The 115343-nt window shown below is 59.7% G+C and carries 104 protein-coding genes, 1 tRNA gene and 4 pseudogenes; 71 read left to right on the top strand and 38 right to left on the bottom strand.

Translation table 11 applies throughout. From position 1 onward, the window contains the following. Nucleotides 1–467 precede the first annotated feature (467 nt). Both C1T17_RS08640 and C1T17_RS08645 read right to left on the bottom strand, forming a co-directional pair. The gene (locus C1T17_RS08640) at nt 468–1523 is read right to left on the bottom strand and encodes a zinc-binding alcohol dehydrogenase family protein (protein ID WP_104953100.1); all 1056 of its coding nucleotides are present in this window, start codon (nt 1521–1523) and stop codon (nt 468–470) included. Between the two features lie 12 nt (nt 1524–1535). Further along, nucleotides 1536–3167, bottom strand: a complete 1632-nt coding sequence (locus C1T17_RS08645) for an acyl-CoA dehydrogenase family protein (RefSeq protein ID WP_223262867.1) — start codon at nt 3165–3167, stop codon at nt 1536–1538. A 388-nt stretch (nt 3168–3555) separates the two neighbouring features. Between C1T17_RS08645 and C1T17_RS08650 the strand changes: the two genes are divergently transcribed. From C1T17_RS08650 to C1T17_RS08660, 3 genes are all read left to right on the top strand, one after another. Then, nucleotides 3556–5742: a TonB-dependent receptor gene (locus C1T17_RS08650; RefSeq protein ID WP_104953102.1), complete on the top strand. Its 2187-nt coding sequence runs from the start codon at nt 3556–3558 to the stop codon at nt 5740–5742. A 179-nt stretch (nt 5743–5921) separates the two neighbouring features. Further along, on the top strand, nt 5922–7547 hold the full coding sequence (locus C1T17_RS08655; RefSeq protein ID WP_104953103.1) for an SMP-30/gluconolactonase/LRE family protein: 1626 nt from the start codon (nt 5922–5924) through the stop codon (nt 7545–7547). 110 nt (nt 7548–7657) lie between these two features. Then, on the top strand, nt 7658–10033 hold the full coding sequence (locus C1T17_RS08660; protein ID WP_189338553.1) for a TonB-dependent receptor: 2376 nt from the start codon (nt 7658–7660) through the stop codon (nt 10031–10033). A gap of 340 nt (nt 10034–10373) precedes the next feature. Here C1T17_RS08660 and C1T17_RS08665 read toward each other — a convergent pair whose 3' ends face one another. Genes C1T17_RS08665 through C1T17_RS08690 form a run of 6 tightly spaced genes read right to left on the bottom strand, consistent with a single transcriptional unit; the run spans nt 10374 to nt 16700 of the window. After that, nucleotides 10374–11576 (bottom strand): CoA transferase, encoded by a 1203-nt coding sequence (locus tag C1T17_RS08665; protein WP_104953105.1) that lies wholly within the window; start codon nt 11574–11576, stop codon nt 10374–10376. 34 nt (nt 11577–11610) lie between these two features. Continuing rightward, a complete protein-coding gene (locus C1T17_RS08670) occupies nt 11611–13038 on the bottom strand; it encodes an aldehyde dehydrogenase family protein (RefSeq protein WP_104953106.1) in 1428 nt (475 codons plus the stop codon). A gap of 50 nt (nt 13039–13088) precedes the next feature. Beyond that, entirely contained in the window at nt 13089–14252 is a 1164-nt protein-coding gene (locus tag C1T17_RS08675; RefSeq protein ID WP_104953107.1) for an acyl-CoA dehydrogenase family protein, read from the bottom strand. Next, nucleotides 14249–14638, bottom strand: a complete 390-nt coding sequence (locus C1T17_RS08680; RefSeq protein ID WP_189338554.1) for a Zn-ribbon domain-containing OB-fold protein — start codon at nt 14636–14638, stop codon at nt 14249–14251. The genes C1T17_RS08675 and C1T17_RS08680 overlap by 4 nt, the downstream gene beginning before the upstream one ends. Nucleotides 14639–14649: 11 nt before the next feature. After that, nucleotides 14650–15831 carry a thiolase C-terminal domain-containing protein gene (locus C1T17_RS08685; protein ID WP_104953109.1) on the bottom strand — a complete coding sequence of 394 codons (1182 nt, stop codon included), beginning with the start codon at nt 15829–15831 and terminating at the stop codon, nt 14650–14652. 2 nt (nt 15832–15833) lie between these two features. Next, nucleotides 15834–16700, bottom strand: a complete 867-nt coding sequence (locus tag C1T17_RS08690) for an SMP-30/gluconolactonase/LRE family protein (protein WP_104953110.1) — start codon at nt 16698–16700, stop codon at nt 15834–15836. A 339-nt stretch (nt 16701–17039) separates the two neighbouring features. Here C1T17_RS08690 and C1T17_RS08695 point away from each other — a divergent pair, with 339 nt between their 5' ends. The 3 genes from C1T17_RS08695 (at nt 17040) to C1T17_RS08705 (ending at nt 21542) form a co-directional block, all read left to right on the top strand. Then, nucleotides 17040–18101, top strand: coding sequence for an amidohydrolase family protein (locus C1T17_RS08695; RefSeq protein ID WP_223262868.1), 1062 nt, complete (start codon nt 17040–17042; stop codon nt 18099–18101). A 481-nt stretch (nt 18102–18582) separates the two neighbouring features. Continuing rightward, nucleotides 18583–20181 carry a class I adenylate-forming enzyme family protein gene (locus C1T17_RS08700; RefSeq protein ID WP_145958978.1) on the top strand — a complete coding sequence of 533 codons (1599 nt, stop codon included), beginning with the start codon at nt 18583–18585 and terminating at the stop codon, nt 20179–20181. A gap of 59 nt (nt 20182–20240) precedes the next feature. Beyond that, nucleotides 20241–21542: an MFS transporter gene (locus tag C1T17_RS08705; RefSeq protein ID WP_104953112.1), complete on the top strand. Its 1302-nt coding sequence runs from the start codon at nt 20241–20243 to the stop codon at nt 21540–21542. A gap of 80 nt (nt 21543–21622) precedes the next feature. On the opposite strand, the gene C1T17_RS08710 is transcribed toward C1T17_RS08705, so the two are convergent. From C1T17_RS08710 to C1T17_RS08720, 3 genes are all read right to left on the bottom strand, one after another. Then, nucleotides 21623–22618, bottom strand: a complete 996-nt coding sequence (locus tag C1T17_RS08710; protein ID WP_104953113.1) for a LysR family transcriptional regulator — start codon at nt 22616–22618, stop codon at nt 21623–21625. 106 nt (nt 22619–22724) lie between these two features. Then, on the bottom strand, nt 22725–23570 hold the full coding sequence (locus C1T17_RS08715) for an HpcH/HpaI aldolase/citrate lyase family protein (protein WP_104953114.1): 846 nt from the start codon (nt 23568–23570) through the stop codon (nt 22725–22727). Next, nucleotides 23567–24397, bottom strand: a complete 831-nt coding sequence (locus C1T17_RS08720) for an acyl-CoA dehydrogenase (RefSeq protein ID WP_104953115.1) — start codon at nt 24395–24397, stop codon at nt 23567–23569. Before C1T17_RS08720 ends, C1T17_RS08715 begins: the two co-directional genes overlap by 4 nt. A gap of 301 nt (nt 24398–24698) precedes the next feature. Here C1T17_RS08720 and C1T17_RS08725 point away from each other — a divergent pair, with 301 nt between their 5' ends. Beyond that, the gene (locus tag C1T17_RS08725) at nt 24699–25475 is read left to right on the top strand and encodes an NADPH-dependent F420 reductase (RefSeq protein WP_104953116.1); all 777 of its coding nucleotides are present in this window, start codon (nt 24699–24701) and stop codon (nt 25473–25475) included. 104 nt (nt 25476–25579) lie between these two features. On the opposite strand, the gene C1T17_RS08730 is transcribed toward C1T17_RS08725, so the two are convergent. Together C1T17_RS08730 and C1T17_RS08735 are read right to left on the bottom strand one after the other, a co-directional pair. Continuing rightward, nucleotides 25580–26380, bottom strand: a complete 801-nt coding sequence (locus C1T17_RS08730; protein WP_189338555.1) for an SDR family oxidoreductase — start codon at nt 26378–26380, stop codon at nt 25580–25582. Next, the gene (locus C1T17_RS08735; protein WP_189338556.1) at nt 26355–27233 is read right to left on the bottom strand and encodes an MBL fold metallo-hydrolase; all 879 of its coding nucleotides are present in this window, start codon (nt 27231–27233) and stop codon (nt 26355–26357) included. Before C1T17_RS08735 ends, C1T17_RS08730 begins: the two co-directional genes overlap by 26 nt. A 291-nt stretch (nt 27234–27524) precedes the next feature. Between C1T17_RS08735 and C1T17_RS21905 the strand changes: the two are divergent. The 10 genes and pseudogenes from C1T17_RS21905 to C1T17_RS21650 all read left to right on the top strand — a co-directional run. Next, a pseudogene (locus C1T17_RS21905) lies at nt 27525–27674 on the top strand (cyclic nucleotide-binding domain-containing protein); the annotation flags it as partial. A 102-nt stretch (nt 27675–27776) separates the two neighbouring features. Continuing rightward, entirely contained in the window at nt 27777–28082 is a 306-nt protein-coding gene (locus C1T17_RS21645; RefSeq protein WP_223262919.1) for a helix-turn-helix domain-containing protein, read from the top strand. A 53-nt stretch (nt 28083–28135) separates the two neighbouring features. Beyond that, nucleotides 28136–31639 (top strand): indolepyruvate ferredoxin oxidoreductase family protein, encoded by a 3504-nt coding sequence (locus C1T17_RS08745; protein WP_104953120.1) that lies wholly within the window; start codon nt 28136–28138, stop codon nt 31637–31639. Then, a complete protein-coding gene (locus C1T17_RS08750; protein WP_223262869.1) occupies nt 31636–33027 on the top strand; it encodes an FAD-binding oxidoreductase in 1392 nt (463 codons plus the stop codon). Before C1T17_RS08745 ends, C1T17_RS08750 begins: the two co-directional genes overlap by 4 nt. A 1992-nt stretch (nt 33028–35019) precedes the next feature. Continuing rightward, a complete protein-coding gene (locus tag C1T17_RS08755) occupies nt 35020–36168 on the top strand; it encodes a GGDEF domain-containing protein (RefSeq protein WP_223262870.1) in 1149 nt (382 codons plus the stop codon). 706 nt (nt 36169–36874) lie between these two features. Next, nucleotides 36875–37003: a hypothetical protein gene (locus C1T17_RS21910; protein ID WP_262982737.1), complete on the top strand. Its 129-nt coding sequence runs from the start codon at nt 36875–36877 to the stop codon at nt 37001–37003. 163 nt (nt 37004–37166) lie between these two features. Then, complete coding sequence (locus C1T17_RS08765) at nt 37167–37619, top strand: hypothetical protein (protein WP_104953123.1); 453 nt, start codon at nt 37167–37169, stop codon at nt 37617–37619. Nucleotides 37620–37881: 262 nt separating this feature from the next. After that, nucleotides 37882–38606: pseudogene (locus C1T17_RS08770) on the top strand (Crp/Fnr family transcriptional regulator). Between the two features lie 543 nt (nt 38607–39149). Beyond that, entirely contained in the window at nt 39150–40211 is a 1062-nt protein-coding gene (locus C1T17_RS08775; RefSeq protein ID WP_104955101.1) for a dsDNA nuclease domain-containing protein, read from the top strand. Between the two features lie 137 nt (nt 40212–40348). Next, complete coding sequence (locus C1T17_RS21650) at nt 40349–41971, top strand: hypothetical protein (protein WP_223262871.1); 1623 nt, start codon at nt 40349–40351, stop codon at nt 41969–41971. Between the two features lie 267 nt (nt 41972–42238). On the opposite strand, the gene C1T17_RS08790 is transcribed toward C1T17_RS21650, so the two are convergent. Together C1T17_RS08790 and C1T17_RS21655 are read right to left on the bottom strand one after the other, a co-directional pair. After that, the gene (locus C1T17_RS08790) at nt 42239–43519 is read right to left on the bottom strand and encodes a YiiX/YebB-like N1pC/P60 family cysteine hydrolase (RefSeq protein WP_104953124.1); all 1281 of its coding nucleotides are present in this window, start codon (nt 43517–43519) and stop codon (nt 42239–42241) included. 316 nt (nt 43520–43835) lie between these two features. Further along, a complete protein-coding gene (locus C1T17_RS21655; RefSeq protein WP_223262967.1) occupies nt 43836–44105 on the bottom strand; it encodes a hypothetical protein in 270 nt (89 codons plus the stop codon). Here C1T17_RS21655 and C1T17_RS08795 point away from each other — a divergent pair. The 7 genes from C1T17_RS08795 (at nt 44016) to C1T17_RS08830 (ending at nt 56132) form a co-directional block, all read left to right on the top strand. After that, entirely contained in the window at nt 44016–47240 is a 3225-nt protein-coding gene (locus tag C1T17_RS08795; protein WP_262982744.1) for an SIR2 family protein, read from the top strand. The genes C1T17_RS21655 and C1T17_RS08795 overlap by 90 nt on opposite strands. A gap of 464 nt (nt 47241–47704) precedes the next feature. After that, nucleotides 47705–49441 (top strand): hypothetical protein, encoded by a 1737-nt coding sequence (locus C1T17_RS08800; RefSeq protein WP_104953126.1) that lies wholly within the window; start codon nt 47705–47707, stop codon nt 49439–49441. Nucleotides 49442–49637: 196 nt separating this feature from the next. Continuing rightward, nucleotides 49638–51227 (top strand): chemotaxis protein, encoded by a 1590-nt coding sequence (locus tag C1T17_RS08810; protein WP_145958979.1) that lies wholly within the window; start codon nt 49638–49640, stop codon nt 51225–51227. Beyond that, a complete protein-coding gene (locus tag C1T17_RS08815) occupies nt 51224–52243 on the top strand; it encodes a hypothetical protein (protein WP_104953129.1) in 1020 nt (339 codons plus the stop codon). Before C1T17_RS08810 ends, C1T17_RS08815 begins: the two co-directional genes overlap by 4 nt. 746 nt (nt 52244–52989) lie before the next feature. Then, nucleotides 52990–54744: a ParB/RepB/Spo0J family partition protein gene (locus tag C1T17_RS08820; RefSeq protein WP_104951829.1), complete on the top strand. Its 1755-nt coding sequence runs from the start codon at nt 52990–52992 to the stop codon at nt 54742–54744. 55 nt (nt 54745–54799) lie between these two features. After that, a complete protein-coding gene (locus C1T17_RS08825) occupies nt 54800–55114 on the top strand; it encodes a hypothetical protein (protein ID WP_145958929.1) in 315 nt (104 codons plus the stop codon). A 106-nt stretch (nt 55115–55220) separates the two neighbouring features. After that, the gene (locus tag C1T17_RS08830) at nt 55221–56132 is read left to right on the top strand and encodes a HEPN domain-containing protein (protein ID WP_104953130.1); all 912 of its coding nucleotides are present in this window, start codon (nt 55221–55223) and stop codon (nt 56130–56132) included. A gap of 106 nt (nt 56133–56238) precedes the next feature. Here C1T17_RS08830 and C1T17_RS08835 read toward each other — a convergent pair whose 3' ends face one another. Beyond that, a complete protein-coding gene (locus tag C1T17_RS08835) occupies nt 56239–56601 on the bottom strand; it encodes a hypothetical protein (protein ID WP_104953131.1) in 363 nt (120 codons plus the stop codon). Between the two features lie 279 nt (nt 56602–56880). Between C1T17_RS08835 and rlxS the strand changes: the two genes are divergently transcribed. The 3 genes from rlxS to C1T17_RS08850 all read left to right on the top strand — a co-directional run bounded on the left by rlxS (nt 56881) and on the right by C1T17_RS08850 (nt 59774). Further along, nucleotides 56881–58953 (top strand): relaxase/mobilization nuclease RlxS, encoded by a 2073-nt coding sequence (rlxS, locus tag C1T17_RS08840; RefSeq protein WP_104955103.1) that lies wholly within the window; start codon nt 56881–56883, stop codon nt 58951–58953. 177 nt (nt 58954–59130) lie between these two features. Next, nucleotides 59131–59550 (top strand): hypothetical protein, encoded by a 420-nt coding sequence (locus tag C1T17_RS08845; RefSeq protein ID WP_104953132.1) that lies wholly within the window; start codon nt 59131–59133, stop codon nt 59548–59550. Beyond that, nucleotides 59547–59774 carry a helix-turn-helix domain-containing protein gene (locus tag C1T17_RS08850; protein ID WP_104953133.1) on the top strand — a complete coding sequence of 76 codons (228 nt, stop codon included), beginning with the start codon at nt 59547–59549 and terminating at the stop codon, nt 59772–59774. Before C1T17_RS08845 ends, C1T17_RS08850 begins: the two co-directional genes overlap by 4 nt. Nucleotides 59775–59874: 100 nt before the next feature. On the opposite strand, the gene C1T17_RS08855 is transcribed toward C1T17_RS08850, so the two are convergent. Further along, entirely contained in the window at nt 59875–60234 is a 360-nt protein-coding gene (locus tag C1T17_RS08855) for a hypothetical protein (protein WP_189338557.1), read from the bottom strand. A gap of 79 nt (nt 60235–60313) precedes the next feature. Further along, entirely contained in the window at nt 60314–60745 is a 432-nt protein-coding gene (locus C1T17_RS08860) for a DUF1810 domain-containing protein (RefSeq protein WP_104953134.1), read from the bottom strand. A gap of 347 nt (nt 60746–61092) precedes the next feature. Between C1T17_RS08860 and C1T17_RS08865 the strand changes: the two genes are divergently transcribed. After that, nucleotides 61093–61419: an NIPSNAP family protein gene (locus C1T17_RS08865; protein ID WP_223262921.1), complete on the top strand. Its 327-nt coding sequence runs from the start codon at nt 61093–61095 to the stop codon at nt 61417–61419. Nucleotides 61420–61504: 85 nt separating this feature from the next. On the opposite strand, the gene C1T17_RS08870 is transcribed toward C1T17_RS08865, so the two are convergent. Continuing rightward, nucleotides 61505–61915: an NUDIX hydrolase gene (locus C1T17_RS08870; RefSeq protein WP_104953136.1), complete on the bottom strand. Its 411-nt coding sequence runs from the start codon at nt 61913–61915 to the stop codon at nt 61505–61507. Nucleotides 61916–63326: 1411 nt separating this feature from the next. Beyond that, complete coding sequence (locus C1T17_RS08880; protein ID WP_189338558.1) at nt 63327–63755, bottom strand: hypothetical protein; 429 nt, start codon at nt 63753–63755, stop codon at nt 63327–63329. Between the two features lie 622 nt (nt 63756–64377). On the opposite strand from C1T17_RS08880, the gene C1T17_RS08885 reads away from it, so the two are divergent. Both C1T17_RS08885 and C1T17_RS08890 read left to right on the top strand, forming a co-directional pair. Beyond that, nucleotides 64378–64686 (top strand): DUF485 domain-containing protein, encoded by a 309-nt coding sequence (locus tag C1T17_RS08885; protein ID WP_223262573.1) that lies wholly within the window; start codon nt 64378–64380, stop codon nt 64684–64686. Beyond that, complete coding sequence (locus C1T17_RS08890) at nt 64683–66386, top strand: cation acetate symporter (protein WP_104953140.1); 1704 nt, start codon at nt 64683–64685, stop codon at nt 66384–66386. The genes C1T17_RS08885 and C1T17_RS08890 overlap by 4 nt, the downstream gene beginning before the upstream one ends. A gap of 392 nt (nt 66387–66778) precedes the next feature. Here the strand turns inward: C1T17_RS08890 and C1T17_RS21005 are convergent, their stop codons facing one another. Both C1T17_RS21005 and C1T17_RS08900 read right to left on the bottom strand, forming a co-directional pair. Then, nucleotides 66779–66970 (bottom strand): hypothetical protein, encoded by a 192-nt coding sequence (locus C1T17_RS21005; RefSeq protein ID WP_145958981.1) that lies wholly within the window; start codon nt 66968–66970, stop codon nt 66779–66781. A 92-nt stretch (nt 66971–67062) separates the two neighbouring features. Continuing rightward, on the bottom strand, nt 67063–67503 hold the full coding sequence (locus C1T17_RS08900) for a HEPN domain-containing protein (RefSeq protein ID WP_104953142.1): 441 nt from the start codon (nt 67501–67503) through the stop codon (nt 67063–67065). A 440-nt stretch (nt 67504–67943) separates the two neighbouring features. On the opposite strand from C1T17_RS08900, the gene C1T17_RS21275 reads away from it, so the two are divergent. Next, a complete protein-coding gene (locus C1T17_RS21275; RefSeq protein WP_189338559.1) occupies nt 67944–68282 on the top strand; it encodes a hypothetical protein in 339 nt (112 codons plus the stop codon). Between the two features lie 748 nt (nt 68283–69030). Here C1T17_RS21275 and C1T17_RS08910 read toward each other — a convergent pair. The 6 genes from C1T17_RS08910 to C1T17_RS08935 are packed head-to-tail and all read right to left on the bottom strand — an operon-like array spanning nt 69031 to nt 75149. Next, nucleotides 69031–69903 (bottom strand): RDD family protein, encoded by an 873-nt coding sequence (locus C1T17_RS08910; RefSeq protein WP_104955105.1) that lies wholly within the window; start codon nt 69901–69903, stop codon nt 69031–69033. 5 nt (nt 69904–69908) lie between these two features. Then, complete coding sequence (locus C1T17_RS08915; protein WP_104953144.1) at nt 69909–70928, bottom strand: stage II sporulation protein M; 1020 nt, start codon at nt 70926–70928, stop codon at nt 69909–69911. Continuing rightward, a complete protein-coding gene (locus C1T17_RS08920; RefSeq protein WP_104953145.1) occupies nt 70925–72238 on the bottom strand; it encodes a DUF58 domain-containing protein in 1314 nt (437 codons plus the stop codon). The genes C1T17_RS08915 and C1T17_RS08920 overlap by 4 nt, the downstream gene beginning before the upstream one ends. A 24-nt stretch (nt 72239–72262) precedes the next feature. After that, on the bottom strand, nt 72263–73219 hold the full coding sequence (locus C1T17_RS08925) for an AAA family ATPase (RefSeq protein WP_104953146.1): 957 nt from the start codon (nt 73217–73219) through the stop codon (nt 72263–72265). After that, nucleotides 73216–74454, bottom strand: a complete 1239-nt coding sequence (locus C1T17_RS08930; RefSeq protein WP_104953147.1) for a DUF4350 domain-containing protein — start codon at nt 74452–74454, stop codon at nt 73216–73218. The genes C1T17_RS08925 and C1T17_RS08930 overlap by 4 nt, the downstream gene beginning before the upstream one ends. Next, nucleotides 74451–75149, bottom strand: coding sequence for a DUF4129 domain-containing protein (locus C1T17_RS08935; RefSeq protein WP_104953148.1), 699 nt, complete (start codon nt 75147–75149; stop codon nt 74451–74453). Before C1T17_RS08935 ends, C1T17_RS08930 begins: the two co-directional genes overlap by 4 nt. 125 nt (nt 75150–75274) lie before the next feature. On the opposite strand from C1T17_RS08935, the gene C1T17_RS08940 reads away from it, so the two are divergent. Together C1T17_RS08940 and C1T17_RS08945 are read left to right on the top strand one after the other, a co-directional pair. Next, nucleotides 75275–76075: a hypothetical protein gene (locus C1T17_RS08940; protein WP_104953149.1), complete on the top strand. Its 801-nt coding sequence runs from the start codon at nt 75275–75277 to the stop codon at nt 76073–76075. A 594-nt stretch (nt 76076–76669) separates the two neighbouring features. Beyond that, nucleotides 76670–77086, top strand: coding sequence for a DUF4279 domain-containing protein (locus tag C1T17_RS08945; RefSeq protein WP_104952841.1), 417 nt, complete (start codon nt 76670–76672; stop codon nt 77084–77086). 91 nt (nt 77087–77177) lie between these two features. On the opposite strand, the gene C1T17_RS08950 is transcribed toward C1T17_RS08945, so the two are convergent. After that, the gene (locus tag C1T17_RS08950; protein ID WP_104953150.1) at nt 77178–77378 is read right to left on the bottom strand and encodes a hypothetical protein; all 201 of its coding nucleotides are present in this window, start codon (nt 77376–77378) and stop codon (nt 77178–77180) included. Between the two features lie 550 nt (nt 77379–77928). On the opposite strand from C1T17_RS08950, the gene C1T17_RS08965 reads away from it, so the two are divergent. Further along, a complete protein-coding gene (locus C1T17_RS08965) occupies nt 77929–78183 on the top strand; it encodes a hypothetical protein (RefSeq protein ID WP_104953152.1) in 255 nt (84 codons plus the stop codon). A 92-nt stretch (nt 78184–78275) separates the two neighbouring features. On the opposite strand, the gene C1T17_RS08970 is transcribed toward C1T17_RS08965, so the two are convergent. Beyond that, on the bottom strand, nt 78276–79169 hold the full coding sequence (locus C1T17_RS08970; protein WP_104953153.1) for a LysR family transcriptional regulator: 894 nt from the start codon (nt 79167–79169) through the stop codon (nt 78276–78278). Between the two features lie 135 nt (nt 79170–79304). On the opposite strand from C1T17_RS08970, the gene C1T17_RS08975 reads away from it, so the two are divergent. Then, nucleotides 79305–79844 carry a hypothetical protein gene (locus C1T17_RS08975; RefSeq protein WP_104953154.1) on the top strand — a complete coding sequence of 180 codons (540 nt, stop codon included), beginning with the start codon at nt 79305–79307 and terminating at the stop codon, nt 79842–79844. Then, nucleotides 79832–81205 (top strand): MFS transporter, encoded by a 1374-nt coding sequence (locus tag C1T17_RS08980; protein WP_223262872.1) that lies wholly within the window; start codon nt 79832–79834, stop codon nt 81203–81205. Before C1T17_RS08975 ends, C1T17_RS08980 begins: the two co-directional genes overlap by 13 nt. 278 nt (nt 81206–81483) lie before the next feature. On the opposite strand, the gene C1T17_RS08985 is transcribed toward C1T17_RS08980, so the two are convergent. From C1T17_RS08985 to C1T17_RS08995, 3 genes are all read right to left on the bottom strand, one after another. Continuing rightward, a complete protein-coding gene (locus tag C1T17_RS08985) occupies nt 81484–83613 on the bottom strand; it encodes a TonB-dependent siderophore receptor (protein WP_104953155.1) in 2130 nt (709 codons plus the stop codon). 179 nt (nt 83614–83792) lie between these two features. Beyond that, nucleotides 83793–85010 (bottom strand): FAD-dependent oxidoreductase, encoded by a 1218-nt coding sequence (locus C1T17_RS08990; protein WP_104953156.1) that lies wholly within the window; start codon nt 85008–85010, stop codon nt 83793–83795. Nucleotides 85011–85257: 247 nt separating this feature from the next. Then, nucleotides 85258–86439, bottom strand: a complete 1182-nt coding sequence (locus C1T17_RS08995; protein WP_104953157.1) for a tyrosine-type recombinase/integrase — start codon at nt 86437–86439, stop codon at nt 85258–85260. Nucleotides 86440–87194: 755 nt separating this feature from the next. Here C1T17_RS08995 and C1T17_RS09000 point away from each other — a divergent pair. The 3 genes and pseudogenes from C1T17_RS09000 to C1T17_RS21985 all read left to right on the top strand — a co-directional run. After that, on the top strand, nt 87195–88163 hold the full coding sequence (locus tag C1T17_RS09000) for a serine protease (protein WP_104953158.1): 969 nt from the start codon (nt 87195–87197) through the stop codon (nt 88161–88163). 43 nt (nt 88164–88206) lie between these two features. Beyond that, nucleotides 88207–89394, top strand: coding sequence for a hypothetical protein (locus C1T17_RS21010; protein WP_145958982.1), 1188 nt, complete (start codon nt 88207–88209; stop codon nt 89392–89394). 561 nt (nt 89395–89955) lie between these two features. Beyond that, nucleotides 89956–90249 (top strand): annotated as a pseudogene (locus tag C1T17_RS21985) (flotillin family protein); the annotation flags it as partial. Between the two features lie 57 nt (nt 90250–90306). On the opposite strand, the pseudogene C1T17_RS21990 reads toward C1T17_RS21985, so the two are convergent. The 5 genes and pseudogenes from C1T17_RS21990 to C1T17_RS09025 all read right to left on the bottom strand — a co-directional run. Next, nucleotides 90307–91026, bottom strand: a pseudogene (locus C1T17_RS21990) (tyrosine-type recombinase/integrase); the annotation flags it as partial. After that, the gene (locus C1T17_RS21665) at nt 90992–91189 is read right to left on the bottom strand and encodes an Arm DNA-binding domain-containing protein (protein ID WP_223262874.1); all 198 of its coding nucleotides are present in this window, start codon (nt 91187–91189) and stop codon (nt 90992–90994) included. The gene C1T17_RS21665 and the pseudogene C1T17_RS21990, both read right to left, overlap by 35 nt. A gap of 163 nt (nt 91190–91352) precedes the next feature. Continuing rightward, nucleotides 91353–91427 (bottom strand) — tRNA-Glu (locus C1T17_RS09015). Nucleotides 91428–91537: 110 nt separating this feature from the next. Continuing rightward, a complete protein-coding gene (recJ, locus tag C1T17_RS09020; protein WP_104955107.1) occupies nt 91538–93304 on the bottom strand; it encodes a single-stranded-DNA-specific exonuclease RecJ in 1767 nt (588 codons plus the stop codon). Nucleotides 93305–93354: 50 nt separating this feature from the next. Next, complete coding sequence (locus C1T17_RS09025) at nt 93355–93921, bottom strand: carboxymuconolactone decarboxylase family protein (RefSeq protein ID WP_104953159.1); 567 nt, start codon at nt 93919–93921, stop codon at nt 93355–93357. Between the two features lie 370 nt (nt 93922–94291). On the opposite strand from C1T17_RS09025, the gene rpsL reads away from it, so the two are divergent. The 32 genes from rpsL (at nt 94292) to C1T17_RS09185 (ending at nt 115229) form a co-directional block, all read left to right on the top strand. Next, nucleotides 94292–94663 carry a 30S ribosomal protein S12 gene (gene rpsL, locus C1T17_RS09030; protein ID WP_007707915.1) on the top strand — a complete coding sequence of 124 codons (372 nt, stop codon included), beginning with the start codon at nt 94292–94294 and terminating at the stop codon, nt 94661–94663. Between the two features lie 14 nt (nt 94664–94677). Further along, the gene (rpsG, locus tag C1T17_RS09035) at nt 94678–95148 is read left to right on the top strand and encodes a 30S ribosomal protein S7 (RefSeq protein ID WP_104953160.1); all 471 of its coding nucleotides are present in this window, start codon (nt 94678–94680) and stop codon (nt 95146–95148) included. Between the two features lie 199 nt (nt 95149–95347). Further along, the gene (fusA, locus tag C1T17_RS09040; protein WP_104953161.1) at nt 95348–97423 is read left to right on the top strand and encodes an elongation factor G; all 2076 of its coding nucleotides are present in this window, start codon (nt 95348–95350) and stop codon (nt 97421–97423) included. A 143-nt stretch (nt 97424–97566) separates the two neighbouring features. Further along, nucleotides 97567–98757, top strand: a complete 1191-nt coding sequence (gene tuf, locus C1T17_RS09045; RefSeq protein ID WP_104953162.1) for an elongation factor Tu — start codon at nt 97567–97569, stop codon at nt 98755–98757. A gap of 140 nt (nt 98758–98897) precedes the next feature. Next, nucleotides 98898–99209: a 30S ribosomal protein S10 gene (gene rpsJ / locus C1T17_RS09050; protein WP_104953163.1), complete on the top strand. Its 312-nt coding sequence runs from the start codon at nt 98898–98900 to the stop codon at nt 99207–99209. Between the two features lie 187 nt (nt 99210–99396). Next, a complete protein-coding gene (rplC, locus tag C1T17_RS09055; protein WP_104953164.1) occupies nt 99397–100167 on the top strand; it encodes a 50S ribosomal protein L3 in 771 nt (256 codons plus the stop codon). Nucleotides 100168–100170: 3 nt separating this feature from the next. Then, nucleotides 100171–100794, top strand: coding sequence for a 50S ribosomal protein L4 (gene rplD, locus C1T17_RS09060; protein ID WP_104953165.1), 624 nt, complete (start codon nt 100171–100173; stop codon nt 100792–100794). Beyond that, the gene (locus tag C1T17_RS09065) at nt 100787–101104 is read left to right on the top strand and encodes a 50S ribosomal protein L23 (RefSeq protein ID WP_104953166.1); all 318 of its coding nucleotides are present in this window, start codon (nt 100787–100789) and stop codon (nt 101102–101104) included. The genes rplD and C1T17_RS09065 overlap by 8 nt, the downstream gene beginning before the upstream one ends. Nucleotides 101105–101114: 10 nt before the next feature. Continuing rightward, nucleotides 101115–101951: a 50S ribosomal protein L2 gene (gene rplB, locus C1T17_RS09070; protein ID WP_104953167.1), complete on the top strand. Its 837-nt coding sequence runs from the start codon at nt 101115–101117 to the stop codon at nt 101949–101951. A 3-nt stretch (nt 101952–101954) separates the two neighbouring features. Next, nucleotides 101955–102230 carry a 30S ribosomal protein S19 gene (rpsS, locus tag C1T17_RS09075; RefSeq protein WP_104953168.1) on the top strand — a complete coding sequence of 92 codons (276 nt, stop codon included), beginning with the start codon at nt 101955–101957 and terminating at the stop codon, nt 102228–102230. Next, nucleotides 102230–102616: a 50S ribosomal protein L22 gene (gene rplV, locus C1T17_RS09080; RefSeq protein ID WP_104953169.1), complete on the top strand. Its 387-nt coding sequence runs from the start codon at nt 102230–102232 to the stop codon at nt 102614–102616. Before rpsS ends, rplV begins: the two co-directional genes overlap by 1 nt. A 3-nt stretch (nt 102617–102619) precedes the next feature. Then, nucleotides 102620–103315 carry a 30S ribosomal protein S3 gene (gene rpsC, locus C1T17_RS09085; RefSeq protein WP_104953170.1) on the top strand — a complete coding sequence of 232 codons (696 nt, stop codon included), beginning with the start codon at nt 102620–102622 and terminating at the stop codon, nt 103313–103315. Nucleotides 103316–103331: 16 nt separating this feature from the next. Then, complete coding sequence (rplP, locus tag C1T17_RS09090) at nt 103332–103763, top strand: 50S ribosomal protein L16 (RefSeq protein WP_104953171.1); 432 nt, start codon at nt 103332–103334, stop codon at nt 103761–103763. 5 nt (nt 103764–103768) lie between these two features. After that, nucleotides 103769–103972: a 50S ribosomal protein L29 gene (gene rpmC / locus C1T17_RS09095; RefSeq protein WP_104953172.1), complete on the top strand. Its 204-nt coding sequence runs from the start codon at nt 103769–103771 to the stop codon at nt 103970–103972. Nucleotides 103973–103986: 14 nt separating this feature from the next. Further along, nucleotides 103987–104250: a 30S ribosomal protein S17 gene (gene rpsQ, locus C1T17_RS09100; RefSeq protein WP_104953173.1), complete on the top strand. Its 264-nt coding sequence runs from the start codon at nt 103987–103989 to the stop codon at nt 104248–104250. A gap of 76 nt (nt 104251–104326) precedes the next feature. Next, on the top strand, nt 104327–104695 hold the full coding sequence (rplN, locus tag C1T17_RS09105) for a 50S ribosomal protein L14 (RefSeq protein ID WP_104953174.1): 369 nt from the start codon (nt 104327–104329) through the stop codon (nt 104693–104695). Next, nucleotides 104695–105012, top strand: a complete 318-nt coding sequence (rplX, locus tag C1T17_RS09110) for a 50S ribosomal protein L24 (RefSeq protein WP_104953175.1) — start codon at nt 104695–104697, stop codon at nt 105010–105012. The genes rplN and rplX overlap by 1 nt, the downstream gene beginning before the upstream one ends. Beyond that, nucleotides 105005–105583 (top strand): 50S ribosomal protein L5, encoded by a 579-nt coding sequence (gene rplE / locus C1T17_RS09115; RefSeq protein ID WP_104953176.1) that lies wholly within the window; start codon nt 105005–105007, stop codon nt 105581–105583. Before rplX ends, rplE begins: the two co-directional genes overlap by 8 nt. 35 nt (nt 105584–105618) lie before the next feature. Then, nucleotides 105619–105924, top strand: a complete 306-nt coding sequence (gene rpsN / locus C1T17_RS09120; RefSeq protein WP_104953177.1) for a 30S ribosomal protein S14 — start codon at nt 105619–105621, stop codon at nt 105922–105924. Nucleotides 105925–105936: 12 nt separating this feature from the next. After that, a complete protein-coding gene (gene rpsH / locus C1T17_RS09125) occupies nt 105937–106332 on the top strand; it encodes a 30S ribosomal protein S8 (RefSeq protein WP_104953178.1) in 396 nt (131 codons plus the stop codon). Next, on the top strand, nt 106332–106865 hold the full coding sequence (gene rplF / locus C1T17_RS09130; protein WP_104953179.1) for a 50S ribosomal protein L6: 534 nt from the start codon (nt 106332–106334) through the stop codon (nt 106863–106865). Before rpsH ends, rplF begins: the two co-directional genes overlap by 1 nt. Nucleotides 106866–106868: 3 nt before the next feature. Next, nucleotides 106869–107228, top strand: coding sequence for a 50S ribosomal protein L18 (gene rplR / locus C1T17_RS09135; RefSeq protein ID WP_104953180.1), 360 nt, complete (start codon nt 106869–106871; stop codon nt 107226–107228). A 2-nt stretch (nt 107229–107230) separates the two neighbouring features. Further along, nucleotides 107231–107956, top strand: a complete 726-nt coding sequence (gene rpsE, locus C1T17_RS09140; RefSeq protein ID WP_104953181.1) for a 30S ribosomal protein S5 — start codon at nt 107231–107233, stop codon at nt 107954–107956. Nucleotides 107957–107961: 5 nt separating this feature from the next. After that, a complete protein-coding gene (rpmD, locus tag C1T17_RS09145) occupies nt 107962–108141 on the top strand; it encodes a 50S ribosomal protein L30 (protein ID WP_104953182.1) in 180 nt (59 codons plus the stop codon). Between the two features lie 142 nt (nt 108142–108283). Beyond that, on the top strand, nt 108284–108826 hold the full coding sequence (rplO, locus tag C1T17_RS09150) for a 50S ribosomal protein L15 (protein WP_104953183.1): 543 nt from the start codon (nt 108284–108286) through the stop codon (nt 108824–108826). 186 nt (nt 108827–109012) lie between these two features. Continuing rightward, nucleotides 109013–110377, top strand: a complete 1365-nt coding sequence (secY, locus tag C1T17_RS09155; RefSeq protein WP_104953184.1) for a preprotein translocase subunit SecY — start codon at nt 109013–109015, stop codon at nt 110375–110377. A 46-nt stretch (nt 110378–110423) separates the two neighbouring features. Next, nucleotides 110424–111074: an adenylate kinase gene (locus C1T17_RS09160; RefSeq protein WP_104953185.1), complete on the top strand. Its 651-nt coding sequence runs from the start codon at nt 110424–110426 to the stop codon at nt 111072–111074. A gap of 266 nt (nt 111075–111340) precedes the next feature. Further along, entirely contained in the window at nt 111341–112696 is a 1356-nt protein-coding gene (gene gdhA / locus C1T17_RS09165; RefSeq protein WP_104953186.1) for an NADP-specific glutamate dehydrogenase, read from the top strand. Nucleotides 112697–112806: 110 nt separating this feature from the next. After that, on the top strand, nt 112807–112992 hold the full coding sequence (locus tag C1T17_RS09170) for a hypothetical protein (RefSeq protein WP_104955108.1): 186 nt from the start codon (nt 112807–112809) through the stop codon (nt 112990–112992). A 236-nt stretch (nt 112993–113228) separates the two neighbouring features. Then, the gene (gene rpsM, locus C1T17_RS09175; protein ID WP_104953187.1) at nt 113229–113597 is read left to right on the top strand and encodes a 30S ribosomal protein S13; all 369 of its coding nucleotides are present in this window, start codon (nt 113229–113231) and stop codon (nt 113595–113597) included. A gap of 64 nt (nt 113598–113661) precedes the next feature. Further along, entirely contained in the window at nt 113662–114051 is a 390-nt protein-coding gene (rpsK, locus tag C1T17_RS09180; protein ID WP_104953188.1) for a 30S ribosomal protein S11, read from the top strand. Nucleotides 114052–114164: 113 nt separating this feature from the next. Further along, nucleotides 114165–115229, top strand: coding sequence for a DNA-directed RNA polymerase subunit alpha (locus C1T17_RS09185; protein ID WP_104953189.1), 1065 nt, complete (start codon nt 114165–114167; stop codon nt 115227–115229). Nucleotides 115230–115343: the final 114 nt, after the last annotated feature.

The raw sequence follows: 115343 nt of genomic DNA on the forward strand, positions 1-115343 counted from the left end.
CCCCAGGTGCAGACGTTCCGCTTTTCCGGCAGTTCGCGACCAGATCCGGTCGTCTTAAGATCGCTGCGGCAACGACCACTTTCGCTGAAACCGGCCATTCGCCTCACGTGGATCCGCCGGGCTGCAACGCGCCCCAACGCCGGCCGTTTGCTGGCACAGCCGTGATGTCCACAAGCCACTGGTACCGCGCGCTAGGCCACTGACGCCTCGTTTCGAAATCGACACGCCGCGGACTGCGGCGGTGTCCACCATCAAGTTTCTGGATTAGACTACTTAAGCATCCTGTCGACAGCCCGTTCACGTTCGGCGGTCGGAAAGCCGCAGGTTAAAATTGGCAACCATCCGCAGGCTGAATGGGGTGACCCTGCGCTGCATCAGGCAGGCAGACCGTCGCTCCAAATTGACGATCTGATACGCAGCGGGTGCCTGCGGGCGCCAGCCTTGCGACCGCCGCCGAAGGTGAGCACTTACAGCTGAGTTGCCTCCTCAATTCGAAGCAGCAACTTCCCTCCCGACTCACCATGTTCCAACCGCTCATGAGCAACGGCGGCATCCTCAAGCGGCAACTCCGACGCAATAATCGGGGAGACCATGCCCAGGCTCACCAGCTTGAGAGCATCTTCCAGCTGTGACCGGGAACAGCTGACGGCACTGAGCATGTCGATGCCATTAATGAATAGCTCGGCCGGATTGAAGGGTACCTTCATGCCCGAGATTGCTCCGACCAATGCCCACCGCCCCCCCTGCGCGAGCGAACGCCGGACCGAATGAAAGGTCTCGGCACCTACATTGTCGATAACGACGTCCACGCCACGCCCATCCGTCGCCTCGCGAACCTGCTTCGAGAAATCTTCGCCATGCTTCACGACGATCACGCCACTCGCGCCGATAGCCAGGATTGCGTCTGCTTTCGCCTGAGACGAGGCCAACGCCAGAACATGTGCGCCGCACGCGCGCGCGACCTGAACGCCATGCCCACCCTGGGTACCGCCAGCACCAGTGATCAGCACTGTCTCTCCGAGCCGTACCTTCGCCACGTCCCGAATGGCGTTGAGCTGGGTCCCGATCGCGCAAGCGACGATAGATGCCTGTTCAAGCGGGATGCCGTCCGGAACGCGAACCGTGCAATCTTCGGCGACGGCGACAAATTCGGCGTAGCCCCCGTTATGATGAGCGTCGCCCATGAACTCCTGAAATTCGCAGAGAGTCTCGCGGTTCGAGCGACAGTGGCGGCATTCGCCGCATACCGACCGGCGCTGAACCGTGCATACACGGTCGCCAACTTTAAGGTGACGGACAGCTGTCCCCGTCTCTATAATGATCCCCGAGACTTCATGGCCCGGAACGAGCGGCATATGAACGCGCTTGCGATAGACGCCCTGGCGGACGACAACGTCGTGATAGCAGACGCCGCAGGCCACCACGCGGATGAGTACGTCCCTCGGCCGAACTTCCGGCCTGTCAATCTCAGCAAGCTTCAGGACACTGCTTGCTCCGGTTTCCCTTTGAACGATCGCCTTCATCGCGTTGCTCCGTCAGTTCCCGCCCGCGAGCAGCCGGCGCGCAATCACCTGCGCCTGGATCTCGGCCGCCCCCTCGAAGATGTTGAGGATGCGCGCATCGCATAGCACCCGGCTGATCGAATATTCCTCCGCATAGCCGTTTCCGCCATGGATCTGGAGCGCATTGTCGGCGTTGGACCAGGCAACGCGTGCAGCTAACAGCTTCGCCATCCCGGCTTCCACGTCACAGCGGCGATCGCTGTCCTTCTCACGAGCCGCGAAATAGGTGAGCTGCCGGGCCATCATCGTCTCGGCAACCATCCAGCCGATCTTTGCTGAAACGCGGGGGAAGCTGATCAACGGCTCGCCGAACTGGTATCGTTCGAGCGCGTAACGCAATCCCAGCTCCATCGCATTTTGCGCGACACCGACGGCACGCGCGGCGGTCTGAACCCGGGCGGACTCGAACGTCGACATGAGTTGCTTGAACCCTTCGCCCTCGATCCCGCCAAGGAGCGCGGTCTCAGGCACGGCGAAGCCGTCGAACGACAGCTCATATTCCTTCATTCCGCGATAGCCGAGAACCTTGATCTCGCCGCCGGTCAGTCCATCGATAGGGAATGGATCTTCGTCGGTTCCCCTGGGCTTTTCAGCGAGGAACATGGACAGCGTGCGGTAACCCTGGTCCGCCGCGCCGGTGCGCGCGAGCACCATCATCAGGTCTGACCGGCTCGCATGCGTGATCCATGTTTTCGCGCCGGTGATGACGTAGCTGCCATCCGATCGCGCGGCACGCGTCGAGAGCGAACCTAGATCCGATCCGGTATTGGGCTCGGTGAAAACGGCCGTCGGCAGGATTTCCCCCCGAGCGATCAGGGGCAGATAATGCGCCTTCTGTTCGGCCGTACCGCCCAGCCGAATGAGTTCCGCGGCGATTTCCGACCGTGTGGCGAGCGAACCAACCCCGATATAGCCGCGCGAGAGCTCCTCGGACACGATGGCCATGGCGATCTTGCTCATCCCGGCTCCACCATATTCCTCGGGGATCGTGAGGCCAAAGACGCCCATTTCCGCCATCGCGTTGACGACTTCGATGGGAATCAGCCGATCCTCGAGGTGCCAGGCGTGGCAGTGAGGTTGCACTTCGTCATCGGCGAAGCGCCGAAAGGCCTCAAGGACCATGACCTGTGTCTCATCGAGACCCAACTCACCGAAATTGCCGCTATCGAAACCCTTGGCGGCCAGTTCGGCCAGGCGTACGCGCAGTGTAGGGTCCCGACCTTGCCTTACAACCTCTTCGACGTTTTCCCGGAATTCAACGATGTCCTGGCCACTGATGCCGAGGGTCGCGGGCCGCGCTATTTCACCCTGGCTCATCGGCACGCCATCGGTCAACTGGGTAAGATACTCCGCGAGCACCACCCGGAGAATGAGTTCCTCCATCTCGCCCAGATTTGCCTGCGCCGCGAGGCCTTCGGCCCAGCGCACCATCTGCCGCAACCCCTCCACATATGTGGCCATCCACGCATAACCATGCAGCGCATATTGGGATGCGTCGGGATTGCCGGCTGCGCGGTCGCGCTGAAGCTGAGCGCTCAGGTGGCTCGCGATCTTACCGAGGAAGGTGTCCGCATGCTGCAGGGCTTTGTTCGCAGCATCAAGCATCTGCGAACGTGTTGTGTCGGGTGAGATCGAGATTTGCATGAATAGATGCGCCAAAGATGTTTAAAGGCCAGAGCGCACCAAAGTAGCAGCCTCGATAAGAGCCAAGTCATGTTCGTTCGCGTTGACCGTGATAGCACCACGGCATTAAGCGCTATTTTGACTCGCCAAGGCGAGCGTCGTGCGCGCGCAGGCGCGAGACACCTCAGCGCGCGCACCTGCTTTCCTGCGGCGCTACAACCGGCGTCTGCGATGATAGGGGGCCGATATCGCCGCCATGCCGTGCCGGTATGTTCTTGCAGCGCCCATCCTCCACTAAAGTTTGCGCCCAGCATAAGTAGGGCGCTCAAAGCGGCATAATCCGCAGCTGCGTCGGTAGGGGAGGTATTCAGTGAATAAGATCAATCGGTTTCGAGGTATCTCGTCGCTTTCCGCTCTTACGATAGGGTTAAGCCTCGGTACGGGGGCCTCTGCGCAAAGCGCACCTGCCCAAGCCGGAGCGGAAGCCACAGCGCCAGTCGACGACATCATCGTGACCGCGAACAAGCGCGCTGTGGGGCAGAGCGTCCATGACACTGCGATCGCTGTGACGGCGCTCGGGGCGACGCAGCTGCGCGAGGGCAACATCCAGAGCATCTCGGATCTGACCGTTGCGATTCCGAACGTCAATCTTAACAGTCAGAACACCGGTCCGGGCGTCAACAATTTCTCCATTCGCGGCATGGGCATCTACAGCACGATCCCATCGTCGACGCCCACGGTGGGCGTCTTCATCGACGGCGTGTATGTTGGTGCGAACGCCGGCGTCGCGCTCGCCAGCACCTTCGACATCGACGGCATCGAGGTCCTGCGTGGTCCGCAAGGCCTTCTGTTCGGCCGCAACGTGACCGCCGGCGCCATTCTCGTCACGACCGGCATTCCGACTGACCGCCTTCACATCAATGCGCAAGCAGGCATCGAGTCCGGTCCTAATATGACCTTCTCCACCGTCGTGTCAGGCCCGATCACGTCGAACGGTGTGTTGAGCGGAAAGATCGCGTTGTCCTACAACGACGATAAGGGCTATTTCCATAACCTCTTCAACGGCAACAAGCACTTTGGTGCGCGGACGTCCACGATCGCTCGTGGCGCCTTGCGTCTCAAGCCCGAGAGCAACGCCTTTACAAGTACGGTCCGTTTTGAGGTCGGCAGCTCGGAGGGCGACGGTGTGGTCACCCAGAATCAGGCTGACCCCACGCTGCATGGTACCGATGTCCGCCAGAACGAAGAGGGCTTCAACGACACCAGCTACCAGAATGTCACATGGGATACCCGTATCCCGACGAGCTTCGGTAATGGCGAGATCGTGAACATCTTCGGCTGGCGCCATGTCGATGGCGACACGCTCGGTGATGCCGACTCCCGACCGGTGACCGCGGCCCACCTCGGCATCTTCATCCGACAGAAGCAATGGTCCAATGAGCTTCGCTATGCCGGTACGTTCGGTCCGGTCTCCGCAACGATCGGTGGTTTCTACTATGGCGACAAACTGAACTACGTCGAAACGCGCGATCTTGCGGCCGCCCGTCTTGAGGGCGGTGGCATACAGAAGTCTTGGACCTATGCGCTCTTCTCGAACTTCGACATCAAGCTGCCAGCGAATTTCACGCTCAATCTTGGGGCTCGCTATTCGAAGGAGCACAAAAGCGCGAGCACGCAGGCTCTCTCGGCGGCTCTTCCGCTGCGATGCAATCTGAATGATTATACCTGTCCGACATCCAATTTTTCGGACGATCACTCGTGGAATGCCTTCACGCCCAAGATTGGTCTCGAATGGAACCCGACGTCCGAAACACATTTCTATGGCTACTACACCAAGGGCTTCCGCAGCGGCGGCTATAATCTTCGCCAAGTTACGCTCACATCGCCTCCGGGACCGTATGACCAGGAAGTCGAGAACAGTTTCGAGGTCGGCTGGAAGCAGAAGATGTTCGATAACCGCCTCCGCTTCAGCGTCGCGGCATTCCAGAACAAGTATAAGAATCTCCAGCGCGATCTGGCTATCCTCGATCCCGTCCTGGGCAACATCCAGACGACCCGAAACACGGCTGACGTAACCATCCGTGGTGTCGAGTTCGAAGGAAGCTTCCAGGTCAACAGCAACCTCCAACTTGGCGGCAACTTCGGATATCTTCACAGCCGCTTCGATCTCATTCGTATCGGCTTTACGAATGGCGGCGCGGTCACTCCCTCTCAGTACGATCTGAAGCTGCCGTATCTGGCGCCTTGGTCCTACGGCGTCTGGGCTCGCTACAGCACCCAGACCGGCATCGGTCAGGCGACTGGGCGCGTGTCCTTCCAGCATATCGATGCGGCGTTCAGCAACGACATCAACGTCAACATATTGAACCCGACAAATACACTGGATGCAAACCTGAGCCTCGGAATTGCGGACACCAACCTGACAGTCGCTGTCTATGGCAAGAACCTGCTGAACAAGACCTATTTCGGCCTGAACAACCCTCTCTTCGCGCCCAATACCTTCACCCCCATTTACAAGGCGCGGGTGCTCGGAGCGGAACTGCGCTTCAACTTCTGACGTTCGGATGGGGCAGGGGAGCCCATTGGCTCGCCTGTGTCCCTCGCTCGCCAATGAGCGCCCCAACGACAAGATCTGCCGATCAGAGGGAGTTTGCGAGAGTGCCCCTTTGCAGTTGGCCCCAAGCATCTCGAGCTGTTGGCGGGCATCGACCCGCATAGGAACACATAGGATCGGCAATGAAAACAGCGACAGCGATTGTATCGGCATTGCTATTGCTGGCTTCCCAACCGGTGGAAGCCGAGCCCGTGGCTGCAGACGGATATAAAGTCTCCCTGCTGGTCCCCGGTTCCGCCTTTCATACTCTGAACGGTATCACAACCACTCCTGATGGACGCGTATTCCTTGCCAGCGTGTCGAGCGACTCGATCTTTTCCTTCGATCTCAAAAGTGGAGCCGTAAGCACTGTTGTCGGCCCTCCGCTAGGGCACTCCGACGACGTAGTGGTGGCGCGGGACGGCACGCTGTACTGGACAGCGATCGTTGATGGTATCATCCGTAAGCGTGCTCCTGACGGCACCATCAGCGATGTCGCCAAAGACATTCCCGGTGCCAACTCGCTTGCGCTCAGTCGAGATGAAACCCATCTTTACGTGGGCCAGGTGTTCCTTGGCGACGGACTCTGGGATGTTGATCTGACCGGGGGAGCCGCACCCCGCCACGTGCTGCATGATATCGGCGGACTCAACGCTTTTACGGTCGATGCCGACGGGATGATCTATGGGCCGCTCTGGGAGCGGGGAGAGGTCGTCAGGATTGATCCGCGCACCAGCCAGATGAAGACGCTGGCCAAGGGCTTGGACCGGCCGGGCTCTGTGCGCATCGATGGCAAAGGACGCCTCTTCGCCCTGGAGAACGGGACGGCCAAGGTCTGGAACATCGATCGCGGCAATGGGCGCAAGCGCATGATCGCGCAGTTGCCCTCCGCGCCCGATAACATGACCGTCGCGCCTTCGGGCCATCTGCTCGTCAGCAATATGGCCGACAATGCCGTTTGGGATGTCGATCCGGAAAGCGGTCGATCCGTCGCCCTGATCAGCGGCCAGTTGGCATTTCCGCGCGCAATTGCCGTGGTGCAGGGCGCGGATGGGCCGTTGCTCTATGTGACCGACACCTGCTCGATCCGGATCGTCGATGCACGAACCGGACGGGTCCGGGACCTGGTCCGTCGGATCGTCGCCGACCTCCGGTTGCCGTCCTCCATCAACCTTGCAGACGGTCAGGTCATCACATCGAGCGAATTGCTGGGGGCGGTTCAGATCATCGGCCAGGAGTCAGGCGCCGTCGAGAAGACCATCACGGGCTTCGACAAGCCTTCCGATGTGCTCAAACTTGCCAATGGCGACCTTCTTCTCGCCGAGCCGAGCCGCAATCGCCTAATACTCTACAAAAACGGCCAGCAGCTACCGCTCGCCGCCAAAGTCGATGCGCCTGTCAGCCTGGCGCAAGGGCGTGATGGAAGCATTCTGGTCGCCGAGGCAAAAGGGCGCATCTTGCGCATCGCACTCGATACAGGCTTGGAAACCGAGATCGCCCATGGCCTTGGCCAGTTATGCGACGTGATAGTGTCGCCCGATGGCACCATCCTCGCGCTCGATGTTGCCGATCGCCGCCTTCTGGAATTAACCCCCGATGGCAAAGCCGTGCGGACAATCGCACGAGATCTACCGGTGGGATATCTTGCGGAGCCATACCCCCGGTCGGGCGGCATCGCTGTCAGTGAGGACGGTGCCATCTTCATTGCGGCGGATGTCGAAAACGCGATCTATCGCGTCGACCGCCAGGCGGCGCCGTCGGCGCAATAGGCAATCGTTATGCGGATCATGACGGAATGGCATGAGCTCGAAGAGCGGCATCCATCCTACTCCCGCAAGTAATGGACTTAGATCCACTTACATCCCAAGGGAGAGGAAATATGCGAAAGTATTTGCTGAAATCGGTCGGTATCGATCGGACGGCCGGTCGCGGAGCTCACACCGCGCTTGCCGTAATTATGTGTTCAATCGCTGTTGTTACAGGTGCCCAAGATGCCTTCGCCCAACAGCCAGCCGAGGCACCGGCACAGCAAGCCGACGTGGACGATATTGTCGTCACCGCGCAGAAGCGCGCGGAAAACGTTCAGGATGTTCCCATCTCGATCATGGCTTTCGGCGGCGAGCAGCTCAAGCAGTCAGGCGTTAAGGAACTGTCCGACATTGCTCGCGTCGTACCTGGCCTTTCCTTCAACCGAGGCGGGCAGATCGCAAATGTGCGCCTCAACATTCGCGGCGTAGGGGCGCAGACGGGCACCTCCGTCGAGCCGTCGGTCGCCACCTTCATCGACGACGTCTATATCCCGCGCCCCGGCTCGGTCATCGGCCACTTCTTCGATGTGGGCTCCATCGAGGTGCTTCGCGGGCCGCAAGGGACGTTGTTCGGCCGTAACGCCAGCGTGGGCGCACTCAACATTCACAGCAATCAGCCGACAGACAACCTCGAAGGGGAAGTAGCGCTGCAGGGCGGCAGCTTCGACACCTACGAAGCGACCGGCGTCCTTAATGTTCCGGTAAAGGAGGGCTTCTCCCTGCGCGCGGCAGGCCTCCTTTCGACGACCGATGGCTTTGCGCGCTCCACGATCACGGGGCCATTCGGCAAGCTGCGTACCTATGCCGGTCGCCTGATGGCGAAAATCGAACCGGTCGATAATTTGACGTGGCTGCTTCGCGGGGATTACACGCGCAATACCGGCGATGGCGCAATCCCGGTGGAGGTGAAGCCCGATACCGTGACGGCCGCGGGCGCAGCGAACTTCGCACGCGTTCTGGGCGGCGTCGTGCCGGACCTCACCAATCCTTTTGACCATGTAGTCAACCAGGTCGGGGGAGGTGCGCTGACAAGTCGGCAGTATGGTTTGACGAGCGACCTGAGCTTCGACTTCGGTGACGGCTTCACCGCTCGCCTGATCAATTCCAATCGCAACTGGTGGCAGGTGCAGGACGAGAGGGATGTCGTGCTCACGCCGCGAGAGTTGGCCGGACGTCGTTCAACCTTCGATTCCAATAGCTGGACGCACGAGCTGCAACTCATCTCTCCCAAGGACAAGTTGCTCGATGGGCGACTGGACTTCGTGGCCGGCATCTACCTGCTCCATGAGGATCTGCGGCTTGATGAGACCTATGTATTCGGGGCTGACTGGTGCAGCTATGCGGTTGCCGCAGCGCGGCCGGCGCTGGTCGCCTCTTGCCGCGCCGCACCGGGCGATCCTGGAACCTATTTTGATTTCCACCAAACAACGAAGAGCATCGCCGGCTATGCACAGGCGACCCTCGCCGTCACTGATACTCTCGATCTGACGCTAGGCGGGCGTTACACGCGCGATCGCAAGACGGGAACTTTTGTGCAGCTGGTTCAGAATCCCAGCGGCGTTCTTCTTCGCGCCGCGGAGAATAGCAATCTGCGGTTCTCGGATGGTCGCTTCACCTACAAGGTCAATCTGTCCTACAAGCCGACCGACGATGTTTTGATCTTCGCGAACTATTCCACGGGATTCAAGTCGGGTGGTTTCAATTCGGCGGGCTCGTCGGTCATACTGAACCAGACGCGCATCTTCAATTCCGAGACGGTCAAGAATATGGAGCTGGGCACGAAGCTCACGCTCGCAAATGGCATCGCGACGTTGAATGCTACGGCTTATCGCATGGATATCGATGATTTCCAGGACCGGGCTTTCGACGGGGTGGGATACCGGGTCTTCAATGCAGCCTCGCTGCGCCAGCAGGGCGTGGAGCTGGAAGCGACGGTGAGGCCGACCAATGGCCTGCGCCTCAACGGCTCCGTCGCCTACCTCGATTCCGCGTTCTTGAGCTATCCCAACGCGTCCGGGCTTCCGGGCTTTGGGGGGACACAGGATCTGAAAGGAAAGCCGAACAACTATTCGCCAAAATGGCAGGGTTCTGTCGGTATACAATATGACAGCGCGATCGGAGATTCGGCCTATGCTCTGACGGCACGCACGGACATGAGCTTTGTCTCCGATAGCAATGTCGGGGCCGTGACAGACAACAATCCCCAATCCATTCAAAAGGGCTATCAGCTTGTCGGCGCGCGCGTGACGCTCCATGGTCCCAATGACCGCTGGTCGCTGGCCCTGTTCGGTGACAACCTCTTCGACAAGAACTATTTCAGCTATATCTACTCGCAGGGTCTCGACAGCGTCTTCGGTGTGCGTGACCGCACGACTGGCGGCACGCTGATGCGCGGTGTGGTCGGAATGCCCCGCACGCTGGGCCTGCGGTTCGAGTACCGGTACTGAAAGCGAGAGATGGGACCGGCACTATAGTGCGAACCGGCTCACCTAGGTCTTATCCAAGCCCGCAGGACGAACCTGCGGGCTTGGTTCGTTAGCGCTTCAGCGCGACAGAACACGATAGCGAAAACAGTTCGGGCACTTAAGTCGCGCAACGAAGCAACGAAGCTGACGGCGGCGTCACTCACCTGTGTGTCGCAGATCGCAGGCAACGGCCTGGTCTAGGGCGAAGCTGTCGTTCACACGCACGGCGCTAAAGGCCAAATTCCGACACGAAGGGACTCTTGTGTCCGCAGAAGCGGTACGGGGGTTTAGAGGGCCTCAAGGGTCGCCTCGATCCTCTCTCTTAGCCAAGGCTCACAATACCGTCCTGAACCAACAGGCCGATCTGTGCGGTCGAGAGCCCCATGACATCGGCGAGGATCTGTTCGCTATGCTCCCCAAGATGGGGAGCACGAGTGGGCTCAACGCGCGGTCTCTGCGGGATCGTGCCGGCTGCGCCGGGGGTCGGATAGCGCGTGCCCGTCAGGTGGTCCACCATCGACGATATCGGATTCTCGCCGATCCGAGGGTCCTGACGCAGCCCTTCGCTCAGACTGCGATAAGGGGCCCAGGTCACGCCGTTGTCCTCGAACGCCTCTGCCAAGGCCGCCAGAGGACGCTCTGCGATCGCCGCACCTACGATGGCATTGAGCGCCTCCCGGTGGTCGAAGCGCAGGCCCTCATCCTTCGCGAACGAAAGACCCAGGGCGGATTCCAGCGCCATGACCTTGTCAGTGATCGCAAGAGCAGCGAGCAATCCGTTCCATTGCTTCTGGCTGATCGCCGTGACCATGACCCGCGCGCCATCGGCCGCCGTGAAATCGCGCCCGAAAGCGCCATAAAGATCATTCCCATAGCGTGGTCGATCGCGCCCGGTGATATAGCTCTCGCCGACCTGTCCCAGGGCAGCGAGCGAAGACAGAGCGATATCCCCAAGCGGCACCTTCACCTCGCAACCTCCCGAGCCAGCATCGCGAGCCCGTTCGGCCGCAAGGAGCGCGAAGGCCGCATACAGGCCAGTCGCAAGGTCCCACGCCGGCAACACATGATTGACCGGCCTGTCGCTGTCCGCCGGTCCCGTCATGCCCGGAACCCCGACTGCAGCATTGACGGTATAGTCCAACGCGTTCCCACCGTCGGACCAACCCATGACGCGAACGGTGATCATGTCGGGCCGCTTTGCCTGTAAACGTTCATGCGATAGGAAGCTGTTCACCGGATAGTTGGTCACAAGCCGCCCAACCGTGGCCGCAAGATCCTGCGCAAGCTCCCGGCCCCGCGGCGAGCCGAGATTGATTGCGACAGACTTCTTTCCCTTGTTCAGGCCTTCCCAATAGTAGCTCGCGCCGTTTTCGGCGCGGGGCCAGCGGGTGAAGTCAGGTCCCCCGCCAATAGGGTCGAAGCGGATGACGTCGGCCCCCATCTGCTGAAGGTGAAGCGTCGCGCTGGGCGCCGCTACGAAAGAGGCGCCCTCCACGACCGTCAGGTTGCGCAGTAGATCATACATAAGCGGCGTTCACTCCATCGCTCATCACCAAGGATCAGGCCAGCGCGCCTCCGACGAGCGCCTTGATCTCGAGATAATCGGCGAAGCCATGCTCGCCCCACTCCCGCCCGTTTCCCGATTGCTTGTAGCCACCGAAGGGCGCGTTGAAGTCGAGGCTCGCGTCGTTGATCATCACCTGCCCGGTACGCAGTCTGGCAGCGACCTTGCGGACTGCGTCAACGTCTCTCCCTTGCACGCCGCCCGCGAGGCCATACGGACTGTCGTTCGCGATCTGGATCGCCTCATCGACGGTGTCATACGGAATGATCACCAGCACCGGTCCGAAAATCTCCTCCTTCGCGATCGTCATATCAGGCGTTACGTCGGAGAAAATGGTGGGCCTGACGTAGAAGCCCTTGTCGATCCCGGCGGGGCGATCGGCGCCCCCTGTCACCAGCGTTGCGCCCTCCTGGATACCCTTCTCTATATATCCCCGTACCTTGCGCCAGTGCGCTTCGGAGGCGAGCGGACCCATCTCGCCGCCGGCGCCCGACTGGCCGACCGGAATAGCTGCGGCGGCTTCGCCTGCGATCCGCGCCACCTCCGCCAAGTGCTCGCGCGGTGCCAGCATTCGAGTCAGGGCAGAACAGGTCTGGCCGGAGTTCAACATCGCGGCCGAGACCCCTGCCGGGACGACGGTTGCGAAGTCCGCGTCCGCAAGCAGGATGTTCGCCGACTTACCACCGAGTTCCTGCGTCACGCGTTTAACCGTCGCGGCAGCCGCCCGGGCCACCTCCACACCGGCGCGGGTGGATCCCGTGAACGAGACCATGTCGACTTGCGGATGACTGCTGATTGCCGCGCCGACAACGGGTCCGGTTCCGTCGACCAAATTGAAGACCCCGGCCGGCACGCCGGCTTCATGAAGGATTTCGGCCCAGATGTGGGCCGAGAACGGCGCCACCTCAGAAGGCTTCAGGACCATGGTGCAGCCTGTCGCGAGCGCCGGGATGACCTTCGCCGCGATCTGATTGATCGGCCAGTTCCAGGGAGTGATGAGACCGCAGACACCCACGGGCTCGCGGACGATCAGGGTCGACCCCTTGGCTTCTTCGAACGGGTAATGTTCCAGCGCCGCGATCGCCGTCTGGGTGTGGACCACCCCCAGCGCCGCCTGCATCGACTGGGCAAGCCATGCAGGAGCCCCCATCTCGTCGGTTATTGCCGCCGCAATATCGGGGATCCTGGCTTCCGCGACCTCAGCAACGCGCCGCAGCAGGCTCAGTCGCTCCTCACGGGTCGTCTGGCCGAAACTCTCGAACGCCCGCCGCGCTGCGGCGACAGCCAGGTCGACATCCTCGGCGCTGCCCAATGCGATTACGCCCGCGACGGACTCGGTCGTCGGGTTGATGACCTCCTCGCGCCCGGTGCCGATCGGCTCGACCCATTGTCCATCAATGTAGAATTTGGTGTAGTCGCGCATAGTCACTCTCCCCTGCCGGGATGCTAGCCGGATCCAGGCATGCCCACATTTCAAAACGATTTCGGTAGCCCGAGCACATGGGTAGCCACATGGCTCAGGATGAGGTTGGTCGAGATCGGCGCCACCTGGTAAAGGCGTGTCTCCCGGAATTTGCGCTCGACGTCATATTCTTCCGCGAAGCCGAACCCGCCATGCGTCTGGACGCACATGTCGGCGGCGAACCAGCTCGCCTCGGACGCCGCAAGCTTCGCCATGTTCGCCTGTGTGCCGCACGGCTGTCCGGCGTCGTACCGGCGCGCCGCATCCTCGACCATGAGATGAGCCGCGGTAAGCTGCACATGGGCGCGCGCGATCGGGAACTGGACGCCCTGGTTCTCACCGATTGGCCGTCCGAACACCTTGCGCTCACTGGCATAGGCAGAGGCTCGATCGACAAAGAAGCGGCCATCGCCGATACATTCCGAGGCGATCAGGATACGCTCGGCATTCATGCCGTCGAGAATGTAACGAAAGCCGTTGCCCTCCGCGCCGACGAGGTTCTCTGCGGGAACCTCCAGATCGTCGAAGAACAGCTCGGTGGTGGCATGGTTCAGCATCGTCCGGATGGGCCGAATGGTCAGGCCCTTGCCGATCGCGTCGCGCATATCGACAATGAGGACGGACATTCCATCGGAAGACCGCTGCACCGCATCGCGCGGCGTAGTTCGGACAAGCAGCACCATAAGATCGCTATGCTCGGCACGGCTGATCCAGATCTTCTGTCCATTGACGACATACCGGTCGCCTTCGCGGCGAGCATGGGTGGAAATGCGCGTCGTGTCGGTGCCCGCGCCAGGCTCGGTCACGCCGAACGCCTGGAGACGCAAGTCGCCTTTGGCGATGCCTGGGAGATAGCGGGCCTTCTGTTCCGCGCTGCCATGGCGAAGGATGGTTCCCATCGTGTACATCTGCGCGTGCGCTGCGCCGCCGTTGCAGCCGGACCGCTGGATTTCCTCCATGATCGCAATCGCAGCACCAAGACCGAGGCCGCTGCCGCCATATTCCTCGGGTATCAGTACCGAAAGGAAACCGGCCCGCGTGATCGCATCGACGAAAGCTGTCGGATAACTGCGATCTCGGTCCAACGCCTGCCAGTAGCTCCCCGGGAAGTCGGCACACAGACGGCGAACGGAGTCGCGAACTTCGGAAAAGCTCTGTTCCTCCATCGATTTCATTCAGCGATCAGGGTAGCGGGCCGAAAAATCGGCAGGATCATCCCGTTTGGCGCGGTGCGGTAGTCCGCTTCGACGGCCATCCCGATCTTGATGCGGTCGATGTCGGCCATGTCCATCGCGGCGGTCAGGCGCGGGCCTTCCTCGAGTTCAATCTGCGCGACGACATAGGGCGGATCGAAATCTTCGAAATACTTGCGCTGGACAACCACCCAGGTGGACAGCTTTCCGCGGCCGCTGGCGGTGATCCATTCGAGAGCGTCGGAAAAGCAGAGCGGGCAGACCGGGCTCGGGGGGAGATGATTATGGCCGCAAGCGGTGCAGTGCGGCACCTTGATCTCATGCTGCTCATACCCCTGCCACAGCGGAAGGCTGTCGGGCGACATCATAGGTTTCACGGTCATGCTTCATTCCCCAGAATGACGGAATCGCCCCAGATCGTGCCCCATTGGATGAGATCGGCTTGGCGCATCTGGCGTTCGCCCGCTTCGCCCCGCAATTGGCGGGCAGCCTCGGCAATCGAGTTCCAGCCGGCGACATGCGCCTCCGAAAGGAGGCCGCCGGACGTGTTGACCGGTAGCCTGCCGCCCGGAGCGATATTGCCGTCCCCGACAAACTTGTGAGCGGTGCCCGGCGCGCAATATCCGAAACGTTCCAGCACGCCCAGGACCAGCGGCGAAAAGGCGTCATAGGTGAAGAGGCCGTCGATCGCGTCATTGTCGACACCGGCCATCTCGAACACCTGGCGCGGTTGGCGCTCCTTGGGCCAGTCGGCAAGACCTTGCTGGGCGATGCCGAAGCCGCGCGGCGCAAAGATGAACTCGTCAGGCCCGCCGCGAATGCCCTGCATGCCGCGTATATAGATCGGCGGCTTCTTGAACTCCTTCGCCCGTTCGGCGCTTGTCACCAGCACAACGACGGCCCCGTCGTTGATCTGGGCGCAGTCGGCGCGGCGCAGCGGATCGATGATCAGCGGCTCGCGGGCGTAGGCGTCGGCATCGAACGGCTCGCGCCGAAGCGCGGCCGGGTTGCGCGCGGCATGCGCCCGCGAGGACATCACGACATCGCGCAGGATTTCGGTGCCCACACCATATTCGTGGAAATAGCGACGCGCGAACAACGCCGCGCCGCCCGACGGGCTCGTGAGGCCAAAGGCAGGGTCCTCTCCATGAGAGCCGCCGCCTTCGCGTAGCCCTTCATGATCGGCATCGCCGCCGAGAGCACCGCGGATCGACAGGAATTTTACGACCGTCACGCACGCGACCATGTCAGCGAGGCCGCAGGCCACCGCCAGCACGGCATTCTGCAGCGAGAGCGTGACGAAGCGCCCATGAAGCCAATATTGGGCGGCATGGCGCAGGTTGAGGCCCATCGCTTCGGCAAATCGATCATAATCGACGCCGAGGGGGGAGCCTGTATGGATCGAAATGCCGTCGACCATATCCCGCGTCGCACCGGCGTCATCGAGCGCGGCCCGAAGCGCCTGGGCGCCGAGCTTGAATGCCCCATCCGGAGAGTTTCGCGTGAACGGGCTGGCGCCGATGCCGACGATCGCGGCCTTGCTGCGGAGATCGATTGTCACGCTTAGCCTCCAAATCGTCCGACGGGCAGGCCGGGCACGGCCACCTCTGTTGCGAACAGGGCGCCGTCGATGTCCGGCTGGGCACCATCGTTCGGCGGCAGCGCGTGCGGCACCAAAGTGGTGATGTAGAGCGTCCTGAGATCCGCTCCGCCAAACGCTATGCTGCTGGGATAGCGGCTCGGCGTCTCGACAATGCTTTCGAGTTTGCCGTCGGGATCGTAGCGGCGGATGCAACCGGCGCCCGGCGCCGCGATCCACAGGAAGCCCTCGCTATCGGTAGCGCAGCCGTCTGGCCGGCTTACCCCATCTTCGAATTCAACGAAGACACGCCGATTGCCGACGGTACCGGCCTCTGCATCGAAGTCGTATGCGTAGACATTGGTAGGCGAGGAGTCGCAATGGTAGAGCGTCTTGTCGTCGGGACTCCAGGCAATTCCGTTCGAAATGCCATAGCCTTCACTCATCTTGTGAACGGAAAGGTCCGGGTCGACCCGGAACAGGCCGCCGACCGTATTCTGCAGATGTTTGTCGAGCGTCCCGACCCAGAAGCGGCCGCGGCTGTCGCATTTGCCGTCATTGAAACGCTCCTTGTCGAACGCCACGACATCGGGAATATGGCTCGACACCTCCCTTCCGACCTCGTTGAGAAGCGCTATCTTGCGCCGGAAGGCGACAAGCCGCCCGCCGTTTTCGCGCAGCGCGAAGCTGCCAGGATAATCTTCGACGGTGAGTTCCTCGCGCTCACTGCCGTCAGGCTTGCATGACAACAGCTTCTTGCCGGTCACATTTATCCAAAGGAATGTGCCGGTGCGCTCGTCCCAGGTCGGGCACTCACCAAGATGATCCAGTTGGGGGGTGACCCGCCTCATGCCGTCCGCTCTCCTCGTGATTCTTCGTCTCAATGACACAGAGACTGTCGGCGAGGCTCGATCGGAACCAATGCCGTGACGCTATCACCGCAATGGCAGGTCGGCATGGACATACCGGCGACAGGCTTTGTGACCGGCGGAAAGTTCGCAGAGTATATCAATCGGGCATTTCGACGATTACGCAATTCAATTGCGGATCGCGCGTCGGGCGGCACTAATATTTTGCTCAAATGCCCTCGCGCGAAGCGCCTTCCTGCCCCGGATTCTCTTGCGCGCTTCGCGAGGCTTTTGAACGTCCGCCGTTCGGGCGGATCAATACCCGTAGAGGATAAAGACCTGGTGGCAGCGGAACTATTCAAGCTCGACGGCCCGAAAAGGCCCAGCGAATTCGGCCGGATCATCCCGCCTGACAATGAGTGGATCGCCACTCAGCCCTTTGAAGCCATTCTTTTCCCCGCACTCGAGATCATCGATGCCCATCACCACCTCTGGGACCATCCCGGCTTTCGCTATCTCGTGCCGGAGTTCGCTGCCGATATGGAAGGTCATAATGTCGTCGCGACCATCTTCGCCGAATGTCATTCCATGTACCGCGCCGAGGGGCCACCCCAGCTCAGGCATGTCGGTGAGACCGAATTCGTTATCGGGCAGCAGGCCTATGCTGCAAGCGGTCAATATGGCCATGCCCATATCGCCGCCGGGATCATCGGGCATGCGGACCTCAGGCTGGGCGCTGGTGTCGAAGAAGCGTTGAACGCCCACATCGCCGTCGCGCATGACCGCTTCAAGGGCATCCGCTATTCGGCGAACTATGACCCGAGCGACGCCATCATGGGAAGCCCGAGTGACGACCGCCCCGGGGTGCTGGCGGACCCCAAGATCCGCGAGGGCCTCAAGACGCTTGCTCAAATGGGGCTCAGCTTCGACTGCTGGGTCTTTTTCCATCAGCTTGACGAGGTCGTTGCACTGGCGCGTGCAATCCCGGAGCTGAACATCATTCTCAACCACTGCGGCGGACCGCTGGGTTATGGGCCTTATGCAAGCAATCGAGACGAACATTATCGGTTGTGGAGCGAGGGTATGCAGCGTGTTGCCCTCGAACCCAATGTCAGTTGCAAGGTAGGCGGCATCATGGGCCGCGGTGCGGCCTATGACTATATCCATGCCGAGACGCCGCCGGATTCGCAGACACTCGCCGACCTATGGCGGCCGTGGTTCGAACCGACGATCGAATGGTTCGGCGCAGACCGCTGTATGTTCGAGAGCAATTATCCGCTCGAGAAAATGGGCACCAGCTATCGGACTCTTTACAACTGCTTCAAGCGCATCGCCTCCAACGCGTCCGTTTCCGAGCGCGAAGCGCTGTTTGCGGGCACTGCTCGCAACATATATCGGATGTAAGCGCACACCTGCGCGTTCATTAGGGATTGCAGCAAAACGCGCCGGGGGGCCTCACTAGCATGGGATTTCTGCGCGCCCAGCACCCTTGACGCTGGGGAAACCTCTGCTCGCCAAGTACCGGCTGGCTGAGAAACTGACGCTTCAGCGCATCTGGTACGTGCCGCTCATCAATACCGAGCCGTTATTGCAGTCATGGCGGGTCAGCATGATTATTCGACCATCAGCTCGACTAGCCTGCTGCATGTAAGCTTGGGTCCAGCCGACGCGTCGGAGCCGGGCAAAAACCGTCAAAATCGACAAAGGAACGGGAGAGGGATGACCCAAGGAGGCAGCGAACCAGACAAGCGGCAGTGCCGGAGGGTCCGGTCCGCTTCGCCCGCGATCCTTCTGCCTGGCAACCCCAGGCACAGCGCGGCTGGCCATCGGCCACCTGAAGCCAGCTTCTCCTTTTTCTTCGCCCTTTCGTTTGCTGGAGTCACTTGTGAAAAAAACCACTAGCCGCACATTGTCCTCTCTTATTGAGGAACTGGCCGTCAACTGTGGCGATCGTCCCGCGGTCTCCTATCAGGCCGAAACGCGCAGTTTCGCCGAGTTTCGTGACCTGGCCCGCCGTTGCGGCAAGGCCCTTCATGCCACGGGCGTGAAGAAGGGCGACACGATCGGTCTACTCATGGGCAATAGCATCGAATGGCTCGTAGTAGCGATGGGCGCCCAATATGTTGGTGCGACGTTGGTCGCCCTGAACACATGGTATACCGATCGCGAGCTATCCTATGTCATGGGGCATGGCGACGTTACCGTGCTGGTTACAGCCGCGCGGTTTCTGAAGAGCGATTATGTCCCGCTGCTCGAAAGATTGAAGCCTTGGGAAGTGAGCTTTCCGCTTCTGCGCCAGATCGTGGTGTCCGGCGGCGAACCAGGGGAAGGCATGGTCAGCTATGAGACATTTCTCGCAGGTGGTGACGCCATCTCCGACGCGCAGCTGGACGAACTTGCAGCCGCAGTAACGCCGGACGATATTGCCTATATCCTCTACACTTCAGGTTCGACCTCCCATCCCAAAGGCGTCATGCTCGCGCATCGTGGCTTGATCGAGAATATGCACGCGATCGGCGCGAGGCTCGACTTCACGGAGGAGGATACGCTCTTCCTGCCGGTCTCCCTGTTTTGGGGTATGGGCTGCGAGAATGGTCTGTTCGCGGCATGGACGCACGCGACGCACATTGTCCTCCAGCATCATTTCGACGTCGACGAGGCCATCGCGCTCATGTCGCAGCACCGCTGCACAGCGCTTTACGGCACTGCCAACATCATCCAGGCCATCGTCGATCATCCCGAACGCGAAAAATACGACCTCTCGCGACTTGAGAAGGGTTGCACAGGTGGAACGCCGGAGCAGATCCGCAGGATCATCGAAACCTTCATGCCCAAGGCCTGCCACGCTTATGGCATGACCGAGACCTATGGCTTCATGACCGTTGCCGACGGCGTACAGGACAGCATCGCCAAGCGCGCCGAATCCTATGGTCGACCGTTGCCAGGCATGGAAATCAAGGTCATCGACAGCGAGACTGGACAGCCGCTCCCCGTCGGCGAAACCGGAGAGGTCCGCGTGCGCGGTTATGTCATGGTCGGCTATTACAAGGCACCCGAACAAACCGCCGCTGCCGTCGATGCTGATGGCTATCTTATCACCGGCGACCGTGGCCATTTTGATGACGACGGCTACTTCTACTTCCGTGGCCGTATCAAGGAAATGCTCAAGACGGGCGGCCTGAACGTATCGCCGCTCGAAGTGGAGGAAGTATTGCGCGCCCATGCCAATGTAGAGGACGCCTTCGTTACTGGCCTTCCCGACAAATTGCGCGAGGAGATCGTCGCTGCCGTGGTCGTTCCGAAAGAGGGTTGCACCCTCTCCGAGCCGCTGCTGGTCGAGCATTGCCGCTCGATGCTCGCAGCGTTCAAGGTCCCCCGCCGGATCGTGATCAGCCAGGCGAAGGATGTTCCCCTGACGACTACGGGAAAGGTTCATAAAGCCAAGCTCGCTGCAATGTTTCCCAGCGAGGCGGCGGGGTCGTGAGCCCGGTAACAGCCAGTGCGCCCGGGAGCGAGAGCGGCCAGGTTGAGGCGAGGACAGCAATGTCACCGGCCGCCTATGCGATGTTCGTCCTCTTTTTCGTCAACCTCGTAGGCTATCTCGACCGCCAGATTCTCAGTCTGCTGGTTCAGCCGATTAAGGAGTCGCTCCATATCAGCGATGGGCTCATCGGACTCTTGCAGGGAGCGGCCTTCGTCGTCACCTTCGCGATCGCCGGGCTTTATATTGGCCGCCTGGTCGACCGGAACAATCGCCGTAACCTGCTGCTCGTCTGCGTCCTGATATGGACGATCGGTGCGGCCGCGGGCGGCTTTGCGCAATCTGCCTGGCAACTCTTTGTAGCGAGAATGGCGGTTGGGGCCGGTGAAGCGGCCCTCATCCCTTGCGCGATCTCACTGATCAGTGACTTCTATCCCAGTCACCAGCGCGGCAGGGCTCTTGGCCTCTTCAGCATGGGCATTTATTGCGGCGCCGGCTTGTCGCTCGTTCTCGTTGGTTTCGCCATGCCTTCGGTCATCGATCTCTCAGGCCGGCTGGCGGCCAGCGGTATCGAGATCGCTCCCTGGCGACTGATCCTCGTTCTCCTGCTCGTTCCCGGCATCCTCGCCTGCCTGCTGCTCTCGACGGTCGCCGAGCCGTCTCGTGATCCAGCGTGTCAGGCGAACCGGTCCGAAAGCCATTCCGGCATTCGCGACTGGCTTCAGCGCGCGCGCGTTTATCTGCCTCATCATGTAGGGTGGGCCTTTGCCAATGTCTGCCAATACGCGATCGCCGGCTGGTTTCCGACCGTGCTGATCCGCGAACATGGGTATGATGCCAAGGCTGCCGGGCTCACCTATGGTACGCTCATGGTAGTGGTCGGCATCAGCAGCGCCTACCTTGGCGGCCGCCTTGCAGATCGTCTCGCGCGCGCGGGCGGACCCCTCCGCCGACTCTATCTAGCCCCGATTACCGCGGCGATCGGAGGAGCAGGCTTCCTCCTCCTTGCAACCGCCCACCAGATACCAGTCATTCTTGCTGGAGCGGCCATGGTGGCCAGTGGTCTCGGCATCATGATGGTCGTCGGCCTGACCTCACTTTCCGAACTCACGCCGCCAGCCTCGCGTGGTCAGATCACATCGATCTTCCTCGTGATCATCACGGTGATCGGAACGGCCGGGGGTCCTGCTGCGGTCGGCTATGGCAACGATTTCTTCGGCGGGGCGAGCGTTCCGCTCAGTCGTGTCCTTGGTATCGTCGGCATGACGGGCGCCTGTGTCTCGATCCTGCTGGTGCTCGTCGCGATCGCCCAAATCCGGCGCTTTCCCCATCTCGTAGAATTTCGCGCTGCCGATCAACCATAAGAAGAAAGGGGGAGCCGAGCATGAAGCCCGGTTCCTCGATGGCAGTCGGTCGCTAGATGTTCACACCACCGGCTGGACGCTCAGGCTGCGCCTGCAAGAGCCAACGTCGGGAAACGCGTCGCTCCGCCATCGTCGCCACTTTGATAGAGCGTGGCTGGCCCGAGGATCGGCATCGCCGCGACCGCTGGAGCCATGTCCCGGATTTTCGCAATCAAGGCAGCCGTCTTCGTGTCCTGCAGCAGGACCGTGCGGGTGACGATGCTCACGACGCGCCGGATCTCCGGCTTGACGTCCATAGCGACGAGTCCGCCCTCCTGCTCGAGTGCATGAAAGCCAGCCTGCGGCATCAACGTGTAGCCCAGTCCGCGGCGAACCGTCTCGCAGATCGTCGAGGCACCATCGATTTCGAGTGCGGGATGGAACTGCATCTTTTCGCGCGCAAAGGCCGCTTCGGCCAGACGCCGCAGTGCATGATGCTGGGTTGGCATAATCATCGGTAGCGCAGCGATATCCTTGATCGTCGCAGCCGGCTTGCGGAACAGCAACGATTTCGCCGCCGACGCAGGCCCAACCAGCCTCAGCCTTTCGATCCACAATGGGATGATGGTCAAATCGGCGTGGTCGTGGCTCGGGGAATCGACAACCGCCAGATCGAGCTGTTCACTCAAAAGACCATCGGTAATGCTGCGACTCACATTCTCGATGACATGCAGCGAAACGTCAGGATAGGCCTGCTTGAAATCGACGATCAGGTCGGGGACCATCAGCGTCGTGAGCGGATACTGCATGGCGAAATGGAGACTACCTGTGACCCGCTCAGCAAAGCCCGAGACCTCGCGACGGATATCGTCCAGCTCATTTTCAAGATGGGTCGTCCGCTTCATCAGCGAAAGACCGGCAGGGGTTGGTGTAACGCCGCGGGTAGTTCGACGCAGAAGCTGCACGCCGAGATCATGCTCAAGCTTCTGGACCTGCCGCGTAAGCGCCGGCTGGGCTATACGAAGATGAGCGGCAGCCTTGCACATAGTCCCGCAATGCACAATCGCGCGAAAATAGCGCAATTCCTTCAGGTCCATCAGGGTATCCTCCGCATTCTCGTTTTGTTTTATAATAGAGTATCCGTCGCGCCCGGTAAACTGCCAAGCATTCCGTTCGGCAAAACGGCAGATTTCAGGGTGGTTGTCAGTCGAACTGCCCGAGGATGCGCTCGGCCCTCAGAACCACCGGCAGGTCGATCATCCTGCCTTGAAAGCTGATGGCGCCCCGATTGCCCCGGTCTTGCGAGCGCCAGGCCGCAACAATCCCCCGGGCTTCCTCCACAGCATCCTGGGATGGCGTGAAGCTGCGGTTGATCACAGCGACCTGGATTGGATGGATGCACAGTCCACCGGAGGCGCCAAAGCCGCGTGCAGTCGCAACGGCCGCCCCGAAGCCCGCTTCGTTACGAAACGCCGCGATCGAGAAGGGGATTGCGAAGCAAGACTTGCCATATGCAGCCGCCGCGAGAGCCGTCAGGCGGCAAGGGAGATCGAGACAGTTCGGCGTCGGTTCGACACCCATTGCGAGGGAGAAATCCTCCGATCCGAATGCGAGGCCGATGCTGCGCGGAATCGCCGCAAGGGCGTGCAGCATCGGGAGTGCCGATGGTGATTCGATCAAGGGCAGGAGGCCGACAATGGCACCCTGAGCGCCTCGATCCTCCCGGGCGGCGATCTCATCGGAGAGCGCTGCCAACGTGCCTGCGTTGTCTGCTTTCGGGACCATGATCGCGTCCGGGCTGCAAGCGACAGCCGCATCCAGGTCTGACATCATGTGATCGGCATCGATCCGCACCACGACGGCCTTGCCGCTGGCAGCGATCATCCTGGAAGCATGGCCAAGACCCTGACGCGCGATGACCTTTCGCTCGGGCGCTACGCCGTCCTCCAGATCGAGAATGACGGCGTCCGCCTCGCTTCGAGCCGGTTTCTCGATGCGTGCGATGTTGTCACCTGGGACGAACAGCAGGGATCGCCAGCTCTGCCTCATGCGAGTGTCGCTTTTGCGGCCATGCACTCGGCGCCCTGATCATCCACGGTCCAGATCTCGACCTGACCATTGCCTTGCGACAGACGAAGTTCGAACGGTCCGCTCACGACAAGCGGACGGACGGCACGGAAGGAGAAGCTCTGAACGCGGGCGCCCGGAAAGCTGCGCAGCAAATGGTCCATCAGAAGCATGGCCTGAAAGGGGCCATGGACCAGCAAGCCGGTATAGCCTTCGATCTGGCGCGCATAGCTTTCGTCATAATGGATGCGGTGGGCGTTGAACGTCAGTGCGGAAAAGCGAAACAGCGCAGTGATATCGAGCGACACCGGCCGGGTCCGCTCCGACACCCGCATGGAAGCCTTGGCCTCGCGTCGCGCCGGGGCGTCGTTCAGATAGACAAGGTTCTGCCGCTCGCGGACATATTCTTCGCCATCGACGAGCAGGCTGTGGAGCAGCGTCACGAAGGTAAGCGGGCCCGCAGTGCCTTGTTTGGTCTCGACAGCCTCGACAACGCTGCGTTTGACTGCCCTCACCTCGAGCGGAACGGGGCGAAGGAATTCGAGGGAGCCGCCCGCCCACATCCGTCGAAGGGCAGGGACAGGCGGGAGAAAGCCACCCCGCTCGGGATGCCCGTCACGACTTAGCGTCGACTGCTTGTCTTCAGGCAGGAAGAATAGCCAGTGCGCAAGAGGCGGCAGCTCATCCGACGGCGAAGGGAGGTGATCGGCATCCAGCACGGCTGCTAGCCGCCGCAAAGGCGCTGCGGTCAAAAAATCGGTCACCTCGGCAAGCTCAGGCTTCCAGTCCGGGAAATTGGTGTCGGGCATAAATTCTTCTCTCAGCAAGATCCTGGGCGACCGGCCAGCGGTCGGGTCCTTGCTACGAGCGCAGCGGCCGACAGCCATGGCGTCAAAGTCTGCGCGCAATGTGAATACGCGCCAAGCCTATCTGTGCGAGCCGCTCGCGCAGCTGCAATAACTATCCAGCATTGCCGCAAGCGCGTCACTCTATGGCGGTCCTGACCGCTGACCCCCTATCATCTATCCTTCGTTCCGAGCGCGATATAAAATATAGACGAAGGGAGGGTGAGATGAGCAATCGATTCACAGTATCGAGGCATCATCCCATGTGGGCGCTTCCTGGCCCTCCGATGCTCGACGATGCTATCGGCTATTCCCCCAACTTACGGCACCACAGCTCACTGGAAAATTTGACAGAACAACCAGGTCGAATGGAGACGAAACTATGAAGATCGGAATAATCGGAGCGGGCTATATCGGACGAGCACTTGCCGAACTTGCATCGAACGCGGGATATGAAGTAATGATCAGCAATTCGCGCGGGCCTGACACGCTCAGCAGTATTGCCATGACGACACGGTCAACCGCCGGGACCGTGCAGGAAGCGGCAGCCTTCGGTGATATCGTCTTCATCGCCATCCCCTTCAAGCATCGCGGCCAGCTCAACCCGGCCGATTTCGCGGGCAAGATCGTTGGCGACGCGAACAACTATTATCCCCAGCGCGAAGGCAACATTCCCGAACTGGACAATCGCGAAACGACGACCAGCGAGATGATGCAGGCCCTTCTTCCCGGGGCCAAGGTCGTCAAGGCCTTCAATGCGATCCTCGCGCGCGATCTCGAGCGCGACGGCAAGCCTGCCGGTACGGCCGGTCGGCGGGCACTGCCGATTGCGGGCGACGATCCGGAAGCAAAGCGCCTCGTTGCCGAATTTCATGACAAGATCGGCTATGATGTCGTTGATGGCGGCACCCTGGCCGACAGTTGGCGGTTCGAACGCGCCAAGCCCGGCTACTGCAGGCCTCTCGATAAGAACGACATGGTAGCCGCTCTGGCGGCTGCCGAACGTGACAAGGAAGTCGCGGAAGGGTCCTGGCGCCCCTGATCGACCAGGACGCGGATGCGATTGCTGGCGCTTTCGCATCCGCGCCATTCGAGGCCGCGCTCCCGCACGCCCTCCGCCGGACATGCCGGCAATTTCATGTGCGATCAGGCAGCGGCTACGAGGCCGCCGTCGAGAGGCAGGATATGCCCTGTCACATAGGCTCCCGCGCGGGAGCATAGAAACAGGATCGCGCCACTCAGGTCCTCCGCCGACCCAAGGCGCTTGATGGGCTGGGCGCTCAGCAGATCATCCTTCCGATCCCGCAAGATCGTACGATTGAGGTTGGTTTCGAACCAACCCGGCGCGATGGTGTTGACCGAGATCCGGTGGTCCGCCAGGCCTACGGCAAGAACCCTCGTCATGTGATTGAGCGCGGCCTTCGAGACATTATAGGCAACCGACGAGGCTTTGGCTGTCATGCCCCGTGCCGAGCTGATCATGACGACGCTGGACCACTCCGCGCCATCGGGCTGTCGCGAGAGCAACGGCAGCAAGGCTTTCACCAGAAAGAATGGTGCCTTGGCATTGAGATCGAGAACCTTGTCCCATCCATGTTCCGGGAATTCATCGATGGCGGACACCCAACTCGTGCCGGCATTGTTGACGAGGATATCGAGCCGTTCCTCGCGACCGCCCAGCTCGCGCCGAACATGTTCGATACCCTCCAAGGTTGAGATATCCGCAGCGATCGCCGTGGCGCCTGTAGCCCCGGCGGCTTCCTCGAGCTTCTCAGCATTGCGCCCGCAGATATAGACGCGCGCGCCATTCGCCGTCAGGCATTGCGCGATCATCAGGCCAATGCCGCTGCCGCCGCCGGTGATCAGCGCGACCTTTCCCGCCACCGCGAACAGGTTCTCCGGCGCATATCCGGTCATGGCGTCATGCAGGTTCCGCACGCCAGCCATCACCGGCCCGCAAGATCCGTACGCTGGTCGGATCGGGGAAGTGCGTGCCGAGCAAAAGATCGCCGGTTCCCTCGCACTGGGCGAACAGGTCGCGCCTCGACTGCCGCGCCTGCGCCTTGTCCGTGTCGACGTGGCTGCAGGCATCCACTTCGGCAACCTGAATCGGGTGATGGATCATGTCGCCTGTAATGATGGCGCGTTGACCTTGAGACTCGATGATAACCGCGCAATGCCCCGGCGTGTGACCGGGCGTTGGCGACAGGCGGACTTCATCACACAGCTTGTGATCGGACACGACGAGGAGATGAAGGCCGGCATCGACAATGGGTTTCACCGAATCCTGGTACGTCGCCTCCTGATCGCCCATCCTGTCCTCGATGGCGTGCGCATATTCTGTGCGCTCGAACAGGTAGCGCGCATTGGGGAAGGTCGGCACCCAGGCCCCTTCAACGAACCGGGTATTCCAGCCGACATGATCGACATGGAGATGCGTGCACATGACGACATCGATCTGCTCAGGCGTGAAGCCCGCGTCACCCAGTCGCTCCAGAAAGGGCTCGTTGCGCATGTTGTAGAGTGCTCCACCGCGCGGCTTGTCGTTGCCGATGCAGGTGTCCACGATGATCGTCCTCCCGCCGGCCTCGATGACGAAAGCCTGCACATTTATCAGCACCTTGCCATCGTCGGTCGCAAAAAAAGGGCGGAGCCAGTCATGTTTCAGCACCGTCTCGGTATCGGTGTCGAGGATCGCTCCGACCGGCAATTCCAGTGGACCGATCTCAATGACGCGTGTAATGCGGACCTGGCCGAGTTGCCATGTCTTGCTCGCCATCAATTCTCCCGCCGAGGCCATCGGGTCCGCTCTCCTGATAATATCTGTCGTGTCGAGGAAGCACACTAGCCGCCTGTTCCTCCCATGGTCATGCCCATGCACGCTTGCGGCCATAGGGCGATTATATTGCTCTTGACCTGCCGAAACGGACATTCTCGCAATGAGAGGTTCCCCTTGGATAAGATGTATTCCCCGTTCGACATATTCCAATGGCTCCCGTCAGAGGTCTGTCAACAATTCGAAGCCGAGGCCGTGTTGCGGCGGTTCCGCCGCGGAGAGCAAATCTACAACCAGGGTGACCATGGCGACAGCATGTTCCGGGTCGTCTCGGGCGCTGTGCGCCTGTCCGCTACCCGGATCGACGGCCGGCAGTTCATGTACCTGTTGTTCGAACCCGGCGATTGCTTCGGCGCCAGCAGCTGCATCGACAATGGGCCGCGTCCGCATCTGGCGGAAGCGGCGGAGGACACTGAACTCCAGCTTCTCCGCAAAGCCGGATTCAACCGCATCCGGGAACGCCATCGCGCCTTCGACGATGCCATAATGCGCCTTTTGTCTGGCCATATGCGCCTCCTGAGCGGGTTCCTTGCCGACGCTCATCTATCCGACCTCTCCGCCCGGATAGCGGGCCGGATTCTGTCGATGGCAAGAAGTTTCGGGGTGCAGGACGAAAATGGCGTCCATCTCTCGATCCGCATCACGCAAGGCGAACTCGCGCTGATGGTTGGCGGCGCGCGGCAGTCGGTCAACAAAATACTGCAGCAGCTCGATGAGCAGGGGATCGTGAGCAACCGCTCGGGTCGCCTGACGGTCCATTCCTTCGATGAACTTCGTCTTCGTGCCCGAGAGGAGCGAGATGAAGTCGCCTAGGTGACAGCGGCGGCTTTCCAGTAGTGATAGTTGGCCTCGCGAGGAGAATTCTGATGGCTGAAACCCGCGCACATGAAACCAGCGAAGCGATCACGCTCGACGACAAGTGGACGGCGGAACGCGGCCGCGTTGTCATCAACGGTGCCCAGGCCATCGCTCGGGTTTTGCTGACCCAGAAAGAACGTGACCGTCGGCAGGGCCTCAATACCGCTGGCTATATTTCCGGATATCGCGGCTCTCCGCTTGGCAATGTCGACAACGCCCTATGGGCGGTCGGCGACCGCCTGCAGCCGAACGACATCCTCTTCCACCCCGGCGTCAACGAAGACATGGCCGCAACCGCCGTGCGTGGCACCCAGCAGCTCGATGCGGTTTCCGGGCCTCGCTTCGATGGCGTGTTCGCTGCCTGGTACGGCAAGGGACCGGGCGTCGATCGTTCCGGCGACGCGTTCAAGCACGGCAATTATGCCGGCGTTCACCGCAACGGCGGTGTCCTGGTGTTCTACGGTGACGACCATGCGGGGAAATCCTCGACCGTATGCCATCACAGCGAACAGGCGATCGCCGCCAGCGCGATCCCGTCCCTTTATCCGTCCAATGCCGAAGAGCTGCTGGAATATGGGCTGATCGGCTATGCCCTGTCGCGCTACACAGGGCTCTGGGTCGGCATCAAATGCGTGAATGAAGTTGCCGAACAGACCACGACCGTCGATCTCGCCTGTATCGACAAAGCACCTGTCCTGCCGCCGCGCGCGGATGACGTGAACATCCATATCGAACATGGGGCCTATAATCCGCTGCGCGAGGAACAGGTCGTTGTCGAGCATCGCCTGCCGCTCGTGCATGCGTTCGTCCGCGCGAATCGGCTTGACCGGATCACATTCGGATCAGCAGAAGCAAGCCTCGGGATCGTAACGGCTGGCAAATCGCACGAAGATGTCCGCGCGGCCCTCTCGCTGCTGCAGATCGATGACGCGCGTGCAGCGGCTCTCGGGATCGCGGTCTATAAGGTGGGCTGTATCTGGCCGCTTGAGCAGACCGGGTTTCGCGAATTCGCCACAGGCAAACAGGAGCTGTTTGTCGTCGAGGAAAAGGCAAGCTTTCTGGAGGACCAGGCTGCCGTAGCGTTGATAAACTCGGATAAGCGGCCCAGGCTTGTCGGAAAGCGGAGCGAAACCGGCGAAGTGCTGCTGTCGAGCGTCACGTCGCTTGATCCAGTCATGGTCGCACGCGCCATCGTGGCACGGCTCCAAGCCCTCGATCTTTGTGATGCCGCGCTCGCCGCCGCTGCTCGCAGTCTACCGGCGCCACTGGTCATTCCAGGCGACGTTCTTGCGCCGAAGCGGTCACCCTATTTCTGTTCGGGCTGCCCGCACAACCGTTCGACCCGGATTCCCGACGGCAGCATGAGCATGACTGGCATCGGTTGCCACACCATGGTCAACTTCTTCCGCCCGGACATGGCGCTTTTGCCGACGCAGATGGGCGGAGAGGGCGGCAACTGGATTGGCCTCGCGCCCTTCACCGACACGAAGCACATCTTCCAGAATTTGGGCGATGGCACCTACTATCATTCCGGTCTGCTCGCCATCCGGGCCGCCGTCGCGTCGAAGGTGAACATCACCTACAAGATCCTCTATAACGATGCCGTGGCGATGACAGGCGGCCAGCCTGTCGACGGGCCGATCTCGGTGGCGGAAATTGCCGCCCAGGTCCGCGCCGAAGGGGTCAATCGCATTGTCCTGCTGAGCGACGATCCCTCACGACACTCTGCGTCCGACATGCCGGCAGGCGTCACGATCGATCACCGCGACAAGCTTGATACCGTCCAGCGCGAACTGCGTGACACGCCGGGCTGCACGGTGCTGATCTACGAACAGACCTGCGCTGCCGAGAAGCGCCGGCGCCGCAAGCGGGGGACGTTTCCCGACCCTGCGAAGCGCCTCTTCATCAGCAAGGCGGTCTGCGAAGGCTGCGGTGACTGCTCCGCCCAGTCGACCTGCGTCAGCCTGGTGCCCGTCGAGACGCCGCTGGGTCGCAAGCGGGCTATCGACCAGTCGAGCTGCAACAAGGACTATAGCTGCCGCGACGGCTTCTGCCCGTCCTTCATCACGATCCGCGGTGCGGAGCCCCGCAAGCCTGCCGCCCTCGACGTCGATGCACAACGCCTCGCGGCGCTGCCCGCGCCGTCTATCGCTCCGTTGGGCGCTGATGGCTTCAATATGATGGTCGCCGGGATCGGCGGGACCGGAGTCGTGACCGTGGGTGCCCTGATCGGCATGGCCGCCCATATCGAAGGCAAGGTGATGTCGCTGTTCGACATGACGGGCCTCAGCCAGAAGAATGGCGCCGTCTACAGCCATGTTCGCATCGCCGCCCATCCCTCTCAGCTCACGACCCAGCGTCTCGCGCAGGAATCGGCCGATCTTCTCCTCGCGTTCGACATCGTCGCGGGCCTGGGGCCGGAGTCGGTTCAGACGCTGAAAACGGGCCGCACGCAGGCAATCGCCAATTCCGATGTCACGGCGACCGTTGCCTTCCAATTCGATCGCAACGCCCAGCTCGACAAGTTCGTCATGCAGGGGAAGCTCAAGCGCATGATCGGCTCAGACCGGCTTGAAACTGTCGACGCATCCGCGCTTGCCTTGGCGGTTCTGGGTGACACGATCGGTGCCAATCTTTTCCTGGTGGGCGTAGCCGCGCAGAAGGGACTGTTGCCCGTCGGCATCGACGCGATCGAACGCGCCGTGCGGTTGAACGGCGTTGCCGTTTCGTTCAATCTTCGTGCGCTCCGCCTCGGCCGTCTGTTCGCCGTGGACCCCGACTATGTGACCGGCCTCGCGGCCTCGACCGAAAGCGAGTCCGTGGCGATCCCGGCGACCCTCGACGAGATCATCGCACACCGCGCCAACCATCTTGCAGCCTATCAGAATGCCGTACTTGCAGAGCGCTACCGCGCGCTCGTCAATTGGGTTCGCAATCGGGAAGCCCAGGTCGCGCCAGGCGCGGATCAGCTTGGCCAGGCGGTGGCGCGAACATACGCTAAGCTGCTTGCCTATAAGGATGAATATGAAGTCGCGCGGCTGCTTTCCTCGCCCACGCTGCAAGATGAACTGAAGCGGACGTTCGCCGATGGCGGAAAGCTAAGCTTCAACCTTGCACCCCCGATATTCGGGGGAAAGCCGATCAACGGGCGGCCTCCCAAGAGGGAGTTCGGCGCATGGATGCTTCACGCGTTCAAACTGCTCGCGAGGTTGCGTGGCCTGCGCGGCACGGCGTTCGATCCCTTTGGTCGGACGGCCGAGCGCAAAATGGAGCGTGACCTCATCGTGGAATATGAGGCCCTGGTGCAACGCGTCTGTGGTCAGTTGACGGCCGAAAATCACGGCAAGGCGGTGGCACTGCTAAATCTCGCGGACATGATTCGCGGTTTCGGCCCGGTCAAGGAAGCCGCGGTCCAACTCTACCGCAAGGAGATCGCGGATATGGAGGCGACATTCGTAAATGGACCGGGCGAGGCGCCATCGACGACCAAAGTCCAGACGGTGCTCGCGTGATACCCTCTTCTTCTATGGAGGCCGTTGCGGGTCTCGTCGAAGAGCTTGTCAGGATCGTAGGCCCTGCACATGTCCTTACCGGTGAGGACGTCCGTCAGCGTTGGGACGGCTATCCGCCGACCGCGCCGATGGAAGCCGCCTGCATCGTACGGCCTGCCGATACAGCGCAAGTCGCCGCCATCCTCGCTTATTGCGACGCACATGGCTTAAAGGTGGTCCCACAGGGCGGGCGCACCGGCTTGGTCGGCGGCGCGAGGACGACCTCTGGCGACGTGGCGCTGTCGCTGGAGCGGATGCGCGCGATTTCACCGGTCGACGTTCACGGATCGACGATTGAGGTGGAAGCCGGCGTCCCGCTCGAAGCGGTTCAGGAGGCTGCTAGCGCTGCGGGCTTCTATTACCCGGTGGATCTCGGAGCGCGCGGTTCCGCGACGATCGGCGGAACCATCGCAACAAACGCGGGCGGCAACAGCGTCCTGCGCTATGGCATGACGCGCGAGCAAGTGCTCGGGCTCGAGGCTGTACTCGCAAATGGCACTGTGCTCAGTTCGATGAATAAGCTCATCAAAAACAATACTGGTTACGACCTGAAGCAGATGTTCGTCGGCTCCGAAGGGACGCTCGGCATCATCACACGCGCCATCCTTCGACTGCGCCCGGACCCCGGAACCAAGGCCACCGCCTTCGTGGGCCTTGCCGGATTTGACCAGGTCTTGGCGTTGCTGGAGCATGCGCTATCGGCGTCCGATGGGGCCCTTAGCAGCTTCGAGGTGATGTGGCCGTCCTTCGTGGATTACGTAGTCGAGGAAGGGCGGCATCAGCTTCCGCTGATGGAGAAGCACAGCTTTTACGTCCTGCTTGAGATTGTTTCTCACCGGTCCGAAACCTTGCTCGACGACGTGATGGCGAGCGCATGGGAGAGGGGCATCGTCGCTGACGCGGCGATCTCGCGAAGTGTTGCCCAATCTGACGCCTTCTGGGCGCTACGCGACGATATCGACGCCATGATCGCCGCGCTCAGTCCCGTCTTCCTCTATGACATCAGTCTTCCGCAGTCCCACATGGCGACCTATGTCGAAGAGCTATCGCTGGCGCTCACCGGCCGTTGGTCAGGAGCCCGGCTCGCCGTCTTCGGACATATCGCCGACGGAAATCTTCATGTGTGTGTCCACACGGGCTGCCCCGACGATCATGATGAAGTCGACCATCTGGTCTATGCCCCGCTTACGGGTTGTTGCGGGAGCATCTCCGCCGAACATGGCATCGGCATTGAAAAGCGCGCACATTTGGGCATATCCCGATCGCGCATAGAAATCGACGTCATGCGACAATTAAAGACAGTGCTTGATCCGCGCGGGACGCTCAATCACGGGAAGATCTTCTCGTGAGCGGGATTGATCGCGGCCGAGGCCGCTTTTCTCGCTGATGGGCGATCCGCGGCCACGGCAATCCCACCAGCTCAGCATCTCCTCGTTATGCTGGGCGTCGAGCAGCAGTTGCCGTAGGGGGCAATATCGGCGCCGCGCGCGACATCCTGCCGGTAAACGATGCCGCCCACTCCGCCGGAGAGTTCTGGCTTCGCCTCGATTCCCGGCTGCGCCGTGGTCAGATAGGCGAGGCCAACCCGAATCTCCGCATTGGCGCTGGAAGGTCACGACTTGCGAGCGACTTGCGCACTCCTCGTTCCGCAGAGTAACCGACGCGCTGTACTCCTGCTTGGCAGCGACCGAGTGGGTTCAACTCAGTAGTGACGCGACACTTCTGATAGAGGCCGCGGAGGACTACGCTGTGCTGGCGCGAGGCGCGCTGGCGATAACGCAGACTGCGATGGCTTGGAAAAGCTGCCCGCCCAGGCTTGCCACCGCCTGCGGCACGAGGGCAACTTGTCGAAGATCGTCAACCCGAACAATGCCGATGCGGTAACCTACACTTGGTTGGGATCAGCTATCCCGCCCTGCCCGGCAAACAGACAAGCTTTGCCTATAACGGCCTCAGTCGTCGTATCTCGATCGCCAAGATACCCTCTGGGGGTGGAAGTGGTGTCGCGGTTCCTACGTCTGGTGTGGTCCGGAAATCTGTCAGGCGCGTGACGCCGGCAATGTGCCGACAAGGCAATATCTAGCTGAGGGCGAATATGTACCAGGATCACCGGGACAGCCCTATTTCTACGGTGTAGATCAGCCCGGCTCGGTCCGCAGGGTATTTGCCAGCACCACCAATGCAGCTGCCTATGCGTTCGATCCCTACGGCACGCCACTCCAGAGCACAGCACCGCTGACAGTTTCTGGCTATGCTGGTATGTTCAAAGAGCAAGCTAGCCAACTCAATTTCACTTATTTCCGCATATGATACCTATGCCGGACGCTGGCTCTCGCGCGACCCTATAGGTGAGTAATCCACCGAAGGGGCTAACCTCTACGCCTATGTGATGGATAACCCTGTAAGCTTCATAGATCCATCGGGATTAGCTTGTTGTCTGGCGACGGACGGCACCCGCGGCCTCGCTCGGATGGTAACAGCGGGCCGATCAAAATGCCATTCTGCATCCGACACTCTAATCCATTCGCCCAACTCTGCCTCCCAAAGACAGCTTTGAATCAGCGCCGGAGCCTCTCGTCAAGCTTTGTCCACGAAACCTAGCGTGATCCTGTCGACAGTCCGGAAGCGGCAATGATTTCTGGCGCTACTGGTCTATCTGACGTGGCAAATGGCAGGTTTATTAGAAATCCGACACACATGGTTGTGCGTAGGAACGGCGGCTTCGTCCCAGTTGCCGCCTACCGATGTCGACCCAAGCCCGACATTCAGCGCCTCAATTTCGATTCTTGGGAGCCGACCGTCTGGTTATTATTGTCGAACATAGAGGATGGCTGAAAGACAACCGTCAGGTCCGGAGTAGCGAGGCGTAATAGCTGCCTCTCGTACGGCGTCGCCTCCGGACCCAAATCGGCCAACCCAACACCGCTTTTGAGCGCACCAAGGCGGACGTTCGCGAGCGACTTTTCCAGAGCCAGTCTACGGTTCAGGGCACCTGCCGCGTCTTTCCAAACACTGGAAAGGCGCTTGCCTCACCATAGTCTGCTATGATCCCCAAGCGGTAATTGACTACATCAAGCAACTGCGAGCTGCGCGCGCTCGAAGCTAATCGTCCGGCAACGCGCTCGAGCCAGAATCTGCCGTACATGATTGTCAGTGGAGGGGGCTGCAACAGGTTTTGCGGGCTAATTGAAACCCTTTGCTAGGAGGGCACCTCCGGTATGCGCCTCGGTTCAGCCTGTCGGTAAGATGGTCTTAACCCACCGATGGGATAATGGTTCATGGAGAGAAGAACCAGAGGCATTCCACGCTCCGCTCCCCACGCCTTCAGCCGGGATGCCACATTGGCGTTGCCTGACGCGGTATATCGCGATTTCCTGTCCACCCTATTCACAATGACCATGCCGATCCTTGGCTTCGGCATCCTTTATCTTTTCGTTGGCGCACTCATCTATTTGAAGTGGCACGATATCGCGATAGGCGTGTTGACTGGCAGCGCCGTCGTAATCACGGGTGCTCGTGTCGTCCTGATTGCCGCCTACCATAAAGCGGGCGGCTCTTCGCAGGACATCTCAAAGCTTAGAAACTGGGAAAGACGCTACGCCATACTAACCTATCTGTTCGCACTTTTGCTGGCAGCCCTCAATGTTCGGGCTTTGATGGCGCATCAGCCACTGATTCATATCAGCGCAATCAGCCTCATCTTCACGTTTGGCGCTGGCATCGTTTCAAGAAATGCCAGTCGCCCCCGGCTTTGCGTAATGAGCCTTGCGCTCGCAGTCCTCCCTACAGCGATCGCCATGCTGGTCCATTCAGCCAGTGATGATGCAGAGCCGATGCATGCAGAATTCTTTGCCCTGGAAGCAATGCTTTTGCTTACTGTGGCAGCGATGAGCCTGGGCTCGGTTCAGCATCTCTATGCTGCGTCGGTCGAGCATCTTACAACCAAACATGACCTTGCAAAGCTCGCCCGCTTCGATCCGCTTACAGGCTTGCCGAACCGCCTACTTTTGCGGGAGTCGTTTCAAAGAAGCATAAAATCCGCTGTGCCAACCGACCAGTTGGCGGTGCATTACCTCGATCTGGATGGCTTTAAGTCAATAAACGATCAACATGGTCATCCTGCCGGCGACCAAATCCTGCTGGAGGTAGCGCGTCGCCTTACCTCGACCATCAGGGCCGAAGATATAGCCTGTCGCCTAGGAGGGGACGAGTTCATACTCATTCAATCCAACGTGCAGCATAGCGACGAGGCCGAGTTGATTGCCCGTCGAGTCATCAAGCAGGTAGGTGAACCCTATGTCATCGACGGGTCCGAAATGCGTATAGGCGTGAGCATAGGCATTGCGATGGCACCGGCAAATGGCATCGAGCTGGAGCGATTAATCAGCTGCGCCGATGCGGCGCTCTACCGCTCGAAAGCCAAAGGCAAGGCGCAGCTTCATTTTTGCGGTTCCGATGATCGTGTAGCGCCTAAACGCGCCGCTGCTTGATTACGATACGGACGCCGCAGCCCGACACCCTTCCAAAACGCTCAGCCGTAAAATCTCTGTAACCGCATCCGGTCTCGCTTAGTTTAGCCCAAACAGCTCGACGTCCTGCAGAGAAATTACGCGGTGCTGTGTATCCTCTCGTCATGGCAACGCTGCAGACGGAAACTGTCAAGACCGCAGCAGCGGCCAAGGTCCACGCGCGCGACATGTTCGGGGCGGGCGTTGGCGACTACGCAACGAAATGATGGCGTAGCGCCAATTGTCTCTTGCTAGCCGCCAGCCGCTCGGGCCGGATCTAACGCATCCGGTTGTGTCAGCCTCACGGTAGTTGCCGATTGGTAAGACCAGTCCGTCAAGGTCTTTGTTTATCGCATCACAAAGGCTCTTATCACTTCATCTGGAGGCCGCCATGTATCCTTCTTCCGAACTTTGTCATACGCAGGAACAAGTCCAAATCGAGCAGGCTGCGAACAGCAACCTTGCAAACGTCCGCGCCATAGCCACCAAGGCCGCGGATATGTGGCGGCTTGAAGGTATCGCGGCGATCGGGCGGGCGACACGCTCGTCGGCAGTGATAAAACAGCGAGCCTATGCTCGATCGGAAAGTAGTTCTCAACAGACCCGCGGATTGCGACAGCAGCGAGGATCCTGATCGCGGGTTCACCGAGTAAGCAGCACCAGCCGATCCTAAGACAAGGAGTGGTTCATGGCCAAGGGTCAGAAGAAGACCAATCGCGAAGCGCGTAAGCCAAAAGCCGAGAAGCCAAAGAAGCTAAATGCGTCTAATCCCTCGCAGAAGCCGGGCACTGTGGGTCTTGTCACGCTCAAGAGTTGATGATCAGCGTCCTGCATTAAGGAATGGGCGCGCGTATTCCTTTCGCGCTTTGTACCTGAGCTGCGAGCGCCAAGGCCGAACGACGCTGTTGCTTAGCTGCAATCATCAATGAAGCTCCCTTCGTTCGTTGTAGCGGGGCGAATGTCTGCTGCCGGGGTTTGCAATGAACAACTTCAATGATGATTTGCCAGATAGGCCGGCGCGCGACCGCTCCGAGCGTCACTTGGAGGGTGTTCGCCTTCAAGGCGGCATGTTCGTTGAGGCGGTACGTGTCACGCGAATGTCGATGATGGTGACCGATGCCAGGATTCCAGGGAACCCGATCATCTTCGTCAACGCGGCACTCGTCGATCTCTCCGGCTATGCAAGTGAAGAGGTGCTTGGCCAGGCGCCTCACTTCATGAACGGCGTGGGCACCGACGTGGAAGCTGTTGCGGACTATGGACAGGCGATGGTGGAGGGCGCGACGCCAACGCCGAACTGTTGCAATATCGCAAGAACGGCGAGCCGTTCCGGGCCATGCTCTATGCCACGCCGCCTGACGATGGCCAGGGTATCGTCACCAACCGTTTCCTCTCTTACCTCGACATCACTAGGCGCTATGCGGCCGAGGTAAGCCCCTCTTAGTGGCTGAGTTGATTGCGATGCGCGCGCAGTCGACGCTTCAGCCGGGAATGTTGGTGATTGTAGCAGCGCAAAGCGTGAACGAATGGCTTCCTGCCAACGGACCCCTGCCTTTCACCGAATTGGGCTGCTCCGAAGTAGATAGGGCGATGTGTTTATTAGAAGGTATAGATTCGAAGGCCAGCTTGGATGAGAAAAGCGGATAGCCCATCGAGCAACCTGTTTTTCAACTTCGCTGCCATTGAGGGGTGCACATGGTATTTGATAAATTTTTGCTGGGTCGTCGCCGCGACCAGCTAAGCGAAGGTGACGTCCTCGCGCTTGAACATGCGGCAGCGCCGGTGAGAGAGCTGCCGCCACGTGGTATACTGGTCCGCGAGGGTGACCCTGTGGCGATGAGCACCTATCTCATCGATGGCTTTATGTGTCGTTATAAAGGCGATCGGGAAGGCCAGAGGCAGATCGTCGCGGTCCATGTGCCGGGCGACTTTGTCGACCTCCATGCTTATCCACTCAAGCGGCTCGACCATGATGTTGCCACGCTGACGAGTTGCCGTGTCGCGCAAATACCTCATGCTCGGCTTGATGACATCATGGTGCAGCGCCCTGGCATGTCCAAACTTCTATGGTTCAGTACATTGCTTGATGCAGCAATGCACCGTGAGTGGATATTCCGGCTTGGCCGCCTTGATGCGCTCTGCCGACTTGGGCATTTTTTCTGCGAGATCGAACCAAATTGCGTGCGGTGGGGCTTAGCGATGGACGCACGTTCGTCTTGCCAATGACGCAGACAGACATCGCCGAAGCCTGTGGTATCACAGCGGTCCACGTTAACCGCATGGTGCGGGAACTGCGCGAGCGTCGCATACTGCTCATTCAGGGGAACCATATCGAAATTCTCGACCGCGATGCGCTCTACCGGCTGAGCGAGTTCGACCCTAGCTATCTCTTCCTGGATCATGGCAACGCGGAACACTGATCTTTGTGCCTCGTTTCCATATTCTGGCTGCGGAGATCGATATGGCTACAGAGCTTTATTCAACCCCCGGGATCGCCGTCGCGGAAGCTGGGAAAGTGCTACTCGATGGTCCTGATGGGATTGCCATAACCTTAACACCAGGAGCTGCGGAAATGACGGGTCAGGAACTCATCCGCGCTGCAGCATAAGCAAGAGAACAAGAAGAGTAGTAGCCGCTTGCGAAGAAGTGTCGGGCGGTCGCCCCCGCAAAGCAGCGCTATAGGCGGCTCACTTCACAAATCGTACGTCAGGTAGATCCGACCCATGCCGGACGCTCAGTGCCCAATTTTCCATCCCCGGCAGCAGACGTTCCGCTTTTCCGGCAGCTATGACCGGACCCGGTCGTTTAAATTAGGTGCCGCGAACGTCTGCTTCGACAGAAACTGCCAATGAAACACTCCAAAGCAAAAATTCGCGTCAGGGCCTCGTCGCTGCGGCTACTTGCTCGCTTTGTGATTGCCAACGCCGTCGCGCATGGGCATCAAGTTCGCCGGGGGATTAAATATGACCTTGGCGGCCGACCTTATCAGTAAGCCACTTCGCGAGAAATCGGCGACTGGAGGTCGATACGAATATCAGACGATGTGGGGCTTGGCGTTGTTGTTCGAGCAACATGGCACACAGGATGACTATGCCATCGTCTTCGAGTTTCATGACGATGTCGTTCTGCTGAACAGCACAACCGAACCAACGACAGCGAGATTTTATCAGGTAAAGTCCAAGGCGACGAATGGCGGCTGGACGTTGAGCAAGCTCCTCCAGCGCGAGAAGGTAAAGACCGAGACGGGAATTAAGGAGAAGCCTTCCCACATCGACAAGATGTTCGACAATGTCGCTAAATTTCCTAACGCTGTCCTCTCTGCAGATTTCGTTTCGAACCAGCTTTGCGGCTTCAATACGAACACGACTTTCCAGCTGAAGGAATGCGAGACAGCCGACTTCGAGAAAGTCGTCAAGTCCGTCCGGGAAGCCTATTCATCGGCCACCAAGGCCCAGATCGGATTGCTGGGCTTCCAGCACACCAATCTCAGCCTGGGAGACGTCGTTTCGCATACCAAGGGGAAGCTGCAGACCTTCATCACCGAGAACCTGGGAGAAGTCTGGTTCAGCCCGGAGGCAGTGTACCGGGCGATCGCCGATGAGTGCCGGCGAAAGGCCTACTTTCAGGGCGACATCATCTCGTTGCAACAAGCGATCAAGGACAAGGGCTTGACCAAGGTCAATGTCCAGGAATGGCTCAACGCCATCGCGAGCAACAGCCGATCGCCCGAGTGGAGCCAGGTCGCACCGAACCTGACCTACGCATTCTCGGACCAGCGCCTGATCAGTCGAGAATATGGGGTCTATCGGGCGGTCGCACTGAACTCGGCCGACCGGGCCGTCCACCGGGTTCGGATGGCGATCACGGCGATCTTGGCACCCGTCGTCGAAGATGCGAGCCTGAGCCTCACGCAGATGATTGAGGCCGTTTTCGTGCAAGTGGAAGAAACCGGACAGAAATACCTGTCACCGTTCAGCCCGGCCCGGCTGAGAGCGATGATTATCTATGAGATATACGCGCATTAGGCGGCAGGATCGATTCAAGCGCCTGGTAAGAAGCCTCAGAAAGAAGTCGTATGAAAAGCTTGAAGTTGCACAGGCTTCTGCTCCTCTCCCGGATCGAGAAGAAGGCACGTCAGGAGAAATTTGATGCTGCCTCCACGGTGATTTTCGGCGAAAACGACACCGGGAAATCGCACTTTATCAAATCGATCTATGGCGCATTCGGCGCGGACTCCTCGGTGATCAACGAGAAGTGGTCCAACGCTTCGGTCACGATCATGCTGCGATTCTCCGTTGGCGAGGAATTCTACGCGATCCTTCGCCTGGACGATCAATTCGCGCTATTCGACGGCAATGATGCGTTGCTCTGGAGCGCTTCCGGCCTAGTCAAGGAAGTAGGTCCTAAAATCGCCGAGTTGCTCGATTTCAACATCATGCTGCCGACTAAGTATAACGACCTGATCGTGCCGCCCCCGCAATTTTGCTTCCTGCCCTTCTATCAAGATCAAGACCGGGGCTGGGATGACACTTGGGGCTCCTTCAAGGGGCTTTCGATGATCTCGGACTTCAAGCGCGGGATTCTCGAATATCATACTGGCATCCGCCCTCGCGAATATTACCAAGCCAAGGCCAAGCGTGGGGAAGCCCAGCGCGAGCAGAATGAGCTCAAGGCCGAGCGCCGTGCCCTGGACCGCGCAACCGAGCGCCTGCGCAATGGCCGGTCTCCCGTCACGGTGACCTTCGCGCCCGAGATGTTCGGCAACCAGATCGAACAGCTGCTCGCGGAGCTGAACGAGCTACAAGCGGTCTATGAGGGCGTGAAGCGGAAGATTTCCGAGCTCCAGTCCCGGCGGGCCGTGCTGGTCGAGGAGATCGAGATCGCACGGGTCGCGCTTCAGGAGCTGGATGCCGACGTGAAGTTCTCGCAGAGCTTGACGGGCGCACAGGTTGTTTGCCCGACCTGCAACACCGTCCACGACAACGACTTCGCCAACCGGTTCAGCCTGATCAATGACACCGACGCATGCCGAGGCTTCCTGGCAAGCGCCCAACATTCGCTCGCCCAAGTCGAGGGGGATGTGGCGCGCCAGATGGAGTCACTTGCAAGCTATGGGGACCGGATCGCGCGCATCGACAAACTGCTCGAGGAGGAGCGCGGCGAGATCAAGCTTCGCGACATGCTGAAGGATGAAAGCGAGCGCATCGTCGATGCGACCATCTCGGCGGAGCGCGACGTGATCGGCCTAGGCATTTCAGGCTGGTCCGAGAAGGAGGACGTCGCGAACGCCTTGATGAAGGAGCTCAGTGATTCCGAACGCAAAGCAAAGATCGTGTCATTCTATGCCGACAAGCTCATCGCATTTGCATCAGATCTGGGCGTGGACTTCGGAAAGGCAGCGAGGAAGAGCGTTTCGCCCAAAATCAACGAAACTGGTAGCTATGGACCGCGGGCGATCCTAGCCTATCATTTCGCGCTGCTGCACACGATCCGGGAGTTCACGACGTCCTGCCTGTGTCCAATCATCCTAGATACCCCCCTGCAGCAGGACCAAGACGAAAAGAACGCCGCGGCGATGATCGCGTTCGCACTGAAGAATCGTCCGAAGGACATGCAACTCGTGCTGGGAACGGTATCGATGCACGGCGTCGAGTATAAGGGCTCCTCGATCAATCCAACGGTGAAGGAGTCCCTGCTACGCCAGGATGATTTCGATGAGGTCAGCAACTATATGCGGCCCTTCATCAACAAGATGCTCGGTCAAGATCAAGGTGAGCTGATTTAGGGTGGAGCATCGAGATGCCGGGCGTGGTCAGACAGAGAGCAGGGAGCCGTTACGATGATCCGCGCGGCGCGCGTCTGAAAGTCCGCTCACGTCGGAACGTGTCGTTGACATGAGCCAAATCATCCGGGCAACAAGCGAGGACATCCCTGTCATTCGATCGCTGAATGAAGATGCCTGGAAGCGGTCGTCCATCCATAACGGGCTTTCCGTTCGATCTTATTTCGATCTTATGAGGACCCGCGCGCCTATTCGCCCCCCTAAGGCAACTCAGCCACTTAACGGTTCCAGCACCTCGCCTCCACTGCGGCGGATCTCCACACAGTCCGAGCACAGCCTGAGCGACGGGACACCTGGCATCGCGTCCGCACTATTTATTAGCCGGTAGTCGGCAGGCGGATCCCCGCAGGATGAGCAGACGTCTTCGGAGCCCATGACTCGGATCGACATCCGGGCGATCGCGCCGAGATTTGGTTCCACCCGATCAATGATCGAGAACCACAGATCAGAATGCGGCACGATGCGTTGGTGATACTTGCGGACGTCTTCTGGAAAATGGCGCTCAAGCCAGGCACCCGCTGTATCGCGACGCTGCTGATCGGAGCGGACGAGCTGCTCATAGAGCATCACCAACTGCGCCGTGGTTTCACGCTTATTGGCGGCGAATTGCGCACGATAATGGACCAGATTTACCGCATAGCGGATGCCAGCGGTATAGGCCTCCCTGATCGTACTCACACAGTAGGCGCGCATATCGTCAATGGTGCGATCATTGACGATGGCGTCCATCGCCTCCAAGTCATAGTGCCAAGGATTTACCGCATAGTCGGTCCTCCAGAGCAGTAAATAACCGGTCTCGCGATAGGCTCTCGCAATCTCGGCGTCGGCCTCGGGATGTTCCTGCACATACCGGTCGAGGTCGTTGAAATTTTCGATGGATGGGTCGAGTTTCCGTGCCACGTCCAGGACCGCGTTCTGGGCCGCCTGCGTGTCGGCGATCGGATTCGACCGAGCTGCCCAGGCGCGGAGCTCCTCCTCGGTGACCCACTCGGTCATGCCGTTAAGTTCGACGAGGAGCGGACTTCGCCTCAACTCCTCGGGGGAGCAATAGTCGGGATCGCCGACGAGATGGACTCCGCCCGCAGCGAACGCACGTGCGACCAGCCTGGAGCAGAACTGTTTGCGCGACCGCGGCTTTGGACCGCCGAGCACGGTCCGGATCGCTTCGGCTTTGGAATACTGGGTGCCGATCTCGGAACGCGCCACATCGATAATGGCATTTAACCGGACGTGGCTGACAGCTTGGCGGAGTCGATAGACCGACACTGTGTCCCCGTCGCCATAGAGCTCACGTTGGATATTATGTGCCCGCACGCCATAGTCGGTGGAATCGATGATCGAGCCGTTGGTGACGCAGATCATAGCGTGCGAAACCTCACCCTTCGTTACCGCGCGAATACCCCTGCTGATCTTTCCGGGTGCCGAGGTCAGCACGATATCCCCTGGCTCTAGCAGTTCGACCTTGATACGTCGCATCATGCTGCTGGTCATTTTCGTCCTCGGATCATGAATCACTCACGCAGCAAGAGCCTATCGGCTATGTCGGCCACAAGAATAGCAGACCCTGAGGATATCGTCTGTGGCGCTTCGTTTCACCGAACACGGTCCTGAATTTCCTGCCGAGCTCGTCGATGCCATGATGGCTGGCGAGGTCGTATTCCTCTGCGGCACCGGAATCAGCGCGCCTCAGCTTCCAGATTTCAAGACGCTCGTCGATCGAGTCTATGAACGCCTCGGGGTCGATCGGTCCCCCTCGGAGACCAAGGCCTATGATGCGGGCCGATTCGAAGAGGTGCTCGGTTCGATATCACGCGGCCTCGCTGACCCGGCAGCAATGGTACGGGCCGCCTCGGATTTGCTCGCGGTGCCCGCTCAACCGCGGCTCGACCAGCACGTCACGATACTGCGCCTGTCGCGTGATCTCGAGAATCGCATCCTGACCGTCACCACCAACTTCGACACCCTTCTGGAGCGGGGGGTCGCCACTGTGGCACCTCTCCTGCCAGCGAAGCAGGCCAGCTTCGCGGGACAGGCGCTCCCACCACCGGGGAGCCTCGACTTTTCGGGGATCATCCACATTCATGGCCGGTTGCAGGACGACACGCTAGACCTCGAGGCCACGCCGCTTGTCCTGACCAGCGCCGACTATGGCGATGCCTATATGCGCTCGGGCTGGGCATCGCGTTTCCTGTTCGACATCGCGCGCTGCAAGACCATCGTACTGATAGGCTACAGCGCGAACGACGCGCCCGTTCGCTATTTCCTGAACGTCCTCGAAGCGGACCGCGCCCGCTTTCCCGACCTGCGCCAAGTTTATGCCTTCGACGCCTACACCGACGAACCAGGCGAGGCCGAGGCGTCCTGGGGCACCGTCGCGGTCACGCCTCTGGTCTATTGTCGCATTAACCCGAACACCGGCGCTCCCGATCATTCGCCGCTCTGGGGCGATCTTGCGAAGCTCGCCGATCTCCTGGACCGGCCAAAGCAGTCGCGCGAGCAGCGCGTGCGCGACATTCTCGGTCAGCCGGATGCTCGGATCGAAGAGCCGGCGCTGCGCGAGCTCAAATGGCTCTTCACCGGGCGGGTAGATCTCTGGCCGACCGCGCTTGAGGCGATCACAAATCCAAGGTGGTTCAACATTCTTCAGGACAACGATCTGTGGAGCGCCCAGGAAGCGTCCTGGGTGATCGCCGCTTGGCTCGCCCAGAAGTTCGATGACGCGGAACGTCTGTGCGTCGCCGCTGATTGGGCCGCGGTCCTTGGTCCGGGCTTTCTGGAGAAGCTCGACCAACGCCTTCGACAGGGCCAGGGCGTGGCGCCGTTCTGGCAGAAGGCTTGGCGCATCTTCCTCACCAGCCGGCCTGCGCGCGGCCGGTCAGACGATTTCGACGAGCGTGCCTATACGCTGAAACAGGAGCTCGAATCCGGAATCGTGCTTGAGGAGGATCTCCGGCGGGCCGTGGCTTTCCTCACACCGTCGCTCGTCGCTCGACGCCACTATCGGATTTTCGAGGAGAGTCTCGAGGGGGAGGAGGATGCCGGCAAGGAGCCCCGGCGTCTGAACGACATCCTCTGGATCGACCTCGCCGTTGGCGACGAATATGGTGCTCGCGAGCTTCTGGTCGCCCTTGATGCGCTTGCGGAGCGCGCGGGCCGCGTCCTAGAGCTCGCGACCGACGCCCTGCGCAACACGGTTGCCCAGGCGATCGATCTCGAGATGATCGTAGATGACTATGACATGACCGACTATGAGGTGCCGTCTGTCGAGGACCATCCCCAAAACGAGCACCATGACGGCGTCCTCTTCTTGGTCCGGGCTCTCGTCGGCGCGTTCGAGAAAGTGGTTGAGCCGGATCGTGAGATGGCCCGGCACGCGGCACACCAGTGGCTCACGCTGCGCAGCAGGATCGGCGTACGGCTTGCCATGAATGCCATGAGGAATGCGGCTGCCTTCTCCGCGGACGAGGCGTTCGATACGATCCTCGGCCTCAACGACACCGATTTCTGGATCGTCAAGCGAGAGTTCGCGCTTCTCTTGCGCGACCGGGCCGCAGAGGCTTCCCCGGAGAAACGCGCGGCGGTCGAGGCGCGCATTCGTGGGACCGGTTATGCCTTCTACGGGCGGTATAAGATCGCCGAAGGCCAGGTCGACTGGCGCGCTCATGCGCGCGATGGCGAGGTCTGGCTTCGCCTGACCATGCTGGAACAAGCCGGCGTCCTGTCGGCGCAGGGTGCCGAGGAGCTTACCTCGATCAAGCAGGCGCGGGACTATCTCGATCGCGCGACCGAAGACTGGGACTTTTTCTCGTCCTACATGTCAGGGGTGCAGCGGGTGGTGGGAGATGCTGCTCCGATTGAGGAGGCCGAGCCCGACGACCGCCTGCAGGTCGCGATCGAACTTGCGCGAAGTCCGGATATGGACCGGCAGCTCGGTTGGCGCAGCTATTGCCGGAGCGACCCTCAGGGCGCCTTTGCGACGCTCGACGCTGCCGAGCTCACAGAACCAAACATCGCTTTGTGGGGAGATTTGATCGCCGCACTCTCGTTCAGTGACGAGTCCGACAAACCGTTGCGGCAGGCCGTACTCGTCAAAGCCTTTGCGCGGCTCGAGGCGCTGTCGGAAGTCCCGCTCAAGGATCTCGGCATCTCGGTCGTGGACGCATTGATGACTGGGCCGCGCCGCGAGATCGCCAATCTCGATGCCTGGCTCGCCAAAGCGGCGCAGTCTGTGGCGGGAGAAGATCAGGAGCTAGATCTCGACAAGGGGCTGTACGGCACCGCAATCAACAGCGCGGCTGGACGCTTCGTGCAGGTCCAGCTCCAGGAGATCGATCATGTTCGCAAGGCAGGAGCCGGTGATCTGGCCGGCCATATTCAACGCCTCCGCGACCTCGCGACACTCGACGGCCCCGCGGGTACGTTGACGCGGGCCATCTGTGTTCACGACTTGGCGTTCTTGATGGCCGTCGATCACGCGCTCGTCGCGGAATGCGTCGTGCCCAAGCTGGCTGCCGAAGATGCGGAGGGGCGGGCGCTCAGGCGTATCCTCGTTCTCTATTCGGCGATCACGCCGGATGTGACCAAGTTGATCCCTGAGGCGATCATCGCTGCCGTAGTCGAGTCCCAGCCCGACCACCATGCAGGCTCGGCCGTCGCGTCTCGTATCCTCCGACCTGCCTTGGCGTCCGTGCGCGGCGACGATGCGGAGCGCTGGGGTCTGACGGAGGCGGATGTGTCCCGCGCGCTGCGCCTCGCGCCGCCGAATGTCCGGCGCGGCGTGCTCGATGTTCTCGTCCGATGGCTCCACAACGACGAAGCCGGCGTCGAGGAGGCTTGGGACAAGATGGTCGCGCCCTTCTTTGATCGCGTCTGGCCGAAGGAACGGAGGTTCGTCGATGAAGCCAACAACCAGCACCTCATCTCGATCGCGGTCGGTGCAGGAGGCCGCTTCCCGACCGCGCTTGTGGCGCTGCGGCCTTATATCGCGCCCTATGCGCGCGAGCGTGCGCACCTCGTCTCGGTAAAGCAGAGCCAGGCGCCGGAAAATTTCCCGAACGAACTACTCGATCTCTTGTGGAAAGCCTTCGGCAGAGCAGGCGCCACAAGCTACGACATGCCGGAGGTTCTGGACCGAATGATTAAGGCACTGCCCGCGCTTGAGGTCGATCGTCGTCTCCAGTCGCTCGAACAACGCACGGTTCGCTTTCGATGAAAGTTCCAAAATGTAGAAAGGTGTAGATATAAGGTGTAAATATATTGCTGCCGGTCGGGGGCAGTTGCCACTCGCGGTTCAATCCAATTCGGCTTTTGTCGAAGTTCCTCCATCATGGGCTTGCCCATAACGTTTAACATTGAGGCCATTTGGAGCCACACGGACTGAAGTCGGCTAATGGCAAATCCTGCCGTTTGAGGAGTGCCGTGGGAAAGTCGCTTTGTCCCAGCTACCGGTCATAAGCAGAATTTCCACTCATTGGTTTGCTTTGATCTCAGACGGATACCTTGGATCGGGCGCATTCCTGCCGAAATCGACCCATTAGAAATCCTGTATCCTTATAGCGCAGCACCGTATCGCGCGGGTAATTCATAGGAACATCCTCTCCCAAAGGATGACCTCCCCTCGCCACGCCCCTATATGAGAACAGTGGCCCTATCCAAAAGGCCGCCAATGGAGGATGATTGAGCGACAGGGACGAGATCATCGCGGCAGCGAGCGCGGGCAGCTTGCCCGAACTGTTCATCGAAAGGTTGCGCCGGCAACCTGACGACGAACTCGGCACGGCGTTTCGCGCGGAGCTGATCGCACTCCACAATGACGGCACGATCGACGTGCTCGAACCCGCGCGGCAGATCGCCGACTCTTCCATCAACCAGCACGACTTCTTCACGGTGATGCACGTCTATGGCGAGCTGATCCCGGCGCTGGACGCCAGTGCCCCGGACATGCTCGCCGCCGTCAAAGCCCTTTCGACGCGCGCCGGCGAGGATCTCGCCTCGGGTATGGCCAATGGCGGCTATCGGAGCTGGGCCGAACATGGTGGCCGCGCTCGCGACACGTTCGAGACGATCAACCCCGAGGATAGCGACGATGCCACCTATGTGTTCCTGGCGTTGCAGGCGCTGGCCAAGACCGAGCCCGACGCAGCACTCGACCGGGCGGTTCTCTATGTTGGCGGCAATGCTGGGCCGGCACGTTCGGCAGCGGCCAAGGCGATCGGCACGTTCGATCTCACCGATCCCGACCGCCGTACCCGCGCCGTCGACGCACTCGCCGCCAACGCCGCAAGCGCCGACGACAACAGCCTCGGCCAAATTCTCGCAGCGATGTGCGAGATCGCCAAAACCCATTCCGACACCCATACCTGTGCCGCAGCGCTGATCGAGGCCAATATCGACCGCACCGGCGACCATGCGATCCACCAGCTGGCGCTCGAACTGATGTTCCACGCCGACGAATTGCCGCCCGTAATCGTCAGACCCATGATTGCGATCCTGCAACGTGTCCCGATCGGCAATCGCGGCACGATCCGCGACATCGGCGCGGCGGCGGGCAAGCTCGCCGGCAAGAACCGGCTCGACGAAGCGCTGGCGCTGATAGCGCCGCTGCTTTCACAGCATGAGGAGCTGACCTCGCTCGAGCCGCTAGGCAGCCTCAACTATCATCTGCTGCAATTGCCGCCCGACCAGCTCGCCAAGACGATCATCGCTTGGCTGCTGGCGTGCGACCCCAACCTCGGCCGCGCGACAATGGCATTGGTTGGCGATCATCATGGCGGTGCGCCGCTCATCCTCGATCCCCGTGCTGCGGCTGCGCGCCTGAGCGACGCCAAGCGTGTGCTTCTCGCACATCGCGCGATCGGTTGGCTATTTGTTCATCCGGTGACCGCAGCGTCGCTGCTGGTCGGCCTGCTCGACGGTGCCGGCGAGGACGCGACACACAACATCACCGAACTCCTGTTCGATCCGCTGCTAATCAACTTTTCAGGGTCCGTCGGCGACTGGATCGCCGAGCTGGCGAAGGACGCCAGCCACACATCCCGAGACACCCTTGCCGATCTCACCACGAGACTCGAAGCTTATATTGAGGGTTTGCGCTCAGCCGGCCGGATCAAGGAGCTGCGCCCGTCGGAGCGCGAGCGGCTCATCGAAAATCACCGCCAACATGAGTCGATGCGCCAAGCCTACAAGGCATCGGAAAAGACCTCGATCATGGCTTCGCTCGCGACGCGCCAGGTGCTCCTCTACGGCACCCGGTCGATTAGCTATTTCAAGGGCGTGGGTGGCAAGCAGCAGCGCAGCGAAATGCAGATGCACAGCTTCAGACACAGCATCGAATCGCCGCGCCTTCACATCCTCGAGCCGTTCGACCTTGATTATACGCTGCGCGTGTTCCGCGCGATGAAGACCGCGCTATGAAGCTCGTTATCCGGGAATATCTGGCGTCCTTGAAGGAACGCGACGAACTCGACGCGGTGCTGCCGGATCTGCTGACCGAGCTGGGGTTCACGGTCTATTCGCGCCCGGCGCGGGGCACGCGGCAATATGGCGTCGATGTAGCCGCGGTCGGCCCCGGCCAGGACGGTATCCGGCGTGTGCATCTCTTCTCGGTCAAGTGGGCGATCTCGACCGAAATGAGTGGAACACCGCCTCCCCACAAAGTCTCAGACCATCGCTCGACGAGATCCTCGACCATTATATCGCGAGTCGCATTCCGCCCGAATATGCCAGCCTGCCGATCGCCATCTGCGTGACGTTCGGCGGGGCGATCAACGAGCAGGTCCGCGCCGAGGTAACTGGTTATATGACCCGCAACACTACGCAGAAGGTCAGCTTCGAGGAGTGGAACGGCGACCGGCTGGCGCAGGTCATTCTTGACGGCATCTTGCGCGAGGAGCTGCTGCCTCCCAATCAACGCAGTCATCTGCGCAAGGCCGTGGCGATGGTCGAGGAGCCCGACATCGCGCTCAACCATTTCCAGAAACTGCTGCGGGCGCTTGCCGACAAGCCGGGTGCGACGCCGGCGGCACGGCTGAGCCAGGCACGGCTTATTAATATCTGTTTGTGGATCATGTTCGTTTGGGCGCGCGAGGCCGACAATGTCGAGGCACCCTATCGCGCAAGCGAACTGGCGCTGCTCGAGGTCTGGCAGTTGCTCAAAGCCGATATCGCGCGAACCTCCAAGGCCGGCGAAGCCGCGAGCTTCGTTATCAATGAGCTGGCCGAGCTGCATTTCACGGTGTGGGACGCCCTGTTCGAGGACAAGATCCTGCCCGCGGCCGAGACTCGGCACGCCATTTCGAGCGCGGTGGAGAGCCATGCTTCGCTCGATATCAACCTCAAGCTGTTCGATCTGGTCGGGCGGCTTGCCTTGAGAGGACTGTGGCTGGTGTGGCAGCTGTCGCCGGCACACGGTCCGGTCGTTCTCACCAACGACTATCTCAACACCCTGCCCCCGCTGCTTTCCGATGCGACCAAGGCGACGGTCACCAAAATCGACAGACTAATCGAAGCGATGATGGCGATCGTCAGCAACAATAGCGCGCTGCTATCGCCTATCGGCGACTGGCAGGCGATTGATATCGGTCTCACTTTCACTCTGCTCGCCTGCCGCCCGGGCGCGCATGGCGCGATCGACCAATGGGCCGAGGAGCTCGCCAGGCATTCGATGTTCGCATTCAGAGCGCATGGCCGCTACCCAATCACCAGCCGCTCCTATTGGGATCTGGTCGACCATCCTTCCGAACGCAGCGACGACTATCGCACGGCATCGACCGAAGGCAGCATCCTCTATCCACTGCTGGCACTCTGGGCGGCCGCACGGCGCGAGCAAGGCCTGTTCGATGAGATTGCCCAATTCAGTGAGGAGTTTCTCCAACACTGTACGTTTCAGACTTGGCTGCCCGACGAAGACAGCGAGGAACATCTCTATCTCGACCGTGAAAATCATGGCGCCGCGCTTGCCAGCATCCCGGTGACCGAACACACCATCGACACGCTCGACTTCATCCTCGCCGAAGCGAAAGCCAACAAACATTATGACCAGCTCACGGCGGTGAAGCTCGGCCATTGGCCAATCGTTCTGACCGCGTGCCGCGCGCATCGCCTGCCGGTCCCGCCGCAGGTCTGGCGCGAGCTCCTTCCGAACATCGGCCTGCTAGCCACCCCTGCCACTTCTGACACCATGGACTTTCCGAAGACATGATCACCGATCTGCCCACTGCCGATGATCTGAATGGCTCGGCGCTGGCTTTGCTCAATATGGCTTGGGAGACCGCACTGGGCGTGTTCCGGTTGCTCGAGCGAACACAGCTCGAGATGTGGGATGATGATGGCAGCGTGAGGGAAGAATATCATGCCTCACGCCAGCCAGCGCTCCGCCACGCGCTGGTAATGGTTCATCAATCGCAGGAACTGGGCCTCAAGGCGCGGATTGCCGCGGTCAGCCCGTATCTGCTCCTCATCGGCGAACCGCGGCTATGGCCGTCAGGATCGGACCGACGGCCGACTTCGTTCGAGGAGTTCCGCACGGTCGATGCCGCCGACCTCGTGCGCGTCCAAAACACCGTCTGCGATACCATGCTCGACGCCAATTTTACGCGGCTGTTCGAGGAAGGCCGACGGGCGCGCAATAAGATCGTCCATCTTGGGGGGCACCGCATCGTCTCAGATGCGCGCGACATTCTCATCTTGATCCTTGATACCCATGCTGCACTGTTTCCAGAGGCGCGCTGGGCGGCGTCGCGGATGGATTACGAGTTCAACGATGGCTATGCGATCGCGGGCGGTACCGGTGTCGAGACCGGGCTGCTCAACGATTTCGAACTTCTTCAGGGGATAATCGCGCCGCGTTACATTCGCCAGCATTACGGGTTCGATAAGCGGCGTCGATCGTTCATGTGCCTCAGCTGCTCCAGCGACCAGCTCGATTGGGAGGCCGGCTCTCGCTTTGCCCAGCTCGTTGATGGCAGCGACGACCAGCTGTTCTGCGCCGTCTGCACCGATACGAAGACAGTGCTTCGCGAGACCTGCGGGGTCGATGCCTGCCGCTGCGACGTGCTGTCCACCTACGACTATAAATGGGGTACGTGCCTGCACTGTAACCAAGTCAGCGAGGCGCGTGAGCCGATCCGCCGCGCTCGCCACCGAGCATTGATGGATGCTCATATCGCCGCTGAGCAGGAAGTGGCGGCGGATGGATCAGCTCCACACCCGGAATAGCGCTTTGTTGCAGCATAGATGCAGCCCAATGCTAGCGATCGCCGCGGCCGGGCATCCTTGCAATACCAGCTGCTATCGAGCTGGGCGTCGAGCCACCTCAGCACCGGGCGCCAACCACGATAAGGCACGATCGACACATAGGCAGCAATCAGCCAGGCCAGCTCCCTGAAGCCGTCGAAGAACGCCGCATCATCGGTGCCATTGATCCCCTCAATGACGAGCTCATGCCAGATGCCGGTGCGCAGCTGGATCTAGTGCATCGTGCGTTGCTCGCGAACGTCCGCTTTCCTTAAACAGAAGCTCAAAACCAGACCGAGCAAAATGTCCCAGACCAGGAAATCACTTCTACATTTCAGCTTCTCTGATTGGCGTTCCGCGCCTCCGGCGCGACCCTGCTCTGTTCCGCTTGACGCTCCACCGAGCCGCGCGGCCCGCGCGTCTCGTCCCTGTCGGGCAACGATCAGTAACGCAGGGGGCCGGTGCTGGCGCACCGGCCCTGTAGTCGCCGCCCTGTAGTCGCCGCCCTGCAGGCGGCGGCGCTGGCCTTGGCGGCGTCGATCTGGCGGGTGGGCGTCGCTGCCCTTTAGGCCCGCCGCGCCGGGCGGCAAGCGGCGCTGCGAGCCGCTCCTCCTCTCCGTTCCGGTCCTGCGGATGCCACCCGGCTCGTTCGGCGGGCCTTTCGGTTCGCTCCTGCCGCCCACCCGCCATTCCGGCGCCGGTTGCTGCGGTAGAAGGAGTAAAGTGTCATGGAACTTAAAGCTATCGACATCGCAAATCTGTCCGTCTCGCGTCTCAACATGCGGGGCGTTAAGAAGGCACCCGACCTCGCCAACATCCTCCCTTCGATTCGCGCACGGGGCATATTGGTGCCGCTGATCGTGAGGGCAGGGGATACGCCCGATGCTTACGAGATCGTCGCAGGCAAACGGCGCTATCATGCCGCGCTTGTCATCGCTCAGGAGACCGGCGGGATCGATCCGCTGCCCTGCGTGGTGATGACACCGGGGGACGATGCCGCTGCGCTGGAAGCCTCGCTGATCGAGAACATCGCCCGCCTCGATCCCGACGAGATGACCCAATGCGAGACCTTTACCCGGCTGGTGCGGGAAGGCCGCAGCCTCGAGCATATCGCGCTGACCTTCGGGCAAAGTGCCTTGCAGGTCAAACGCACCCTGGCGCTCGGCAATCTGCTGCCACGCATCCGCAGCCTGTTCCGCACCGAGAAGATCGACGCCGTTACCGTGCGGCATCTGACATTGGCATCCCGCAGCCAGCAGCGCGACTGGCTGGCTCTGCTGGATGACGAAAGCGCCTATGTCCCCACCGGATCGGCGCTCAAGGCATGGCTGTTCGGCGGCGCGTCCATCTGCACCAAGGTCGCGCTGTTCGATGTAGGTAATTATGGTGGCGAGATCATATCCGACCTGTTCGGCGAGGACAGCTACTTCGCCTGCGCCGAGCAGTTCTGGACCGCGCAAATGGCAGCGGTGGAAGATCGCGCCGAAGCGTATCGCGATGCCGGATGGTCCGATGTCGTCATCCTCGACCGGGGAGAGCCATTCCATACATGGGAGCATGAACGGACAGCGAAGAAGCAAGGCGGCAAGGTCTATGTAACCTTGGGTCATCGCGGCGACGTTACCTTCCATGAAGGCTATGTCACCTGCAAGGACGCGCGCCGTCTTGCCAGAGGCGAAGTGCTGGACAAACCCCAGCGTCCCGAACTGACCTCCGCCCTGCAATCCTATATCGACCTCCACCGCCATACGGCCGTCCGCGCGAAGCTCGCCGATGCGCCAGCGACAGCCTTACGGGTGATGCTGGCCCATGCCATTGTTGGATCGTCGCTGTGGCGGATCGATGTGGTGCGCCAGCGCGGGCAGGGCGATGCCATTAGCGAGAGCGTCGAGACCTGTGCGTCCGAAGCCAGCTTCGATGCCAAACGCCGCAGGCTGCTGGCGCTGCTGGGCTTCGATGCGGATACGCCGACCATCGCCGGTGGCTATGATGGAGAGCAGGGCATAGCCGGACTGTTCACGCACCTTCTATCGCTGTCCGACAGCGAAGTGCTTGACATCCTTGCCATCGTCATGGGCGAGACGCTGGAGAGCGGCAGCGCGTTGATCGAGCTGCTGGGCGTCCAACTGAACGTCGATATGGCAACTGTCTGGCAGGCTGACGATGCCTTGCTCGATGGCATCCGAGACCGCGAGATCGTAGGGCATGTGCTGGCGGATATTGCCGGATCGGAGACGGCGGCATCCAATGCCAAGGAGTCGGCGAAGGTCCAGCGTGGCATCATCCGCGATTGCATTGCTGGCACAAACGGACGGCAGAAGGTCGAAGGCTGGATGCCCAAGTGGATGGCCTTTCCACCCTCGGCCTACACCCAGCGCGGCGGCGTTGGCAGCGTCAGCCGATGGGAACAGGTGGCAGAGCTTGTGGCCGTTACACCCGATGTTGGCACCCCCGACGCCGAGCCGATCCGCAAGGCAGCATGATCACGCAATGCACCGGCAGCGGACCTCCGTTGCCGGTACCTTTGGAGTACTGGACATGCGTCTCCTTCGCATCCTTGGCACTTATATTCGCTGCCTGTTCATCACCGATCGCTACGCAAGACGGAAGGCAAGGGCGGTGGCTACGCTGCCTGACATTCTCCGCATGGTGTATGGCATGAAGTATGATGACCAGCTCAACGACACGGACATCGCCGAGTTGCTCGGTATCACCGAACGCGATGTCATGCGCCATCGGGCGTGGGTCGCTCTGCACGTTACCCGGTCGCTCGACCGGCAGTATCGCCGCGCCGCGCAGTGGCGGCGGCTGTGGCCGTTCCGGCGCGGGGGCGGGGGTAAGGACCGGGAGTGACATGAGCAATGCTGCTCTTCGTAAATAGGACGCGACCGACCCGTAAGCGGGCCCGTCGCGTCACTTTGGACTTGGCACGGGCACACAAAACGGCGACTCTGTGTCCATGAAGACTAGCCTCGATCATCTGCCCGAAGGCAAGCAGCGCGAACTGGCCTATGTGGTCGAGACCGTGCGCGCAGGCTTTGCGCGCGCGACCGCGCAGCGCACCCAGCCGCGCTTCCGCAATGGCGCGCTGCTCAAGATCATCCTGTTCGGCTCTTATGCACGCGGAGATTGGGTCGAAGACCCGGTCGGGCGCTATTTTTCCGATTACGATCTGCTGGTCGTCGTCAATCACGACGATCTCACCGACATCGCCGAGTTCTGGGAGAAGACCGAGGCGCAGTTCCTCGCTGACGTGTCGGCAGGCACGGTCCTGCGCACGCCGGTCAGCCTGATCTATCACAGCCTTGACGATGTGAACGACAAGCTGCGGCTCGGGCGCTACTTCTTTATGGACATACTGCGCGACGGGATTAGCCTGTTTGAGGAGCCTGACCACCCCTTTGTCGAGCCTCAACCGCTGTCGCCCGAACAGGCGCTTCAAGAAACGCAGGAGTACTACGACGAGTGGTTCGAGAGCGCGCGCAGACGTTTGGAAATCGCTACCGAGGATCTTGCAAAAGGTTATCTCAATGAAGCGGCCTTTGATTTTCATCAAGCTACTGAACGCTTCTATCACTGCCTCTTTCTGGTCCGCACTTTGTATTCTCCCAAGACCCATAATCTGAACCGGCTGCGCGATCTGGCGGAGGAACTGGAACCGTCGCTCAAAGCCGTCTGGCCGCGTGATAGCCGCTTCGAAAAGCGCTGCTATTCGCTGCTACGTGATGCCTATATCAAGGCCCGCTACTCAAGCGCCTATCGCATCACCGCAGAGGAGCTGGATTGGATCGCGCAGCGCGTCGCGCTGCTGCAAAGCCTAGTCCGTGAGGCGTGCGAGCTTCGTATCGAGACGCTTGCCAAGGCGGCGTAAGCTTCATTCAACCCAATATATGACAGCCTTTTTGTGCTCGATCACGGCTGCTTTGACGTAGCGCGAAAATCCGACCGTGCTTCGGCAACACGCGTTTGTCCGCGCCTCACGCCGCTTGTCTGACGTCGATATCCAGCACCAGTTGACGCCCGTCCTCCCCCGCTTCCGCATCGATTGAACACAGCGTCTTGCTGCCGCAGGCAAGCGTTATCCACTCAATTTTCCAGTCGATCCGCGCATGGTCATGGCGTCCCTCACGCGCGATGCCGACGATGGCTGCGCCCTCTACGGCGAGCGCAAAATGACAGCGCCCACTGCCGATATCATGATGTCCGCGCAGCAATGTCCCGTCGGAAAAGGCAAAGGAAAAGCCATCGGTCACCGCGCTGGCGGGGAGGGCGAGCACGGCTTCGACATCGCCGGTCAGCTTCAGCCTGCCGCCATCCATTGCCTCGATCTGCACACTCACGTCTGGCCCTTCCCACAAGAATCGGTATGGACATGAGAATAGAACATAAAGTGAACATAAGGAAGATCTGACAGATCAGGAGTGGATAGCAAGATAAAGGCCGACACGCTTCGTCGCATCCGTCCGGCCAAGTCCCTGTCTGCACATCGTTTTCTATGGAGGCGGCCTGTCTCCTTGGCGAGATTGGATCGGCACAGGTGGGGCGCAAAGCCGCAGGATTCCTGGGCTTTTGCACGAGATACTTGAGACCCAGCGGCCATGCTCGCCATATCGTGTTCGATGGCACAGGACGATTATCCTTTCGAGCCCCGCGTCGGGCGTTCACGGCGCGACAGCGCTCGCCCGCCGCGCGCTACGCAGCTGCGCGCTGAGATATTGAAGCAGGTTGCCCGGCGGGGCGGGAACCCGCGTCGGCTGGGCGATGCTGGTGCCGTTGCTGCGCCACGCACCGGGCGCTTCAATGCGCGGGGCCGGGGCGCCCGGATCGCGGCCGCCGTGCCGCGCGGTTCGGGCTGGTCCTTCGATCGAGGCAGCGGCATGCGCGTGCGGCCACGACGGGTGACGGTGAAGGCGCGCGTGGTGAAGCTGGCGGGCAAGGCGACCGCCGTGCGGTCCCATCTGCGCTACCTCGAACGCGATGGCGTCAGCCGTGAGGGTGAGCCAGGACGCTTCTATTCGACCTTTGCCGACGATGCGGATGGAAAGGCCTTTGCGGAACGCGGGGCAGGCGACCGTCACCAGTTCCGCTTCATCGTCGCACCCGAGGATGGTCCTGCCTTCGATCATCTGCGCGAATTTACCCGTAACCTCATGGCAAAAATGGAAGAGGATCTGGGCACGACGCTAGACTGGGTGGCAGTCGATCATTTCGACACCGGTCATCCCCATAGCCATATACCGGTCACGGGCATCACCGAGGACGGCAAAACCCTCAACATCGCGGGCGATTATATCGCCCATGGCATTCGCCATCGCGGATCGCAGATCATGACCCGGGCGCTGGGGCCGCAGAGTGAGCTGGAGGTGCGCCACCAGCTTGAGCGCGAGGTCGATGCCGAACGGCTCACCCGGCTTGACCGGATGATGTTGGCGCAGGCCGGGGACAAGGCGCGCGACCAGGTTATCGATCTGCGAGGGCAGGAGGGGCAACGCGCTTTCGATCCAGGGCAGCAGCAACTGCTGATCGCGCGTGCCCGGGTGCTCGAGCGGATGGAACTGGCGCAGCCATCGGGACCGCTTGCCTGGAGGCTCGCCCCGCACATGGAACAGACGCTTATCGACATGGGGCTGCGGGGCGACATCATCCGCCTGATGCATCGCGAGATGACGCAGGAGAAGGCGGTGCCTGGAACTCAGCATGATCGCTATGTCGTGCATGGCATCGACAAGACGCCCGAACATAGTAACGTCCCCATCATCGGCAGGGTGGTGAAGCGGGGCACCGCCGACGATGAGCATGAGCGCCGCTATCTCATCGTCGACGGCGTCGATGGGCACAGCCATTATGTCGATATCGGCGCCAGCAGCGAACCGACGCCGATCGGCGGTATGGTCAGCCTGACGCCAAAGCAGGCCGAAGCTCGTGACGTCGACCAGACCGTCGCCCGGATCGCCCACGCCCATGGCGGGCGCTATACGATCGACATCCACCTGAGCCATGATCCCACGGCCACAGAAAGCTTCGCGCAGACCCATGTCCGGCGACTGGAGGCGATCCGCAGGGCGATCGGCAAGCCCGATCGCGACCCCGATGGGACATGGAAGATCGGCCCCGATCACCTCGACACGGCGCTGGGCTATGAGCAGCGGAAGCTACGCGCCGAACCGGTCAAGGTCGAGATGCTGTCCTCGACGTCGATCCTCGAACAGACCGGCGTCCATGCCGCAACCAGGCTCGACCGGGAACTGGTGGCGACCGACAGGACAGTCATCGCTGATACGGGCTATGGCGCAGATGTCCGCAAGGCGCTGGCGCTGCGCCAGCAATGGCTGGTCGAGCAGCAACTGGCCGAGCGCCAAGGGGACGATGTCCTCTATCGCCCCAATCTGCTGCGCATCCTGCGGGACCGCGAGATGCGTGCGGTGGCAGGGCAATTGTCGACGCAGATGGGCCTGCAGTTTACCCAGGTCGAACCGAACGAGCGGGTCGAGGGGACACTCAGGCGCAGGGTGGACATGACCTCCGGGCGCTTCGCGCTAATCGAGCGCGCACGCGACTTCACGCTTGTGCCGTGGCGGGAAGATCTGGAACGCCATGTGGGCAAACCGCTGTCCGGCATCATGCGTGAGGGGCGGTCTATCAACTGGACAATAGGCCGAGGGCGGAGCGGCCCCAGCATCGGCGGTATGTGAGTCGGTCCAGTCCAGAGCAATTCGAGCCGATCTGCGCCCATCAGAGCCCATCAGCACCATAGCCTTGCGACAGGTCGGACGGCGATAATCGCCCATGGTAGCGGATCGCTCTTATGTCTCCCCTGCATGGGGCGGTCCGCTGCCACCCGATATCCTCATGGGCCAAGCGGACATGCTATGAAAAGCTACAAGACCCGGCATCAACTGTTCCTGCCAGAGGAGATGAGCAAACGGCTCGCGCATCTGGCGAAGAGCTCAGGCCGCGCGCGGTCCGAGATTTTGGTCGAGGCGCTCGACGCCTGGTTCAACCGGCGGCAGGCACCCAAATCCAACGAGAGCATCGGTATCCGTCTTACCCGGATCGAGCGCGACACCCAGTGGCTTCGCCGCAACCAAGGGCTGGTTTGGGAAGTGCTGGCGCGGATGGTCCGGCATCAGCTGATCACCGGCGCCATGCATCCGGTCGACGAGGCGGCGCAGGCTGTAGGGGCCAGAATGTTCGCGCAGTTGATCGATGAGATCGCAGATCGGTTTGCCGGGAAAGCCGCGCCCGCCACGGAAGACCCCGCCACCTTGAAGCTGAGGAGTTTGCAATGAGCCGGGAACATCGCGCACTGAAGGCGGCAGACCTTCCCACCCCTGACAGGTTCGAGCCGATCACGGTGCGCGTTCCAGACGCCTGCCGCATGCTGGGTATCCGCCGCAGCAAATTCTATGAACTGATCGCCGATGGTGAAATCAAAATCCTCAAGCTCGGCAGCGCCACGCTCGTTCCCATGGAGCGGATCAGGGCATTGGTGCGGCGGCTTGAGGATGGATGATCTGGAAAGGTGGGCGACAATCGCGGCGCACTTTCGTCCGCCCCGGCCGGGCTTCAGACATACCTGCTGACCTGCGTTCGTGCCGATAAGCGCACACCGTTTACGGGTGATGCAGCGTTTTCTCGAACCCCTCATTCGCCTTGGCCATCTTGGCGACTTTCCTCAAATGGCTGCGAACATGGCGCTCGAACCGCGCGTCGTCGTAAACGCCTGTTGCATGATATTCCTCCTGGCCGATTAGCGCCTTGAGGCGCTGGGCAAGCAGGGCCTGCTCGTCGGTGCAATCAGGTACTTGAAGAGCATTGCATACCCATTCTTCAGCGGCGGCTTTGTCATAGTCATCGCGTGCCTCATAGCCGCGCCGGTCGGCGGCCGCCTGATCGAGTTTCGAAACATCCAAGCGGCGCGCCAGCCATTTACGGACCAGTGCCCCATCCCACGGCTTTGATGGATTGCTCATTCATTTGCTCCAGATTCAGGTTGCCAGTCCTATATCAATGACTGCTCGTGTTCGATGGCGGGATGCTGACGCGTTGTTGTCATTGCCGCGCCAGCAGCCGGAGGGTAGCATCGTCGCGCACGCCGCCAAACCAGCGGTCCAGCGCGGCGTTGAAGAGGTCACCGCCTCCCGCAGCCTCGAACAGGGTGAGGGACGATCGTAGCTTTGTGGCGTCCACCTCTCCGAACACACCGAATGAGCTGGTGCCGTGCGGCAGGTCATTCAATGTTTGCACACATGTTTGTAGGCGCTCGCCGAGTGTCGGGTGCCCGAGAAAGGCGCGGGCCTCGTCCGGTGATGCGATAGCATAATGCTGTGCAGTAGGACTCCGGCCCAAGCCGGCTATCTGGGGGAAAATGAACCACATCCAGTGGCTGGTCTTCCTGCCTTGGCGCAGTTCGGCAAGGGCCGCCGCATAAGTGGACTGTTGGGCCGCGATGAAGCGGTGGAGGTTGTACGGGTCGTTGGTCATGTAGGTACGACGCGGTCAGGAGCTGGTCGTTCCGCGTGACCGCTTTGCGCCAATCCTCGCCGCTCAACTACGACTTTCCCGCTCCGGGAAGCGGACATTCAACTTATGACGAGGTATGAGGCCAAGCGGTCATTCTGAGCGGAATCCGAAAGTGTCGGCTTTAACCGTAAAATGCCGTTCGCTTTTGCCGGACGGACACCACGTGACGGGCGTCGGCTATCACCTGATTTCGCGCATTGGGCGGAACTGGTAGCTTCTGGCAATTAGGCGGTTTACGATGCTGCCCCGATTTTTTTTGTTGAGGTATTGATGCAACCCAAGCAGTTTTTTGTGAGGTTCGATACTCCCTGGATCTCGATCGGTTGGAGGAGTTCGAGGCCTACGGGCGCTCTTGGATCCGTTTGATCGAACGGCATGGCGGGGTTCACCACGGCTTCTTCATGCCGCGCGCAGCACCTAGCGACAGATCTATCAGTTTCCCTGACAAGGGGCAGGAAGGGGCGGGAGATGTTGCCATTGCCCTTTACGGGTTTCCGGATGAGGACGCTTACAACAACTACCGTATGCGGGTCGCGCTTGACCCGGAGGCCGGTCCCATAATTAAGCGTTTTGCGGAGCCGCCGTTCAAAAGCTACGAGCGCATCTTTCTTTCGCCGCTATCTCCGTCGTTGTGACGCAATGTTGCCGGACGGCGGCATTCGCCTGATTGTCGCCGCCTCGCGTGTCGTCCCGGTTGGATCGAGATTTCCGAAGTACAGATCAGAGGGTACGGGACAGTGGCAGGATGCAGTCGCGGGTCAAAGGTGCCAAGCGCATCGTCATTGCGGTGAGGTAATCGACCCATACGGCCTCCTCAATTTCCGACCGCGTAATAGGTTCATGCTGCATCCGCACATGGAAGACCTCGGCCTCGACGTTATGGCCGGGTTCATTGGCAGCGGGCGCGGAATAGCGCCCAAGATAGCCCAAATCTGCATCGGCCACGACTAGCCCGATCTCCTCACTAAGTTCACGACGAAGGGCGCTCAAAGGGCTGTCGCCGTTCTCTATCTTGCCGCCGGCCTGCATGAACCACTCGGTCCCTGCCTTACGAACTAACAGCAACCGGCCTGCATCGTCGTCGATTAAAGCGGCGGCCATCTGGATCACGCGCGGGGGCTCATTTGACATGCCAATATGCTAGCAGTTGCGGTCTCAAGCGCAATTTCCATTCCAACAAATGTTCGATTGAGAATTGGCTTTGACGAAAACGACCAGTTCTGGCCGTTTTATCAGATATGATCATTTCTCTGCTGCGGACATTACGGCTAGACTCGCGAGCGTGCAGAATTGTCGGCAACCGCAAAGACCCGACAGCCAGAGGTGCGCAAATGCCGGAAACTTTTACCGCATTTGCCTTGAACGGATTTCATCGGTTTTTTACTATCAGCAGCTTATTCCCGTCGTGAAAAGCCCGCAGGCGGAGCATTTATGGGTTGGAAGATTTTTGCCGTCGTTAACTCGGTTATGTTTCTCTCGGGGGTCTTCAGCTCTTCAGACCGGGATGTCTTTGATGTAGTAGGAACAGTGGTTGGCCTCGCCGCGAACACCGGCTTAGTGCTTTACGCGTTCAATAAGCGCTTGTTTTCTCGCCACTTCTGGCGGTTTTTCTCTTGGGCATTAACCCCTGGGGCAATGCTCGCGTGTTCTTGATGGTGTTTCGTTCATTTCCCAAACTTACAACTACGCCGACAAGCATCTTTGCCATTATCACGGCAGTAGTGATTGCTGGAGGAGTTTCGTATTTTGAATGGTTAGCCGCTCGCCGTTTGTCGCAGGGTACATCAAATCCCGCGAAGTAAGACGCAAGGCGGCGACTAAACAACTAGAGACCTTAAGATTAGCGCGTCCCACCCTGGTCTTGATGTCTGATTGCCGCCGTTACTTTCTGAAATTGGACAGCCCGCTAACCACCCTAGTTCGCTGTTAGGGCTTGGAGCGCCGTGTTAACCACGGTTGGTGTTTTGGGTGTCAACACGTAGAAACGGAATTGTAAACAACGTTAGGCCAGCGGTTGCTGCCCTTGGTACACCTGATCGTGTTAATTGGTCGGTTTCAGAGCCGCAGCTACTCGGCGCCAGTCCGCGCGGCTTTTACAGACGCGCTCATGATTATTCTTGCGTATTAAGCAGACTTGATCCGTGGAGTCCGTAAGCAGTGTCCTTGCGTTTGGTGGACCGGTTACCCGACTGACGGCGGGAGGAGCCGCCCGATGTAAAGAGTTGCCGGACGTCGCATTTGCCGAACCACAAAATGTCACCGCGGCGGCTAGAAACGCTGTTGTTTTCCAGGATGCCATCTCGGTCACCTCTTTGTTATTAAACGTATTAATAGGAGCGCGATGATGGAACTCAACTCCTTTTATTTTGGCTTTCGCATGACAGGAAGTAGGCCGCAAACACCTTCCCCGCTTTCCACCCATGCTAGGCATCGTCGGGCTAAATTTCGCCTCGCATGAAGGCGGTATGGGGGCGTGCGGATGCCAAGCCAGCGTCGGTGGACGCTATGAGCGGCGAGCAAGGGTGGCTAAGCGACGTTCTGCTTACGGCGTCGTCTTCCCCTTAGTGAGCTTGGATAAAGCTGTCTGAATGCCTTCGGACAGCGAGATATCTAAAATAGTAGAATTGTAACGAGGCACATAACGGATAGCTGATTTGTAGAAACCGACGCAATCTGGTGAGGAACCGTAGTCATTGACGCCTAAAAGCGTTTTTAGACCGTTGGCTGATTGCAGCTTCTCGGTGAAACCGCTTTGGTCGATTGGATTGCCGGGTCCTAGAGGGACATAGAGCGCAAACCCTATCAGTTGATAAAAGCGATGATCGCCCTTCCACCACGCCATAAGTGCATCAGTTTCGGGTTGTGCCGATATCTGGCTGAACAGCGACTTGCATTCTTGAGACTGAAGTTCCTCCGGGATTTGAGCCGCAGCCAATGATCCATGAAGAAACGCGCAGACCAGCGTTGCCATTTTCCACATGCGCTGTCTATTAGACATGCGACTTCATTTACTCAGGAACGTCGGGTTCTAAAAGCCTCCCCAGACGTTTGGAATGACGAAAGTGGTCGTTTCCAGCGAAGAAGCTTGCGGTAAAGGCGTTATCGCACGCTTGTTGCCCGGCAAGGGTGGATTGCAGACTGCCGGCTTACGAGGGAAAATGTCGCAAAGCGGTCAGCCTACCTTGCCAATAATCTCTTCCAGCTTCTGCTTTTTGAGTGGCATTCTTCGTCCCTTTGTGGTCCAGATTATCATAGTCTTTGGGCCACTCAGCGGGGGGGCAGATCATTGGTGCCCAATTATATCGACAACTACTTCAGCAGTGATGACGATCCTGAGGTTATGCCATTGACCAGTTAAACGGCAAAAAAATGGTCGCCTGTGGCCGAGGCTGGGCCACGTGCCTTGTCTGGTACTTTGGCGGCTTGCGGAACCGACTAACGTACGCCAACTAATTCAGTACTCGTTCGACTTCCTCTCGAAATCAGATGCGCAACGCTCCCCAGCTATGCCAAAAATTAAATATCAATGTAGTAGCATTGATGTATTTTAACCGGCAGAGAAAATCCCAAGAAAAAGCCTTGAGGGGAAAGCCGTGGAGAAAGCGCTCATTGAAGCGATCAAACAGCATCCTCGCTATAATGGCCTGGTGGCGCGCCGCTCTCGCTTCGGCTGGATGATGTCCGCTGTAATGTTCATCGCCTTTGTTGGCTTTACGATGTTGGTAGCGTTCGGCAAAGAATGGCTGGCCACGCCGATCGGGCATGGCGTCACCTCTGTAGGCATACCTGTCGGGCTAGGCCTGATCGCTCTCGCCGTTCTGCTGACCGCCATTTACGTCGTGCGAGCCAATACTGTGTTCGACCGCGAAATGATGGCAATCCTGAAGGATGCGCGCCAGTGAAGGTCGCGCGCGCCGTGATCGTCGCACTCGCCCTGCTACCGCTCCCGGCCTATGCCGCGGCATTGGAAGGGGAGGCTGAGCGCCAGCCCATGAACTGGGTCGCGATCGGCATGTTCACGCTGTTCGTCGCGCTCACGCTCTCGATTACCAAAAAGGCCGCCCAGCGTACGAAGACCGCGGCGGACTTCTACACGGCGGGCGGGGGAATCTCCGGATTCCAGAACGGGCTGGCGATGGCCGGAGACTATATGTCCGCGGCGTCCTTTCTCGGCATCTCGGCGCAGATTTTCAACGATGGCTATGATGGGCTGATCTATTCGACCGGCTTCCTTGTCGGGTGGCCGATCCTGCTGTTCCTGATGGCAGAGCGGCTGAGAAACCTTGGCAAATACACGTTTGCCGACGTCGCCTCATATCGTTTTGCCCAGCCGCCGGTGCGCAGCTTCGCAGCAGGCAGTACATTGCTCGTCGTGTCCTTCTATCTCATCGCGCAGATGGTTGGCGCGGGGCAGTTGATCAAGCTGCTGTTCGGCCTGCCCTACACCTACGCCGTCATCATCGTTGGTGCCCTGATGATGCTGTACGTCCTGTTCGGAGGCATGCGCGCAACGACCTGGGTGCAGATTATCAAGGCGGTGATGCTCCTCGCAGGGGCGACGTTCATGGCTATCATGGTCCTTGCGCAGTTTGGCTTTTCGCCCGAAGCGTTGTTCCGCCGCGCTGTCACGGTGAAGACCGATCTCGCACTTGCCGCCGGATCGTCCCCGGGCGAAGCGGCCGTAAAGGGCAGGTCGATCATGAGGCCCGGCAATTTCATCAAGGACCCCATCTCCGCCATTTCCTTCGGTTTGGCGCTGATGTTGGGCACGGCAGGCTTGCCCCATATATTGATGCGTTTCTTCACCGTCCCCAATGCGAAGGAGGCGCGCAAGTCCGTGCTCTGGGCAACGTCCTGGATCGGTTATTTCTACGTGCTGACTTTCATCATCGGTTTTGGCGCGATTGTGCTGGTCGCAACGGAACCAGGCTATCTCGACGGTGGTGGCATGTTGCGGGGCGGTGGCAACATGGCTGCCATCCATCTCGCGCACGCAATTGGCGGCAATCTGTTCCTCGGCTTCATATCCGCTGTCGCCTTTGCCACCATTCTTGCGGTAGTGGCAGGCTTGACACTCTCAGCCGCGTCCGCCGTCAGCCACGATGTCTATGCCACGGTTCTTCGCAAGGGGAAGGCAGACTCTGCCAGCGAGTTGAAGGTCTCACGGATTACTACACTCGCATTGGGGACTATGGCGATCTTGCTGGGCATCGCTTTTGAAAAGCAGAATGTGGCGTTTATGGTCAGCCTCGCCTTTGCGCTTGCAGCATCCGGCAATTTCCCGGTGCTGATTCTGTCCTTGCTGTGGAAGGGCTGCACCACGCGCGGCGTTGCGATCGGCGGCACAGTTGGGCTGCTGACCGCGTTCACTCTGACGATCCTGTCGCCAGCAATCTGGGTGAACGTTTTTCACATGACGAACGCGCCCTTCCCTTATGCCTCTCCTGCGATCTTTTCTGTTCCGGCAGGCTTCCTTGCCATCTGGCTGATCTCGCTACTTGATACAGGTACCCGCGCCGCCATCGACAAGGCGGGCTATGAAGCGCAACGCATCCGGTCGGAGACAGGGGTGGGTGCGGCGACCGCGTCAGCAGATCACTGATGCGGCTTATCTTCCGGGCGGGAAGCACGCCCAGTAAGAATGACTTGGCTATTCTTTGCAGGTCCAATGTAACGGCCGTTTTCGAGTGCCTCAAATCGCGACTGAACGTCTGCAAGTGGTCGAGAGCCGACTGGCGGCTTCAAGAACCAGCCGCATTTAGTTAATAAATGCAGAGCGGCAATCAATATGTTCTACAAGACGCTAGAAGATGCCTTTACAGCGCGAATAACGAAACGGAGCTACCCAAGTAGCCAAATGTAATTTGAAGCTGTCCGGGGCTTGATTTGCCTTAAGCTAATCTCAGGGTGAAAGGTATTTTCGACTTCAATATTCGAGCTGTCGTAGATCTAGTATACTTTTTGAATGGGCGGCTCTATACTTCTCTAGCAACCTCATCTTGTGATGTTGGCGCGATCAAGGCGCTCATCAACGGCGCGTCCGATATCGTTCCATTCTTTGGCAGTAACCATGTCATGGTTACGAATGGCGGCAAGAATCTCATCAACAACAATCTGTCGGGCATGCCTGCCGTGGATGCTAACTAGATCGATGGCGGTGTGGATTTGGTCAAGACGTTCAGGCATCGCGCAGAAAGTTACGAAGCTGTGCCCTAGTTCCTCATCGAAAACCCAATGCCGCTGCCTAAATCGAATATCTATTTGCGATAAAACGATCTTTAATTTTGGCGCAGGGCGCGGACCGACTGCGAAAGTGCGTCGAGGTCATCATTGCTAATCTCGTAGCTGGCCAAATAACGCGCTTCGACATAGGCGCGCTTCAGGAGTTCGAAACGGCGGCGATCAAGCCGGGCGGCGCTCGGCCACACATTGATCAGGCGAGGTTCGCTGTCTTTAGCAAGCGAGCGCAGTAATTTGATGTTGTGCGAGCGAGGGAAATAGAGGGTGCGCATGAGCAGGAAGCAGGCGTAAGACGTTTCCGTTGCTTGATGCAGGTTAAAGGCAGCCGTTCGGCCCCAACCTGCATCTTGTACTGCTCGTGACCCAGAATATTCGGCCAGTTCAGCCCATTGATCAAGCGACCTCGACTGGTCGCTTCCGGCGGGGCAGCTTCCAGCAAAGTTGTAGTCGCCCATATGATGCCCGGCCAGGGCAGTCATCGGACCGGCTGCTGATTGGTTGCGCGGATAGCCTTATAAGCTGAAGCGGCCTTCAGGGGTGGAAAGCTGCCGCCGTGTGGCTTCAGGGCGGAGGCGGCATGATCAACCCGACAGACTTGAAGGTGCTGGGACGGGGGCTGCGTAGATAACTATCAATGATACCGTCATACGATGGCATTCCTCTTCCATAGCTAACCACAGGTTGAACAAGCGTCCACCCATTCTCGTCGCGATATAATAGAACTCGTACCCTCTGCCCGTCGTCTGGCAAGTAGACGCCGCAGCCATCGCCAGAAACTCTATATGTTTTTTGATGCTGACCCTTCCAAATCTTTAGCGCTCTCAAAAAAGGGTTACCGCGAGAATCACGAAATACAATGGCATCCACGATGGCGTCGCTGCGGTCGAATTGTATTCTCGTGAGCCGGAATACCTCATGCTTGGACAGCAATTTCCCGGAGGACGGCGCGCACGCCGTTGCGGTGTCTGATAGACCTATTATCAGCACAGCAGCCCAGATCGACCGTGACATCATTTCTATACCGTATCGGAATTATGGGAGTGTCGCCATCGGCCGCCTGCTGTGCTGCAGCTCAATATCATCACAATTTTTCTTCCGTAAGCGGCCATGCCGGGTGGTTTGTGGAAGGTTAGTTTTGAGAAATTCGGTTGCTAAAGCCGACACTATTCCTCGGCGTTCAAACTGCCCAATGAAATTCCAGTTCGCTGCCACCGCCGTGGAGCGTCATGAATACTCTCCGTGGCTGCAATTAGATTAATCGATATGTTTCGAAGGCGATGATGCCCCACTTCCACCTGACGCTGTGGCTACCCTCAGCATAGGGATCACCCGTGCCATCATCGATACTTCCAGAAAGTCCGTTCAAGAGTAGCGTATGGGAGGCACGAGAAATTGTCAGCCTTATGGACGGGTCTTTAGTTCCAGCTCCGACGCATATGTCGCCGTCACAACCTCCATGACCGCTTACCTCACAATTCATCTTTAACGGAAGGTCGGCAGCATGAGCCGATTCCAGCCCCAACACAGCATATGCCATGCCGCAGATAAGACGAGCATTATGCATGATGCCTCCAAAACGATTACGGTTGCCGCCCACTTATAAGCTACTTCACACCGCGCCTGAATGGCTGATTGTGGTCGCGTGCTGCCGGTCCACTTTGGTCCAAAGCCGGTCTGGTTTGGCACGGCGATGCAGGGTGGATTTCGGACCTCCGCTATTGGATTGCAAACCGCTATATCAGTCACCCGATATTCTTATGGAGGCAAGCGCGAAGATAATAACTGCAGCAGCAGTGATGCTCTCAGCATTATTCGCGATTCCGGCAAACGGCAGCGACACTGTGGGTCCGGGTCGGTTCTGCGGCTATTCGCCGATTATCGACCCGCACATCAGCGGCGGGCGTCGCATTGGCGATGCATGTCGCCACCGGAACCTTCGCGGTGGCGCAAGCAAAAAGCCACATCACAACTGCGATCGACGTGACCAAACGTAGTGTAGTTGCTGCTTAGTGTGAACCCGTATTCTTGTTCTCGCGGCGTCGACCGATCATTATGCCCCTTTCTAGGCGGACGCACAGCGCCGCATAGTAATCGGACAAGAATCCATCGTCATCGCCGTCATCGGCGATTCCCGCTTTGTACCGGATCGTCGCCGCGACGGTCGCGATTGCGTCCTCACGGCCTTTCCGAAGAACCTCTTCGAGAGTTTGAAGCTCGTAGATGCCGTAAAGGTTGAGCGCAGCTTCGCTGAAAATTCTGCTTGGCTGGTCACGCTCGCTCACGGTCAGGTCAGTCCCCAGCTTGCTACGCGCATCGTTCACCACCCATGTCCCCGCCAGCAAATCGCCAACGCGGAGCCGGTCCCGATTGAAGAGCGGAAAGAACAAGAAAATGCCGCTCCACGACAAAGCGAACAGCGTCAGGAACCCGTCCGCCGCGCTTTGCGACGCCTGCATGCCAAGGAACGATAGCGGCAGGAACACCTCGATCTCTCGTAAGGCGTTGCGGGCAATCACCGCCCCGCCTGTTAGCCGCGCGCCATCCCGCGCGACGACACGCAAGCCGAGCAGGCGTTTCCCAGGCGTCGCACCACGTCCGCTCATTTCGAACAGAATGAACCAGCCGTTGCGCAGGAAGAAGAAGCCGACCAGCCAGAGGATCGAGAAGATTTCGGCACGGGCACCTGCATAGCCCATCAAAGCCACGAAGATGGTGACGGCGATCAGCGTCAGCAGCAGGATCAACGCATCCAGCAGGAATGCCGTGGCGCGCGCGCCAGCGCTCCCAAGTTCGAGCCGCAGGTCCACGCCTTCGGGGGTTAGGAAGTTGCGGTGCAGGGAAGCTACGCTGGTGCTTCGCCTGCGGAAAGGCCATCGCATCACCATTATGCGCGACGCCGCGGCAAGTAGAAGTAGCCCAGCCAGCCCGCAAGTGCCGCTATGCCAATGCCATACCGCATGGCATCCGATTGGATCGTCTGGCGTCCGATTCCTTCGAGCAGGCCCGCAACCAAAAGCATGCAAACGACGCCTGCAACGGCAATTGCGGCGCTTCGGCCGGCGTCCACCGCCGCCTCTGTCCGCGCCGCGCGTCCGGGGAATGCAACCGCCATGCCGATGCGAATACCCGCTGCACCCGATAGCATGATCGCAAACAGTTCGGTGGACCCGTGGATCGCGAGCCAGCCTGCAAAGCCGAAGCCCAAACCCTTTTGCGCAAACACGGCGAGCATCGCCCCCAGCATCAAGCCATTATACACCAGCAGCAGCACCGTAGGCACCGCAAACGCGAAACCCAAAGCGAAGGCAAAGATCGCGATCTGGCTATTGTGCGTGAACAGATACACCGCGAACGTCGCCAGCATCCCGCTTTCCTGCTTGCCATAAATTGTAGCCCGCAGCGTCTCGACGCTGGCCGAAGGATCGCGGCCGCCCGCTATCGCGTTGGGAATGATGCTGTAGAACCAGGAGGAGTCACTGGCGACGAGCCAATAGCCCGCCACTGCTCCAGCCACGGTCAGCAGGAAGCACGCCACTGTCTCCCGCCAGAGAGCCTGCACCGCTATTGGCCAGCCACGAGCAAAAAACTGTCTGATCTGCCGAACCGCAGATGTCGGTACGCCGTAAATCTGGAAGTAGGCACGCGTACACAACTGCTCGAGATAAGTGACGAGCGCCCGGTCCAGCGAGGTTTCCCGCGCAACGGAAAGGGACGACAACGCAGACCGGTACAATAACGGTAGCGCCAAGATATCCTCGTCGGTCAATGACCGGACAGATCGCTTCTCCATCCGTGTCAGCAGAAGGTCTAGTCCCTCCCAGTCCGATTGGTGCGCCGCGCGAAAGCGGCTTGCGTTCACAAGCGGGCCGCTGTCGGTCTGGGTCACCTCCACGATCGCAGTCACAGGAGGTTCCTTCGCTTCAAATCGACATAGCCCTGCACGAGCCGGTCGGCGACGCGATCATGCTCGCTTTCGATCACATGCGCGCCGAGGTGACGCAGGCGCGTTAGCACCATCAATCGGTCGCGCAGCAGCGCTGCTGCTGTCACAGAGCGTGTGACATCATCGGATGTCTGCGGTGCGGCGCCCAGGATCGCTTCCAGTTCCTCGTCGCGCAGGACGACCACCAGCAACAGGTGTTTTTCCACCAGCCGAGCGGCGGCCCGCGCCATGAATTCGGCGGACGTGAGGTCGGTAAATTCGGTGAACAGCACGATCATTGATCGGCGCGTCAACCGAGCGGCAAGACTGCTCAGCGCGAAGCTGTAATTGGTCTCTTCGCTGCTATAGTCGATCCGCGCGGCCAGACGCTGCAGCTCGCTGAATGCGCCTGCGCTGGAGACAAGGCCGCTGGCAATGCGCGGCCGGGAATCAAAGGCGTGTAGCGACACGCGGTCGCAGAGTTTCAGGGCGACCCAAGCCGTCAGCAGCATGGCTGAAACCACGCGATCGAGCCGAGTCAGTCCCGCAATCGGTTCCGACATCTGCCGCCCGCAATCCACAGCGAAAACGATCTGATTATTGCGCTCAGTTCGATATTCCTTGGCGTGCAATTTAACGTGGCGCGCCGACTGCTTCCAGTCAATAGCGCGCCGGTCCATGCCAGATCGAAACTCAACTAGAGCATCAAAGTCCGTGCCGTCACCGCGAGCGACTTGCGTCATCAATCCCTGAAGGGCGTTCCGCTGAAATATCTGCGCACCGCGCTCATGCACCGGACGGACATCGGGCAGAATGGCGATGGCGGTGTCCAGCGATAGCTCGCGCTGCTTCCACGCCAGTCCCAGCGACCCACGCCACCGTAACCAGAGATGATCGACTCGTGCCGTACCGCGTCGCACAGCCTTCAACGGGACGATGGCTGCGCCTTTACCCTGCACAAGCTCCAGCCAGAGCAGATCGTCTTCCCCTTGCTCGATCAATGCGCCCGTCTGGAGCGCGAACTGCAAGCGTGCGGGAGCCGCCCCTGCTAATGCGACAATTAGCACGGCATCGACGGTTGCGCCGACGCTGGTATGGCGAGGGGCTTCCACATGCGCCGCGACTTGTCCCGGCTTTGCGCCGCGCATTCCGTCCACCAAGGTCAGCACCAACACGGCAACTGGCCATGCAAGCGCCGCATACCACCTGCCGGGGACGAGCATCGCAACCAGCAGCGTCACTGGCACACCGGCGGCGGCGGTCAGTATCGCGGTTCGAGTGGGATAGATCACCGCCCGATGCTCAGCCAAGTCGGCTCATCGTGGAGCCTCTATGGTTTCGATGATGGCCGTGACCACATCTTCGATCATGCGGCCGTCGATCTCTGCGGCGGGCGACAGGATTAGGCGATGGCGGAGCAATGCCGGGGCCAGCGCCTTCACATCATCGGGAATCACGAAATCGCGCCCGTCGAGCGCGGCACGCGCACGGGCGGCACCCGCCAGCATTGCGCCTGCGCGTGGCGAAGCGCCGCTTTGCAGATCGGCCACGACGCGCGTCGCGCGGATGAGCGCGGTGATGTAGTCGATCACCTCGTCGACCAGCGTCACGTTAGCAACCGCCGCCACGGCCTGCCCGATCCGCGTTGCATCGGCAACGGCCGTCACGCCCCAGCTTGCGGGGTCCATGGTGCGCCTATGTGAGCCGTGCGTCGCGATGATCCGGCGTTCTTCGGCAGCGTCGGGATATCCTACGGTCTGCTTGAAAAGGAATCGGTCGAGTTGCGCTTCGGGCAGTGGATAGACGCCCTGTTGCTCGATAGGATTCTGCGTTGCGACAACCATGAAACGATCGCCGAGGGACAGGCTTTCACCGTCGATAGTGACGGTGCGCTCCTGCATCGCCTCCAGCAAAGCCGCCTGCGTCTTGGGCGGTGTGCGGTTGATCTCGTCCGCCAGCAACAGCTCCGTAAAGATCGGGCCGCGGGTCAAAGTGAAGTTGCTCGTCTGGAAATTGAACAGATTGGCCCCGATGATATCTCCGGGCATCAGGTCAGGCGTGAACTGGATACGACCGAAATCGAGACCCACGGCGCGCGCGAAACTCTGCGCGAGCAAAGTCTTGGCAGTACCTGGTGGACCTTCCAGCAGGATGTGCCCGCCGCAGAACAGGGCGACGAGCATTAACTCTACGGTTGGTTCCTGCCCGACAACCGCGCGGCCCACTTCCTGCCTGATGCCGGACGCGAGCGCCCGGACGTCTTCTACGATCACCTGATTTTCTCCTTTTGCCACGCATGCAGCGCCCGCGCTGCGTCGAGCAGGCTTTGCCGGTCGTTGGCCGCTTTCGCCGCCCCTGCAAGATCGGTAAATTTGTGCGTACCCTTCGGCCCATCCAGATATGCGTCCAGAGCGCTATCGGGCAGCCGCGCCGGTGCGCCGAATGCAGTGGCGGCCCGCTCGCGGATCACGGCGGCATAGCGCCCGCCCATGCGCGCCTCTCGCCCCGCCTTGCGGATAAGCGCAGCGCTGTTGTCCACAAGAGCGGCCTTCCCGAAGGCGATAGCACGCTGGCGCGGACGGATCGGCCCAAAGCGCCCGAAAGCATGCACGCCTGCCAGCAGTAGCGCTGCGGTAATGGCCAGCGTCATAGCCAGAAAAGGCGGCTCGAAGAGTAGCTTCAGGGGGCTTTGCGAATGCCCGAAGCCATTCATGGATACGTCAAAAGCTATGCCGCTCGGCGGGTTGCTGTTCATCCAGTCGAGTAACGCGAGCGCCGACGCGGCGTTCATCACGTCTCTCATACCCATGTTGGACAGGATGTCGGGATCGGCAAGAACGTATAGCGGCCCGTCGCCCAATTGTGCGAGCACGGTGCCGCCCTGTCCATCGGTAATCAACGGATGCAATATCCGGGTCGTACCGTCTTCATTCTGGTTCGCCTCCATAGCCGTTATTACCTGAAGCGGTCGTGGCGATTTGAACCGGATTGTGGAAGGAATGGTAGATGTTATGAGAGGCACGCCCCTGCTACGGTGCCGCCGCATCGCAAAGCGATAGCCGGGCGACAGAACGCCGATCGGCTCGAACAACGGGATAAGGCCGGAGCGTCGAACCCAACCTGAATGGCCGGGGTCGGGTGCTGTTTGCCATTTGGGCAGTACGAAAAGCGTCGGTTTCGCTTCCCGACCATGCAACGCAGTGCTGATGTTCGTAGCGCCGCCTTCGGGCGTTATGACGAGCAGATCTTCGGTATTGAACAGATGCGGATCACGAACGATGCGCGAACTACGGCCGGTGGCATGTGCCAAAGTCACCAGCCCGCTATACCCGGTCGCGGCATCGGACAGGGCATGCGCGCCGCCGTGGCGGCCTGACCTTAGGTCCGGCGCATAGGCACCGAGCAACAATAGACCAATGAAAGTCAGAATGCCGAGCGCCAGCAAAAGCGCTACCGTACGCCCCCGGAACAGGCCATCGCCTGCGGTGTCTCCTGCGACATCGTTCATCCTGCCCAACTCCGTGGTTGGGCAAAGTTCGTGTACGCGGACCGGCAGAGTGCCCATTCATCGGCATTGACCGGACGCTCACCGAACAGGCTGCGTTCGACCACGGTGGCGATTTCTGCAAACAAGCGGCGGGGTGCAGACGGGATAGCCTCGATTGCAGCAAGCTCGCGGCTGGTAAGCGCAGGCCGCACGATCTGCGGGCGACGCCGAGCGAGATCCTCAACGCTCCTCATAAGCAGATGATGCACTGCGTCGGCGAAACGCCCCTGCGCCGCAAGAGCATCCGCCTCCTTCAGCCAAGCGCGCGCCGGAGCCGCTTTCGGACTCCATGTGTCGTCAGCGCCAATTTGTGCAGCGGTCGCGAATCGTCGCCGGGGCAGGCGAGGCAGTTGCCAGACGCCGTGCCGGACCCGATCGTAGATCGTCCAGAGCAGCAGTACGGCGGCGGCGGCAATTAGCGACCACAGAATGATCTTCGCATAGGGCGCGTCCGGCATGAAGCTGCTGATCCACCAGAAGAACCGGCCGACCGGGGCAAGCACATGTTCCATCCACTCACCGAACGCCTTGAGCCATGCAGGCGTAGGCGGTGGCCCGGCGGCGGGCACCATGCTGAACTGCAGTTCGCCATCGGCACGCAACGCGCGATGCGCCGCGATCAGCCGTTCATCGGTCGCTGTACTGACGCCACCCATGTCTTAAAGCCCCCGCATGTACCCGACATACCTTAATCACTATCCAGTGCAATCAATTCAGCAGGTGACATTCGCGCGAAAATAAGACAGCAATTGCGGCGGGGATGAATAGGGGGAGAGTATATATGGCGACCACCGCAGGCTGGACCGAGGAACGCTCGTTCTCGATCGGCAAGATATTGCGCCGCGCTTTCGGCGTAATGGGCGATAACCCCGTTCCCGTATTCGGCATCGCTTTTTTCTTCGGCGCGTTGCCGCAGCAGCTATATACCTACTTGGTTAACCCGGCGATGCTCGCGGCCAATCCGAACAATGCGGTGCCCGGGATCATCTTGTCGATTGGATCATCCGTCGTATTCCTGATGTTCGGAATGTTGGTGCAGGGTGCTATTGTACGTGCGACGGCAGCCTATGCAAATGGATCGCGCGCAACATTCGGGGAAAGCGTTGGGACCGGGCTGTCTATGGCATTGCCGCTAATCGGCCTGACCATTCTGCTGATCCTCGGCCTGATGCTCGGCTTTATTCTTCTCGTGATCCCCGGCATCATGCTCTACATCATGTGGTCCGTAGCAGCGCCAGCGTTGGTCGTCGAAGAAACCGGCGTGTTTGCCGCGTTCGGGCGGAGCCGCTTCCTCACCAAAGGCGCGCGCTGGAAGATATTCGGGCTCCAGATCCTATTGGTGGTCGTGTTCATGCTGCTCTCGTCAGTGGTCGGCGTGATGATGGTCGCGAGCGGCGGCTTGCAAAACTTGGCCGCGCAGATGGCCGATGGCCAACTGCCCGTGAGTTATATTATAGCTGCAGTCATAAGCGGCACTTTGATGACGGCGTTCTGGAGCGCGACGCAGACCAGCCTCTACATTTCCCTACGTGAGTGGAAGGAAGGTCCGCAGGCCGAAGCACTGGCCAACGTGTTCGCCTGATAGGCTAAGCTACAAGCTTTGGATCATGGATCGCCTGCCTCTCGGCTCAATCGCTACGTCCTGTTGCTCCGTTCGCAAAGCTTGCCAGTCTCGTAGGCGAGCAATGGGGGGCCTTAGTGTTTCCGCGTATTGGTGTTGATGGTGGCTATGGTCACGCTGTACCCAGCCGCCTCCGCGCAACCCAACGCAACGCCTAACAAGTCAGGACGCCGTATCCGGCGCGACAACCGGTCGACGTTTAGTGTCAGTCGAAGAATCTACTTAGCAGACGGGCCGCTGCTGGCTAAACCATACCTACGGGCGCGTTATAGGGTAAAAGATATAACGATAGATTGATCGGCTTACCAAATGTACATTTTCGCTCTTCTGAGCCGGAAAGCAGACTGTCGCAAATCCACCCACCTCTGCGCTTTGGGAGGGGTGAAGGTCGCGGGAGTCTCGAAGATGCTGCCGGTCCGGTTTACGTTCGCACCAAATCCGACGTCATAAGGGCGCTAACGGGTGGGGAGCGGAACGTCCGGTATTGGGCTGAGCATCGGAGATAGCTGCCGCTGAATGGCTTCCCGCTTGCGATAATGCGGGGTAGGAAAGGCGATGGATAATCTACAACGAGCCAGCGTATCTTTGTTGATCGACGAGGATGATCTCGTCCCATCAGAAATTACAGCCCTGTTGGGTGCAGAGCCACGCTTGGGGGTTGCGAAAGGCGAGAAATTTCTTGGTAGCCACGGAAAATGTACCGAAGCGAGCACTGGAAAGTGGCAGCTTGGTGGTGACTGGAACACTCCTGTCGATCTCAATGACCAAATATCAACGCTGTTAGCAAGGCTGACGGATGACCTCGAAGTATGGAAATATCTTACTGCGCGCTACCACTGCTACATGAGTGTTGGCGGATATTTCGTTGATTGGACCGGCGGGATCACGTTGGCTCCTCAGACCTTAGGCGCACTATCGGCGCGCGGGCTTGCCATAGATTTTGACCTCTATGCCCACACTGCCTCCGAATAATTTCCCGAAGTCCGCTTTTGGCATCAAGGCTAGATAAGCAGAGCGACCAAAATTGGTCGATGGGAGAAGCGATCGTCGTCTCCCACGCTGTTCAGCCCTTGGGAGTAACCCAGACCTCGACTGGCGCCACGAATTTTCCCGGCGCAGGCTTGCCCACATGGACGCGATCGGCGGCGACCAGCTCACCAGTTTCCAAATTGAAGCTGGCCCATGGTTTGGGCATACGACCAAAGGTCATCTTCTGAATGGGCTGGCCGGTGGCGGAATTCATGATGGTTGCGACGATGCTCATAGACGTGCCAAAATGGGTCGAATTCTACGATAGTTATGCCTCAGTGAGGGCTTCCATTACCGCATCGATATCGCCCTTCACGACGATGTAATTTCCCTTTTCGAAATTCACCGCGCTGGCTTATTTCCGCCTCTATATCGCCGGACGAAACTTACACGATCCGCATTGATGGCGACCAGATCGCCATCGGGCGTTTCGAATTTGACGTAGCCGTTCATGGCAACCTACGCCTGAGAGGCGGTAGCATCAGGAGCAACGCCCTTTTTCGCTGTGTGCTTCGCAAGTAGTCTGTCCAGTTCCGCTATACGGAGGCGCTGTGGCGTGCCTTTGGCAAGACCTTTCAGTCTGCACTCTGCCCAAAGGCTCCGGCGCTCTGACTCCAATGTTTTGCGGTATAGATCAGCCATGCGTTCTCCAAGTCACGGATAGATGTTTCGCGTCGGTTCAATGGGCTACCTTAGCAGATCATCCGCTGGTGCGGCCATAGTCGGGCTTCGACTCATCCGCAGAAAAGTCTATTGTCGGCGATAGCGAGGGAAAAGGAGAAACAATGGCCGCATCAATTTCGATGGACGAGCAACGTGAGCACTTTGCTTATTGCGTTCAACTGTTTGGGGGCACCACCGCCTTCTCGCGGCGCCTTGGCATCGACGAGCGGGCCGTACGCCGTTTTATCAATGGTGAGCGGCCTCTTGGTGCTGGACTTCTGGAAGACACCGCGAAGGCGCTACGCCTGCTTATCGCTGATGCGACCACGGCGGAAGCGCAAATTACCGGCACACTGACTGCTGCCGATCCGTCTTAATGTGATCCATCAGACGCATACGGTTAGCTTGCGAGTGCAGACCGTCCGCACCCAGGATCGAAAACTGGCGGCTGGACGGCCGATAAGGGTCGCTACTCCGGGGAACATACAGCGCGTAGACATGCGCGGAGCCAACGATGGGTTGGATCTGCATCCAGCCGTGGGTGCCAGACCATCGATACGGTAAAGCCCGTCGTGGTAACCGGCACCGGAAAGCTGAACATGCCATCTCGAAGCGCCGCCGTGTGCAATTCGGGTACGGTCGCGATCAGGTCTGAATTTCTTGCGATGGCCAAGGCGGTCGCAAATCCGCCCACGGAACTTCCAACCCGCCGTGAGTATCCGTCTGGCAGGAAGGGCCGTTCCACGGCGTCTTCATCCAAGCCAGTGCGAGAGACGACGATATGTAGTGCAGCCGCGTAGCTCCTGGCGGTAAGGGCCTTGCCAGCAAGCGGATGCGCCGCCCTGACCACACCGATCAATCTGTCCCTGAACAGGGCTTGGGCGCGCAGTTCAGGTCCCATCATTGGCTCGACGACAGCCGTCTCCAGGACGATACGTCCGTTACGGAGCGGAGCACTGTCCTTGTCGGGTTTCTGAAGGAAATTGAGGCGAAGCCCTGGAGCTTCGGCACTGACGCGCGCCAACAGGCGGGGTCCAAAATTCTCGACGAAGCCATCTGCGGTACGTAGGGTGAATGTGCGCGTTATCGTCGACAGGTCGAGCGCCTCTGCAGGTCTCAACAGGGCCTGGCTGTCCTGAACGAGCGCACCGACACGTTCGCGTAGTTCCTGCGCGCGCGGGGTGGGGACGAGGCCGCGACCTGCCCGTACCAGAAGCGGGTCTCCCGTCGCATCCCGCAAGCGCGACAACGTACGGCTCATCGCCGACGGGCTCAGGCGCAGGCGCCTCGCAGCCCTTGCGACGCTTCCTTCTTCCAGCAGCACGTCCAGGGCGACGAGGAGGTTCAGGTCAGGTGTCTGCATCACCCGATACTGGCATGAGGTGGCGTTGTACGCACGAACAAGTTGCAAATACTGCGTCTTCCGCCTGTCTCCGCGGCCCCGTAAATTCCTGTTGGACAGTCGGGATCGAGCGAACTCTACCGACAGGAGGAAGAAATGGCGAAAACTATGCTGGTCTCGGCGATGGCGGCGATCAGTGCTCAATGGGGCCCACTGACCACCGAGCAGGTTGCGGCGGCCCGGGTCCAGATGGAAGCACTGGCGGCAGCTTCGCCGGATGAACCGTGGCTCGCGGATTTGCACCGAGACCAGCCAGCCAGCCGCGAACTCTATCGCGATCCCATCCACGGCTTCGTCCTTCTGGCCCATTTCGAACCGGCAGCGCTTTATCGCCCGCCTCACGACCATGGGCGAAGCTGGGTTATCTACGCTGTCCAGCAAGGCGAGAGCGAGATGGGTACATATGGCCGCGCGGCGAGTCCGGCTGGTGAGGCACGGCTCGTAAAGCGCAATAAGACACTCGTGAAGCCAGGTGAGGCGCAGGTCTATCTGCCCGGCGACATTCACGATACGCTGTGCGTGGCAGGGCCGACGCTGCTCTTCCGCTTTACGGAGCGCGATCTCAAGGCCGAGGATTTGGTCGCGCACCAGATCACACGCTATGTGCAGCGCGACGGCTTCTGGTGCGAACCGTGACCGCGTTGCCGCTCGCTGCGAGTGCTGGCGACGCCACCGGTGGGTGGGACGGCTGCGGGATCGTCGCTGTGCTGGGAGCCATGGCGCTTGCCGTGCTCGACGCCGCCATCGCGAATGTCGCGCTGCCGACGATCGGACGCTCTCTGGCGGTCACGCCTGCCATGGCGATACGCGTCGTGACCGCTTACCAACTGGGCGTGGTCATCATGCTGTTGCCGGCTGCCGCACTGGGCGAAAGCATAGGTCTCCGTCGTGTCTTCACCGCAGGCGTCGTGCTCTTCACCGGCGCATCTCTCCTTTGCACATTTGCCCCGTCCCTGACGTGGCTGGTAGCGGCACGGTTCCTTCAGGGAATAGGCGGCGCAGCTATCATGGCATTGGGCATCGCTTTGCTGCGGTTCATTGTCCCGCCGCATCAGCTGGGCACCGCGATCGGCTGGAACGCGCTTGTCGTAGCCCTTTCGTCGGCCGCTGGTCCGATGATCGGGGCAGCCATAATTACTGTAGGATCATGGCCTTGGCTATTTGTCATCAACCTGCCAACTGGAGCCTTGGTGCTGTTAGCCACACGCACAGTGCCCGCCTTGGAGGGGACGGGTCGCTCGCTAAATCTTGGAAGCGTTGTGCTGAATACTGCCACTTTCGCTCTGCTTATGATCGGTGCGGAATATGCAGCCTCCCGACCGATAGTGACCGCCACAATGTTCGCCGGAGCATTGTCGACCGGTGCGATGCTTTTTGGCCGAGAGGGCCATTCTGAGGCACCCTTGCTCCCGGTCGATCTGCTGCGGATGTCATCATTTCGTGTTTCGGTCATCGCTTCCATATTGTGCTTCGCGGGACAGACCGCCGCCTTGGTCGCCCTCCCATTCCATCTCCAGCATGCGTTCGGACTTTCACCTCTGATGACAGCGCTATACCTGTTGCCATGGCCGCTCACCGTCACATTGGCGGGTCCGCTCGCGGGGAGGTTGGCCAATCATGCATCTACTGCCTGGCTGTGCTTCATCGGTGGCCTCCTGCTCGCGTCCGGTTTGGGCGCAACAGCCATGGTCCCGGGATATTACCAGCCCGCGGCGATTGGTCTTTGCATGATGATCTGCGGATTGGGCTTCGGCCTGTTCAATGTGCCCAACAACCGCAATATGTTCATGTCCGCACCGATCGAGCGCAGCGGCGCGGCGGGCGGCATGCAGGGCGTCGCCAGGCTAACCGGTCAGATAGCAGGCGCGCTCCAGATGACATTCTTGTTTGCATTCGCATCGCTCGCTGTTGCGCCGCGTATAGGTTTGGCCATCGGCGCACTGATGACACTGGCATCAGGGGCGACGAGCATTTTGCGGCTGCAACCAGTTGAATGAAGGTCTGCTTCCAGGAAGCTAGTTGTGGAAGCTGAATGTCTTAGAAGGTCGTGTGCGACTGATCCCCACCATATATTTTCCGTTATGTCTTCACTTATTCAGATCCCAAACCCACGGTCCATGCGTGCCGTTGATTACTTTATCCGGTTGAAGATTATCGTAACAACCAGCATTTTGACCCACCGACTACAGGGTGGAGTATGATTTGCCACGAGTTTCACGCCGCTTCGGGGTGAAACCCTTTGTCGGATGTCTCTTGTCGGCGCCACCGGCCCGAATCAGAAATGGCGGCTTAGCGACAGGCGCCAGTTTCGCGGCTGACCAGGCGTGATCCGGTCGAGGCAGCAGGAATCAGGGAAATAGCGCTCGCCCAGGAGATTATTGACATTCAACTGAACACTCCAGTCGCCAATCGTGTAAGACAGGCCTGCGTCCACAAGGATGTAGGAGGCGAGCCGATATAAGACCGCGTCCGGCACCGCTCCGTTGCGACTGCTGTTGTACACGAAGCCGAGGTTTGCGCCCAGGTTGGCCAGTGGTCCCGAAGGTACGACATAGCGGCCATAAAGACTGACATTGTGGCGGGGAATATTCTGCAGTTCCGTACCAGCCGGAATAGTTTCATCATCCAACACCTTCGCCCTGATATAGGCATAAGCCAAGTTGATCGTCGCGCCGGGCGCTGGATGCCATCGGCCTTCCACCTCGACGCCACGGCTGCGCTGCTTGCCGGTTACGCGGGAGAAATTGGGAAACGCCGGGTCGCTGGTCAGCACATTCGAGCGCTTCAGATCATAAACAGAGATCATTCCGCTCAGCGTGCCGCCATCGGGCGCGAACTTGATACCGCCTTCGATGTTCCGGCCCCGCTCGGGCGGAGCCTGGCCGATGACGCTGGGCGCACCGTTCGTGTCGGTGGCCAGGACGATTTGCGATCCGAATTGGGGCGTGAAGGACTTCGCCCAAGTCGCGTAGAAAGCCAGGTGGGGCACGACTTCATAGGTCGCGCCGACGCGGGGGCTGAACGCAGTCTGCAACTCACCGTTGGACTTGGCGCGATCCCATCGTCCACTGAGCGTGACGATCAGGCGATCGGTCAGAGTGACATGATCCTGAAGATACAAGCCGCGTTGATTGTTCCTGGTGTCTCCGGAATAGGGCGCGGGCGTCGGCACGAGCGGCGCGCCATAATCCGGCGTCAATATGTCGAGCGGGAAGTGCGAGGCGTCGAAATCGCCGTCGCCGTGATAGCGTTCGCGGTTCTGGCGATAGTCGATACCCCCCAATATGGTGTGGCGAATGGCGCCGATCGCGAATTTCCCCGTCGCGCGCGTATCGACAGCGAAATCCTTGTTAGTGGAGCTATAGGGGCCGTAATAATAGCGACCCAGCGTCCGACCCTGCTGGACGCCGTCCACGACATCATCGTCAAGGAAGCTGCCGGCGAACATCCAGCGATCCCAGTAGGCCGTGCGATGCGTATAGCGCAAAGTCTGGCTGATCCCGAAAGCATCGCTGAACCGGTGGTCGAACATCGCACTGATCGACTTGCGAGTCTGGTTGTAGACTGGCTTCTGGTCACCGCCATTGTTGATCGAGAAATCGATCGGCACCGGGCCAAAGGCGCTGGGCAACACCGTGCCCCAGGCACTCAAAGGGGAAAAGGGATTGTCGCGATCGCGCTGATAGACCCCCAGCAAGGTCAGGTTGGTATTGGGCGCTATCTGCCATTTGATCGAAGGAGAGGCATAGATGCGGTTCTGCCCCGAATTGCGAACGAATGAGCCAGCGTCGCGATACACGACATTTAGCCGCGCCAAGAGTGTGCCGTCATCGGTCAGCAGCGTATTGGCATCCAGAACGCCCTCGACCAGATCATAGGAACCGGTCGAAAGCGTCAGGTCCATGAAGGCGTCCGCCTGCGGCCGCTTGCTGACGAGATTTACGATGCCGCCCAGTGGCGCGGAACCAAAGAGGGCAGAGGCCGGCCCCTTGACGGCTTCCACCTGTTGCAGCCCGGACAACTCGTTGTTGCTGCCGACCCCGGCCTCGCTCAGAATGCCGTCGAGATAGATGCTGCCATAGGCCGCATCATAGCCGCGAATCGTGTAGGCGTCGAAAAAGCCGTAGGTGCTACTGCGCGATACGCCCGCGACGGTGCGCAGCGCATCCGCAAGGCGCGTGACGCCGCGCTCCTTGAGCGTATCGGCACTCACGACGGAAATGGCCTGTGGCGTTTCGATCAAGGGCACGTCCGACTTCGCAGCATTGGTCTCGCCCAAATGGATGCCTGTCACAACGATCTGATCCGACTCAACGTCATTCGCCGCCGGTTCTCCAGCGTGTGCGGCTAAGGGGGCCAAGCAGGCCAAGGTCATCCAGCTTGCCGACAGGTACCAATTCATCATCACTCTGCTCCCCAATTGCTGGCGAGCCCTTAGTGATATTAAGTTGCAATAGCAATATTGTATCTCTCATCGTCATGATGAGGCCGTGCGAGGGAAGCTGACGCCAGCGTCACGCTCTAGCTTCACAGCATAAATTGAAAAATCGGTGCGGGAACGTAGTATAAGGGTCGGCTGCTTGCCTAAGCTCGTCTCGATGCGTCCGGCGAGTGGACGTGCTCGCGCTGGATTCCAAGGCCGAGCAGCCATGCCGGGAGAGCCTGAAGCGCAGGTATTGCCTGAAGCAGTTGGATCACCGCCGGTGCGCGCGGCTTGTCGTTGCGCATGGCCGAGCCAATGACGTTGCGGTGGATTGCGCGCTGCACAGCCTGGATGGTGCGGACTGCCAGCATCCGCCGGGTGCGGATCCGGTGGAGCAGCGGATCAGGGTCGCCGCCAGCAGCGAGTTCGGTGGCGAGGATATTCGCTGCAGCGACTGCGTCCTGGATTGCAAGGTTAATGCCCACTCCCCCGACTGGCGACATTGCGTGCGCGGCATCGCCAATCGCGAGGAGGCCCGGCCGGTGCCAACGGAGCAATCGATCGAGTGAGACAGTGAGGAGCTTTACATCGCCCCAGTCGGCGATGGCTCCGATATTCGCCGAAAGCGACGGAACTGGCGCAGCCACATCGTCCCGGAAGCGTTCGATCCCAGCGGCGCGTACCCTGTCCGCCGCGCCTTTCTCGATCACGCGTGCACACTGGAAGTAGTCACCCCGGTCGATAGTAACGATCATCTCGCCCCGGTTGATATAACCTTGGGTACGGTTGTCTGCCGTCCGCGCCTTGGGCACGCGGAACCAGAGCACGTCGATAGGCGCGCCAAGGTCCTGCAGTGGCAATGCGGCCGCCGCACGCATGCGGGAACTGCGACCGTCGGCGGCGATGACCAGCCTTGCCTCCAGCGCTTCACCATTTGCAAGCCTAACACCCTCGATTCGTTTCGTGCCCTCTATAAGGCCGACCGCTTCGGCTTCCATGCGCAGGGTGAAGGAGGGGAACCGCCGCGCGGCATCCGCCACGAAGTTGAGGAAATGCCACTGTGGCATCATCGCAATGAAAGGCGCCCGGCCCGGAAGGTAGCTGAAGTCGGCTATCCGGTATTCGCGGCCCCCGATTACAGCGCCAACCGCGGATATCTTGTCATGCTCGCGGGCAAGCAGTGCCTCGAGAAGGCCGAGCTCGTCGAACAGGTTCAACGTCGATGGGTGAACGGTGTCGCCGCGAAAATCTCGCAGGAAGTCGGCATGCTTCTCCAGCACGAGGGTTTGCACGCCCGCGCGGGCGAACAGTAGGCCAGCCATCATTCCAGCGGGGCCGCCGCCGATGATCACAACAGGAGATCGGGTTCGATCACTCATGCACGCAACCTACGCCTTGTCTCCGGTGATCGCAAAGTGGCAGTTCCGGGGGAAGTGACCCAGAAGCTGCCGGTCCGCACCTTGGAAGCTAAAAGTAGCCTCTGAGTGGCTTGGATGGGTCGACCGCGACGCGATGCATATGTCTGCCATCCTGACTATCGATGCTGCAAACCTTACATTTCCTATCGGTTAATTTCGCATCGGCAGAGTTGTTAATTGGGCAGGTTATTGCCGCGCGTTTCTAGCTCTATGAACGACTGACGCAATAACTCCCCCAAGCCTCCATCAGTTTGACGCGGGCACCTGGCTGATTTTCTGTGCCTAGATATGTCGTGCGGCGGTAGGCCGCCTGCACAGCGTCAGGTGTCTTGTGAGCCAGAGCAGCCTCGACAACGGCATCGGCAAAGCCTTCATTTGCTGCCCAGTCCGTAAAGCTCGAACGAAAACCGTGAACGTGAAATGGCTCGCTCATGTCTCGCAGAACCTTCAGCAGAGTCATGTCTGACATCGGATTGCCAGCCACGCCGGGGAAAACGACATCTGTATCCGGAAGTTGCAGCGCACGCGCTTTCGTGAGCACCGCCAAAGCCGCGTTGGAGAGTGGAACCACATGCGCCTTACCCCGCTTCATATGATCGGCAGGAATCGCCCAGTGGTGCCCATCGAGATCAAACTCCGCCCATGTCGCAAGGCGCACCTCCTGGCTACGCACGCCGGTAAGTATTAGAAATTCTAATGCCAGCCGTCCGAAGGAAGGTTTGCGCCGCAAAGCGGTGATGAAGCCGGGCACTGCAATATATGGCATGGACTTGCGATTCTCTCGCGACTTCACCTGCCGGGGTAAGCCGCGTCCGGCTTTCAAGCTTCCATTTCCCGATGGGGCTTCGCGGGAGCGCCAGCCCTTGGCGTGTGCGTAGTCCAGCACCGCGCAGATCCGGTTGCGTACCTGGCGCGCGGTTTCGGGGATTTCCTGCCAGATCGGGGTCAGGACTTCGATTATATCGGCAGTTGTGATGCTGCCCGTCGGTATGTTGCCTAGCTTGGGAAAGACATAGTTCTGCAAGCTCGCGAGCCATTGGCGGGTGTAGACGTCGCTCTTCCAGCCTGCCTCGTTCTCGGAATGGTATTGGAGCGCCACTTCCTTTAACGTCACTCTTGCTGCGGCTTCATCCTTCTTCTCAACGAGCACATCACGCTTCTCGACCTTGACAGCCTTGCGCAACTGGTTGGCCTTCTCGCGCGCCTCAGCCAGCGTCACGAGCTTCGCGCTGCCGATCCCGATGTCCCTTCGCTCGCCATCCTGCTGGACTCGAAGCAGCCATGATGCAGCACCGTTCTTCCCCACTTTCAGGAAAAGACCGTCACCATCCTGATAGGTGCCCGGATTCTTCGAAGCGGCCTTCACCGCTACCGCCGTTAGCTTACCCATTTCCTTCCCCACATTCCTAAGACCGTTCCGGAAAACTCAAGTGTGGGGAACTGCCTTCCCTTCCCCACACATCGGATGAGGGTGGATCGCGATGGTTGTGTGGGGACGGAACATGGACAATATGTCGCAGAAATCCATGGGTTTCCATGGATTTTTAGGGATGCCGGTGAATAGGAAAATGGTGGCAGGGCTTGTATCGAACTCCTCATCTAGAAGATTGATTTTACTTATTACTTTATGAGGACGGTGTTTGTGCCCCACATTCCCCCCCACAGTTCTCGTAGAGCAAGACGTTCTCAATGTGGAGGAGGGCCATAATCTGTTGGAACATTTGTGTGCAACATTGGCCGATTGCGGGATTTCGGCTTACCAACGGGTAGGCACGCATAGCTGCCCATCCATAGCACGTGACGCCAGGCCGAGATATCTGCCCAGCCGATTTCGACAATTGTTGATTACTCGACGCATAATCCCAGGTTTCGTGAATAGGATACAGATTGGCGGACGAAGAAACGAACTTATCATACCCTGTCAGGCTGTTGGCCCCGAACCTCTGCCTCGATGTCATAAAGCCGGCGGATGCGCTGCAACTCGGAGGTGACGGCGTCGGCTTCGCCGGAAGGGTGTCGAATATTCGCGCCGTAAAACAGTCTCTCTATGGATTACTGAATTGATTGAGGCTAAGACGACGAAGGGCTCGCTCATAACAACCCTCTAAAAAGAGGCGTCGATCACACCATTAACAGGGGGTAACGATGTCTAGGTTTGTTCTCAAAAGTACGGCGGCAATTTGTTTGTTTGTTTCTTCGGCAATCAGTTATCCAGCTTATGCCGGATGGTTGAAAAATGCCATCCCCAGCAACGTCCTAAAGAAAATTGAAAGCACATCTATTAAGACAAAAAGTTCTACCGAAATAGAAAACGTTATCAAAGGACTTCCTGAAAATCAGAGAAACATTGTTCGAAGTGTTTTTCGAGCAGATCCAAGAATCATTGGTGGTTTCATAATAGATTATGAAAAAGTTCCATGGCAAGTTGCGCTGATTAGAGGATACTTGCCCGAGCCGAATAGATATGCATTTTGCGGCGGATCGCTTATTGCTGCAGATTTAATCTTAACGGCTGCTCATTGTGTAAAAAACGATATCGTACGTGGCGACCCTAAGCGTCTTGCGGCAGTTGCCGGAACCGGATTCTACGGAACGGGTGGTGAACGGATTAACGTATCCGAAATATATTCCCACCCGCAATACGATAATCAGACGAAGGAGAATGATGTTGCCATTCTGAAGCTTGCATCGCCCAGCAAGCTAGGAAAGCCGGTCGTTCTTTCTGACGCTATGCCCCCCTTCGGCGCCAGCGCTTTAGTTTCTGGCTGGGGAGTTACAGAAAGCGGCATGATGTCGCCAGATTTGCTAGCCGTCCGTGTCCCCTTAGTAAGCTCGGAGGCATGCATGGAAACTCAGAGCTATCAAGGAGCAATCAAGGATTCCATGCTGTGCGCGGGAGAGCGCGATGGTGGACTAGACTCCTGCCAAGGCGATAGCGGTGGCCCTCTCACTGTAGGTGATGGCGCACAAGCTCGCCTGATCGGCGTCGTAAGTTGGGGAGAGGGGTGCGCGCAGCGATTGAAGTACGGCGTGTACGCCAACGTCCCAAAGCTCCGGAGCTGGATTAATACTTTCATCCCAGTACAGGTGGCAATGACAGTAAATCAGAAGTGAATGCGTTCTTATTATGCAGATCATTCGCAGAAGGACGACAATTATGCCATCATTTATTAGAATTGGCGTTTATCTAATTGCATTAACACTGTGCAATATTACAACTGCACACGCGGAAGATGATAATACAGAATTGGCCAAAGAGACCGCTCGGATTGCTGCTGAGACGGCGCTGATTAACGCTCAGGCAGCTCAGAGAAATGCAGAAGCCGCACTTGTTAAAGCGAAGGTTGATGCCTGGGGGCTCCCCAGCTATTCAGGGGAAACCGAACTAGGAAGTGGTGCTGGCGTGATAGAGGCTACGATCCTCGCTACCGCCGCAGCGAACGCTGCGGGTAGATATATTGCAGCGACGGCACCACAGCTTACCGGCGGGAAGATAGGTTACCTTGTCTTGGCCGGCGACGAAGGAGTGAATTTTTCACAACTAGCTATCATTCGAGTTCAACTTGACGGGTTACGAGTGGCGTTTCAGAATGCTGGGGTGCCAGATCCAGACCTTGCCGGGACTTCGCGGCTGGCACCAGGAATGGCGATTGCGGCGGTGTCGGCAGTTTCAGGCCTTTTTCGCGCTGAAACATCCGTTACCGGTGTAGAAATCAACGGCATTTCAGATCGAACCTTGGCTACGGCGACAAGCGGTGCGCTGAGTTCGTCCTTTCTAGCTTCGGCACCAACAATCCCACGCGATGAAGCATTTGTATCAGGCAAACTTTGGATGGACCAAGCAGTGCTCCAGCGTATTGATACACTTTCAGGAATGCGCCAACAGGCCATCGATTTGCGGAAAACGTTAGGAGAGAAGCCAGTAGGGGCAAATGCAGCGAAGGCAACTCAACTCGACTCTGTCGTAGCAAGGTTTGATAGTGCTATGTCTAAATTCCTCTCGCCAGATGATAAGGGAACGATTCCCGCAGCTGAAGCGGCAAGGGTTGAACGGCTAGGAAGCAGAATTGGATCAATATTACGGGTTTATGTTGATAAAGCGGGAGGAAGTATAGTAAATACGAAAAACATTTCCACAATATTCGGAGTGGATCCTGTAAAGATTAGTGGAGGATTGATTGCGAGTTACATTTACACTGATCCAAATGACGGATCTGTAAAGAAATCTGGTGTCCTAGTTTGTCGCACGACTCTCACTGCCTTGAGGCATATTCAAGAAAGTGGAAGAAAGGCCACAAATAAAACAGCCAAGTCTGTATCCGTTGCATGTAGCGAAAGCCTATAAAAATTGAAGATATGGCGTTCGCGCGAAGTTGAGATCTTTACCGCCAGCGACGCATCTGATTATGGGCGCAGTGCTCACCGCTAGAAAAACGCACTGCGGTGCCCAACGGGAGAGGCATGGTTCGTCACGCAATTAGTCATCGCGGCTAGGTACTGTTTGGGATACCCAAAAAGGAATTTTGCGATATCGGTGTCATATACCGATTGGCAGGACTCAAAACGTATATCCTAAACCATACCATCCAAAAGGACCGGCTGCAGGTGGAATGACCGCTCTTGGGAATGCCTCCGGCTCTATCGAACGGCAAGAACTGGCGCATTGCCGACCCGACGGTCTACTGGAGCCGAATGGCAGGTCCCAGCGCAAACCGCCGTTCAGCGAGAGAGCCGGGAATGACCTGAACTGGTCGACACCGCCGGAAACCGGACGGTCAGGACTTGGGGAACAAAGATTTATCGCTGAGCGGCCTATTTGGGTCGGAAGGACCATGGCGAAGGTTTTGTGACCGCTGATTCTTTGGATGGTCGGTAAATCAATGCTCGCCTTCACCAGCATTGTAATACCATCGAAGAGCGAAAGAAGATTCGCAAGGACATCGTAGCGACGAACCGGGTCGAGATCGAACAGCGTAATCTTGAGGCGAACAATCAGTCGTTGGAGATCGCTCAAGCTGCCGAACAGGCGCGATTGACGCAGGAGCAAACGCTTGCCGCTCGGCGTGCGGAGCAGGCGACGGCTATTGCCACGGCCGAAGCGGAACAGACCCGCCTCGCTGAAATCGCACGCATCACAGCGGAGCAGGCACAGAGGGTCGCGAAGACCGAAGCGGACAAGGTGATCCAAACGGCCACGGTCGTTCTCCGACATAGGTCGATCAACGGAGCGGAGAGAAGGGAACAGTAGACTGCTATAGCTGGCGTCTTGTTCGATCGAACCAAGTATGTCGACAACTTGGGGGGAGAGGGGGATCACATGTGCGCGGCGCATCTTGGTCTTGTGTGACCGGATGGTGCAGATTGCCCTCTCAAAATCGAAGTCTGCCCATTCGGCATGTCTCAGCTCGCCAGGACGAACGAAAACGTGCGGCAGCAGGCGAAGCGCAACTTTGGTGTTGGCGTGGCCCTCGAACGTGTCGATTGCCCGCAGCAGGGCGCCAGCTTCTGACGGTGCGGTGATGGCTGGGCGGTGTACCGTCTTAGGAGCAATCAGGGCACCGCAGAGGTCTGACCCCACGTCGCGCTCAGCGCGCGCAGTCGCTATAGCGTAGCGAAAGATCTGGCTGCAGGTGCTGCGCAAGCGTTTGGCCGTTTCGTAGCGGCCCTTGCTCTCCATTTTCCGCAGCATGACTAGCACTTCCTGTGCAGAGATCGAAGCTATCGGGCGTTTGCCCACAGAAGCATTGATGAAGTCCAGTAGCCAGCGAAGCTTCTTCATCGTGACAGCGGAACGGCCCTCCCGTTCCATCTTGATCAGCCACTCGTCTGCCACAGCCTTGAAACTGTTAGACGCAGCGACGGTGGCGGCAATGCGCTCGAGTTTCATCTGCTCGGCCGGATCGTCGCCACGCGCCAGCACCTTGCGTGCCGAGGTCCGTTGCTCACGTGCTTCGGCCAATCCCGTCTCGGGCCACACACCGAAGGACAGCGTCTTCCTGCTTGCCAAGGTGCCGGTAGTTCATTCGCCAGTACCGCTGGCCTGAAGGCTTCACCAGCAGGTAAAGTCCGTCCGCGTCCGTGAGCTTGTACTCCTTGTCGCGCGGCCTAGCGGCTTTGATGGCGACGGCCGAAAGGGGCATGATGGTATTTCCCGATCAGGGAGCGAAAAGCACCATCAGAAATACCATCAACTCGCTGGTATGCAGTGGTATCTAGCCGCTCGTGACGAGACCATCATAGCAAAGAAAGCCTCAGGAAAATAGCGATTTCCGGGCTTTTCTGGCACCTGGTGAGACTTGAAATTGGTGACCCCAACGGGAATCGAACCCGTGTTTCAGCCGTGAAAGGGCCGCGTCCTAACCGCTAGACGATGGGGCCAATGGGCGGCCGGAGTGCGGCGGCGCCAGAAGCGAAGGCGGCATTAGGGTTTTCACTTTGGACGGTCAACCCCAAAACCCAAGATAATGATGTCGCTCGTGACGCGCGCCTCAATCGCACCATGCGGCGTCTTCGAGATGAAGTTCTGCGGAAGAGCCGCCGTTCCAATCGTCGATCTTGGCGCGCCCTGCGAGCCACAGCCTGCGGTCACGCGGCGCGCCCAGAATGGCGCGGCCAAGATCGCTTTCCGCTTGGCGAAAGGCGACCGTCTTGATCGATTTTCCGTCGTCGCCGGAGACGATGGCACGTAGGTGGTTGGTGCCGACGATATCAGCCTTGATTACCCGGACGGGGCCGGTAGCGATCCGTGGTGCGGGCCAGCCTGTGCCATAAGGACCACCCTGATCGACCGCGGCGACGAATTCCGGGTTGACCGCGCGCGGGCTCAGCACGGCATCGATCAGGAGCGACGTGGCGCCCATCGCGCGCGCCACGTCTTCCGATAGCCGCGCATCGAGGAAATCGGCCAGAGCATCCAGCCCACCTTTAGCCAGGGTGAGGCCAGCAGCCATGGCATGACCGCCGCCGGCCACCAGCAAACCACTATCTTTCGCGGCCAGCACGGCAGCGCCCAGATCGACGCCACTGATCGAGCGGCCTGACCCTTTTCCCACGCCATGCTCGTCCAACGCGATCACGATGGCGGGGCGCCCCAGCTTTTCCTTGAGGCGTCCCGCGACGATGCCGATGACGCCGGGGTGCCAGCCATCGCCCGCGATCACGGCGACGGCGCGGTTGTGCTGGGTGGCGGATAGCGCTTCCGCTTGGGCCTGCACGTTCCCCTCGATGGCGCGGCGTTCTTCGTTCAGGCGGTCGAGTTCCGTCGCGATCTCCCGTGCTTCCTCGGGATCCTCTGTCGTTAGCAACCTGACCCCCAGGTCGGATTTTCCCACACGCCCGCCCGCATTGATGCGCGGACCCAACGCGAAGCCGAGGTCATGACACAACGGCACGCGTTTCAGGCGGCTGGCCTCCAGCAGGGCGGTCAGGCCGATGTTGCGGCCCTGCGCCATGACCTTCAGACCCTGCGCCACGAATGCCCGGTTGAGGCCGCGCAATTGCGCCACGTCCGCGACGGTACCCAGCGCTACGATGTCGAGAAGCTCGATCAGCTTCGGTTCCTGCCGCGTCGCGAACCATCCCCGCGCTCTCAAAGCGCGGATCAATGCCGCACCAAGCAGGAAGGCCACACCCACGGCGGCGAGGTGACCGAAGGCCGACCCGACTACGCTTTCATCAAGGCGGTTAGGATTGACGAGCGAATGGGCGAGGGGGAGGGCGCTCGCGCATTTGTGATGGTCGACGACGATGACATCGACGCCCGCTTCGCGCGCCATTGCCAGCGCTTCAAAGGCCTGCGCGCCGCAGTCCACCGTGACGATCAGCGAAGAGCCTTCCTTGGCGAGGCGAACCAGTGCTTCGCCCGACGGGCCATAGCCTTCCATCAGCCGGTCGGGGATATAGGCGCGGGCTGTCAGCCCAAGGTCGCGCAGGAGCCGGATCAGCAGCGCCGCACTGGTCGCGCCGTCCACATCATAGTCGCCGAAAATGGTGACGTTCTCGCCGCTCTGCACAGCATCCGCCAGCCGATCAGCCGCACGATCCATATCCTGAAATTGACTCGGATCGGGCATGAACGCGCGGATGGTCGGCGTGCGATGCATTTCCACGTCTTCGCGGGCGCAGCCGCGCGTCATCAGCAATTGCGTGACGAGATCGTCCGGTCGAAAATCACCCTCCCGGCCATCCGCGCTCGTGCCCCGCCAGTGCCAGGGCTGGCCGAGAATGGAACGCGTAATGTTGAGGGCAGGGGTGATCATCGCCTCGCTCTAGCCGCTGCGCTCCGGCAGCGGAAGAGCGCAAGCGCCTATTCGCGTTCGGGGACAGGCACGTTGAAGCCGTTCAGCGTCGTCGACACCATGCAATATAGACCCACCAGATAGATGAGTTCGTTCGCGCCATGTTGCCCGAACAGCGAAACCGCTTGTCGGTAGCAAGGCTCTGGCAATACACCGCCATTCACCAGCGCGAACGCCACGTCATAGGCACAGCCTTCGCTTTCGCTGAGGTCATTCGGCCGGCATCCTGCCACCAGCGTCGACAGGCGTGCATCGCTCATCCCGTCCTTCTCTGCGACGGCGATATGTGCGTAAACTTCATAGGCAGCATCGAAGTGCGCGCCCACCACCAGAATCGCGATTTGCCGCTCGCTGTCAGGTAATGTGGCCTGCGCCGTCATCACCTTTGTCAGGTTCCACACCGCCGCGCCGATCTGTGGTTCATGCAACCACGCGTTCCAAGGGCCGATCAGCGACCCGTCTTCCGTAATCGTCTTGAACGCGTTGAAGTTGGAGGCGATGCCCTGCTTCATGTCCGCATAGAGCGGCTTCTGTTCCGCCGTAAGCTCAGATGTTGGTATAAGGGGCAAGCGCATTGGCGGAACTCCGTGGAAAGGTGTGGCTGCGTAACGGTTCTGCCCAGTCGATGTTGCGCCATGATGGCGGATGTCCGAAATTTAATGTTTTAGGCATCAACTTCACTGTCGCCTTCGGATAAACAGGCCATAGCCGCATCGGCTTGACCATCCCGGGACTCCGACGTATAGGGCGCCCCTGTTCGATGGCCTTCGGCGTGAGATTCGCTTCTCCTGCTGTCATCCACGGGCGGAAATACAGAGCTGAACATTGCCGGATGCTCTTGCGGCTCCAGGGGTCTTAACGACCGCCGGGGCCATTGTCGTTGGAGACAGCAACAACATGCATGAGGCAGGTCGGCAGAGTAACTTTGAAAAGGTGAAGGGCTTCATGCCAACGATTAACCAGTTGGTCCGCAAGGGCCGCGATCCGCAGAAGGCCAAGTCCAAGGTCCCTGCGATGGATGCGAACCCGCAAAAGCGCGGCGTTTGCACACGCGTCTACACGACGACTCCAAAGAAGCCGAACTCGGCTCTGCGTAAGGTTGCCAAGGTTCGCCTCGTCAACCAGCGTGAAGTCATCACGTACATCCCCGGTGAAGGTCACAACCTTCAGGAGCACAGCGTTGTGCTGATCCGCGGTGGTCGTGTGCGAGATCTTCCCGGTGTGCGTTACCATGTCCTTCGCGGCGTACTCGATACGCAGGGCGTCAAGGATCGTAAGCAGAGCCGTTCGAAGTACGGCGCGAAGCGTCCTAAGTAAGGGAGACTGAAAACATGTCACGTCGTCGTCGCCCAGAAAAGCGCATCATCCTTCCCGATCCCAAATATGGCGATCAGATCCTCTCCAAGTTCATGAACAGTGTCATGGAAGACGGCAAGAAAGCCGTCGCCGAAGGCATCGTCTATGGCGCTCTTGAGACCGTCGAGGCGAAAGCCAAGAAGGATCCCATCGGCATGTTCCATGACGCATTGAACAATGTGAAGCCCGGCATCGAAGTCCGCAGCCGCCGCGTCGGTGGTGCGACGTACCAGGTTCCCGTCGAAGTGCGCCCCGAGCGCGCCCAGGCGCTGGCGATCCGCTGGCTCATTACGGCCGCACGCAACCGCAGCGAAACCACGATGGCTGCGCGCCTTTCGGGTGAGCTGCTGGATGCCGCGAACAACCGTGGCAATGCCGTGAAGAAGCGTGAAGACACGCACCGGATGGCCGAAGCCAACCGCGCCTTCTCGCATTACCGCTGGTAATCACTATATAGAGGGCCGGGCGCTGCTTAAGCGGCGCCCGGCTTTCATGATTTTCAGGTGAGTTCCGTGTCTCACCGTTCAGTCCGGGGCGTTTTCGCGTGCTCGGCCCCTACTCAGGGCGAACGGTTTGCGCTATGGGCCGCCCCAAGACGCTAGACTCAGATCCCAAACCGCCGCTCATCGGCACCGGAGAACCATCATGGCCCGCAGCCATCCGCTCGACAAGTATCGCAACATCGGCATCATGGCGCACATCGACGCCGGCAAGACGACGACGACCGAGCGCATCCTGTATTACACCGGCAAGTCCTATAAGATCGGCGAAGTCCATGACGGCGCCGCGACGATGGACTGGATGGAGCAGGAGCAGGAGCGTGGCATCACGATCACGTCCGCTGCGACGACGTGCTTCTGGGACGATCACCGCATCAACATCATCGACACCCCCGGCCACGTCGACTTCACCATCGAAGTCGAGCGTTCGCTCCGCGTGCTCGATGGCGCGGTCGCTTGCTTTGACGGCGTTGCTGGCGTTGAGCCGCAGTCCGAAACCGTGTGGCGTCAGGCTGAGAAGTATCACGTGCCTCGCATGTGCTTCGTCAACAAGCTCGATCGCACCGGCGCGAATTTCGAACGCTGCGTAGAAATGATCAAGGATCGCCTCGGCGCGCGTCCGATGGTTCTGTATTTGCCGATCGGTATCGAGGGCGGCTTCAAGGGCCTGGTCGATCTGGTTCGTGATCGTGCGATCATCTGGCAGGACGAAAGCCTCGGCGCGAAGTTCGACTACGCCGAAATTCCTGACGACTTGAAGGATGCCGCTGCCGCTGCCCGCTCGGAATTGATCGAGATGGCTGTCGAGCAGGACGATGAAGTCATGGAAGCCTATCTCGAAGGCAATCTGCCCGACGCGGCGACCCTGACCAAGCTGATTCGCAAGGGCACGCTAAATTTCTCGTTCGTGCCTGTGCTGTGTGGCTCCGCGTTCAAGAACAAGGGCGTGCAGCCCTTGCTCGACGCCGTGGTCGATTATCTGCCCAGCCCGCTGGACATCAAGGATGTCGAAGGCCTGAAGCTGGACGGCGTTACGCCCGACACGCGTCCGCCTGCCGATGACGCACCGTTCTCCGCGCTGGCGTTCAAGATCATGAACGATCCGTTCGTGGGTACGCTGACGTTCGCGCGCATCTACTCCGGCAAGCTGGAAACCGCTTCGTCCGTCACCAACTCGGTGAAGGACAAGAAGGAGAAGGTTGGCCGCATGTTGCTCATGCATGCCAACAGCCGTGAAGACATCCAGGAAGCGTTCGCAGGCGACATCGTCGCTCTCGCGGGTCTCAAGGAAACGACGACCGGTGATACGCTCTGCGCGTCCAATGCGCCGATCATCCTGGAGCGCATGGAATTCCCAGAACCCGTTATCGAGCTCTCGGTGGAACCCAAGACCAAGGCCGACCAGGAAAAGATGGGCGTCGCGCTCAATCGGCTTGCGCGCGAAGATCCGTCCTTCCGCGTGTCTTCGGACAACGAAAGCGGCCAGACCATCATCAAGGGCATGGGCGAACTTCACCTCGAAATTCTCGTCGATCGCATGAAGCGCGAGTTCAAGGTCGAGGCGAACGTCGGTGCGCCGCAGGTCGCTTATCGCGAATATCTCGCGAAGAAGGTCGACGTCGACTACACGCATAAGAAGCAGTCGGGCGGTTCGGGTCAGTTCGGTCGCATCAAGTTCACGGTCGAGCCGGGCGAGCGCGGCCAGGGCGTGATCTTCAACGATGAGATCAAGGGCGGCAATATTCCCAAGGAATATATCCCCTCGGTCGAGAAGGGCATCCGTGAAATCGCCGCAACGGGCTCGCTGATCGGCTTCCCGATCATCGATTTCACCGCGACGCTGTATGACGGCGCCTACCATGACGTCGACTCCTCGGCGCTGGCATTCGAAATCTGTGCTCGTGGCGCGATGCGTGAAGCGGCGCAGAAGGCAGGCATCAAGCTCCTCGAGCCGATCATGAAGGTCGAGGTGGTGACGCCGGAAGATTATCTTGGCGACGTTATCGGCGACATCAACAGCCGCCGTGGTCAGATCCAAGGCACGGACAGCCGAGGCAATGCCCAGGTCGTCGAAGCCGTGGTGCCGCTCGCAAACATGTTCGGCTACGTGAACCAGCTGCGTTCCTTTACGCAGGGACGTGCGCAGTACACGATGCAGTTCTCGCATTACGAAGAAGTTCCGCAGAACGTGGCTGACGAAGTCAAGGCGAAGCTCGCCTGATAAATTTGTCCCGACGGTCCAAATCAGGGTCGTCGGGGCTGGCAATCTGTAAATATACTGCTATGGACGCGCCTTCGCACAGGGAAGCCGGCGCGCGCCCAAGCGGTCAGACCCAAGCTATTTGGACAAGAAGGTAGAGAGAAATGGCGAAAGCTAAGTTTGAGCGGAATAAGCCGCACTGCAACATCGGCACCATCGGTCATGTTGACCATGGCAAGACCTCGCTGACCGCAGCGATCACCAAGGTGTTGGCCGAAACTGGCGGCGCAACCTTCACGAGCTACGACAACATCGACAAGGCGCCTGAAGAGCGCGAGCGCGGCATTACCATTTCGACGGCGCACGTCGAATATGAAACCGAAGCACGCCACTATGCGCACGTCGATTGCCCGGGCCATGCTGACTATGTGAAGAACATGATCACGGGTGCTGCGCAGATGGACGGCGCGATCCTCGTCGTTTCCGCGACCGACGGCCCGATGCCTCAGACCCGCGAGCACATCCTGCTCGCCAAGCAGGTCGGCGTTCCTCAGCTGGTCGTGTTCATGAACAAGGTCGACCTTGTTGATGACGCAGAAATCCTTGAGCTCGTTGAGCTGGAAATCCGCGAGCTGCTGTCGTCATATGATTTCGATGGCGACAACATCCCCATCATCCCTGGTTCGGCCGTTGCTGCCCTTCAGGACAAGACGCCTGAGATCGGCCATGACGCCGTCCTGAAACTGATGTCGGCTGTTGACAGCTGGATCCCGCAGCCTGAGCGTCCGGTGGACAAGCCGTTCCTGATGCCGATCGAAGACGTGTTCTCGATCTCGGGTCGTGGTACGGTTGTGACCGGCCGCGTCGAGACCGGCATCGTCAAGGTTGGCGAAGAAGTCGAGATCGTCGGCATCAAGGACACGCGCAAGACCACCGTTACGGGCGTTGAAATGTTCCGCAAGCTGCTCGACGAAGGTCGTGCAGGCGACAACATCGGTGCGCTGGTTCGTGGCGTTGGTCGTGAAGACGTTGAGCGTGGACAGGTTCTGGCCAAGCCAGGCTCGGTTACGCCGCACACCGAGTTCGACGCTGAAATCTACGTGCTGTCGAAGGAAGAGGGTGGCCGTCACACGCCGTTCTTCGCTAACTACCGCCCGCAGTTCTATTTCCGCACGACCGACGTGACCGGCGAAGTGATCCTTCCTGAAGGCACTGAGATGGTTATGCCCGGCGACAACGTAAAGCTGAACATCAAGCTCATCGCACCGATCGCGATGGACTCGGGTCTGCGCTTCGCAATCCGTGAAGGCGGTCGTACCGTCGGCGCAGGGGTTGTCGGAACGATCTCTAAGTAATATAGGCAGCGAACCGCGCGGGTCTGATGATTCGCGCGGTTCCTGATTTCATCGCCTCGGACCGGTCCTCGCCGGCTTAAACGCTAGAGGATCAACTGGGGCGATTTTGTTTTTGGCTCTTTCGCATCGGTATAACGGACATGGATACGCAGAATATTCGCATTCGCCTGAAGGCTTTTGACCATCGTGTTTTGGATCAGGCCACCGGCGACATTGCCGATACCGCGCGCCGTACGGGTGCGTTGATCCGCGGTCCCATTCCGTTGCCGACGCGCATCGAGAAGTTCACGGTGAACCGTGGTCCGCACGTCGACAAGAAGTCGCGTGAACAGTTCGAGGTTCGCACCTACAAGCGCATGCTTGACATTGTGCAGCCGACGCCCCAAACGGTCGACGCGCTGATGAAGCTCGATTTGGCTGCCGGCGTGAACGTCGAGATCAAGCTCGCTTAAGAGCAGTTAAGGGATACCGCGCAGCTTTGCTGCGGTCCTGGTCCCCCGTCGCTCCCGCATTAGTGGGAGCATCCAACCCGGACGGGGTGATCATCAATTTCGGGTTGGCCCCACAGGAGAAATCCTGCGGGGTCTTTTCGTTGGATACGCCCGCCGTCCCGGTGGGCCTCTATTGGGAGTATGGATCATGCGCACTGGCGTGATCGCGAAAAAAGTGGGGATGACCCGCCTGTTCCAGGATGATGGCCGCCATGTGCCCGTCACCGTTCTGGCACTCGAAGGCAATCAGGTTATCGCTCGCCGCGAAACAGATCGTGACGGCTATATCGCCGTTCAGCTTGGTGCTGGCGTCGCCAAGGCCAAGAATGTTGCCAAGCCGCAGCGTGGCCACTTCGCGAAGGCAGAAGTTGAGCCCAAGGCAAAGGTCTACGAATTCCGCGTTGCCGAGGATGCGCTCCTCGACGTCGGCTCGGAAATCTCCGCCGACCACTTCATTGCGGGCCAGCTCGTCGATGTCAGCGGTCATACGCAGGGCAAGGGCTTTGCCGGTGCGATGAAGCGCTGGGGTTTCGGCGGTATGCGTGCAACCCATGGTGTTTCGATCTCGCACCGTGCCCATGGTTCGACGGGTAACCGTCAGGATCCGGGTCGCGTGTTCAAGAACAAGAAGATGGCCGGCCACATGGGCGACCGTGAACGCACCCAGCAGAACCTGGAAATCGTGCGCACGGACGTTGAGCGCGGCCTCCTGTTCGTCAAGGGCAGCGTTCCGGGTGCCAAGGGCACCTGGCTCACGGTCAAGGATGCGGTCAAGGTGCCTCGTCCCGCCGAAGTGCCTTATCCCGCAAGCCTGAAGCAGGCTGCAAACAGCAACGCCATTGAAGACTCAGAGGCTCCCGCGAACACCCCGGCCGAAGACGCCGTGGCCCCGGAAGCCACCGAAGGCCAGGAGGGCTAAACCATGAAGGTCAATGTACAGACCCTCGACGCGGCAGCCGCTGGCGACATCGATTTGAACGACGACGTGTTTGGCCTTGAGCCGCGCGCCGACATTCTGCATCGTGTTGTTACCTGGCAGCTTGAGAAGCGTCGCGGTACGGCTCGTGGAGCGCGTGAGCGTTCGGACGTGTCGCGCACCGGCAAGAAATTTGGTCGCCAGAAGGGCGGCGGTACGGCGCGTCACGGCGATCGTGCGGCTCCGATCTTCATTGGCGGTGGTAAGGCTCATGGTCCTCGCGTCCGTGACTTCAACCCTTCGCTGAACAAGAAGGTTCGTGCGCTGGGGCTGAAGATGGCGCTGTCGGCGAAGGCGAAAGCCGGAACGCTGACTGTGGTCGACAGCCTCGACGTCAAGGACGGCAAGACGCAGGAACTGGCAGGCAAGCTTGCCGGTCTGGGCCTGACCAAGGCGCTGTTCATCGATGGCGACGCGATCAACGTCAGCTTCGCCCGCGCTTCGTCCAATCTGGTCGGCATCAATGTGCTCCCCGCCGTGGGCGCCAATGTCTACGACATTCTTCGCGCAGACTCGCTGGTCTTGACCCGCGCGGCCGTCGAAAAGCTGGAGGCCCGTTTCAATGGCTAAAAAGCCCACACAGGTTGTCGACAACCGTCACTATGACGTTGTCGTCGCGCCGCACATCACCGAAAAGGCGACGTTGCTTTCTGAGAACAACGCGGTTGTTTTCAAGGTCGCCAACGACGCTACCAAGCCTGAAATCAAGGCAGCTATCGAAGCGCTGTTCGGCGTGACGGTGAAGGCTGTGAACACCATTGTCCAAAAGGGCAAGGTGAAGCGCTGGAAGGGCAAGCCCTACAAGCGTTCCGATTTCAAGAAGGCGATCGTCACGCTTACTGCCGACAGTAAGCAAATTGACGTCACCACCGGTATTTGAGGCGGGATAGATGGCACTCAAGCATTATAATCCGACCAGCCCCGCACGCCGCGGCCTTATCCTCGTCGATCGGTCTGCGCTGCACAAGGGCAAGCCCGTCAAGGCGCTGACCGAAGGTAAGCACAAGACCGGTGGCCGCAACAACAAGGGTCATGTGACCTCGCGCGGCATCGCCGGTGGTCACAAGCAGCGGTATCGCATCATCGACTTCAAGCGTCGCAAGTGGGACGTCGAAGGCACGGTGGAGCGTCTGGAATATGACCCCAACCGTACTGCGTTCATTGCGCTGGTCAGCTATCCCGATGGCGAGCAGTCGTACATTCTGGCTCCCCAGCGTCTTGCGCCGGGTGACAAGGTGATCGCGGCGAAGAAGACGGACGTGAAGCCGGGCAACGCTATGGAACTGGGCCAGATGCCGGTCGGCACGATTTTCCACAATGTGGAAATGAAGCCGGGCAAGGGCGGTCAGCTCGCACGTTCCGCTGGCACCTATGCGCAGCTGGTCGGTCGTGATCGCGGCATGGTGATGGTTCGCCTGAACTCTGGTGAACAGCGCTACATCCGTGCGGAATGCATGGGGACGGTGGGTGCGGTGTCGAACCCCGACAATGCGAACACCAACCTTGCCAAGGCTGGTCGTAACCGCTGGTTGGGAAAGCGTCCGCTGACACGCGGCGTTGCAAAGAACCCGGTCGACCATCCGCATGGTGGTGGTGAAGGCCGGACGTCCGGTGGTCGTCATCCAGTGACGCCATGGGGTAAGCCGACCAAGGGTGCACGCACCCGCCATAACAAGTCGACCGACAACATGATCATCCGGTCACGTCACGCCAAGAAGAAGAGGTAAGCGATGGCTCGTTCCGTCTGGAAAGGTCCGTTCGTGGACCTCAGCCTTCTGAAGAAGGCAGAAACCGCACAGGAAACGAATGCGCGCGCTCCGATCAAGACCTGGTCGCGCCGTTCCACGATCCTGCCGCAGTTCGTTGGCCTGACGTTCAACGTCTATAATGGCCGCAAGCACGTTCCCGTTTCGGTGAACGAGGAAATGGTCGGTCACAAGCTGGGTGAATTTGCGCCGACGCGCTACTTCCCCGGTCACGCTGCCGACAAGAAGGGCAAGCGCTAATGGGCAAGGAAAAGTCCCCTCGTCGGGTTGCCGACAATGAGGCTCTGGCCGTCGGCACCACCATCCGTGGTTCGGCGCAGAAGCTGAACCTGGTGGCGGCGCTGATCCGCGGTCGCAAGGTCGAGGACGCGCTAAACGTCCTGACCTTTTCGACCAAGGCGATGGCAGTCGACGTTCGCAAGGTGCTGGCTTCGGCCATTGCCAACGCGGAAAACAATCACAATCTGGACGTCGATGCGCTGGTCGTCGCCGAAGCATCGGTCGGCAAGGCGCTGACGATGAAGCGGTTCCATACCCGCGGTCGTGGCAAGTCCACCCGTATCCTGAAGCCGTTCAGCCGCGTCCGCATCGTGGTGCGCGAACAGGCAGAAGAGGCAGAGGCGTAAGTCATGGGTCACAAGAGCAATCCGATCGGTCTGCGTCTGCAGATCAACCGCACCTGGGACAGCCGTTGGTACGCCGAGGGTTCGGACTATGGCCGTCTTCTGATGGAAGACATCAAGATCCGCACATTCATCTTCAAGACGCTGCCGCAGGCTGCGATCTCGAAGGTGGTGATCGAGCGTCCGGCCAAGCTGTGCCGCGTGTCGATCTATGCGGCGCGTCCTGGTGTGATCATCGGCAAGAAGGGTGCTGACATCGAGAAGCTTCGCAAGAAGCTAGGCGAGTTCACCACCTCCGACGTGAGCCTGAACATCGTTGAAATCCGGAAGCCGGAAATCGACAGCCGTCTTGTTGCACAGGGCGTTGCCGATCAGCTGGAACGCCGTATCGCATTCCGTCGCGCCATGAAGCGTGCGGTTCAGTCCGCGCTGCGTCTGGGTGCCGAAGGCATCAAGATCACCTGCGGCGGTCGTCTTGGCGGCGCTGAAATCGCGCGCGTCGAGTGGTATCGTGAAGGACGCGTTCCGCTGCACACGCTGCGCGGTAACGTCGATTATGCCGAAGCGACGGCACACACCGCTTATGGCGTGTGCGGCGTGAAGGTTTGGATCTTCAAGGGCGAAATCCTGGGCCATGATCCAATGGCGACCGACCGGCTTATGCTGGAGGCTCAGACCTCCGGCGTGCGCCCGGCGCGCTGAATAGGGTAGACGCATCATGCTGCAACCGAAGAAAATGAAGTTTCGCAAGGCTTTCAAGGGCCGGATCAAGGGGGAGGCCAAGGGTGGCACCGACTTGAACTTCGGGTCTTATGGCCTCAAGGCGATGGAACCGGAACGTCTGACCGCGCGTCAGATCGAAGCCGCCCGTCGTGCGATCACACGTCACATTCGCCGTCAGGGCCGTTTGTGGATCCGTATCTTCCCCGACGTTCCGGTGTCGAAGAAGCCTGCCGAAGTCCGTCAGGGCAAGGGCAAGGGTTCGATCGAATATTGGGCAGCACGGGTGAAGCCGGGCCGCATCCTGTTCGAGCTGGACGGCGTTCCCGGCCCGCTGGCCGCCGAAGCTTTCTCGCGCGCTGCGATGAAGCTGCCCATCAAGACCAAGGTCGTTGCCCGTCTCGGCGACACCTCGCATCTGGGAGCTTAGAGGATATGGCAAACGTAGCTGACCTCAAGACCAAGTCCGACGACGAGCTTTCGACCGAGCTTGGCAATCTGAAGCGCGAGCAGTTCAACCTCCGCTTTCAGGCCGCGACGAACCAGCTGGAAAAGCCCAGCCGGGTGAAGGTCGTTCGTCGCTCGATCGCACAGATCAAGACGTTGCAGGGCGAACGCGCCCGCGCAGCGGCCAAGTAAGGAAGGAACGCATCATGCCCAAGCGCGTGCTTACGGGAACGATCGTTTCCGACAAGACCGACAAGACGGTAGTGGTCCGCGTAGAGCGCAAGGTTAAGCACCCGCTCTACGGCAAGATCATTCGCCGTTCGAAGAAGTATCACGCTCATGACGAAGCGAATGCCTATCACGAAGGTGAGACGGTTCGCATCGAGGAGACCGCGCCGATCTCGAAGCTGAAGACCTGGAAGGTAATCGAGCGGGTAGATACGCACAAGTCGCCCGAAGTCGCTTCCTGAGCTGACACGAACACGGAACTCCCGAGGTCAGTCTCTGACGAAGCCCCGGAAAGCCAAGTAAGAAGGAACCGGATCCATGATCCAGATGCAGTCAAATCTTGAGGTTGCCGATAACAGCGGCGCCAAGCGCGTTCAGTGCATCAAGGTACTTGGCGGCTCCAAGCGCCGCTTCGCGAGCGTAGGCGACATCATCGTCGTCTCCGTGAAGGAAGCTACGCCGCGCGGCCGCGTGAAGAAAGGTGACGTGCATCGTGCCGTCATCGTGCGTACCGCCAAGGATATCCGCCGTGCAGACGGTTCGGTCATCCGTTTCGACGGTAACGCCGCAGTCCTCGTCAACAAGAACGAGGAGCCGATCGGCACCCGTATCTTTGGCCCGGTGGTTCGTGAACTGCGCGCGCGCAAGCACATGAAGATCATCAGCCTTGCTCCTGAGGTGCTGTAATGAGCGCTGCACGTATCAAGAAGGGCGACAAGGTCGTCGTGCTTGCCGGCAAGGACAAGGGCCGCACCGGCACCGTCCTGCAGATGTTCCCGAAGGAGGACAAAGTCCTCGTCGAGGGCGTCAATGTGCATGCACGGCACCGCAAGGCCGACCAGTCGAACCCGCAGGGCGGGATCGATCGCAAGCCTGCGCCGCTGCACATTTCCAACGTCGCGATTGCCGGACCGGACAACAAGCCAACCCGCATTCGCTTCGAAACCAAGGACGGCAAGAAGGTCCGCGTGGCCGTGAAGTCCGGGGAGAGCATCGATGGCTGATGAAAAGTACACGCCGCGTATGCGGTCGCTCTATGACGAGACGATCGTCAAGGCGATGACCGAGAAGTTCGGTTACAAGAACCACATGGAAGTTCCGAAGATCGAGAAGATCGTTCTGAACATGGGTGTGGGCGAAGCGACGCAGGACAAGAAGAAGGTCACTGCCGCCGCCGAGGAAATGGAACTGATCGCTGGCCAAAAGCCGGTCATCACCAAGGCCAAGAAGTCGATCGCACAGTTCAAGCTGCGCGAAGGCATGCCGATCGGCGCGAAGGTAACGCTTCGACGTGAGCGCATGTACGAGTTCCTGGACCGGATCATCACCGTCGCTATGCCTCGTATCCGCGATTTCCGTGGTCTGAATCCCAAGTCTTTCGATGGCCGTGGCAACTACGCCTTCGGGATCAAGGAACAGATCATTTTCCCGGAAATCAACTATGACCGCATCGAACGTGTGCGTGGCATGGACATCATCGTCACCACGACCGCGAAGACGGACGACGAGGCGCGCGAGCTGCTGCGCCTGTTCGGTTTCCCGTTCCCGGTTGAAGAGGCAAAGCAGGCCGCGTGAGCGGACCTGCCAGAGAAAGGAAGAGAACTTAAGTCATGGCGAAACTGAGTTCCATCAACAAGAACGAACGGCGCAAGAAGCTGGTGAAGAAGTATGCCGGCAAATATGCCCGGCTGAAGGCAGTTGCTGCCGACACCAGCGCCGATGACGGTGAGCGTCTTATCGCACGCCTCAAGATGGCTGAGATTCCCCGCAACGGGAATCCCACACGCATTCGCAATCGTTGCGAAGTGACCGGTCGTCCGCGTGCCTATTACCGCAAATTCCGGCTCTGCCGTATTCAGCTGCGCGATCTGGCCAATAAGGGCCTGATCCCCGGCGTCACCAAGTCGAGCTGGTAAGGATATCAACTCATGGCATTGACCGATCCACTGGGTGATATGCTCACCCGCATCCGCAACGGCCAGCAGGCGAAGAAGGACAGCGTTATGTCCCCGGCGTCGAAGCTGCGTGCGCGCGTTCTCGACGTGCTGCAGCGTGAAGGCTATATTCGCGGATATTCCGAAGAAGACCTGGGCAAGCATCCCGGCCTGCGCATCGAACTGAAATATTTCGAAGGCCAGCCCGCGATCAAGCATGTTGCCCGCGTCTCGAAGCCTGGCCGTCGCGTTTATTCCGGTTCGAAAGATCTGCCGGTTATTCGCAATGGCCTGGGCATCACCATCGTATCGACACCGCGTGGCGTTCTGTCCGACGCCGAAGCGCGTGAGCAGAATGTCGGTGGCGAAGTGCTGGCGGAGGTATTCTGATGAGCCGCATCGGTAAAAAGCCGGTCGCGATTCCCTCGGGAGTTACAGCGACCATCGAAGGCAAGCAGCTTTCGGTAAAGGGCCCCAAGGGCACCCTCGCTATGCCGCTGCGTGACGAGATCAGCTACACGGTCGAGGAGGGCGGCATTTCGGTGCAGCCTGCCAACAAGACCAAGGCGGCTCGCGCGTTCTGGGGCATGCAGCGCACGCTGGTGCAGAACCTGATCACGGGTGTCACCGATGGTTTCACCAAGACGCTGCTGATCACGGGTGTCGGTTACCGCGCGAACTCGCAGGGTAAGAACCTGAAGTTGCAGCTTGGTTACAGCCATGACGTCGATTTTGCGATTCCCGAGGGGATCACGATCGCGACGCCGGACAACACCACGATCAACATCACCGGCAACGACAAGCAGCAGGTCGGCCAGGTCGCCGCTGAAATCCGCCGTTGGCGCAAGCCGGAGCCTTACAAGGGCAAGGGCATCAAATATGCGGGCGAGTTCATCTTCCGCAAAGAAGGCAAGAAGAAGTAAGCCATGGCGAAACTCTCTCTCTTCGATCGGCGCCGTCAGCGCGTCCGTACCGCCCTCAAGGCACGCTCGGGCCAGAACCCGCGTCCGCGCCTGTCCATCCACCGTTCGGGCCGGCACATCTATGCCCAGGTCATCGACGACGCGCAGGGCCACACGGTCGCGGCCGCTTCGACCCTGGAAAAGGATGTCCGGGGCCAGGTTGGCTGCACCAAGGACGCAGCTGCCGAAGTTGGCAAGCGCATCGCGGCTGCCGCAACCAAGGCTGGCGTGACCAAGGTCGTGTTCGACCGTGGAGGCTTCCTGTTTCATGGCCGCGTCAAGGCGCTGGCCGATGCCGCTCGTGAAGGCGGTCTGGAGTTCTGATCATGGCAGACGAAAACAACATCGAAGCTGCAGCACCGGCAGCAGACGCACCTGGTGCGGCGCCCGCAGACAACCGTGGTCCCCGTCGGGGCCGTGGTGGTCCGGGTGGCGGCAACAACCGTGGCGGCAATGATCGCAATCGTGGTGGTCGTCGTGACGATCGCCGTGGCGGCAACCGCGACGAAGATCAGGGCGAAGAACTGATCGAGAAGTTGGTGCACATCAACCGTGTTTCCAAGACCGTTAAGGGCGGCAAGCGCTTCGGCTTTGCAGCACTTGTGGTGGTTGGCGACGGCAAGGGTCGTGCAGGCTTCGGCCATGGCAAGGCGCGCGAAGTGCCTGAAGCCATCAGCAAGGCGACGGCCGCTGCCAAGAAGGCAATGGTGCGCGTTCCTCTGAAGGAAGGCCGCACGCTGCATCATGATGGTCTTGGCCATTTCGGTGCCGGTAATGTGACTGTCCGTTCGGCACCTGCCGGTACGGGTATCATCGCCGGTGGCCCGATGCGCGCCGTGTTCGAAAGCCTGGGCGTTGCCGACGTGGTGACTAAGTCCAACGGTACGTCGAACCCGTACAACATGATCCGTGCTACCTTCGAGGCGCTGGGCGAACAGACCAGCCCCAAGGCGGTGGCGCAGCGTCGCGGTAAGAAGGTCGCCGACCTTCTGCGTCGTGGCGGGGCCAGTGTCGAAGTGGCGCAGGCTGACGCCGAAGCGATTGCGGAGTAAGCAGTATGGCAACCATCAAGATCAAGCAGATCGGTTCCCCGATTCGCCGCCCGGCCTCTCAGAAGGAGATTCTGATCGGCCTGGGTCTCAACAAGATGCACCGCGTGGTGGAACTGAACGACAGCCCGGAAATCCGTGGCATGATCGCGAAGCTGCCGCACATGGTGGCGATCGTCGAGGGCTAAACGCCTTTTCGACCAGACAGGTAATAAGCGGGAGAGGGGGAAACCCCTCTTTCGTATTTTAACGGGATGGCGTAGCGGAGCGCTTCTCTATCCCGCTCCACTTCCGGAGCAGCGCGACAAAAGCGAAAGCGAGTGCACAATAATGACTTTTAAATTGAACGAAATCAAAGACAATGAAGGCGCCCGCAAGGGCCGTATGCGCGTTGGACGCGGCATCGGTTCGGGCAAGGGCAAGACCGCTGGCCGTGGCCAGAAGGGTGCCAAGGCGCGTTCGGGCGTAGCGATCAACGGGTTCGAGGGTGGCCAGATGCCGCTCCACATGCGGATCCCTAAGCGCGGCTTCAACAACATCTTCGCCAAGGATTTCGCAACCGTGAACCTCGGCGCCGTGCAGAAGGCGATTGACGCCGGTAAGCTCGACGCGAAGGCCGTGGTCGATCAAGCAGCGTTGCGCGTCGCCAACATCTCGCGCGGCGGCAAGCACGGCGTTCGTCTGCTTGCCAAAGGCGAACTGACCGCCAGCGGGGTCAGCTTCTCGGTAGCAGGTGCTTCGGCTTCTGCGATCGCGGCTGTCGAAAAGGCCGGCGGCAAGGTCGAAGTGCTGGAAACCGTCTCGGCTGCCGAAAAGGCGAAGGCCAAGAAGGGCACCACGCTCGCCGCTGCAAAGGCCGCTGGCAAGAAGTGATTGCCCGAAAGGGTTGAATGCCTGACCCCGCTGCCCGATAATGGGTTGGCGGGGTCAAGCGTTTCTATGTCCGCCAGCCGACTAGCGGATGGTAGATGACACGCGTGCACTCGCCCGCTAAGGGAATTGCGAGTCCGGTGCCATCATCATGGCCCATCGCACAAGATTTGAAGGTTTGAAAAGCGCATGGCATCGAGAGCCGACCAGCTTGCATCCAGCATCAGTTTCGCCAAGTTCAGCCAGGCGACCGATCTGAAGAAGCGTCTGTGGTTTACCGTAGGCGCGCTGATCGTGTTCCGGTTCCTGAGCTTTGTGCCGCTGCCGGGTGTTGACCCAACTGTGCTAGCGGAGCTTTACAAGCAGACGCAGGGCGGCATCCTCGACATCTTCAACACCTTCTCGGGTGGTTCGCTTCAGCGCATGAGCCTCATCGCGCTGGGCGTTATGCCCTACATCACGGCGTCGATTGTGGTGCAGCTTTCCGCGTCGCTTTCGCCCCAATTGGCGGCAATCAAGAAGGAGGGCGAAAGCGGGCGTAAGAAGCTCAACCAATATACGCGTTACGGGACCGTCGGTCTGACGGCCGTGCAAGGCTATTTCATTGCCGTCGGGCTGGAGAGCTTCGGCGCCCAAGCCGGGCAACAGGCCGTGGTTGACCCCGGCATGCTGTTCCGCGTTGCTGCGGTCATATCGCTGATCGGCGGCACGATGTTCCTGATGTGGCTGGGTGAGCAGATCACCAGCCGCGGCATCGGCAACGGTACATCGCTCATCATCATGGCGGGCATCGTCGCGCAACTTCCCGTAACGCTGAGCAATCTGTTCGCGTCGGGTCGCGAAGGTTCGATCTCCGGTCTGCTCATCATGGGCGTCATCGTGCTTTGCCTGGGCCTGATCGCTTTCATCTGCTTCATGGAGCGTGCCCAGCGCCGCGTGCTGATCCAGTATCCCAAGCGCCAAACGCGCCAGGGCATCATGCAGGCGGACCGCAGCCATCTGCCGCTGAAGGTCAACACCGCCGGCGTCATTCCCCCAATCTTCGCGTCGTCGCTGCTGCTGATGCCGCTCACCATCTCGCAATTCGCAGGCCAGACGGTGGCAGGCGAAAGCCGCATGGGCGATTTCGTGCTGTCGCTGAACCAGTATCTGTCGCACGGGAGCCCGTTGTACATGGGCCTTTATGGGCTTGGCATCGTGTTCTTCTGCTTCTTCTACACCGCTGTCGTGTTCAATCCGGAAGAAACTGCCGATAACCTCAAGCGTAATGGCGGCTTCATCCCTGGCATCCGTCCGGGCAAGAACACCGAGAATTATCTCGATTACGTGCTGACGCGCATTACCGTGATCGGCGCGGCCTATCTGGCGATCATTTGCCTCATTCCGGAGTTCCTGATCGCGCGGGCTGGAATCCCCTTCTATCTGGGGGGGACTAGCTTGTTGATCGTGGTCAACGTAACAGTGGATACCGTAACGCAGATCCAGAGCCATCTTCTTGCGCATCAATATGGCGACCTTATCAAGAAGGCAAAGCTCAAGGGCCGCATCCGTTAGACAATAGCGGGATTATCGCGCCACAAAACAGGGGAGACGCGCGCGCATGAATATCATCCTTCTCGGGCCTCCGGGCGCTGGCAAAGGTACGCAGGCGACGCAACTGGTCGACAGCCGGGGCATGGTGCAGCTTTCCACCGGAGATATGCTACGGGCTGCCGTGAAGGCTGGCACGCCTACCGGCGTCAAAGCCAAAGCGGTGATGGAAGCAGGCCAGTTGGTTTCTGATGATATCGTTTCTGGCATCATTGGTGAAGCGCTCGATGCGCTTGCGCCAGACACCGGCGTTATCTTCGACGGTTATCCCCGGACTGCGGCTCAAGCTGAATCGCTGGACGAAATTCTCTCCGTCCGTGGCCGCACTTTACATCATGTGATCGAACTGGAAGTAGACGAGGATGCGCTTGTCGAGCGGATCACCGGCCGCTTCACCTGCGCGAAATGTGGCGAAGGGTATCACGACACGTTCAAGCAGCCCAAGGTTGCAGATGTATGCGACAGATGCGGCAGCACGGAATTCAAGCGTCGTCCCGATGACAACGAGGAAACTGTTCGTACGCGCATGGCCGAGTATCGCGCAAAGACCGCGCCAATTCTGCCCATCTATGAGGCACGCGGTATCGTCAGCCGGGTTGATGGCATGGCCGATATGGCGCTTGTATCGGCTGCTATCGCGGCGGTGCTCGACGGAAGATAAGAATGCTAACTGTCTTTTTAACAGGTAGGCAGAGCGAGCGATTGTGCCTTTAGCTGCCGGAAATGTAACGCCGTCCATAGGAGATTACATGGACAGGCGCATCGGTTTGCGCGAGGCCACGGCTAGGACCGCTGGAGAAAAGCCTTATTCAAATCCGCAAGGGCATATCCTTACGCATCTTTACTGATACACTACCGCAACAATGATGGTCCGACTCGAACTGGACTGCGTGGGCCGCACTGATTTGACCCATGGGGGAGTGCAAGATGGCCGTTACAGATCACGTCGATTTGGCGACATTCATTCAAGGCGTGCGTAAGCGCAATCCGGGGCAGGATGAATTCATCCAGGCTGTGCAGGAAGTTGCGGAAGATATTTACGACTTCATTGCCGATAAAGAGCAATATCACCACTATCAAATCCTGCGCCGTATCGCCGAACCGGACCGCATCGTGTCCTTCCGCGTCAGTTGGGAAGACGACAATCACAACATCCGCGTGAACCGCGGCTGGCGTGTCCAGAACAATAACGCCATCGGCCCATATAAGGGCGGCATCCGCTTTCATCCCTCGGTCACCGAAAGCGTGCTCAAATTTCTGGCTTTCGAGCAGACGTTCAAGAACGCACTCACCGGTCTCCCCATGGGCGGCGGCAAAGGTGGCGCTAACTTCAATCCCAAGGGCAAGAGCGACCATGAAGTCATGCGCTTCTGCCAGAGCTTCATGACTGAACTATACCGCCATGTTGGCGCGGACGTGGACGTCCCCGCGGGTGACATTGGCGTAGGCTCGCGCGAAATCGGCTATATGTTCGGACAGTATAAGCGCATCACCAATCAGTTTACCGGCGTGCTGACGGGCAAGGGGCTGGAATATGGCGGCTCGCTGATCCGTCCCGAAGCGACAGGCTATGGCGCGGTCTACTTCCTCGCGAACATGTTGAAGACCAAGGGGCAGGATCTCTCCGGCAAAACCGCTGTCATTTCTGGCTCGGGCAATGTGGCGACACATGCAGCGGAGAAAGTGGTGCAGCTTGGTGGCAAGGTGCTGACGCTGTCTGACAGTCAGGGTTTCATCCACGATCCCGATGGCATCACGCAGGAAAAAATCGACTGGGTGAAAACGCACAAGACCAGACGGCGCGGGCGCATCGCAGATTATGCGGCGGAGTTCACCGGGGCAACCTTCACTGAGGGAAAGACGCCCTGGGGCGTACCATGCGATGTGGCGCTACCTTGCGCGACGCAGAACGAGTTGGTGGGTGACGACGCGAAGCTGCTGGTCAGCAACGGCTGCATGGCGGTAGCTGAGGGCGCCAACATGCCCACCAATCTGGAAGGTGTGCATGTCTTCAAGGACGCCAAAATCCTCTTTGCTCCGGGCAAGGCGGCCAATGCGGGCGGCGTTGCGGTGTCCGGCCTGGAGATGAGCCAGAACAGCGAACGGCGTTCTTGGAAAGAAGCCGAGCTACAGCAGTTGCTCCTCGACATCATGGAAGGCATTCACAGCAGCTGCGTTGCCTATGGCGATCAAGGCGGCGGCTATACCGATTACGTGAAGGGCGCGAATATCGCAGGCTTCAAGAAAGTCGCGGACGCCATGCTGGCCTATGGCGTAGTATGATCGGCACTGCTGCGTCGGGCCCTGCAAGGCCAGGCGCGGCAGGTTCGCCAACGGGCTGGTCAATTCCGTTTTGCGCGCTATCCTGCATCCCCAACAATAAGGAGGATGCCATGATCGTGACGTTTATCGGAACGGATCGCTCAGAGACCGCAGTCAACGCGACGCAGGTCACATTCGTCTCGTCGGTCACTGATGGAACGCGTATACGTTTTGGTGAGGGCCGGAGCGTCACCGTGACCGAACCGATTGCGGAAGTCGTAGAAACGCTCAATCGTGGCCTACGCCCGCACGAATAGCCAAGTGCCTCATCCTTATCGCTTCACATAAGTTGATCCCGATACGCGCAGACATGTTGGGACGGCGAGGCGATGGCTTGACACCCTCCTGACGACTCATTAAGGGCAGCCAATCCCGACACGCTTGGTTGCGGCAGTGCAGATGCGCTGGCCGTCTTTTTTGCGTCCGGGGGTTCACATCGAAGCTTTGAGATGGGGCGCTGCCACACGCCCCGTGGAGCAGGAGAATAAGTTACATGGCACGTATTGCGGGCGTCAATATCCCGACCAACAAGCGCGTGATTATCGCGCTCACCTACATCCACGGCATTGGTCGCAAGACCGCCGCCGACATCGCTGAAAAGCTGGGCATCGATCAGAGCCGTCGCGTGCAGGATCTTTCCGACGCCGAAGTTCTGCAGATCCGCGAAGCGATCGATGCGAGCTATCAGGTCGAGGGCGATCTGCGTCGTACGACTGCAATGAACATCAAGCGCCTGATGGATCTCGCCTGCTATCGCGGCTTGCGTCATCGCAAGGGTCTGCCGGTTCGCGGTCAGCGTACCCACACCAACGCCCGCACCCGCAAGGGTAAGGCAAAGGCGATTGCCGGCAAGAAGAAGTAAGTCGCTCGGCCTCTTTGCAGGCTTTGAGAGACTTCTTTTTTCCAGTTTTGAGTAGGACAGTAAAATGGCACGGGAACCCCAGCGCATTAAGAAGCGGGAGCGCAAGAATATTTCCTCCGGCGTCGCGCATGTGAACGCCAGCTTCAATAACACCATGATCACGATCACCGATGCACAGGGTAACGCGATCTCATGGTCATCCGCAGGCACCATGGGCTTCAAGGGGTCGCGCAAGTCGACACCTTATGCGGCTCAGGTTTGCGCGGAAGACGCAGGGCGCAAGGCCGCGGAACATGGCGTGCGCACCCTGGAAGTCGAAGTGAAGGGCCCGGGTTCGGGTCGTGAATCGGCGCTTCGCGCGCTGCAGGCGGTCGGTTTCACGATCACCTCCATCCGGGACGTTACGCCGATCCCGCACAACGGCGTGCGCCCCTCCAAGCGTCGCCGCGTTTAAGGCCAAAGCCGTTTTGATGTGCGGCGGACGCGTCGCGCATCCACTTTTGAATCGGCCGGGGCACTTCCACTGACGCAGCGGAGCGGCCCCCGCCACATTCCCAGGGGAATTACATGACTGTCAATACGAAGAACTGGCAGGAATTGAAGAAGCCCAGCGCACTCGAAATCAAGTCGGGCGGCGACTCCAAGCGCAAGGCGACATTCGTTGCCGAGCCTCTGGAGCGCGGATTCGGCCTGACGCTCGGTAATGCGCTGCGTCGCGTTCTTCTTTCCTCGCTTCAGGGCGCGGCGGTCACTTCGATCAAGATCGAAAACGTGCTGCACGAATTCTCGTCGCTCGCTGGCGTTCGCGAAGACGTGACCGACATCGTCCTGAACGTGAAGCAGATCGCCCTTCGCATGGAAGGCGAAGGTCCCAAGCGTCTGCAGCTTTCCGCGACCGGTCCTGCCGAAGTCACAGCCGGTGACATCGCAGTGTCGGGTGACATCGAGGTGATGAACCCCGACCTTATCATCTGTCATCTCGATGAAGGCGCCACGCTGAACATGGAACTGACGGCGGATGTCGGTAAGGGCTATGTCCCCGCCGTCGCCAATCGTCCTGCGGATGCGCCAATCGGCCTGATCCCGGTCGATGCGCTGTACTCGCCGGTGCGTCAGGTTGCGTACAAGGTGGACAACACCCGCGTTGGTCAGGAACTGGACTACGACAAGCTATCGCTAACGGTTGAGACCGACGGCACCGTGGCGCCCGAAGATGCCGTCGCTTATGCTGCGCGTATTCTTCAGGATCAGTTGCAGTTGTTCGTGCACTTCGAAGACGCCCTTCCGACCGCGGCACCCTCCTCGGGGGGCCATGCTGTTGCAACGGCATCGGAGAGCGAGAGCGACACCAACCAGATCAATCGTTACCTTCTCAAGAAGGTCGACGAACTGGAGCTGTCGGTCCGTTCGGCCAACTGCCTCAAGAACGACAACATCATCTACATCGGCGATCTGGTTCAGAAGACCGAAGCCGAGATGCTGCGTACGCCGAACTTCGGTCGTAAGTCCTTGAATGAAATCAAGGAAGTGCTTTCGTCGATGGGTCTGCGCCTCGGCATGGATATTCCGGGCTGGCCGCCTGAGAATATAGAAGAAATGGCAAAGAAGCTTGAGCAGGAACTGCTCGGCTAAACTACCCCGTCACCCTGGCTTCGCCGGGGTGACGATTTGGGGTTTGGGCGGCGCCCCGTTTTCGCCGCCTGGTCCGGGATACCTGAAACGGTCCCTGAACGAACGAGAAGGAAG

Origin of the sequence: Sphingobium sp. SCG-1, assembly GCF_002953135.1 — a bacterium.
Lineage (GTDB): Bacteria > Pseudomonadota > Alphaproteobacteria > Sphingomonadales > Sphingomonadaceae > Sphingobium.

Coding starts and splice junctions, on each gene's coding strand:
- C1T17_RS08640 (WP_104953100.1), bottom strand. CDS start 1,523: ATGAAGGCGATCGTTCAAAGGGAAACCGGAGCAAGCAGTGTCCTGAAG.
- C1T17_RS08645 (WP_223262867.1), bottom strand. CDS start 3,167: ATGCTTGATGCTGCGAACAAAGCCCTGCAGCATGCGGACACCTTCCTC.
- C1T17_RS08655 (WP_104953103.1), top strand. CDS start 5,922: ATGAAAACAGCGACAGCGATTGTATCGGCATTGCTATTGCTGGCTTCC.
- C1T17_RS08660 (WP_189338553.1), top strand. CDS start 7,658: ATGCGAAAGTATTTGCTGAAATCGGTCGGTATCGATCGGACGGCCGGT.
- C1T17_RS08665 (WP_104953105.1), bottom strand. CDS start 11,576: ATGTATGATCTACTGCGCAACCTGACGGTCGTGGAGGGCGCCTCTTTC.
- C1T17_RS08670 (WP_104953106.1), bottom strand. CDS start 13,038: ATGCGCGACTACACCAAATTCTACATTGATGGACAATGGGTCGAGCCG.
- C1T17_RS08675 (WP_104953107.1), bottom strand. CDS start 14,252: ATGAAATCGATGGAGGAACAGAGCTTTTCCGAAGTTCGCGACTCCGTT.
- C1T17_RS08680 (WP_189338554.1), bottom strand. CDS start 14,638: ATGATGTCGCCCGACAGCCTTCCGCTGTGGCAGGGGTATGAGCAGCAT.
- C1T17_RS08690 (WP_104953110.1), bottom strand. CDS start 16,700: ATGAGGCGGGTCACCCCCCAACTGGATCATCTTGGTGAGTGCCCGACC.
- C1T17_RS08705 (WP_104953112.1), top strand. CDS start 20,241: ATGTCACCGGCCGCCTATGCGATGTTCGTCCTCTTTTTCGTCAACCTC.
- C1T17_RS08710 (WP_104953113.1), bottom strand. CDS start 22,618: ATGGACCTGAAGGAATTGCGCTATTTTCGCGCGATTGTGCATTGCGGG.
- C1T17_RS08715 (WP_104953114.1), bottom strand. CDS start 23,570: ATGAGGCAGAGCTGGCGATCCCTGCTGTTCGTCCCAGGTGACAACATC.
- C1T17_RS08720 (WP_104953115.1), bottom strand. CDS start 24,397: ATGCCCGACACCAATTTCCCGGACTGGAAGCCTGAGCTTGCCGAGGTG.
- C1T17_RS08730 (WP_189338555.1), bottom strand. CDS start 26,380: ATGGCTGGCGTGCGGAACCTGCATGACGCCATGACCGGATATGCGCCG.
- C1T17_RS08735 (WP_189338556.1), bottom strand. CDS start 27,233: ATGGCCTCGGCGGGAGAATTGATGGCGAGCAAGACATGGCAACTCGGC.
- C1T17_RS21645 (WP_223262919.1), top strand. CDS start 27,777: ATGCGCCTCCTGAGCGGGTTCCTTGCCGACGCTCATCTATCCGACCTC.
- C1T17_RS08745 (WP_104953120.1), top strand. CDS start 28,136: ATGGCTGAAACCCGCGCACATGAAACCAGCGAAGCGATCACGCTCGAC.
- C1T17_RS21910 (WP_262982737.1), top strand. CDS start 36,875: ATGGCCAAGGGTCAGAAGAAGACCAATCGCGAAGCGCGTAAGCCAAAA.
- C1T17_RS08765 (WP_104953123.1), top strand. CDS start 37,167: ATGAACAACTTCAATGATGATTTGCCAGATAGGCCGGCGCGCGACCGC.
- C1T17_RS08775 (WP_104955101.1), top strand. CDS start 39,150: ATGACCTTGGCGGCCGACCTTATCAGTAAGCCACTTCGCGAGAAATCG.
- C1T17_RS08790 (WP_104953124.1), bottom strand. CDS start 43,519: ATGACCAGCAGCATGATGCGACGTATCAAGGTCGAACTGCTAGAGCCA.
- C1T17_RS08815 (WP_104953129.1), top strand. CDS start 51,224: ATGATCACCGATCTGCCCACTGCCGATGATCTGAATGGCTCGGCGCTG.
- C1T17_RS08820 (WP_104951829.1), top strand. CDS start 52,990: ATGGAACTTAAAGCTATCGACATCGCAAATCTGTCCGTCTCGCGTCTC.
- C1T17_RS08825 (WP_145958929.1), top strand. CDS start 54,800: ATGCGTCTCCTTCGCATCCTTGGCACTTATATTCGCTGCCTGTTCATC.
- C1T17_RS08830 (WP_104953130.1), top strand. CDS start 55,221: ATGAAGACTAGCCTCGATCATCTGCCCGAAGGCAAGCAGCGCGAACTG.
- rlxS (WP_104955103.1), top strand. CDS start 56,881: ATGGCACAGGACGATTATCCTTTCGAGCCCCGCGTCGGGCGTTCACGG.
- C1T17_RS08845 (WP_104953132.1), top strand. CDS start 59,131: ATGAAAAGCTACAAGACCCGGCATCAACTGTTCCTGCCAGAGGAGATG.
- C1T17_RS08850 (WP_104953133.1), top strand. CDS start 59,547: ATGAGCCGGGAACATCGCGCACTGAAGGCGGCAGACCTTCCCACCCCT.
- C1T17_RS08855 (WP_189338557.1), bottom strand. CDS start 60,234: ATGAGCAATCCATCAAAGCCGTGGGATGGGGCACTGGTCCGTAAATGG.
- C1T17_RS08860 (WP_104953134.1), bottom strand. CDS start 60,745: ATGACCAACGACCCGTACAACCTCCACCGCTTCATCGCGGCCCAACAG.
- C1T17_RS08870 (WP_104953136.1), bottom strand. CDS start 61,915: ATGTCAAATGAGCCCCCGCGCGTGATCCAGATGGCCGCCGCTTTAATC.
- C1T17_RS08880 (WP_189338558.1), bottom strand. CDS start 63,755: ATGGCAACGCTGGTCTGCGCGTTTCTTCATGGATCATTGGCTGCGGCT.
- C1T17_RS21005 (WP_145958981.1), bottom strand. CDS start 66,970: ATGCCTGAACGTCTTGACCAAATCCACACCGCCATCGATCTAGTTAGC.
- C1T17_RS08900 (WP_104953142.1), bottom strand. CDS start 67,503: ATGACTGCCCTGGCCGGGCATCATATGGGCGACTACAACTTTGCTGGA.
- C1T17_RS08910 (WP_104955105.1), bottom strand. CDS start 69,903: ATGCGATGGCCTTTCCGCAGGCGAAGCACCAGCGTAGCTTCCCTGCAC.
- C1T17_RS08930 (WP_104953147.1), bottom strand. CDS start 74,454: ATGAACGATGTCGCAGGAGACACCGCAGGCGATGGCCTGTTCCGGGGG.
- C1T17_RS08935 (WP_104953148.1), bottom strand. CDS start 75,149: ATGGGTGGCGTCAGTACAGCGACCGATGAACGGCTGATCGCGGCGCAT.
- C1T17_RS08940 (WP_104953149.1), top strand. CDS start 75,275: ATGGCGACCACCGCAGGCTGGACCGAGGAACGCTCGTTCTCGATCGGC.
- C1T17_RS08945 (WP_104952841.1), top strand. CDS start 76,670: ATGGATAATCTACAACGAGCCAGCGTATCTTTGTTGATCGACGAGGAT.
- C1T17_RS08950 (WP_104953150.1), bottom strand. CDS start 77,378: ATGAGCATCGTCGCAACCATCATGAATTCCGCCACCGGCCAGCCCATT.
- C1T17_RS08965 (WP_104953152.1), top strand. CDS start 77,929: ATGGCCGCATCAATTTCGATGGACGAGCAACGTGAGCACTTTGCTTAT.
- C1T17_RS08970 (WP_104953153.1), bottom strand. CDS start 79,169: ATGCAGACACCTGACCTGAACCTCCTCGTCGCCCTGGACGTGCTGCTG.
- C1T17_RS08975 (WP_104953154.1), top strand. CDS start 79,305: ATGGCGAAAACTATGCTGGTCTCGGCGATGGCGGCGATCAGTGCTCAA.
- C1T17_RS08985 (WP_104953155.1), bottom strand. CDS start 83,613: ATGATGAATTGGTACCTGTCGGCAAGCTGGATGACCTTGGCCTGCTTG.
- C1T17_RS08990 (WP_104953156.1), bottom strand. CDS start 85,010: ATGAGTGATCGAACCCGATCTCCTGTTGTGATCATCGGCGGCGGCCCC.
- C1T17_RS08995 (WP_104953157.1), bottom strand. CDS start 86,439: ATGGGTAAGCTAACGGCGGTAGCGGTGAAGGCCGCTTCGAAGAATCCG.
- C1T17_RS09000 (WP_104953158.1), top strand. CDS start 87,195: ATGTCTAGGTTTGTTCTCAAAAGTACGGCGGCAATTTGTTTGTTTGTT.
- C1T17_RS21010 (WP_145958982.1), top strand. CDS start 88,207: ATGCCATCATTTATTAGAATTGGCGTTTATCTAATTGCATTAACACTG.
- C1T17_RS21665 (WP_223262874.1), bottom strand. CDS start 91,189: ATGCCCCTTTCGGCCGTCGCCATCAAAGCCGCTAGGCCGCGCGACAAG.
- C1T17_RS09025 (WP_104953159.1), bottom strand. CDS start 93,921: ATGCGCTTGCCCCTTATACCAACATCTGAGCTTACGGCGGAACAGAAG.
- rpsL (WP_007707915.1), top strand. CDS start 94,292: ATGCCAACGATTAACCAGTTGGTCCGCAAGGGCCGCGATCCGCAGAAG.
- rpsG (WP_104953160.1), top strand. CDS start 94,678: ATGTCACGTCGTCGTCGCCCAGAAAAGCGCATCATCCTTCCCGATCCC.
- fusA (WP_104953161.1), top strand. CDS start 95,348: ATGGCCCGCAGCCATCCGCTCGACAAGTATCGCAACATCGGCATCATG.
- tuf (WP_104953162.1), top strand. CDS start 97,567: ATGGCGAAAGCTAAGTTTGAGCGGAATAAGCCGCACTGCAACATCGGC.
- rpsJ (WP_104953163.1), top strand. CDS start 98,898: ATGGATACGCAGAATATTCGCATTCGCCTGAAGGCTTTTGACCATCGT.
- rplC (WP_104953164.1), top strand. CDS start 99,397: ATGCGCACTGGCGTGATCGCGAAAAAAGTGGGGATGACCCGCCTGTTC.
- rplD (WP_104953165.1), top strand. CDS start 100,171: ATGAAGGTCAATGTACAGACCCTCGACGCGGCAGCCGCTGGCGACATC.
- C1T17_RS09065 (WP_104953166.1), top strand. CDS start 100,787: ATGGCTAAAAAGCCCACACAGGTTGTCGACAACCGTCACTATGACGTT.
- rplB (WP_104953167.1), top strand. CDS start 101,115: ATGGCACTCAAGCATTATAATCCGACCAGCCCCGCACGCCGCGGCCTT.
- rpsS (WP_104953168.1), top strand. CDS start 101,955: ATGGCTCGTTCCGTCTGGAAAGGTCCGTTCGTGGACCTCAGCCTTCTG.
- rplV (WP_104953169.1), top strand. CDS start 102,230: ATGGGCAAGGAAAAGTCCCCTCGTCGGGTTGCCGACAATGAGGCTCTG.
- rpsC (WP_104953170.1), top strand. CDS start 102,620: ATGGGTCACAAGAGCAATCCGATCGGTCTGCGTCTGCAGATCAACCGC.
- rplP (WP_104953171.1), top strand. CDS start 103,332: ATGCTGCAACCGAAGAAAATGAAGTTTCGCAAGGCTTTCAAGGGCCGG.
- rpmC (WP_104953172.1), top strand. CDS start 103,769: ATGGCAAACGTAGCTGACCTCAAGACCAAGTCCGACGACGAGCTTTCG.
- rpsQ (WP_104953173.1), top strand. CDS start 103,987: ATGCCCAAGCGCGTGCTTACGGGAACGATCGTTTCCGACAAGACCGAC.
- rplN (WP_104953174.1), top strand. CDS start 104,327: ATGATCCAGATGCAGTCAAATCTTGAGGTTGCCGATAACAGCGGCGCC.
- rplX (WP_104953175.1), top strand. CDS start 104,695: ATGAGCGCTGCACGTATCAAGAAGGGCGACAAGGTCGTCGTGCTTGCC.
- rplE (WP_104953176.1), top strand. CDS start 105,005: ATGGCTGATGAAAAGTACACGCCGCGTATGCGGTCGCTCTATGACGAG.
- rpsN (WP_104953177.1), top strand. CDS start 105,619: ATGGCGAAACTGAGTTCCATCAACAAGAACGAACGGCGCAAGAAGCTG.
- rpsH (WP_104953178.1), top strand. CDS start 105,937: ATGGCATTGACCGATCCACTGGGTGATATGCTCACCCGCATCCGCAAC.
- rplF (WP_104953179.1), top strand. CDS start 106,332: ATGAGCCGCATCGGTAAAAAGCCGGTCGCGATTCCCTCGGGAGTTACA.
- rplR (WP_104953180.1), top strand. CDS start 106,869: ATGGCGAAACTCTCTCTCTTCGATCGGCGCCGTCAGCGCGTCCGTACC.
- rpsE (WP_104953181.1), top strand. CDS start 107,231: ATGGCAGACGAAAACAACATCGAAGCTGCAGCACCGGCAGCAGACGCA.
- rpmD (WP_104953182.1), top strand. CDS start 107,962: ATGGCAACCATCAAGATCAAGCAGATCGGTTCCCCGATTCGCCGCCCG.
- rplO (WP_104953183.1), top strand. CDS start 108,284: ATGACTTTTAAATTGAACGAAATCAAAGACAATGAAGGCGCCCGCAAG.
- secY (WP_104953184.1), top strand. CDS start 109,013: ATGGCATCGAGAGCCGACCAGCTTGCATCCAGCATCAGTTTCGCCAAG.
- C1T17_RS09160 (WP_104953185.1), top strand. CDS start 110,424: ATGAATATCATCCTTCTCGGGCCTCCGGGCGCTGGCAAAGGTACGCAG.
- gdhA (WP_104953186.1), top strand. CDS start 111,341: ATGGCCGTTACAGATCACGTCGATTTGGCGACATTCATTCAAGGCGTG.
- C1T17_RS09170 (WP_104955108.1), top strand. CDS start 112,807: ATGATCGTGACGTTTATCGGAACGGATCGCTCAGAGACCGCAGTCAAC.
- rpsM (WP_104953187.1), top strand. CDS start 113,229: ATGGCACGTATTGCGGGCGTCAATATCCCGACCAACAAGCGCGTGATT.
- rpsK (WP_104953188.1), top strand. CDS start 113,662: ATGGCACGGGAACCCCAGCGCATTAAGAAGCGGGAGCGCAAGAATATT.
- C1T17_RS09185 (WP_104953189.1), top strand. CDS start 114,165: ATGACTGTCAATACGAAGAACTGGCAGGAATTGAAGAAGCCCAGCGCA.